Below are 115,343 nucleotides of genomic sequence, written 5' to 3'. Positions count from 1 at the left end.
CCTGGGAGGCGAGCCATCGGCTGTAGCCGTCGAGGCGGACGGTGGCGCTGAATCCCCAGTTGCGGAAGCCGGAGTGCATCGCGACGACGCATTCCTCGGGGAGGCGGGGACCGTGGTCGTGGACGGCGGCCAGGGCGGGGTTCAGGACGTTCAGCAGGTCGCCGGCCGCGGCTCCGGCGTCGATGAGCTCCTCGCGCCGCTGCGGGGGCGCCCCCGCGAACTTCCAGGGGACGGCCAGTTCGGACGGCAGGGGCGCGCGCAGCCGGGGGTCGGTCGCCAGCAGCCGGTACAGGAAGGTCGTGCCGGTGCGCCACCCGCCGATGATGACGATGGGCGGCCGGTCGAGCGGGCGGTCTGGATCCGGACGGCGGTTCATCGCGAGGCGGGCGCGGAGCCCGGCGACGGCGGAGTCGCGGACCATCCTGGTCCCGACCGCGTTGAGGCGGCCGTCCTCGCGCGCGGACGCCAGGTAGCGGTGCAGGCCCTCGCGCCAGCGCGCCGGGTCGCCGAGCTCGGCGGGATCGGCGCCGCGGAGCGCGCGGGCGGTGATCGCGTCGGGGTCGAGCGCGTAGGCATCGGGACGGGCGGCGCGATCGGCCTCCGCGGCGGCGTGGATCGCCTCGGCCGCCGGGGTCCGCCGCGGCGGGTGCCACGTCATCGCAGGCCTCCGGAAACGTCGATCGTGCGGGTGGCGGGCAGCGGCGGCGGGGTCTCGGCGTGCAGCCAGCGCAGCACGATGAGTCCCTCGGGGCGCCCCTCGGTGTCGAGCCAGTCCGCGTCCGGCAGGCCCGGGTCCTCGGCGGCGAGGACGAACCGGTAGCGGCCGTCGCGGACCGCGGCGGTGGCGCCGGTGCGCGACACCGTCCGGTGCCGGTGGTCCAGGGAGTTGAGGTACCTGCTGTAGAGCAGGGCGTTCCAGTGCCGGCAGGGGACGGTCTCGCCCTCGACGACGAGCGCCTCACCGGGTGCGAGGCGCCAGGCACCGCGCATGTAGTGGACGCCGGGCTCGGTGTAGGTGGCACCACCGGACATCTCCGCCCAGGCGTGCACGGTGTTGGGTTCGACCTGGCCCTCGACGGCGGCGAACACCGCGGGCATCGCCTCGACCGTCCTGGCGAGCCGCCGGAGCCGGTGCTGGAACCGTCCGGTCTCGATCGCGGGCGGGCAGGCGGTGGGCGCACCGACCGGTTCGATGGTGCACCGGCCGTGCCGGTCGGCCGCGACGTCGTCGTGGAAGTGCCGCACCCACAGCTGCCCGTTCCCCTCGGGCAGCGGCAGCCACGCGCCCTCCTCCGGCCGCGGCCCGCCGACGAGCACGGAGAACCCGCCGGAGGCGTCGCGGGGGATCCGCTCGCCGTCGATCCGGGACGCCGCCGCGGTGCCGGGCCCGTCGGCGTAGGCGGTGATCGACATGTAGACGGCGTCGCCGGGATGGCCGGTGATCCGGTACCGCCGGTCGCCCCGCACGTCGGCCACCCAGTAGCGGGTGTCGGGGTTGTCCATGAAGAACTTCTGCCGCCAGCCGTTGAACGGGACGAGCTCGGGGCGGTCGCGGTCGATCTCGAACCGGGCGAGCTGGTTGTGGAGCCCGCGCAGCAGCGCCCGGTAGCCGTCCGCGCGCTCGTCCGGGTCGAGACCGGCGGTGGCGTCGCCGAGCCGCTCCCCGGCCGTCCGCAGCGCTTCGACGAGGTCGCTCCAGGCCCGGGCCTCGGCGGTCACGGCGTCCGCCCGGCGCGTGGTGCCGCCCGGACGGCGGCGATGTGCAGGGGGATGCGGTGCGTCATGGTCGCTCCCAGATGCCCGATCAGAGACGGACACGCTCGTCGTGGGTGTAGCGGGGGCGGGGGTCGTCGGCTGAACACCTTCGCGCCCATCACCCTCCCTCGTTCCCGGCCGAAATGGACGACCCTCGGACGAGGGGCTAACTTACAGATTGTAAGTTACGTGGGCAAGAGGCGAGGAGCACCCGGCACCATGACCGCACGCCGACGGCTGAGCGGCCCGCAACGGCGCGCCCAGATCCTGGACGCCACCCGCCGGATCGTGGTCGAGGAGGGCTACCACGCGGTCCGCATCGAACGGGTCGCCGAAGAATGCGGCGTGACCCGAACCGTCATCTACCAGCAGTTCGACAGCCTGCCCGGCCTCCTGGTCACCCTCATCGACCGCGAGATCGAACACGCCTTCGCGAGCTTCCGCGACGCCGCCGCCCGTCCCGTCCCGCCCGGCGAGGACCCCTTCACCGCCGCCCTGGCCGGGATCCTGGACGCCGTCGACGCCGCCCCCACGACCTGGCGGATCTTCATGCTCCCCGCCGAGGGCGGACCGCCCGAACTGCACGAGCGGCTCGCCCGCGCCCGCGCCGTCGCCCGCTCCCACCTCCACAAGATCACCGGTCACGACGCCGATCCCGAACTGAGCGTCCGCGTCCTGCACGCCGTGGCCGACGAGCTCGTCCGCCTCCGCCTCACCGACCCCGACGGCCACCCCGTCGACCGCCTCCTGGCCCAGGCCCGGCGCATCGCCCGCGCCACCCTCGGCACCGCACCCGCCTGACACCGGCTTGGGCTTCCCCAGCAAGCCCGGTACGGCTCAAGAGTCGCGAACCGGCATGTCGTTGTGCCGCCAGTCGGCGGCGCAGCGCGGCCAACCCTCCGGGGCCATGGCGGCGGCCGCTCCGGCCGTAGTCCGCAACGACCAAAGTCGTGACCGCTCTAGACCTTGGCGCGTATCACCCGACGGCCCGGGGGCGACACACTCATCCCATGTGGGGCTTCCTCGGAGTAATCGTCATGATCCAGGGCTTCGGCTCGGCCATCGCCTCGATATTCAGTGACGACGCGAAATTCGGATTCCTGCTTAAGTGGGCGCACGACTACCAACCGTTCGTCGGCATCGCGACCGGCCTCCTCGGCATCGGAGTACTCGTCCTGGGCGAGCGAAGCAAAAGTTCGAACGGCGACTAACGGCCGACGCCGGATGCCGGACACGGGGACGGCGCCAGGGCGGGCTCCGCGTGTCCACTGTACAGTTCCGTCTGTTAGGCGTACGGCGGAGGGGCTGGGGGTAGGGGTGGCTGAGGCGCGCGGGGACGGACCGGCGGGCGCCTGGCGGCCCGGTCGTGTGGTCGACGGTCGGTACGAGGTCGTCCGCGAGCTGGGTCGGGGCGGGATGGGCGTGGTCTATCAGGTGCGCCATCGCGGTTGGGGGAGCGACCTCGCGGTGAAGGTCCCCCGGCGGGAGATGTTCCGCGACGAGGCCGACCGGGAGAGGTTCACGACCGAGGCCGAGACGTGGGTCGGCCTCGGTCTCCACCCGAACGTGTGCGGATGCCACTATGTGCGCACCATCGACGCGGTCCCGACGGTCTTCGCCGAGCACGTCTCCGGTGGGAGCCTTGACGGCGGCATCGCGGACGGGAGCCTCTACTCGGGGAGCCCCGGGGACGTGCTCGCAAGGATCCTCGACCTCGCGGTGCAGATGGCCTGGGGGTTGGAGCACGCCCATTCGATGGGCCTGGTGCATCGCGACGTGAAGCCCGCCAACGTCCTGCTGGACGACGGGTGGACGGCGAAGGTCACCGACTTCGGCTTGGCGGTGGCGCGTGACACCCACGGCCGCGAGACGCTCGAGCGGCCGGGTGTCAGCGTGGCGGTGCCCAACGGCGGCATGATGACTCCTCAGTTCGCTTCTCCGGAGCAGCTGGCGGGCCGCCCTCTGGGCCGGGCGACCGATGTTCACAGCCTGGCGGCCACAATCGTGGCCATGTTCACCAAAGGTCCGGTCTGGCTGGTGGGGATCGCCGCCGGTGAGGCGCTGGAGGATCATCGCGCCACCGCGACGGCCGATGCCCCCGAGATCCCCGACGACGTCGCCGACCTTCTGCGTGCCTGCCTCCGCACCGATCCTGGGGCGCGGCCCCGCTCCATGGCGGCCATCGCCGACTCGCTCCAGGAGAGCTATCGCCGGGCCACCGGCCGGGCCTATCCCAGGCGTGTCCCCACGGCCGCCGAGCTGCACGCCGACGAGCTGAACAACCGTGCGCTCTCTTTTCTCGACCTCGGCCGTCCGGGTGAGGCCGACCGGGCGCTCACGGCGGCGCTGCGAGCGGACCCGCACCATCCCGGCGCGAACTTCAACAGCGGGCTGTTGCGCTGGCGGCGCGGAGAGATCACCGATGAGCGGTTCCTCTTCCTGCTGGACCGCCTGGACCAGGAGCTCGGCGACCCCGGGCAGGGCGTACTTTCGCGCGCGCTGGTGGAGATGGAACGCGGCGATCTGAGGGCGGCACGTGCCCTGTTGGAGGACGTCGATCCCGAACGGGAAGGCCACCAGGAGGCCCGGCATCTGCTGCGGACGCTGCGGGACGGCGGGATCGTCCACGCGGGCTGCGTGGACACGCGGCGGGTGCCTTGGCGCACCCGCGGCCGGGCGCCCGCGGGCTACGAGATCCGCATGAGCGCCGACTGGCGGTTGGCGCTCACGCCCGGCGAGGATCACGGTGTCCGGTTCTGGGACGCGGCGGACGGCCGGGAGCTGCGCACCCTGTACGGGCACGGCGACCGGGTGATCTCCGTCGACATGAGCGCCGACGGCAGGCGTGCGGTCTCGGCGTCGTGGGACGGCACCGTCCGGCTATGGGACCTCACCTCGGGAGCCTGCCTGGCGGTCGGCGAGGTCACGCCATGGACGCAGGGTCTCGGGGAGCGGAAGCGGCGGGAGCGCGAGGAAGCGGAAAGCCGCCAGGGGCTCATCCGCCACCGCACCTATATCCCCTCGAATTCGCCGGAGCTCAACAGCGCCTGCTCCCCTGCCCGGCTCAGCGCCGACGGAGCCGTGGTCGCCTGGGTCGAGGCGGACGGCCGCATCCAGGTCTGGGACTTCGACCGTGCCGCGCCGAGGACGACCATCGACGGGCACGACGGGGCCTCACACCTCGAGCTGAGCACCACCGGCGACCGGGCTCTGACGTGTTTCGGCGGGATGGACGACGGCCTCGTGCGGCTGTGGGACCTGGAAGGCGGCCGCATCGTCTGGGAGGCCGACGGTAGGGACTGCCTGTTCGCGCGGTTCGGGCCGGGTGACCGCACCGTGATCACGGCCGACGCGGAACGCACGCTCCGCGTCTGGGAGCCGGCGTCCGGCCGGATGCTGGGCGCTTTGACCATGCCGGAGGGGCGGCACGTCGCGTCGGCCGCCTTGAGCGAAGACGCGCGAGTCGTCCTGATCGGGAGCTGGGACGGGACCGTCTCGTACTGGGATCTGGCGAACGGCCGCTGCCTGCGCACCTTCACGGGGCACCAGGGGAAGGTGAGCGCTGTTCAGCTGGGGCCCGGCGGTGCCTCGGCGAGGTCGGCGTCCCTTGACGGCACGATACGAACGTGGCGGCTGCCCGGCCGGTTCGAGGCCGCGTTGCGGGTGAGCCGCCCGCGCGGCCACGGCGAGGTCTCCGGGGTCGAATCCCGGTTGGAATCCCTGTTGACGCAGGCGAAGGCGGCGATGGGCTCCGGCGCCCATGCCGAGTCCTTGGCGGCGCTGAGGGAGGCCAGGGCGCTACCGGGCTGCGAACGGCTGCCGCGCGTCCTCGAAACGTGGAAGGACCTGAGCGGTCGCACCGCCCGCGTCGGCCTGCGCAGTACCTGGATCAGCTGGGGGTTGCCTCCCGGCAGCGGCATGGCCCTCGACATCAGCCGGGACGGCCGCCTGCTGGCGTCCGCCGCCAAGGACAGCCGGATCAACCTCTGGGAACTGTCCACGGGCGCCCAGGTCAGGTCCATCGAGACCGGCCAACGCGGGGTCGGCGCCCTGCGCTTCAGCCGTGACGGCGCCCACCTCACTTCCATCGGGGCCGACGATGAGATCAGGGTCTGGGAGACCGAGACGGGCCGGTGCGTGAACGCGGTCCGCCTCCCCAGGGCGCATCGGAGGGTCCTCAGCCGCGACGGACGCCTGGCGTTGGTGGCCCACGGGGTCGAAGGGAGCGTCCGGCTCTGGGACGCCTTCACCGGAGAATGCCTGCATGTCATGCCCGGACCGCATCCCGTCACCGCCCTCTGGATCGATGCCGGAGGCCGCCGGTTCTTGACGGCCGGCAACGACCGCCACCGGGACCCGCGTTCGGAAGACCCCGCGCTGATCAGGCTCTGGGACTCGACCGACGGCCGCTGCCTGCTCACCCTGCGGCCCGAGTCCAAGGAAGTGAAGTCGGCGTGCATGACCCCCGACGGCTCGTTCATCCTTGCCGGGGGAAGCCCCGAGAAGCCCGCCCGGCGCGACGGCGGATGGCTTAGCCGCATCCGCATGTGGGACGCATCGACGGGAAACCTCGTGCGCACCTTCGACCCCGTGCCGGAAGAGGCGTCCAGGCTCCAGGTCACCCCTGACGGGCGCTTCGCGGTCGCGGCCGGTTGGAGACCCGACGTCCACATCTGGGAGATCGCCACGGGGCGCTCGATCCGCGTGCTGGACGGCCACAAGGGCGGGGGCGCGCTCGAAGTCGGCCCCGACGGCACGTGCGTGGTGACCTCCGACGGTGAGCACGAGGTCAGGGTCTGGGAACTCGACTGGGAACTGGAGGCCCCCGCCCCGGAGTACACGCGAACGCCGCGGACGGACGCGCCGACTCCCAGGCCCCGCCAAGCACCCGCGGCGCAACCGCAGACGCCCCAGGTGCCACGGAACGGGATCCCGCGCGGGAACTGGCTGCAGGACGAAGAGTTCCGCGAACTGGTGCGGCAGGTGGCGGGGTTGGCCATACCGGCCGAGCCGGACGTGGCCACGGTCGTGGCGAACGCCGCCGCCCCTGAGCGTCCGGCCCGGCTGGAGGTGGAGATCACCGACGGCATCGATCTCAACGACGAGGTGGGGTTCCTGCGGGCGGCCTGGCGGGTGATGGAAGAGGAACTCGGCCCGCCGACAACGTGGCAGGGACCGGGACCGCGGATGCTGTGGCGACGTCCCGGAACAAGCCTGGCCGTGGGCTTGAGCTCCTCCCTCAAGGTGACCTTGGAGGCATTGGGCACCGAATGCCGCACCGCGGCGCGGGAACTCCCATCGACATGGCTCGCGGCCGATCCCGCCGACCTGCGGCCCCCAGAGCCGGAGGCGATCGCGACCGATTGGGGCGAGGCACGGGCGAACCTGCGGGCCGCGCTCCGTGCGTTGTGCAGCGATACGCCGCTGTTCCCCGGCCGTTTCATCCTCTGCATGCAGGCGGACAGCGACCCGCTGCGCTTCGTCCAGGCATGGAACGACGGCCTGGACCTGGTGGTCGAGTCCACCGGCTTCCTCCACCGTCCCGAACTGGTCGACAGGGACCGGGCGGCTCGGCTCGGCCCGCAGGGCACGCCGCCACAGCGGCGTTTCGGGGACGCCGCGAACGAGGCCGAGCAGGTGTCCCGCGCAGCGGACATGCTGATGGAAGCCCTGCAGGTGATGCGGGTCGACCTGACCGACCTGACCTTCAGCGGCACCATGGTCGGCCGCGGCCGCCGATTTCACCTGGACCTACCCCGCCTAGGGCCACGCCGCGGCGCCCCCGACGCCGCATGACCCCCCTCTTACGGCCGCACCAGTGCGGGTCGCCATGGGTTCGGGGCGTTGGAGGATCGACACGGCGTCCTTGACGCGGCCGAGGTCGATGAGGTGCCCCGGCCATGCCGGGCGAGCAGACGCGCGAAGAACTCCAGCGCCGACCGCTCCCCCGCCTCCGCATGCGGACGGGCCGGCACGATCGCCTCACCGCCCCTGCCCCACTCCTCCAACATCCCCGCCATGACCTCGACGGCCTTCCACCACCCCGTGGCGACATACGGGCGAGCACCTCCAACTCTGGCCTTGTAATCGAGATCAGCAGCGTCCACGGAGGCGGACCTTAGCCCACACCTCGGAAGCCCACACCTCGGACGAAACCCGGCTCTTCGCAATTGAGGGGGTGCGCAGACGACAGCCACCTGCGTCTGGTCCGAGAGCGGCATCACGCACCAAGGCCGGCGGCGCTGGACGGTGACGATCGGCCGGTCGCGTCCATCGCTCGATCGGTTCATCGGACTGGTTCGGTTCGCATTGCCTGTGTGCCCACGACGGTCAGGAGCGAGAGCTTCTCGACGGTGTCAGTTCCGGCGCGTGGGGTGAACCAGTGCAACCGCTGGCGGCCGTCCTCGCTGAAGAGGCTGAGGCAGTTGAGGTCGAGCATGCCGACGGTGGGGTGGACGATCCGCTTGCGCTCGTCTCTGCGCACCTCCACGTCCTGGTCGGCCCAAAGCTCCTGGAACTCCGGCGACTGTTGCAGCAGCTCGTCCACCAGCTCGGCCGCCTCGGCGTCACCTGGGCTGCGTCGCCCGACCGCCGCGCGCAGGTCGGCGACGAACGAGCGTGACTGCGGGGCGAGGTCCTCTGGCGGGTAGATCTGCCGCGAGGCCGGGTCGGTGAACCATCGGTAGATGAAGCTCGCCGCGCGGCCGTGGTGCGCGGACAGGTCGCCGAGCATCGCGATGGCGAGCGGGTTCTGGACCAGAACGGTGTGCAGGTCGGTGCTCACCATCGCCGGGGTCCCGTCGATGCGTGTCAGCAGGTCGAGCAGGGCGGGGTGGACGTGCGACGCCGTCCCGCCCTGGGGCGGGATCGGGCGGTTCGCCAACCGGTACAGATGGTCGCGTTCGTCGCGGCTGAGGCGCAGGGCGCGGGCCAGCGCGGCGAGCATCTGGTCGGAGGGCTGCGAGCCGGCACCGCGCTCGAGCTCGGTGTAGTACTCCACCGAGGCACCGGCCAGAACGGCGACCTCGTCGCGACGCAGACCGGGGACGCGGCGCCGCGGGCCGGGCGCGAGCCCGACCTCCTCGGGGCGGATCCGCTCGCGTCGCGAACGCAGGAAGCCGCCGAGTTCGGAGTACCTCGTGTTCGACATAGGCACAGCCTCCCTGGGCGGCGCCGTCGGCGCCAGGGGACGGCGTCCCCACCTTTGGAAGCAACTGTGGCGGGCCCGTGCCCGGTCACAGAGTGGACGCCATGAACACCTCACTCACCGACTCCGGCGCATCGCCGGTCGCCGGCAAGACGGTCCTGATCACCGGTGGCACGAGCGGGATCGGCGCCGCGACCGCTCGGCTCCTCCTCAAGCGCGGCCACCGGGTCGCCGTCACCGGACGCGACCCTGGTCGGCTCAAGACCTTCCTCGACGAAGTCGGCCACGCGGACCGCGTCCTGGGACTGGTAGCGGATGCCGCCGACTGGGACTCCACGAACACGGCGGTCACCGGCACGGTGGAGCGATTCGGGTCGCTCGACGCGGCCATCGCGAACGCAGGCGGCGCGTCGGCGGACCACTTCCGGACGGGCGGTACCGGCGTCGTCGACGGCGGCGATCCGGAGCTGTGGGCGCCGATGGTACTCGCCAACGTGCTCGGCCCGGCTCTGCTGGCCAAGGCGACCCTGCCCCACCTCGAGCAGTCCCGCGGCCGGCTGGTGCTCATCGGCAGCGTGGCCGGAATCAAGAACAGCCCGGGCAACCTCTACTCCGCCACGAAGTGGGCCGTGGTCGGCTTCGCCGAGAACCTCCGCCTGCACGCCACGACCCGCGGCATCGGAGTCACGGTCGTGAACCCGGGCATGATCGACACCGCGTTCTGGCACGGCCAGGCTCCCCCCATCGCGATGAGCCCCGATCCGGTGGCCGAGGCGATCGGCTTCGCGCTCGACCAGCCTGCAGGCGTCGACCTCAACACGGTGACGATCCGTCCGATCGGCCAGCCCGCCTGACTCCAGGCGTTCAGCGTGCTCACTGCTGCACCATCCTCGTATCAGTGATCATCAACGGACCGCTGATGCACCGAGGTGCTGCCGGGCCATCGCCGTGCTCGCTTGACGCGTCGGACGTCCAGCATGAGTTCTGCGAGGCCCGGCAGTGGGGGCACGTCGGCTCTACACGCCTCACCTAGAAGACCTCGACTTGCCTGCCTCTTTTCGCCTGCCCTGACCTGACCACGTTCTGCCGCGCTGACGAACTGAGCTTCCCCGTGGGACGGACTGCCGCGGGCGGCCACGCCTACCGCCCGGCCGGTCTGCGGATCCTCGCAGCCGGGTCGGTGAACCTGCCCGTGGTCATGCCCATCGACGCGGCGAGCTCGGCGCCGTAGCCATCGGGGTCCTCCCACATGGCGGTGCGGACTGGGCTGGGCAAAACCGTGTTCAGCCGCACGCCCTGCGGCCCAAACTATTCGGCCAGGGCCTTGCCGAACGCCGTCAGCACCGCCTTCGCCGTCGTGTACGCGATGGCCGGGCGTGCGGGAGCCGGGCCCCATTGGACGAGACGTTGACGATGACGCCGCGCCGCCGTGCGTGAGCGCGGCGTGCTCGCGGCACACCTGGCCGTCCTCACCGCCACACCCACCATCGGCATATCTGCCGCCGAACGAGCAGTCGCCGCGGCGGACAGGACGTTCGGAAGCGCACCTGAGAAGAACCTGGGCGGGTCCGCGTCTGCGGGTACGGGCAGCCGATCGCCGGGTGTGGATCGATCATCTGTGTTCTCACCGGCATATGCGCGGCAGCGCGAAGGCACATCCCGCAGTTGATACCGTGCCAAGTGACTGATCCAGGGCAGGTCAGCCACCCAATCGACGCTGATCGGACAGGGCGCGCATCATGAAGACAGGTCCATCCCGCGGTCCCGCGCAGCGGACGTCCCCGGCGGGCGGAGGGACACGCGTCCGCGAGACCCGGCAGGGGGCGGTCATCGGTCAGGTCCTGGCCGAGCTCCCGGAGTTCCGCAGCGCACAGGACATCCACGGCGAGCTGCGACGCCGCGGTGAGCGCATCGGGCTCGCCACGGTCTACCGCCACCTTCAGGCCCTGCGGCAGGACGGCACGGTGGACGCCATTCAGGACCAGAACGGCGAGACCCTCTACCGGCGGTGCGAGAGCAGCGGCCATCACCACCACGTGACCTGCCGCTCCTGCGGCAGCAGCATCGAGGTCGAGGGCGGCGCGGTCGAACGCTGGGCCGAACGCGTCGCCAAAGACGCCGGCTTCACCGACATCGACCACACCGTGGAGATCTTCGGCACCTGCCCCGCCTGCGCTCGCCGGGGGGATTGACCCCCGACACCGCGCGCCGTCCCTCCGCTCGTCAGCCAGCGGCGTCGAGGTCGGGGGAATCGGCGAACCGGTAGTCCAGCACGTCATCGGCACGCCGGCATCCGGTGTCCCGATGCTGACGACGACCGTGACCGCGTCCCGGGCTGACAGCCGGTGGTCGGCCGGCCAGCGCCAGCAACGCCGGCAGCACCTGCGATTCCTGCTCCTCGCGATGCTTGCGCCCTCCGCCATTGCGACGCGCTCGCCCGTCCGACAGGACTTTCCCGCCGTCCTCGAGCTCGCGATCATGTCGCGCTAGCTCGTCCCCCTGTCTCCCCCGAGACTGGCCGAGAGGGCACCGCCGATGAGCGGGCCGACTTTCGAGGCCATGGGGGCCATCCCTGCGTAGGGCCTGAGCGTGGACTGGCTGCGTTGCGGGTGTCGTCGGTGATGAGGCTGGCTGGTCGCTCCCTTGGCTAGGGCACCGCCGAGGTCCTGGGTGAACCAGGGCGGCGATCAGCCGGGGCGCATCGAGGGCGCAGCAGCAGCGAGATCGGCATGCCGATGGGGACGTCATGTCGGCTGAGGAGGTCGGCGCCCCGGGAGGGCGCGGGCGTATAGCCGTTGAGGAAATCACTGCTGGGCCGAGGGCGGCGCGGTGAACTCGGCGTTGATCACATCGGCGCGGCCGCCGTGCCTCGCGCTCCCTCCTTCAAGGTCGACTCTGTTGCCAGGGCGGATTGATAACGGTTATCATCCTTATTAGGCACGTTCGTAGCACCGTTCCGATATGTGGCCCAAGGCGTCCACACCTGGGCGGTGGCCTGTCGGGGTCGGCGCATTCGCGAAGTCACATTCCTGGGAGGACGCACGTGGTGCTCAGACGGAAGTCCCGGTTCGTGCCGTTGATCGGTCTGGGCGTTGCCGTCGTCCTCGCGCTCGCCGGGTGCTCCGGCGGGAACGGTGACGCGGGCGCGGCGGGTGCGTCCTCGAACGAGACGCGGACCGTGACGGACGTCACCGGTGAGAAGGTCGAGCTGCCCGTCGCTCCGCAGCGGATCGTCGCGCTGGACGAACCGGCGACGCTCAACCTGCTGTCCCTCGGGATCAAGCCCGACGTCGCCTTCCAGGCCTGGAAGACCGTCGTCCCGGCGAAGCTGATCGAGAGCCTCGGCATCGAAGTCCACCAGACCGCCGATTACTACCCGAAGCTCGAGGAGGTCGCGGCGCTGCATCCGGACCTGATCGTCATCTCCTCGGACTCGACCGTGAACGATGAGGTCCCTGACTACGCCTCGATCACTTCCACCCTGCGCGCTCCCTACAGCGCGCAGCCCGCCGATCTCGCGCGGGCTTGGGGCGAGTACTTCGGCAAGCCGGAGCGGGCCAAGGCCGTTCAAGAAGGGTTGACGAAGTTCGCGGCGGAGATCGCCTCCGGGCAGTCCGATCCGGCACTGTCGTTGTCGGCGCTGCAGTCGTACGGCGGGTCCGGCGACGCGTCGCTGTACCACATGGACGCGGGGAACTCGCTCCACAGCGTGATCGACGGCGCCGGCTTCGATCGGCCCGAGCCGCAGAACTCGCGGAGCGCCGAGGGCGCCGAGCACGGCGGTTGGGCCCCGTTCTCGCCCGAGAGGGTGTCGGACCACGACGCCGACATCATCGCGATCATGGCTTCGCCGCAGTACGCGCCCAAGGGCATCACAGGGCTGCCGCTGTTCCCGTCGATGAAGGGCCGTGCCGTGGAGGTCGACGGTGACTTCTGGAGCGGGGGCTCGCTGTTCTACGCCTACTGGGTGCTGTGCGACCTGCGGGAATTCGTCGGCGGAAAGATCACGCCCGGAGGGGCGAACGATGTCGCGGAGCGCTGGAGAGCCTTCACGGCGATGATCGAGGAAGCCTGATCCGATGACCGGGTCGAAGACCGGCGCCCGAGCGTCTTTCTGGCGGCTCGCCACGCCGGTCCGTGGGCGACTTGTCCTTTCTGGCGTGCTGATGGCGGTCGGCGCGGCTTCGGGGCTCCTGCCCGTCGCCGCGGCGATGGCGCTGATCCAAACCCTCGTTCCGGCGGCGGGAGGGGATCCGGACGCCACCGGACAGGCATGGCTGTTGGTCGCGGCCTTGGTCGCGTCGCTGGTGCTGTCCCAGCTGTTGGGCATGGCCGGCTATGTGGTGAGCCACTTCGCGGACGCGACGCTGGTCGAGGAGATCCGGCAGCGCCAGATAACGCACTTGACGCGGCTGCCGCTGGTCTGGTTCTCCCGCAACGCGTCCGGCACGATCAACAAGGCCGTACAGGACGACCTCCACAAGATCCACTACCTGATCGCGCACTCCATCCCCGACTTCGTCAACGGCCTCGTCCGCCCGCTGTCCAGCCTGGTGTTCCTGCTCGTCGTGGACTGGCGGCTCGCTCTCGTCGCGCTCATCCCGCTCGGGCTGGCGGCGACCAGCCTTCCGCTGTACCTGAACGACGTGACGGCACAGTTCACCCGCTACAACACGGGCCTCGCGGCACTCGGTGCCGCCATCGTCGAGTTCGTGCGGGGAATCGCGCCGATCAAGGTGTTCGAGGCGGACGGCAAGGGGCATCGGCGGTTCGTCGAGCGCGCCGAATGGCACCACCGCTTCTACCGGGAGTGGTCGGAAGCGACGATGTACGGGGCGGCGCTCCTGCACGTGTTCACCTCCCCGGTGTTCGCCGTCCTGGTCACCGGTGGCGGAGCGGCACTGCTCATCGCCTTCGCGGGGCTGTCGCCGGTCGCGCTCGTGCCCGCGGTGCTGCTGGCCGGCAACATCGCCGGTCCGCTGTCGCTGCTGATCCAGATGCGCCAGTTCATGCGCGAGGCGAACGGCGCCGCCCGCAGTATCGCGGCGTTCCTCTCTCTGCCCGCCGCTGCCGCGCCCGACGCGAGCGCGTCGCCCGAGGGACACCGCGTCGCGATCGAGGAGGTCGGCTTCGCCTACGAGGAAGGCGGCCCGCTCGCGCTGGACGGCGTGACGGCCCACCTGGAACCGGGAACCGTGACGGCACTGGTCGGCCCGTCCGGATCCGGCAAGTCCACCTTCGCCTCGCTCGTGCCGAGGCTCATCGACCCCGATCGCGGAGCCGTCACGCTCGGGGGCGCCGACACCCGACGGCTCCCGGCCGAAAAGCTGTACGCGGCCGTCGGCTTCGTCTTCCAGCAGCCCTACCTGCTGCGGATGTCCATCCGCGACAACATCGCGATGGCCAGACCGGGAGCGAGCGACGCCGAGGTCGCCGCCGCCGCGACCACCGCGCAGATCCACGAACGCATCCTGCAGCTCCCGGACGGCTACGACACGATCGTCGGCGAGGGCGTCCAACTCTCCGGCGGTGAGCGACAGCGGCTCTCGATCGCCCGCGCGGTGCTGATGGACACACCGCTTCTCGTGCTCGACGAGGCCACCGCGTTCGCGGACCCGGACTCGGAGGCCGCGATCCAGCACGCGCTCGCCGAGCTGACCCGCGGCCGCACCCTGCTGGTGATCGCGCACCGGCTGCACACGGTGGCGCACGCCGACCGCATCCTCGTGCTCGACCGCGGACGCGTCGCCGAGTCCGGTGCGCACGACGAACTCGTCGCCGCGGGCGGCCTCTACGCGCGGATGTGGGCGGCCTATCAGGACGCCCGGACGCTCACGCCGCGATCGCCCAGGCAGAGGAGCGAGGCGTGATCAGGTTTCTGATGCGGATCGGCGACGCCTCCGCGCGCCGGATGCTCGCGGCGTATCTGGTGGTCGTGACCTTCGCGACGCTCCTGACGTCCGCCGCATTCGTGATGCTGATTCCCCTGACGACCGCGCTGTTGTCCGACGATCCGGTGTCGGCGTTGCCCGTCCTGGGCCTGCTCGCGGCGTTCGTTCTGCTCGCCGGGTGTTTCGACTTCGCCGCCACGATCATCGGCCAGCGGGCGGGCGCGCGGCTCATCCTGCGCATGCACGGGCTGATCGCCGAGCGCTTGGCGCGTTTGCCGCTGGGCTGGTTCGACGCCGAACACACCGGGGCGATCAGCAACGTCACGACCCGCGGCGTGACCTTCGCCGCCAACGCGCCCGAGTCGATGATCCGGCCGATGCTGTACGGGCTCGTGCCGCCGACCGTCGTCAGCCTGGCGATCTTCGTCGTCGATCCGCGTCTCGGGCTGTGCTTCCTCGCCGCCGTCATCGTGGTGGCCGTCGTCTACCGCTGGGCGCAGGCCCGCGACGCGCGTTTCGACGAAGCGGCCGACGAGCGCGACGAGCAAGGGGCCGCCCGCGTGATCGAGTTCGCCGCCGCGCAGCCCGCGATCCGTGCGGCCGGGCCGGATTCGCTCGGCGAACGCAGCGTCCGGACGGCGCTCGTCGAGCAGCGTGCCGCGAAGCGGGCCGCGCTGATCGCACGCGGTTGGGGCGCGCAGGCCTACACGGCTGCCGGGTTCGCGGGACTGCTGCTCATCTTCGCCGTCGCGGTGTTCCTGGTCTCCTCGGGCCGGTTGAACCCGGCCGAGTTCGCCGCGGTGCTCGTCCTCGCGGTCGCGATGAGCACACTGGCCGCGAACGCCCTCCCCTTCGGCGTCGGCGTCGGTATCGCCGACCGGGCGCTCGATTCACTCCAGTCGATCCTGGACGCGCCGCTCCTTCCCGAGCCTGAGCGTCCCGGCTCCCCCGCCGACTCCTCGATCGAGTTGGAGGACGTGTCGTTCTCCTACGTGTCCGGGCGGCCGGTGATCGCCGGCGCGAGCTTCCGTGTGGAACCGGGCACGATGACCGCGATCGTCGGCCCCTCCGGTTCGGGCAAGACCACCCTGGCCCGGCTGATCGCGCGCTTCTGGGACGTCGACTCCGGGGCGGTCCGCATCGGCGGTGTCGACGTGCGCGACCTCGGCACGCGCACCGTCATGGCGCAGGTGTCGATGGTGTTCCAGGACGTCTACCTCTTCGAGGACACTCTGATGGAGAACATCCGCCTCGGACGACCAGGTTCCAACGACCGGGACGTACGTGAAGCCGCGGAGCGTGCGGGGGTCACCGAGATCGCCGAGCGCCTCGCCGACGGCTTCCGGACGCGGGTGGGCGAGAGCGGTGGCACGCTCTCCGGCGGCGAGCGGCAACGAGTGTCGATCGCCCGCGCCATGCTGAAGAAGGCCCCGATCGTGCTGCTCGACGAGGCGACGTCCGCGCTCGACATCGACAGCGAGATGCTCGTCCAGCGTGGACTCGCCGAACTGTCGGGCGACAAGACGCTCGTCGTGATCGCCCATCGGCTGCAGACGATCCGCCAGGCCGACCAGGTCGTCGTGCTCGACGGCCGCGGCGGTGTCGAGGCGGTCGGCGACCACGAGACGTTGCTGCGGACGAGCCCGACGTACGCCGGGTTCTGGGCCGAGCGGACCGAGAGCACGGGCTGGACGTTCGATGCCCGTTGACGTGCCGACGCGCGCCGCAGTGCGCACACCGCGACGTCACCCGCCCGCGCGGCTCGGCGGGTGGGCGGGCAGGTCCGCCGTGCTCGTCGCCGGTCTCCTGCTCCTGGTCCTGGTGGGGGCGGTGAGCCTGCTGGTGGGCGCGGGCGGGCTCAGCGCGCACGCCGTGATCGGGACGCTCCGGGACGGGGCCGACGGATCACGGTCGGCGATCATCGTGTGGGACATGCGGGTCACGCGCACCCTCGTCGCCGCGATCGTGGGGACGGCGCTCGGCATCGCGGGCGCGCTCATGCAGGCGATGACCCGCAATCCGCTCGCCGATCCCGGCCTGCTCGGCGTGACCGCCGGCGCCGGGCTCGCGGTCGTCATCACCTCGGGCGTCTTCGGCGTCACCGCGTTCTTGTCGAACGTGTGGCCGGCGCTCCTCGGCGCCCTCGTGGTGTCGCTGGCCGTCTACGCCATCGGTTTCGCCGCGGGCAGGGACTCGCCCACGACCCTGGTGCTCGCCGGGGTCGCCATCACCTCCGCGCTGACCGGGGTCACGACCGGTCTCGCGCTGATCGACGCCACCCGGTTCAACACGCTCCGCACCTGGATGGCCGGAAGCGTCCAAGGCCGCGACATGAGCGCGATCGCCCAGACCTCGGTCCTCATCGCGATCGGTGTCGTCGTCGCCTTCCTCATCGCCCGGCCGCTGTCGCAGCTCGCGCTCGGCGACGACCTCGCACGCGCCCTCGGTGTCCGCATCGGCGCCACCCGGATCGCGGGCGGTGCGGCGATCCTGCTGCTCGCCGGAGTCGGCACCGCGGCCGCCGGACCGATCGCCTTCATCGGGCTCATGGTCCCCCATCTCGCCCGCGCACTCGTCGGCCCCGACCTCAGGTGGGCCTTCGCCTACAGCGGCGTCGCCGGCGCGATCGTGCTCGTCGCGGCGGACATCGCGGGCCGGCTCGTCATCTGGCCCGCCGAAGCACCGGCCGGACTGCTCACCGCGATCATCGGTGCGCCGTTCCTGGCGGTCATCGCGCGCGGAGCGATGCGATGACCGCCGCACCGCCGGGTCGCGTCGACTTCGGTCCCCGCAGAAAGCCGATCAGACTCGGCGAGCGCGCCTCCGCGGTGGTCAACACCCGGGCCGTGCTGCTGATCCTCGTCAGCGTGATCGGCTGCGTCCTCGTGACCGCCGCCGCGATGATGCTGGGCGATTATCCGGTGCCGCTGGACCAGGTCGTCCAGATCCTGTCCGGCGCCGATCTCGGCTTCGCGAACACCGTCGTCCTGCAATGGCGCCTGCCGCGCGCGGTGGCGGCGATCGTGTTCGGCGCGGCGCTGGGCATCAGCGGCGCGATCTTCCAGTCCGTCACCCGCAACGTCCTCGGCAGTCCCGACGTCATCGGGTTCAACGCCGGTGCCTTCACGGGAGCCATCGTCTCCATCGGCTTCCTCGGGGGCGCCCAGGCCACCACGACACTGCTCGCGCTCGCGGGCGGCGGCGCGGCCGCGTTCCTCGTGTACGCACTCGCGTTCCGGGGAGGCGTATCCGGCACCCGCTTCATCGTCGTCGGCATCGCGGTGTCGATGGCGCTCACGGCGTTCAACACCCTCCTCGTGCTGCGGATGGAACAGCGGGTGGCGACCATCGCGATGACCTGGGGCCAGGGCGACCTCGAGAACATCCGGTGGCAGCAGGTCGGGCCGATGTGCGTGATCCTGGCCGCCGTCATCGCGTGCGCGGCGGCACTCGGCGGCCGGATGCACCAGCTCGAACTCGGCGACGACGCCGCCCGCGCGACGGGCGTGCGCATCGAACCGGTGCGGCTCGCGCTCATCGCCGTCGGCGTCGCGCTCACCGCCGTCGTCACGAGCGTGTGCGGACCGATCGCCTTCATCGCCCTCGCCGCCCCGCACCTCGCCCGGTTGGCCGCCGGTTCCTCCGGCACCGGCCCGACCGGCGCGGCCGCGGTCGGCGCGCTCCTGCTGAGCACCTGCGACCTGGCCGCCCAGCACCTGCTCACGGTCGACATCCCGGTCGGGGTCGTGACGGTCGTCGTCGGCGGCGCGTACCTCGTCTGGCTCATCACCTGGAAGCTGAGGCGCACCCGTGTCTGACACCCCCATGCCGGCCATCGCCGTGTCCGATACCGCCATGTCCGCCCCCATCGAGCTCAAGGAAGTCACGGTCGGCTACGGCCGCGAACCCGTCAGCACCGCTCTGGACCTGGCCATCCCGGCAGGCAAGCTCACGATGGTCATCGGACCGAACGGCTGCGGCAAGTCCACCGCCCTGCGCACGATGGCGCGACTGCTCGCACCGCAGGCCGGCACCGTGCTCCTTGACGGACGCGACATCCGGGAACTGTCGACGCGCCAGATCGCGCGCCGGCTCGGGCTGCTCCCGCAGCAGTCCATCGCACCGGACGGGATCCGGGTCGCGGAGCTGGTCGCCCGCGGCCGGCATCCTCACCAGGGCGCGTTCCGCCAGTGGTCCGGAGCCGACGAGACCGCGGTCGCCGAGGCCATGGAACGCACGGGGGTCGCCGCCTACTCGGCCATGCCCGTCGACCGGCTCTCCGGCGGGCAGCGCCAGCGTGTGTGGATCGCCATGGTGCTCGCCCAGGAAACCCCTGTCCTCCTGATGGACGAGCCCACCACCTTCCTCGACCTCACCCATCAGCTCGAGGTCCTTGATCTGTGCCGGCGGCTGACGCACGACGGTGACCGTACGATCGCCGCGGTCATGCACGACCTCGGCCACGCCTGCCGCTACGCCGACCACCTCATCGCCATGCGCGACGGCGCCGTGGTGGCGGCGGGCGCTCCGGCCGACATCGTCACCCCCGACCTCATCCGAGACGTGTTCGACGTCGAGGCGATGATCATCCCCGACCCCGTCTCGCACACGCCGCTGGTCATCCCGATGAACCGGGAACGGTCCTCCCAACGCGGTTGAGCGGCCCGCCCCGGCGCGATCATTCGTTCTCGACAAGGATGATGAGATGTCACCTGGCTCCGCGGCCACGCCGCTGCAGCAGGCAGACCGGTTCACCGACGACACCGAAACGCACGTTCACCGTGAGCGTCCCTACGCCGAGGAGATCAACGGTCGAGCGCGACCAGTGATGGTGCACGAATTCTCACCACGCTCCCCGGTTCCGGGCGCCACGACGCTCGCGCTCGTCCCCGGCGGCAGCTTCGCCTCCGCCACCTGCTTCTACGCCCTGGCCCCGCGCCTGCTCGCGGCTCGGCCCGGCGCCCGATTCCTCTTCGTCGACACGCCCGGCACCGGCGGCAGCGGCCGCGACGTGGCCGATCTCGACCAGGCCGCGCACGCCGGCCTCATGTTCTCGGCGCTCGCCGCCGCGGCCGACGACGCCCCCTTCGCGCTCGGCGGGCACTCGCAGGGAGGCGGCTATGCGCAGGTGATGGCACGCCGGCAGATGTCCCGGCCCGGCGACGAGCCGCGGATTCGCGCACTGCTGCTGCTCGACCCGCTGCCGCTCGGCGGTTCGTCCGTCCTGCACGCCATGTGGAAGCTGGCCCGTTCGGGGCCGACGGCGGCCGGCGCCACGAGGCGCTTCTTCAGGAACCCGCACGCGACGGCCGACGACGTCGCCCTTCTCAAGCGCGTCCGCAGCGACTTCAAGGTGTCGCCGCGCGCCTCGTTGGCGTGCCTGCGGGGGCAGGGCTTCCCCGACGCGACGCACCCCTTCACCGGCCCGGTCCTCGTGCTCGGCGCCGCCGACAGCATCCCCGTCGACCAGCGACGCCTCGTGGCCATGGCCGCGTCGCCGGCCTACCCGCGAGCGGAATACCAGCGCATCGACGGCGGCCCGACCGGTCTCGCGGGGCACTGCGACTTCCTCGACAAGCCGTCCACCGCCGCGGCCTGCGCGCGGTTCCTCCTCGATGTCGACGAGGAGTGCGCCTCGGCCGCTTGACGCCGGAGCCCGGCGGACGCGGCACCGCCGCGTGCCACGTCCGCCGCTCGGGCCGTCGCCTACCCCAGCCGCAGCTCCGGCCGGTAGATGTCGATCCAATGGTAGAGGTCCAGCACCCGCTCGATCCCGACCCGCTGGGCAGGGTCGACCTCCGCGGGGTCCAGCCGGACGACCTTGTCCAGCCAGGCACGGTCGACGATGTCGAAGACCGCGTTGCCGTGCTCGGCCAGCACGTCCGCGGCCTGGCCCTGGAGCGCCTGGGCGACCTTGGGGTCCGGCGGCGTCGGGTAAGGGCTCTTGACCCGGTCGGTCACCGAAGCCGGCAGCAACGATCGAACGGCTGCCCGCAGCAGGCTCTTCTCGCGCCCGTCGAAGTTCTTCATCGCCCACGGGACGTTGTAGACGTACTCGACGAGGCGATGGTCGGCGAAGGGGACCCGCACCTCCAGCCCGACCGCCATCGACAACCGGTCCTTGCGGTCCAGCAGCGCCCGCACGAGCCGGGTCAGGTGCAGGTGGCAGATGGTGCGCATGTGCCGTTCGAACGGGTCGCTCCCGGGAAGCTGCTCGACCCCCGCGACCGCCGTGCCGTACTGGTCGGCGATGTAGCCGGGGATGTCGAGTCGCTCCCGCAGGCCCGGGTGCAGCAACGCCGTGCGGTCGGTGGTGATCGCGTTCTGGAACGCCAGCCAGGGGAAGGTCGGCGCGTCACGGGCCTCCGGTACGTGGAACCACAGATAGCCGCCGAACAACTCGTCGGCGAACTCGCCCGACAGCGTCACGGTGGCCTCCTGCCGGATCCGGCGGAACAGCAGGTACATCGACGAGTCGATGTCCCCCAGCCCGATCGGCATGTCCCGGCAGGCGACGACGGCGCGGCGCAGGTCGGGATCCACCAGCTCCGCCGGGTCGAGGACCACATCGCGGTGGCGTGAGCCGACACCGGCCACCACCTCCCGCACGAACGGCGCGTCCGGTGTCTGCCGCATCTCGTCGGGCCGGAAGGACTCCTCCAGACCGATGAAGTCCACGGTGAACGTGCGCAGCTCCGAGCCGCCGCGGCGGTCGTGCGCCGCGGCCAGCGCGGTCACGGCGCTCGAGTCCAGCCCGCCCGAGAGCAGGCAGCACAGCTCCACATCGGACACCACCTGCCGGCGGACGATGTCGTCGAGCAGCCCGCCGATCCGGTCGGTGGTGGTCTCGAGGTCGTCGGGGTGTTCGGCCGCCGGCAGGCTCCAGTACGTCCGTTCCCGCATCCCGGCCCGGTCGATGGTGACGGTCGTCGCGGGCAGGACCTCACGGACGTCCTTCCACAACGCCCACCCGGGGGTCTTGGTGAACCCGATCAGCTCGTGCAGGCAGTCGACGTCGACCACCCGGGGCACCTCCGGGTGGGCGAGCACCGCCTTGGGCTCAGAGCCGAACAACACCCCGCCCGGAGTGCGGCGGAGGTACAGCGGCTTGATCCCCACCCGGTCGCGGACCAGTACCAGCCGCTGCGCCGGGCCGTCCCACACGGCGAAGGCGTACATGCCGTTGAGGCGTTCGGCGACCCTGTCGCCCCACTCCTGGTAGCCGCGCAGGACGACCTCGGTGTCGCTGCGCGTGGTGAAGCGATGCCCTCGCGCCATGAGCTCGTCGCGCAGCTCGACATGGTTGTAGACCTCGCCGGAGTAGACCAGGGCCACCGGCCCGGCCGGGGTCCGCGCGATCATCGGCTGTACGCCGCCCGGCACGTCGATCACCGCGAGCCGGCGGTGTCCGAGCGCCACATGCCGGTCGGTGAAGGTGCCGCCCGCGTCCGGACCGCGGTCCGCGAGGGTGGCCGTCATCGCCGCGACGATCTCGTCGCGGTCGCCGCGTTCGTTCGGGTCATGGTCGAAGTCGACCCAGCCGCAGATGCCGCACACCTCGTGCCTCCTCGGTTCAGCGGGAACTAGGTACAGCGGGGAACCGGCCCGGTGATCAAGGTGCCTCGATCCTCCGGCCGGCGATCTCGGTAGATCGGGATCACGTCCGGCGCGTCGAACTCACTCGTCTCGGCCCGCCGCTCGGTTCGTCCGGGCGCCTGTCAGACCCAGGGCCGTCAGATCGGACACGTACTTCGACACGAGCTCCGCGGACAGGCCGGGGACGACACCGGTGCCTCCCACGTCGGCGTCGCGCACGGCCGCGCGGAACCGGGACGCCTCCACGGGCGGGGACGACGGGACGGCGGGACGGCGGAACGCCTCGATCAACGGCAACGCCGTGAAGGCGGCGATCCGCTCGGGTTCGGCACGGAGCCCGATCTCGAATCGGCGCAGCCATTCCGAGTGGTCGTCGATTCGCGTCACCGACGCGCCGCCGTCGATCAACCAGTCCACGGCGGTGTCGAGCGACGGTCCCTTCGGGTCGGGGTCGATCGCGTTGAAGGTGCGGTAGCCGGCCCCTGGGTGCACGGTGCCCAGCCGCACCACGCTCTCCGCCAGGAAGTCGACCGGTACGCCCCCCAAGGCGGCGGATCGGGCGCCGCGCTCGGCGGACGAGCGCGCGGCGAAGGACGTCGGCGCCACTCCGGTGAGGAGGATGCTGAGGACCAGCCGCGTGAACATGTCCTGCGGGTTCAGCTGGCCGACGTACCTCGGGTGAGCCAGGATCAGTCCGGACCGGAAGACCGTGACCGGAAGACCATGACGATCGTGGGCGTGCCGCAGCAGCACCTCTCCCGCCCACTTGCTGTTGGCGTAGCCGGCGGCATAGGCCGAGGACAGCGCCCGCGTCGGGCTGGCGACCCGGACGTCGTCCTGTTCACCGAGCTCACCGGCGACCTGATCGGCGATCCCGGTGGTCGATACGAACACGACGTCCTTGAGCCGCGAGGCCAGGGCCAGGCCGATCACCGCGGCGGTGCCCCGCACGTTGGGTCCGAACAGCTGCTCGTAGGGCAGAACGTGGTTGACCTGGGCCGCCGCATGGACGATCGTGTCCACCCTTTCCGCGAGCCGCAGCCAACCCTCGTCGGTCAATCCGAGACCCGGAGCGTCGACGTCTCCCGCGACGACGTCGAGTCGGCGCCCGGCCCGCCCGCGGAACCGGTCGAGAAGTCCGGGATCGCCGGTGTCGAACGCCTGCTCCAGCCTTCGACGCGCATCCTCGTCGCTTCTGCCGCGAACCAGGCAGACCACCTCGCAGTCCGGTCTTTCCAGCAGTTCCAGCGCGATGTAGCGACCGAGGAATCCGTTCGCACCGGTCAACAGCACGGTGTGCCGGGCAGGCGGGCGGTCGTCGGGCGCCGGACGCGTCGCCGCCGCGGCGGCGACGCCGAGCAGGGCATCGGTGCGGAGGTCATCGGCCCTGATCGTGGACCCCGCGCCGTGCACCGAGCGGGCGGTCGGCCGGCTCGTCCCCGCCGTCCCGGCCGCCTCGATGTGGTCGGCGATGTCGCGGAGGGAGGTCGTCGGCCCGACGAGCATGCTCACCGGAATCTCGACGCCGAAGACGTCCTGCAGCAGGGTCGACAAGCCGAGCGCGGACAGCGAGTCGCCGCCGAGGTCGACGAAACGCATCTCCCCGGCGGGCCGCGTCGCGTGGTCGCCGACGAGGGCGCCCACGGCGCGGCAGACGGTGTCGAGGACCGGCCGGTCACCGGCCCCGTGGCGTACGGCGGCGAACTCGGCCTCCTGCGCGGCGGCCAGATCCTCGTAGAGGCGACCCAACCGGTCGTCGAACCGGTCCCGGACCCTTGCGCGGAGCACCTTGCCGAGTCCGGTGAGAAGGCCGTTGTCCACGCTGAAAGGCTCGTGCTCGACGATGAAGCTGCGGGGGATCTCGTAGGACCGCAGATCCGCCTCTTTCCCCCGGGCATGGATCTCCCTCCTCAGCGCTGACTCCAGCGCCGCCGGTTCAGGATGGGTCTCCACCGCTTGGCGGCTGGGCACGACGACCGCCACCAGGTACGCCCGGCCGTTGTGGCCGTGAACGAAGATCTGGTCGATCAGCGGGCTTCCCGCGAGGATCTCCTCGATCCTGGCCACGCTGACGAACTCGGCCTGCGCCAGCTTGATCACGTTGTTCCGGCGGTCGACGAAGCGCAGTTCGTCGGGCCCGATCTGCGCCATCACGTCCCCGGTCCGGCAGAAGCCGTCGGCATCGAAGAGCGCGGCGGTGAGGTCCGGCCTGCCGTGGTAGCCCGAGATCACGCTTCTGGTCTTGACCAGCAGTTCCCCTCGCGGGTACGGCCGGTCGGTGCCGAAGCAGCCCAGCTCGGGTACGTCGACGAGCTTGTAGTCGACGACCTGCGGCCGCAGGATCCGGCCGTCGACCAGGATCGGCCCGCCCGCTTCGGTCGTCCCGAACCCGTCGTGCAGGGGAACCCCGAGGAGCATCGTCATGAACGACCGCAGCTCGTCGCTCAGCAGCGCGCTGCCGTTCGCCGCCTGGACCACCCGGCCACCGAGTACGCGATCACGCAGCTCCGCCACCGCCCGGGCCCGCGCCTCCTCGCGCGCCGCTCCGCCCGCGACCCTGGCTTCGACCTCACTGGTGAACCGTTCGTAGAGCATCTCGCACACCCGGGGGATGACGGACAGTTCCGTCGGGCGGACGAGCGAGAAGTCCTCGAGGAGGGTCGACATGTCACCGGACCCGACGAAGCAGCACGTGCCGCCCCTGGCCAAGGTCCCGGCGAGCGCGATGCGGCCCGCGATGTGGCTCATCGGCGCGTAGTGCAGGATGATGCCCGGCCGCGGTGCCTGCGCCAGCCCGCGCCAGGAGTCGGCCAGCAGGTGCTGCGGGAACAACGCTCCTTTCGGTTCACCGGTCGTCCCGGAGGTGAAGAGGATCTGGGACAGCGGCTCGGCGTCGGCCGCGGGCACGTGCAGCGGAGCGGGCGGCAACTCCCGGCCGGAACGGCCCAGGCTCTCCAGGCTGTGGACCCCGGTACGGGCGTCGACGACCGCCCTGCGGGCATCGCGCACCGCCAGATCGACCCGGTCCGATGATCGGCCCTGTCCCAGCACGATCAGCGTCGGCGGCAGGAGGTCGGACGGCAACGTCCGCACGACGGTCTCCACGAGGTCGATGCCGACGGCGAGAACCCGCGGGCGGGTCGCGGAGAGGATGGACACCCACTCCGCGACCGGAGCGGACGGAGAGAGAGGCACGGACACGGCGCCGACGGCGATGGTCGCGAGCTCCAGGATCGCGTAGTCGACGCTGGGCGACGCCATCGAGCAGATGACGTCGCCCGGGCCGAGAACGCCCGTCGAACCGTGCCGCCACGCCGTGCCGATCGACCGCGCGCGCGTCCACGCCTCTCGGTAGGAAACGGTCTCCAGACGGAGCTCCCGACGCTCGGCGAAGCCGCCGGAGTCCGTGCGCTCCGACACCACCGGACGCTCCGCCAGCGCGGGGCGGTCGGCGTAACCGAGCATGATCGTCTCGACGATCTCACCGAGCGCACCGGTGGACTCCCGGACCGCGTCCGCCACGGCCGGCGACGGAAGCCGTGCCCGCACCTCGTCGTCCGCGGCGACGACCTCCGCCAGCCGCCGTTCCTCGGGGGTCTGCTGTGTGGGCGTCATGGAAAGGGCACCTCCGGTGCGGGCGGGCATTTCGGGGCGGGTGGTCCGGATCCGACGGACGGTCGTCGCGTCAGGTGTCGTGCAGCGGCCGGGCGATGTGCGCGGCGACCTCGGCGACCAAGGGTTCTTCGATGCAGGTGAAGTGGTCGCCGTCGACATCGGCGACGTCGAGGTCGCCGAGGCAGACCTCTCGCCAGAACGACATCGTCGCGTCCTCCATGCCGGGGGCGAACCCGGACGTCGCGTGCGGAAGGAGGAAGCGGACGTCGCCCGTGTAGGGCGCGGGACGGAAGCGGGTCGACAGGAAGCTGTGCCGCAGCACCCGGAACATCCCCGACACCATCTCGGGCGGCATGTACTCCCCCGACAGCCGCGAGGCCGCGTTGGCGTACAGGACGAACCGGTCCTCCTGGCTGTGCTCGCCGAGTCGCCGGAAGAGCTCGGCGACCGTGTCGAGGGCCTCGTCGCCGCCGACCTCGCCCAGCGCACCCACCGGAACCCGGCCGTCGTGCCGTTCGATCGCCTGAGCGAAGGCCCTGCCCGCGGCGTCGGGGCTGACGGGCCCCAGCCCGAGCCGGTCGAGGCTGAGACCGAGGTTCGGTATGAACAGCGCCTCGAGCATCAGATCCTCCTCGACGTCGACGAGGACCGGATGGCTGCTCACGAGGATCAGGTCGTCGACGTCGATGCCGCGCTCCAGCAGCCGTCGAGCCACCTCGGTGGCGTACAGCCCGCCCACGCAGTAGCCGATCAGCTGGAAACGCTCGTAGCCCTCGGCGAGCAGCAGATCGGTGTAGTGGTCGGCGAGGCGCTCGATCGTGTTCTTCGGCTCCAGGGCGCAGTACATCTCCGGATCCTCGATCACGATCCCTACCACGGGGCCGAGCCGCTGGGACGTCAGCCGCGCCGCCAGCGGCCGGAAGCACTCCATGGTGCCCATGCCGGCGTGGAACATCACCCGGGCCGGTCCGTCACGGGTGTCGCGGAACCGGACCAGGCTGGCGATGGAGGCGTCTAGTCGCGGCGCGGTGCCCGCATCGGCGCGATCGGGCTCCGGTCGGGCCCGTTCACGCAGGAAGCGGGCGAGGTCGGCGACGGTGGGCGCGTTGAGCGTGTGCCGCAGCAGCGTGTCGAAGGGGATCTCGGCGGCTTCCGGCATCTCCTCGCGCAGCCGTCCGACCGTGCGCGCCATGATCAGGGAGTCCGCCCCTCGCGCGAACAGGTTCTCGGCTCGCCCGATCGGGCCGGTGGCGAGCGCGTCGGACCAGACGGCGGCGAGGGCGGCCTCCAGCTCGTCGGCGGGAGCGTCGTCCGGCTCGGCGGGGTCGACGGCGTTCGAGGCGGCGAGCCAACCCTGTATCGCGGCTCGATCGACCTTGCCGTTCGCCGACAGGGGCAGCCGGTCGACGATCTGGACGGTGCGGGGGATCATCGGCTCGGGCAGGCGATCGGCCAGGAACTCGCGCAGGTCCTCGGGCCGCACCGGCACCCGGTCGGCCTTGAAGCGGGCCGCGAACAGGTGCAGTCCCTGAGGCGCGAGGACGTGCTCGTCGTCGGGCAGGCACACCGTTTCCACCGCGCCCGCCTCGGCGAGCAGAGCGAGCCACTGGTCGCGGCCGAGATAGGACGACCCCGACAGGCGCGCCGCGTCCTCCGGTGGCGTCATCATGAACGCCTGGGAGGCCAGGATCCACGGATGTTCGACGGTCGGCTCGGTGAGCACCATCCAGCCGCCGGGCGTGAGCAGGTCGCTGAGCCGGTGCAGGGCCGCGGCCGGATCGCGGGAGTTCTCCAGCACGCCGGCGGCGAGCACGATGTCGAACGAGTTCGGCGCCAGTCCCTGCGCGCGCATGTCGACGTCGACGTCGACGACGCCGAACCGGATCCCGGGGTAGGCGCCGAAGCGGGCACGTGCCGTGGGCAGGAAGAACCGTGACACGTCGGTGAACAGGTAGTCGACCTCGAAGCCGCCCAGCGCCTCCAGCACGGGTTCCGTGGTGGCTCCGGTACCGGCGCCCACCTCAAGTACCCGCAAGCCGGACGTCGCGGACGACTCGGTCGCGACGCGCTCGACGATGGCGCTCACCCCCCGGTTGAGGTAGCGGACCATGAGGTCGTCCCGGTACAACGCGTCGGCGACGTCGGTCTCCCCGCCGGGCAGGAGCAGGGCGACCGGATCCTGCTCGCCGGTGAGCAGCGCGGGCAGGGCCTCGGTGTTGCTCCGCACGTACCGCAGGAATTCGGCCACGCCCAGACCGGTGGAGGCGGCCTCGGTGGCCTGCCAGTTGCGGGCGACGGTCTCCTCGTCGACGGGCTCGCGGAGGGCGAATCGCGTTCCGCCGGCCGACGCCGCGAGATGGCCGGCGTCGGCGAGCACCGCGAGCCAGCGTCCCAGCAGCCAGCGGTGGCGCGGGTCGACGGCGGCCGCGATGTCGTGGCCGTCGTGCGTCGTCTCCATGGTGGGGAAGAAGCCGAGCCGGCGCAACGCCAGGGTCATGGCCGAGAGCACGGTGTCGTCGAGCCGGGCGACATAGGTCTCCACCGCCGCGCGATCGACACCGGCGGTGACGGCCCCGGTCGCGGAATTCACCTGCGACGCCAGCCGCGGGGCCCGGTCCGGGTCGACGACGGGCCGGCGCCGGGCGGTTTCGACCGTGCCGAACAGTGCGCGCGAGCCGCGGGGCTGCCCGTCGACGACCACGCAGGCGGCCGCCACGGCCGGGTGCTCGCAGAGGGCGGCCTCGATCTCCCCGAGTTCGACGCGGTGGCCACGGATCTTGACCTGGGTGTCCGCCCGGCCCAGGAACTCGATCTCCCCGCCGGGCCGGTAGCGGCCTCGGTCACCCGTCCGGTAGAGGCGCTCCCCGTCCTGCGGGTGAGCGACGAACCGGGCCGCCGTCGTCTCCGGGTCCCCGAGGTAGCCCTGGGCGAGGCCCGCCCCGGTGATCACCAAGTCCCCCTCAACCCACACGGGGCAGTCCCGGTACGACGGATCGAGCACGCGGAAGCCCTGGTTGGCCAGAGGCACGCCGTAGGGGACGCTGGGCCACTCGGGGTCGCGGCCGGTGATCGGGTGGTGGATCGACCAGATCGACGCCTCGGTGGCACCGCCGAGGCTGACGACCTGCACGCCGGGGATGACGGCCATCTCGTCGGGGAGCGTGACGGGAATCCAGTCCCCGGACAGCAGCGCGAGGCGCAGCGACGAGGGCACGGCGGCCGGGTCGGAGCGCAGGTAGCCGGTCAGCATCTGCATGAGCGCGGGAACCGAGTTCCACACCGTCACCTCGTGCTCGGTCAGCAGCGCGGCCCAGTGCGACGGGTCGGCGCGGCGGGCGGGCTCCGGGTAGACCAGGGCGCCGCCGGCCGACAGCGGCCCGAAGATGTCGTAGACCGACAGATCGAAGCCGAGGTTGGAGACGCCGAGCACTCGGTCCGCCGCCGTGATCGCGAAACGCCGGTTGATGTCGGCGACGGTGTTGGCCGCGGCCCGATGACCGATCACCACGCCCTTCGGACGGCCGGTGGAGCCCGAGGTGTAGATCACGTAGGCGGGGTCGTCGGGATCGCGCCGGGGGCCGGGCACCACCGCAGAGGGTTCCACCTTGTCCACCTCGATCACCCGTGCCCCGGCGGGCCGGTCGGCACCGGTGGACAGCCACGACTGGGTGAGGACGTGCCGCGCGCCGGCGTCGGCGATCATCGCCCGGCGCCGCACCGGCGGCTGGACCTCGTCGACGGGGACGAAGACCGCGCCCGCCAGCAGGACGCCGAGCACGGCGGCGACCTGTTCGGCCCCCTTGTCCATGACGATCGCCACTCGATCGCCCGGATCGCACCCGGCGGCCCGCAGCGCCTGCGCCACCCCCGCGGCCCACGCGGCCAGTTCGCCGTAGGCCACGGTCCGCCGCGGGTCGATCACCGCCGGGAGCCCCGGTGCATCGGCCGCGCGGGCGAGGAACTCCTCGTGCAGCAGGGTGGACGGCAGCGGCGCCGCGGTGTCGTTGACCGCCCGGCGCTCGTCGCTCTGCCAGCGCGGCAGCGCCACCACCTCGTCGGCCCGCCAGGGCGCGTCACTGTCGGCGAGCTCGCGCAGCAGCGCCTCGAAGGCGGCGAACATGTCGTCGGCGAGGCCCCGGGGGAACACGCCCTCGCGGACGTCCCAGTTCACGAGGAGACCGTCGGCGTCGTCCATCGTCTGGCAGTCGATGAACACCTGGGGCGTCTGCGTGACCCCGGCGCCCCCGGGCCGGTGCGTCGGCCGTTCCCCTTCGGCGGTGTCGCCGAGGCCGATCGCGCTGGTGAACACGATCGGCATCAGGGCGGCGTCGCGTCCACGGCGGCGGGCGAGTTCGCGCATCACCTCGACGCCGCTGCACAGCGAATGGTCCAGGTCCTCGAACAACTGCGCCCCGATGACGGCGGCCCTCGCCGCGAAGGTGTCGGCGCGCGCCCACTCGACCGCCAGCACGTCGACCGAGGTGAAGTCGCCGACCACCCGGCCGAGGTCGGGGTGCAGCGGCTGGCGGTTGAGCACCGTCAGGTTCAGGCTGAACCGCGGCATCCCGCACCAGCGCTGCATCACGGCGGCGTAGGCGGTCAGCACGACGACGGACGGCGTGAGACCGTGGTCGGCGGTTCGTCGCTTCAACCGCTCCCACACCGGGGTTTCCAGGCGCAGCGACCGGCGGGCGAACCGCGCCGGGGACGGCGGCTGCGCGAGCACGGGCAGCTCCGGGGCGGCGGGCAGGTCGTCCAGTCGCGACCACCAGTAGTCCCGGTGGCGCCGCCCGCGGTCGGACTCTCGCAGTCCGCGTTCGGCGATCACGTAGTCGCGAAAGGTGATCTCCAACGGGGGCAGCTCGCGGGCCGGCTCGGCGTAGAGGGCCTCGAACTCGCCCAGCAGCATCCAGATGCTCGTCCAGTCGGCGACCAGGAAGTCCATGGACAGGTGCAGCACGGTGTCCGCCGCGGTCTGGGTCAGGCGGAGCGCGAAGACGGGCCAGGTCGTGGTGTCGTGTACCGCGTGGTCCATGTCGGCCCGGACCGCGGCCAGCTCCGCCTGCGCCCGTGCGTCGTCCATGCCGCGCAGGTCGAGCTCCGGCAGCTCAAGGTGAGCGACGGTGGGCAGTACTTGCTGGTATCCCTCGGGCTCGATGACGACCCGCAGCATGTCGTGACGCTCCACGAGCCGGTTCCAGGCGGTCTCGGCCCGCCCGGCATCGAGGCGGGGATAGCGGATCTCCATGTAGACATGGCACGCGACGCCCCCGTACTCGAAGGCCTGACCTCGGCCGAGGAGATAGGCGGCCTGCACGTCGGTCAACGGGAACGGGTCGTACCTGGCTTCGCGGTCGGGACGCAGCACCACGGGCGATTCCCCGTCGCGCAGCCGCTCGATGACGGCCTCCTTGTTGTCGCGCAGGGCGTTCAGGCGATCGGGGGTCAGCACGCCTTTCGGCGCCCGGTACCGGAGCCGGCCGTCCTCCTCCCACAGCCGCACCCCGGTCCGGCGCAGGTCGGCGATGAGTTCCTCCGCGCTGATGATGTTCGTCACGAGTCGCCCTCCGGCTTCGAGGTGGTGGCGCGGCTCAGCACCGCACCGTGCAGCTTCGCCGGGTCGAGATCTTCCTGAAGGCCCACCAGCTCCACACCGAGCACTTCGCTCGTGGCGGCGGGGACGACGGTCAGGTACGGGTCGTCGCCGATGAGGCGTTCCAGTGCCGGTAGCTCGGCGTCGGCCGCCCCGAAGCGCACACGGCCGATGCCGCGCGCGCCGTTGGGGTGCACGATGCCGGCCGGCCGCTGCGGCGGGTCATAGGCCGACACCACGATGGGCAGCCCGATCGGGTGCGTCGCGAGGAACTCGTAGCGGACGGGCCGGCCGTCCGGCCGGGTCCGCCTCCTCTTGATCACCCGGGAGGTGGCCACGCCCGCGGACCGCAGCGCCGCCCGCGTGGGGGCGAGGCTCGTGGCCTCGGTCTCCAGGGCGAGGTCGCGCCAGCCCTGCCCGGGTCGTGCCCAGCGAGCGAGCCGATCACCCGCCGCGGCGCCGAACATGAGCCCGACGGGTCGGCGCCAATGGCGGGCGGCCGCCGTCAGCTCGAAGAACTCCAGGAACGGACCGTCGGCGAAGCGGACGAAGGCGTTGTGGGCGCGCTCGGGAGCCGATCCCCATTCCATGGTGAAGCCGAGATCCTCGTAGTCGCGGACCAGGGATCGGACGTCGTCGACCTTGCATATGACATGGCTGCATGTGAGCACGGGACGCTCCGTTTCATCGTGGGTCGGCGGAGGCCGCCGCCGCGGCGCTGATGAGGTCGGTCGCGGGCAGCGGCCGATGGGTCTGGCCCGGGCGCAGAGCCGGGTAGCCCAGTTCGGTGGTGACCTCCTGCCAGAGTCGGCACAGCGTCAGGTGGTACTGCTCGGATGCGGGGCCGCCCCGGCCGGCGAAGATCCGGTCCCGGAGACGGAGCAGATCCGCGCCGATCGCCTCGGGCCACCACCGCGTCAGGACCTCGCGGTAACTGGGCGGCGGCGGGGCGAGCTGGACGAGGCCGGGCTCGGAGAGGAACGACGACGCCGCGTCGTCGAAGTCGAAGGCCGTCTTCACCGGGTCCGGTATGTGCAGTCGCGGGACCCACGTCACGGGCCCGTGAGTGTCGGTCAGGCACAGGCGTCCGGCATCCGTGCTGATGGAAATCTGCTGCAGCAGCGGAAGGTGGTTGTCGGGGTCGTCGGGATCGATCTCGTGATGCACGATCGCGGTCAGCGGGGTCTCACCGAGGTGTCCGGTCAGTACCCGGGACGGGCCGGCGGGTTCCGGGGCGGCCGTGAGTCGCCACGGGCGTAGCGTGCCCAGCGCGTCCCCGAGGATATGGACCAGGGGAAAGGCCACCTGGATCGCGCAGTGGGCGGTGAGATGGCGGGCCGGGCGGCGGGCGAGCAGCTCTCGGGCGGCGGCCGCGAACCGACGCACCGGCGGGAGGTGCACGTACAGGTCTCCGAGCAGGTAGACGACGCCGTGCCGCCGCGCGGCCTGGACGCAGCCGGCCACGTCGTCGTGGTGAACCGGCTGTTCCTGCAGCACGTGGATCCCCAGCGCGAGCAGCTCACGTGCCAGGTCGCTGCCGGCGCCGCCGCTCACGCCGGAACGGACCACGACGCAGGCGACGTCGGCCCGGCCACGCAGCTGGGACGGGTCGGTGAACAGCGGGACCCCCGCGCGTTCGGCGCTCGCCGCGGACTGGGCGCTGCCCCGGCTGAGGACGCCGACCAGCTCGAATTCGGAGCGCAGCGCCGCCAGTGCGGCCAGGTAGAACTGGCCGAACGTGGTGCCGCAGACGACGACACGCAGGCGGCGCGGTTGCTCTGCCGATCGCTTCACAGCGCGCCGTCCTCGACGGCTCGAAGCTCCGCGACGGAGCTCTCCAGCACCGTGACGCGGCAGGCGCCGACCTCCCCCAGCCACGTCACGGCCGCCAGAGGGTCGAGGGCGGTGGCGGCGCAGGCCGGCCCCGGTGCCACCGCGCCGCCGAGAACGGCCAACGCGGCGGCGGCGGTGACCGCTCCGGTCAGCTCCGACACGCCGGGGCCCCGCAACAGGCCGGTACGGGTCCGGGCGACGCCGTCGGCCTCGCCGTCGAGCTGGGTCAGTACGGTCGTGGACGCCGGGTGGCCCGCGGCGTCCAGATCGGCCGCACGGCGCAGGTCCGCGACCGCGTCGCCACGCGGTCGTGTGCGTGCGCCGTCGAGCGCCACGCCCCACCTGCCCGGCAGCACGCTGTACCAGTCCGCGCGGGTCAGGTCGAGCGCCCGGGCGACCTGTTCGCCTTCGTGGTCGAGGTACGGGAATGCGGACACGTCCTCGGGAAAGAACGGTATCGCCTCATCGATCGACCGGGTGAGCACCCGCGAGCGCGGACCCCGCCGCCAGGCGGCGAGGGGTTCGCTCGCACCGCCGAGCGCGCCGTCCAGGTAGTCCGCCGCCGCGGTGGCGGTGAATCTGTCCCGGATCCCGATGTAGGCGGTCAGGGCGTGGACCCTGGTGAACTCCCGTGCGGCGAGCCACCGCGGCAGGAGTCCGGACAACCCCGGCCACGCGCCGGCGGCGAACACGGCCCGCCGATCGGCGCCCCCCGCGCCGCCCCGGGCGACGCGTTCGGCGGTATTGGCGTCACCGCCCGCATCGACGTAGTCCGCTCCCGCCCGCCAGGCGGTCAGCGCCGCCGCTTCGGACAGATGCTGTGACGGTCCGGCGCAGTTGGCGACGACGGCGCAGTCGCGGGCGAAGGCCGCGAGGGACGCCTCCTCCGTGACATCGACCCGCACCACCTCGACACCGCCAGGCAGGTCCGCCGCGATCGGTGCCACGGCCTCGGGCCGGCGGACGCCGAGACGGAGGTCGGTCTTCCCGTGCCGGGACAGCAATCTCGCGGCGTGCGCGCCGACGGCGCCGGACGCCCCGACGAGGCCGATCACAGCTCGCCCTCCTCGATCTCGGCGCCATCGGTGTCGGCGCCATCGATCTCGGCGCCATCGCCCGCGATCTGCCGGGCGATGGCGCTCACCGTCGGGTCGGCGAAGAAGTGCCGCAGGGACACGGTCCCGACGAACCGGTGCTGCAGCCTCTCCAGGAGTCGGGTGGCCAGCAGGCTGTCGCCGCCCAGGGCGAAGAAGTTCTGGTTCCGCCCCACCGTCGCGCGGTTCAGCAGGCTCGCCCAGACGGCGGCGACGTCCCGTTCCAGGGGCCCTTGCGGCGGCTCCGCCGGTTCGGGGTTCCGGTCGGTGGCCAGGGACCGGGCGAGAGCCGCCCGGTCCACCTTGCCGTTGCGGCTGAGCGGCAGCCACGCGCCCACCTCGATCCGGTCCGGCACCATGTGCGGCGGGAGCGCCGAGGCGGCGTGCGCCAGCAGCTCCGTCGGAGCGACGTCGGGTGCCGTCTCCGGCCGCCGGCCGCGCAGCAGTACGGTCGACGACGCGCCGACCGGACGGTGCGTGACGCCGTGCCAGCCGGTGCGCCCGCAGAGAACGGCCCATCGCCGTGCCGGCAGCGTCGGGGATCCCGCGGCGCGTCGCTCGCCGTCGAGGTCGCGGTGGCCGTACTCCAGCAACGCCGCGGTGAGCAGGGCGAACGGGGGCAACTCGTCCTGCTCGACGGCCAGGAGCCGACCCCCGCGGCGCGCCAGCAACCGCGCCAGTGTCGGCCCCTGCGTCGGTTCGGGGTAGCGGTGCAGGGCGTTGACGGCGAGGACCACGTCGAATCGGTGGCGGAGGTCTCCGGGCGCCCACGGGTCGGGTGCCGCCCGGCACTCCGTCGCGTGCGGGTAGGCGGCCAGCCGGCGCCCGGCGTCGGCGACCATGGCCGCGGAACGGTCGAGCAAGGTGTAGCGCACCTGCTCGGGTGTGAGCGAGGACAGGATCCGCTCGGCCGCCCGCCCGGCGCCGCCGTCGATCTCGACGACCTCCATCGGCCGCCCCGCGTCGGCCGAGCGGGCCGCGATCTCGCGTGCCGCCTCGGCGAGCGCGGCACGCCCGTTCGGGTCGTGGTCGGCGAGCGCGGAGGGGGCCAGCAGGTCGTCGTCGAGGAGCACCACGGGCTCGAGGTCTCCGGCGAGGATGCGGCGGTAGTCGTCGCGACGGTGCAGCACGCGGTCGCGGACCCGGGCCGCGAACCCGCCGTCGCCGTCGGCACCGGGCCGGGTGGCCCGTCGTAGCGCCGCGTCGAGCCGAGGACCGGCGCTCACGGTATCGCCGTCGCCCGCCAGTACCTCGCGGGACCGCAGCCACCGCAGCCAGAGCCGGACGACCGGCCGGTGCCGCTCGGCGACTCCGAGCCGGTCGGTGAGTTCGGTGACGCTCTCGCGGCGGCCGCCGGTGATCGTCTCCATGCCCAGGATCCGCACCAGGAGGGCGTCCACCTCGTCGGCCTCGGCAGGCCCGGCGGGCGGCGCGCTGCTCGGGACTTCCTCCGCAGCGGCATCCACCGGGGACGCCGCTACCGGGGACACCGCTACCTGGGTCGCAGGCGGCTCTTCCGCGGCACCGGCGGTTCCCGTTTCGATGGCGGTGACGACGAGCCGGCGGTCGTCGGTCACGGCGGCGACGGCGCGGCCGACGCCGGGATGGCTCTGGAGCACGGCTTCGATCTCGCCGAGCTCGATCCGGTGGCCACGGATCTTGACCTGCTGGTCGGTACGGCCCAGGAACTCCAGAACCCCGTCGGGCCGGTAGCGCCCGAGGTCTCCCGTGCGGTACCAACGGCCGTCCACGGCGCCGACGAACTGCCGGGCGGTCTGCTGGGGAGCGCCACGGTAGCCGCGGGCCACTCCGGCGCCGCCGATCCATAGTTCGCCCGGCACCCAGTCCGGGCGGTCCCGACCCGCGGTGTCCACCACCCGGAACCGCTGGTTGGCCAGTGGCCGTCCGTAGGGGATCGAGGACCAAAGCGGATCGACCCGCGCGACCTCGGTGAAGTTCGACCAGATCGACGCTTCCGTCGCGCCGCCGAGCGCGACGAACCGGCACTGCGGTCGCAACGCGGCCACCCGACCCGGCAGGTCCAGTCCGACCCAGTCCCCGGAGACCAGCACCAGACGCAGCGGGAGCCGGGCCGACGCATCGCTCTCCGCCACGGTCAGCAGCATGTCCAACAGCACCGGAACCGAGTTCCAGACGGTGACGCCGTGCCGCTGCGCGAGGTTCACCCACCGCCGGGCGTCCCTACGGGCCGCGTCGGGGACGAGGACCACGGACCCGCCCACCGACAGGAGTCCGAAGACGTCGTACACCGAGAGGTCGAACTCCAGCGCGGAGACCGCGAGCACCCGGTCGCCGTCGTTCACGGCGAACCGGCGATTGATGTCGGCGATGGTGTTCCACGCCGCCCGGTGAGTGATCTCGACCCCCTTCGGCTCCCCGGTGGAGCCGGACGTGAAGATCACATAGGCGAGCGTGTCGGCGTCGACCGCCACCGGGCCGGACAGGGGCGCCTCGGCGCCGGCCGCACCGATCACGACCGCCTCGGCCGCGGGACGCCCGACCGCGCCGGCCTCGTCGGTGACCACCAGACGGGCGCCGGCCAGGCTCTCCATCCGCTCGCGCCGCGCCGCGGGCTGTTCCGGTCCGATCGGGAGGTAGGCCGCACCCGCCGCCAGCACTCCCAGCACGGCGACGACCTGGTCCGGGCCTCTCGGCAGGCTCACCACGACCGGCTCGCCGGGCTCGACTCCCCGGCTCGCGAGCGCACCGGCCACCCGCAACGCCCGGTCGGCCAGTTCGCCGTAGCGCAGTGTCCCGTCCTCGTCCCACCGCAGGGCCACCCGGTCCGGGGACTCGGCGGCCCGCCGGAAGAACTCCTCGTGCAACGTCACATCCGGGAACTCGGCCGCGGTGGCGTTGGCCGCCGCCCGGACACGTCGCTGGGCGTCCGGCAGCAGGTCCGGCACCGGGCGTCCCCACTCCCCCTCCTCCAACCACGCCACCACCGCGCGATACGCCTCGAAGAGCGCGTCCAGCACACCCGTGGCGAAGACGCCCTCACGAGCGTCCCAGTTGACCAGAATTCCCTGGTCGAACTCGCTGACCTGCACGTCCAGCCAGATCTGAGGGCCTTGCGAGACGATCCAGGCCGGCTCGCCGAAGGACTCCCGGGCCTGCGGCGCGAACAGGTCGCCGAAGCCGAGGGCGCTGGTGTAGACGACGGGCGCGAGCACGGTCTCGCCGAGCAGTCGCGACGCGTCGCGCAGCACCTCGACACCCGAGTAGCGGGCGTGCGCCACGTCCGCGTGGAACCGGTCCTGCAGCCGGCGGGCCCGCTCGGCGAACGTACCGGGGATCGACCCGGCCCAGCTCACGAGCACCGACGAGGTGAAGTCGCCCACCACGGCGTCGACATCGGGATGCAGGGGTTCCCGGTCGAACAGCGGCAGGTTGAGCAGGAAGTCGGGCTCGGCGCTCCACGCCGTCAGCGTCTCGGCGAACGCCGCCGCCAGCGTCATGGACGGGGTCAGGCCGTGGTGCCGGGAGAGCTCACGCAAGCGGCGTACGGTCTCCGGCCCCAGCCAGTGGCTGCGGCGCACGACCTCCACCGCCGGGGCCTCCTCGCGGTCGGCGAGCACCGGCAACTGGGGTGCCGCGGGCAGTTCGGCAAGGCGCGCCCGCCAGTAGTCGCGGTCGGCCTCCCTCCGATCGGCGGGACGGGCGGCCCGGTGGTCGGCGCAGTAGCGGGGGAAGCTGTAGTCGAGCGCGGGGAGCGGGGCGTCCGGATGCTCGTACAGCCGCGCCAGGTCATCGAAGAGGGTCTGCACGCTGAGGGCGTCGGCGGGGATCATGTCGAGGTCGAAGTGGAGCCGGGTGCCGCCGGTGCGGATCGCGTCCGGCAGCAGCGAAAGCCGGACATCGAGTACCCGGCCGGACCCGATCTCCATCTCCTGGGTGGACATCCGGCGCCGCAGTTCCGCCAAGGCGTGCTCGGCCCGGTCGGCGGGCATGGCCCGCAGGTCCTGGACGGGGAGCCCCGGCCATTCGGCGTTCGGGAGGATCCGCTGGTGGCCGTCGTCGCGGACCTGTACCCGCAGCATGCCGTGTCGCGCGATCAACGCGCGCACCGCCGTCTCCAACCGGTGCTGGTCGACGTGCGCGCCGTCGAACTCGAAGTAGAAGTGGGCCGCGACCCCGCCGAGTCGCTGGCCGGGCGCACGCCCCACCCAGTAGGCGTGCTGCATGGTCGTGAGCTCGAACGGAGCGAACTCGTCAGTCCCGCCGGGGCGATCGTCGCGAGCCGCGTCCTCGGGTTTCCCGTGCCGTTGCGCGAGGAGCTCCCGCCAGGCGGCCAGTGTCGGTCGCGCGATGAGGTCGGAGAAGCGCACCACCGCACCGGTCCGCTGCCAGTGGCCGGCGAGACGCATCATCGTCATCGAGTCCATGCCGAGCTCGATGAGGTTCAGATCCTCGTCGATGTCCTCGATCGGAAGCTCCAGGACGGCTGCGATCGTGCGGCGCACGTCGTCGTGCGAGTCGAGTTCGCTGGTTGTCGGATGCATGTGCTTGCCCCTCCCGGTACCAGGCCTGCAGGCGTCGTCGTCGCGCGGTCGGCTCCGTCCCGTGTTCAAGCCGCGCGCAAGGCCCACAGCAGGCCCAGTTCCAGGTCCTTCCACACGCAGTCGACCTCGCTGAAACCGGCTCGGCGCAGCCATTGCAGGTGCGAGTCGACATCGGCCGGGTTGACCCGGACGTCCCAGTTGTAGTGCCGCGTGGAATCGCGTTGATACAGCTCTGCCAGCCCCTGGGTGGCGGGAAAAAGGAGATCCATGTTCAGCAGGGCACCGCCGGGGCGGAGCACACCGAAAATGTCGCGGTAGACACGCTCGATCAGCTCGGGCTCTTCCAGGTTGTGAATGGCCAGAGACGACACGACGGCGTCGAAAGGGCTCCCAAGACCGTCCGTCCAGTCGCGCTCGTTCATGTCCGCCAGCCGGTAGGTGACGCGTGGTCCGTAGCGGCCGAGGCGCTCTGCGGCCGCGCCGACCATGGCCTCCGAGTAGTCGTGCAGGGTGACCCGTGCCGTCGGCCACCGTTCGAGGACCTCCGCGCTCAGGGCGCCGTAGCCGCCCCCGACGTCGAGGACGTGGATCGGTCGGTCCGGGCCCGCCGGGATCAGCCCGGCCAGGCGGCGCAGCGCCGGCCGCCGGTCGTCGTCGCGGGTCGCGTCGCCCTCGATCCAGTCGGAAACGTATGTTGCCGAGTGCCAGTCGTGCGTGCCGCTCGGCCGAAAGTCGGCTACCACTTCATTCCCCAATCTGTCGACGTGACAATGTGCGGACCGGGAGCGCCCCGCAGGCCGCCCGGGACCATCTGGATTAGCGCGATAATCGGTGGCATGCTCACCGCCGTTCACCGGGGAGCCCCCGGGTCGCCCACCGTGGTCGTCTTCCCGCACGCGGGCGGCAGCCCGCGCTTCTTCCAGCACTGGGGGGCGGTCCTGCGGGCGACCGATCTCGTCGGCGTCACCTATCCCGGTCGGGACGCCCGCATCGACGACTCGTACGCGGACAACCCCTACGGCGACGACCTCGTGGGCCTGGCCCGCAGCGCCGCCGACGCGATCGGCCGCGCCGGAATCGCATCGCCGGTGCTGGTCGGCCACTCGATGGGCGCCTATGTCGCGTACGAGGCCGCGGCGGCGTTGACCCGCGCCGGCGCCACCGATGTGCGGCTGGTGGTCTCCGGCCAGGACTCGCCCGAGGACCGCCCGACGACCGCGCTGCACCTCGCGGACGACGCGGACCTCGTCGCCGACATGGTCCGCCAGGATCCGGACTCCGCGCCGCTGTGGCAGGTCGACGAGCTGCGGGCGATGTTCCTGCCGGCCGTCCGGGAGGACTACCGGTTGCTGGAGACGTACACTCCCACCGCGACGGCGGTGGCCGAACTTCTCGTCTGTTACGGCGATCGTGACCACGAGGTCCGTCCCGATCGGCTCGACGGGTGGCGCCGGTGCGCGGCCCGTTTCCATCCGCCCGTGGCCCTGTCCGGCGGCCACTTCTTCCTCAAGGCCCCCGACACCCAGCTGCCGCGGCTGCTCGCGACCGGCTTCGGGCTGCGCTGAAGCATCATCCGGAACCTGCCGCCGACCCGGCGGCCAGCGCCACCAGCGCCTTCCGGTCGATCTTCCCGATCTTCGTCAGGGGAAGGCGTTGCACGTACTCGAGCCTCTCCGGGAACTTGAAGCTCGCCACCCCTCTCGCCGTCAGGAAGGCCCTGATCTCTCGCAGGGACGGCGCCTGCTCGGAGACGAGGAACACGCAGACACGCTCGCCCAGACCGGGATCGGCGACGGGCACCGCGGCGGCGGCGCTGATCGCGGGGTGCGCGAGCAGGTGGCCCTCCAGCTCCTCGCACGGGACCTTGTCGCCGCCGCGGTTGATCACGTCCTTCAGCCGCCCCTTGATCACGAGGTGCCCCGAGGGGAGCCGTCGAGCCAGGTCGCCGGTTCGGTACAGGCCGTCCGGCGTGAACGACTCGGCGCTGCTCTCCGGCGCGCGGAAGTAGCCCCGCACGGTGTACGGCCCTCGCGTCCACAGCTCCCCCACCGAGCCCGCCTCGACGTCGCCCCCCTCGGGATCCACGATCCGGACCTCGTCGGCCGGACACAGCGGTCGTCCCTGCGTGGTGAGGACCAGATCGTCCGGATCGTCGAGCGCGGTCATCGTCAGCAGGCCCTCGGCCATGCCGTAAACCTGCTGCAGACCGCAGCCCAGGCCCTGCGCGGCGCGCCGCGCGCTCTCCGGCCGGAACACCGCGCCCCCGACCTGAACGAGCCGAAGGCTCGACAGGTCGCCGCGGTGCCACTGCGCGGCCTCGGTCCAGAAGTCCACGACGGAGGGGACGAGCGTGGTCCAGGTGACCCGTTCCCGCTCGATGAGCGGGAACGCGTCGTCCGGGCTCGACGTCGGCGACATGACGACGGTCCCCCCGGAAGTGAGGGTCCCCAGAAGGCCCGGACAGGCGAGCGGGAAATTGTGCGCCAGCGGCAGGGCGGCGAGGTAGACGTCGCTGCGGTCGAGACCCGCCGCGGCACACGCATCGGGCAGGTAGGCGTAGTTCTCGTGGGTGCGCGGCACCAGCTTCGGGCCACCCGTCGTCCCGCCCGACATCACGCACAGCGCGAGGTCGCCGGCGTCGACGTCCGGAAGTGGTTCGGGCTCGCGGTAGAGCTCCCGCACCGGTATGAACTCCTCGGGTTCCCCGGCGACCACCACATGCCGCAGCGTCCCGATGTCCTTGCCGAGCTCCCTGGCCTGCGACCGGAAGTCGAAGCCGCCGTAGTGGTCGGGGACGACGTACGCCACCGGCTCGGCGATCTCCATCAGCGCACGGAGCTCATGTCGGCGATAGGAGGGTATGACGAGTATGGGCGTCGCGCCGACACGCGTCAGCGCGAACAGCACCTCGACGAACTCCACGACGTTCGGGAGCTGGACGACGACCCGGTCACGGGCCCGGACGCCCAGCGCGGCCAGACCGCCGACGAGCCGATCACATCGGGTGTCGAGCTCGGCGTAGGTCAGCCTGGTATCGCCTGCGACGACGGCGAGGTCGTCGGCGTACCGCCGCGCGCACTCGCGGAACCGCTCCCCCAGCGTCTTGCCGTGCCAGTGGCCTCGTCGGCGATAATGCGCGGCCGTGATCCGCGGGTAGGGGGTCCAATCGCGTCCCATCGTCCTCCTTCGGGAGTGGGGATCGGGCGCCGCACGGCGGTTCCGGTGGGCCCGACTCGGTCGGTTCAGTCGGAAGGGGTCGCGGAGAGGTCGCCGACGGTCTGCCAGGGCTGATCGATGTCGATGACGCGGTCGTCGGCGCGGAGCCGTTCGTGGGCGATGTCGCGGCTCACCCCGATCGGTGCTTCGCCTCGCCCGACGCCGTCCGCGGCACGCAGCAGCACCCGTCGCAGGTGCGTGACCGCCCGGTCGGTGGCACCGAGGTGTTCCCGGCTGCGGTCGTAGATCGGCCCCATGCTCTCCTGGACGGCGAGGTCCTCGAGCATGATCCCGTCGATGCCCGACCAGCTGGCGCCGGACTGCATCGCCGTCCGATCCTGCCGCCACCGGGTTTCCCGCCGCCGCACCGGGTGCGGGTCGTCTTCGGCGTCCTCGGGCGGGCAGCCGGCCTTCTCCCGCAGGTACTCCTCGTCGACAGGCTGCTCGTAGCAGTACTGGACGTTGTAGAACATGGTGTGCTCGTCGTCGAGCGGGACCGGAAACTGCATCGTTCCCCATCCCGGTATCGCGGGCAGCACCGTGTAGACCGGCGCGATGAAGAGCGTGGTCCGCACGTACTTCTTGCGGTCCGGATCCTGCAACGTGCGGCGAATGGCCGCGCTGCGGAAACCGTAGTCGGTGTCCTGCACCTCCATGCGGGGCCGCCGATCGTCGGACGGGCGCTGGATGCGCCCCCCGTCCTCCCAGTCGACCTGCGTGCCGCCTTCCGGCGCGGCCGTCCGGGCGACCGGTCGCACGTGGTCGCTGTGGAGAAAGCCCACGTGCGATGAGTCGACCAGCCCTTCGAGCACCTGAACCCAGTTGCAGTCGACGCGCAGTCTCATGATCGCCACGTGGTCGGGGGGCATTCCTGTCCACTCGAACCTGGGCACCGGTGGCTCCAATTCGGGTGGGCCCAGGTACGCCCACACGACGCCGCCCAGTTCGTCCGTCCGGTAAGCCGTGTGTCGGACCTTCTCCCGCAGCCGGTCCGGCTCGGGCTCGTTCGGAACATCGACGATCCGCCCCCGGCCGTCGATCAGCCAACCGTGGTAGATGCAGCGCAGACCGCATTCCTCATTGCGGGCCAAGGCAAGGGAGGCTCCTCGATGCGGGCAGTACTCGTCCATCAGCGCGACCCGGCCACTGCTATCCCGGAAGACCACCAGGTCCTCCCCCAGCAGCCTTACGCTGCGGGGTGCCCCGCCGGCCGCCAGGTTCGAGCCGAGTTCCACCGGCAACCAGTACCGGCGCATGACCCGACCCATGTCGGTGTCTGGGCCGATGCGGCACAAGCGCTCGTTGTCTTGAGGGCTCAACAACGCGATCACTCGCCTTCCTCGGTTCGTTCCGGACACGGGAGCGGGCTCGCTTCGTCCTCGGCGATCACCCGGCCGTCGCGCCGGTAGGGGTTCGCGCGGCGGCCGGCGGAAGAAGGGCGCTTTCACGAGGGAGGTGACGTTCCCGTTGTCATGTCTTCTCGGTCAGGAAGCGATCAGGATCGGTGAACGGCAGCGCGACGGTCGGCGTCTCCCCGACGGCGGTCTGCGCCAGGAACTCGCCGATCCCCGTGGCGTGCTTGAATCCCTGAGAACTCTCGCCGGTGGCCACGATCAGCCGCAGGTCCCCGCCGACCGGTCCGAGCACGAACTGGTCGTCCGGGCTGTGCGTCCCCATGCACACCGACACCCGGGTCGGCACCGGACGGACGCCGGGCAGTGCGCTCGAGACGACCCGGCCGAGCTCGTCCCAGTCCGCCACGGACGTCGAACGGTCGAGGACGTCGGGATCGATCTCCGGCGGCACCCGGCCCTTGGTCTCCAGGCCGAGCTTCACGTCATCGCCGTCGTAGGCGCCGCACCCCCACAGCACCCGCCCGTCCCCGCACTCCCGCTTGAACATCGGGAACCGGTCCACCGAGAACTCACCGGGCGAGCCCTCCGGAGCGAACCACGTGATGGGCTTGCGGATGGTCTTCAGCGGGAGCCGCGGAATCAACGTGGCACACCACGGACCGACCGCGACGATCGTTCGCCGAACCCGAAACTTTCCGGTGGGCGTGTGCAGGACGACGCCCCCGGACACCGGTTCGATCCGCACGACCCGGGTGTCGCTGTACACCCGGGCGCCGATCCGCACGCTCGACGTGACGGCCGCCCGAACCGCCGCTTCCGGACGCAGCAGTCCCGCGGACGGCTCCCACACCCCCACATGTCCGGCCGCCACGTTCTCGTGCTGCGGGAAACGCCGCTTCAGCTCCGTGGCGTCCAGGCGTTCCACGTCGATGTCGAAGTCGCGGGCGTTGGCGAGCGTCTCGCTGATCATGCGGCCGTCCGGCGCGCCGATCAGCAGGCCACCGCTGAGATCGAGCAGCGGTACCCCGGCCGTCGCCTCCAGCGTTCGCCACAGGTCCAGCGACAGCTTCGCCAGCGCGACGAGACCCGGGTGCTCGTAGCAAGTGAGGCGGAACATCCGGCTTCCGCCGTGCGAGGAGCCGAATGCGTGTCCCGGCTCGAACCGCTCGAAACCGAGAACGTCGACCCCTCGATGGGCCAGTCGCCACAGCGTCGCCGATCCCCAGGCGCCGAGGCCGACCACGCCGATGTCAGCGTCGAAGTGAGCCATGATCCTCCCTCGGCTTGTCGTCGATCTCGTCGTGCCGCGCGTCGGCGAGGACCGCTGTCAGTGACTCCTCCAGTGCCCGGGCCAGGTGGTCGACCTGATCGTCCGACAGGCCCGGATGGCACGGCAGGTTCACATGCCGGGAGAACCAGCTGTCCTCGGCCACCGGGCACTCACCGGGGCCGTGGCCTTGACGCCGCCACTCCGGGCGCAGATGCAGCGGAAAGTAGCGGAGCTGGACCTCCACGCCCCGGCTGTCCAGTTCGCGGAGGATCTGGTCGCGCGCGCCGCCCCCGGCGTCCACGAAGAACGTGTACAGATGGTGAGCGTGCTCGACATCCGGTGGCGCCGAGTGGGGCCGCACCCGAGAGATCCGCTCCACGACCGCGTCGAGCCGAGCGGCGATCTGCCGGCGCCGTTCGATGAGGCTCCCGAGCTTGGCGAGCTGGCTGAGGCCGACCCCGGCGGCCGCCTCGGGCATGTTGGCGTTCGTCCCGCTTCTGAACACCTCGACGCAGGCACGCTGGTACGCGCCGCCGTGGAACTTCATCCACGGTAGCGAGGCCGGTGCGGGGTCACCGGTCACGTCCAGCGGAACGAACCGCCCGTCGACCTCGTTGGCCCGCACCTGCCGAACTCGTTCGGCCCAGTCATCGCGGTCGAAGGTCAGCATGCCGCCCTGGCCCAGCGTGGTGATGTTCTTGGTGGCGAAGAAGCTGAAACAACCGATGTCGCCGAGGCTGCCCGGCCGTCGTCCGCGGTAGGAGGCGCCCAGGGCGTGCGCGCAGTCCTCGATGACGACCGCTCCGTGCCCCCGGGCGAGTTCCACGATCCTGTCCATGTCCGCGGGCATCCCGCCGTAGTGCACCAGCACGACGGCCCTGGTCCGAGGACCGATCAGGGATTCCAGCGCGACGGGGTCCATGTTGAGCGATCGGGGGTCCACATCGCAGAAGACGACCCGGGCGCGCTGCTCCAGGAGCGCCTGAATGGTCGCGTGGTAGGTCTGCGGCGTGACGATGACCTCGTCACCCGGTTCCAGCCCGAGCAGGCGGATCGCGATCTCGAGTGCCACCGTCCCGCTCGTGACCGACAGGGCGTGCCGGGTGCCGGTGTACGCGGAGAAGGCGGCCTCGAACGCCTCCCGGCGATGCCCTCCGGAAAGCGGATCGTTCGAACGGATGAGCTCGGCGACGGCCGCCAGGTCTGCGTCGTCGAGCAGGCTCGCCCGGTGCGCGAAGGAGACCTCGTAGGCACGCATCAGATCACCCCCCGGTGCAGGTCAGGGCGAGGTGAGACGGGCCGGATGCCCTCGACGAAATAGAAGGAGAGATTTTGGTACATCGTCGCCGCGGCGGCCGGGGATCGCGTGCGAAGTACCCCGTCGATCCACGCCAGCCGTTCGGCCATGACCCTGCCGAGGCCGGCCCGCCGCCACAGGTTGCGGGCGGGGTTCAGATGTCGGGCGTGCAGGAGGGGCAGGAAGCGGGTGACCTCGGGAGGGTAGTCCCGGTCGTCCATGTCACTGATCAACTGCGGGGACCAGAGGCTGTCGATCGCCACGACGCGCCCCCCTGGCCGGACGAGAGCGGCCCAAGCCCGCACGGCCTGCTCCGGCCACGGCAGCGTCCACAGCACGTGGCGGGATATGACGGCGTCGACAGGACCGAGATCAGGTGGCGGCTGCTCCGCCGCACCTCGGACGAGAGCGAGGTTCGTCAGGCCGCGGACTTCGGCCGCGGTACCGCACATCCTCAGCATCTCCGGGGAGATGTCCAGCCCGACGACCCGGTGTCCCAACTCCGCGAGCGAGAGGGCGACGAATCCGGAGCCGCAACCGACATCGAGGATCTTCTTCGGTTCGGTCGGGGGGAACATGCGGGCGAGGAGCAACGACCAGGCCCGCCGCCGGGGATCGTCGGGTTCGAAATGATCGTGGCCGGCGTAGCTCTCAGCGGTCGCGTCCCAGTACCGCTGCATGGACTCCGCCATATCGGCCTGAAGCTGAGCCGTTCCGAGTGGACCGGTGTTCATCGGCACTCCTTGATGAGTAGAGCCGGTGGGGAACCTCTCATCGCGCAGGACGGACGCCCTCGACCAGGAAGTAGCCGAGGCGTCTGGTCATCGGGCGCTCGTGTACCGGGACTTCCGCGTGGACGACCGCATCCATCCAGCGCAGCTCCTCGACCATGACCTCTTCCAAACCGGATCGCAGCCAGAGATTCTCGACCGGATCGAGGTCGTGGGCGTGCAGCAATGGCAGGGAGTCGAGGACCTCTGCCGGGTACTCCCGGCCGGTGGTGGCTCGGAGCAGTTCCTCGGAGCGCAGCGCGTCGACGCCGAGGACCTTGCCACCGGGTCGGACGAGGTCGAACCAGGCGCCGAGGGCGCTCTCCGGACTGGGCAGCGTCCACAGGAGGTCACGGGAGATCACGACGTCGAGCGGCCCGAGGCCGCCCGGCGGCCGTTCGGCCGTCCCCTCGACCAGCCGGAGGTCGTCGAGTCCGCGACGCTCGGCCTCGGCCCGGCCGACCCGCAGCATGCCCGGGCTCACGTCGAGCCCGGTCACCGTGTGGCCGAGCGCGGCCAGGGTGAAGGTCAGGAAGCCGGAACCGCACCCCACGTCGAGAATGCGCAGCGGCCGCGTGGACGGAAGCAGGCGGCTGAGCAGGACCATCCATGCCTGGCCGTGTACGCCGGTGTCGTCCAGAGGGCCGGGCCTGTGATCGCCGATCGCGGCGGCGTCCCAGTAGTCCCGGACGATCGCGGTGATGTCGATGCCGAAGTGGTCGATGTCGGCGGTGCTGGTGCTCATGGCCCTCCGAGTCGCTCGGGCGGCTGGGATCGCATCGTGTCGTCGAGGGAGACCGGGACGTTTCGCCGTGCGACGCGGCGGCACGCCCGTGGCGAGACTCGTCAGGTGCTTTGGTCTGCGGCTTACCGCTGCCTGCGCCGGTTCCTCCGGCGCCCGTGGCCCTCCGCAGGACGAGAACGCGGAAGCAGTCGTCCCGTGGACGGATGGGCGAACCGCAGGTGAGAGCTTCATTGGACCTCTTCATGGCAGCGGACACGGACGGAACCTGGCCGAACGTCGGCGCCGAGACGGGTGGCGGGCCGGACACAAGAAGGAGGCGAACACTGAATGTGATAACGACAATCACTCTCAATAAGGAACATAACATGCCCCCTGCTCTTCGTTGAAGGGCTTGTCACGGATTGGCTCAGGGAACGCAGGAGCGCCTGCCGGACCACACTTAGAAGCCGTAACAAAATGTGCACACATAGCGACATGTGGTGACGGTCGGCCGTGCTGTGGAATGGGTGCCTAAGGGGAAAAATCTCCGTGGTGGTGCTGACAGCCTGCGGAAACGGATCGAGCAGTTACTGCGCGAGGTGAAGCGCCGCAAGCGTCATGCCGGGCGTAATCGGCTGGACGACCGCAAGGTGATGTGCGGCATCTTGTTCGTGCCGCATACCGGGATCCGGTGGGAGTGCCTGCCGCCGGAACCGGGGTTCGGGTCGGGCATGACGCGGTGGCGGCCAGCCGGCCGAGTGGCACCGGGCGGGTGTGTGGAAGCGACTGCACCGGCTGCTTCTGGAGGAGGAGCTGCACGCCCCCGCCGGGTCTCCGTCCCGGCGGGGGCGGTTCAGCCGAGGATGTGCCCGGCCGTGCGACGAGCCAGCGCCATGCAGGTGATCATCGGATTGACGCCGAGCGCCGACGGGAAGGCGCTGGTGTCGCCGATCCACACCCCGGCGGTGTCGTGCAGTTCCCCACTGGGTTTCGCCACGCTGTCGGCCGGGTCGGTGCCGAGCCGGGCGCTGCCCATCTGGTGCGCCGAACTGAGAACGTGCCCGCCGAGCCCGAGCGGGATGGCCTTCCATTCGGCGAGCACCTCGGCCAGGTCGTCGCCGCGCCGCCAGGTCCGCGCCGGGACGCCGGGGGTGAGCGGATAGATCTCCTCCGCACCGGCGGCCTCGTGCAGCCGGGCCACCATCTCGAGCGCCCGGTACAGCGCCGTCCGGTCGGCCTGTTCGGCCAGTGGGAACTCGTGCACCGCCTGCCCGCGGTCGTCCAGTGTCACGGTGCCCTCGCTCTTGTCGCCGATGATCGCGACCAGGGCGGAGACGTTCCGCATCTTCGCCATCCGGGCCTTGTGGTCGGCGGCGTTCACCCAGGGGAGGGTGGCGGCGGTGGCGCCGACCTGCGAGGCGACCGACTCGATCAGGAAGCCGGTGCGGTCGGCGTCGATGTCGGCGGCGAACTCGTCCACCATCGCGGCCTGCGGCGGGCCGGTCCACGGCTCCAGGGCGTCCGCGTACCGGCCGGAGGCCAGGATGACGGGGTGCAGGTGCAGGTGCCTGCCGACGGCGGGGCCTCCGATGCCGGAGCGCTGGAGCAGGGCCGGGGTCTCCAGTGCCCCGCAGGCGACCACCACGTTGGCAGCGTGCACGGTGAGCGCGGTCGGGGTGCCGTCTGGACCGAGCGCGGTGGCGGAGACGCCGGTGGCACGGCCGTCCTCGACCCGGATCCGGTCGGCGCGGGTGCGGATGAAGACCTGAGCACCCTGCGTGGCGGCATCGAGGAGGAAGGTGCGCACGGTGCTCTGCTTGGCGCCCGTGCGATCACCGTAGGTGAGCAGCGAGCCGCGGTCGGCCTCGATCAGCCTGGGGTCCAGGTTGAGCAGAGCGCGCCGATACCTCCAGCCGAGGGCCTGCGCTCCGGCCACCATCTTCCGGTGCGGGCCGTTGTACACGCTCGCTTCCTCGTTGGCGCCGAGACGAGCGAGCACTGCGTCGATGTGCGCGTCGAACTCGGGGCCGTCCACATCGGACAGTCCGTGCCGTTCGGCCCAGACGGCACGGAGAGCGGCCGGCGGGCGGACACAGTTGGACAGGTTCACGGTGGTGCCGCCGCCGAGGGTCGCACCGGCCCAGAGGCTGACGTTGCCTTCCGCGGTGGTGTGGGAACCGCCACCGCGGTAGTAGACGTTGGGGCCGGCCTCGATCTCATGCTGGATCGCGTTGTCGCCGTCGAAGTAGCCGCCCGCTTCCAGGATCACCACGGATCGGCCGGCCGCGGCCAGACCGGCGGCGATCACGGCGCCGCCGGCGCCGGAGCCGATCACCACCGCGTCGGCGCGGACCTCGCCGGTGGGGGGCGGTACGGCCGGGTGGATCTGGTGCGGTAGTGCGGGCGCGGTGCCCGGCGCCGGGTAGCCGATGGTGCTCCAGAACGGGTTGGTGCCGGACTCGTCGACCAGGGTGTAGGCGAGACCGACCGTCATGGCGCGCAGCGCGGCGACGCCGAGGGCGGCCTCGGGCGCCGCCGCGGCTACGCCGGCGATGACGGGTTCGCGCTTCTCCGGCGGGGCGTCGGCCAGACCGACGCCGGTCAACGCGTCGAGGAGCTCGACGATTCCGGCGGCCGCCTCGGGGCCGAGCGCCTGGGTGATGGCGAACTCCGCTGCGCGGTGGGTGCCGACATCGGTGCCCGTCCGGCCCCAGAACCCGTCGACGTCCTCGACGCCGGGCGGCGGGACCGCCGCGACCCAGGTGTCCGCCAGGGCCGCGAGGGTGCGCCGCTGGGCTTCGGTCAGATCAACGGACACGTCGTCTCCTCAGGCAGAGCGGAACACCCGCGTCGAGTGCATGTATGGGCGTGATGTCGGGGGAAGGTAAGGCTGCTCCACCGGCCGCGGATCCCGTGCGGTTCAGACGGCCGGGTGGTCCGTCGACTCTGCGGTGTCCGGCGCCTGCACCAGAAACAGCCGCTGCCCAAGGGGGGCGAGAGCGTGGTCCTCTGCGGGCAGCGTCGCGTGCAGGACCAGCCCGGCCCCGGCGAACACCGCGGCCCACTGAGCGCGGTCGAGAAAGCTCGTGGCGGTGCGCGCCCGCACGTCGAGGGGCGGAGCCATCATGAACGCCTGCGAGGCCAGAATCTCCACGTGCTCCCGGGTGGGCTCGCTCACCAGCAGCCAACCGCCCGGAGTGAGCAGCCGCGCCAGCCCGCGCACGGCGGCGTCGATATCGCGGGCGGCGTTGAGCGCCCCGGCCGCCACCACGACGTCGGCCGAGCCGGGCGAGAACCCCTGGACGATCGGTGACCGATTGAAGTCGAGGACGGCGAAATGAGCGTCGGGCAACCGCGATCGGCCGGTGCTCAGAAAGAACCGGGACACGTCAGTGGCGGTGTAGCGGAGCCGGATACCGGCGCTCGCGGCCCGTGCCAGCACGACCTCGGACGTGGCGCAGGTACCCGCGCCGACCTCCAGCACTCGGGTAGCTCCCGACGCACCGAGGCGGCACACGGCACCGGCGATCGTCTCGTTGAGGAATCGGGCGGTCGCCGTATCGCGGTAGACGGCGTCGGCGAGTTCGGTGCGCCCCTCAGGGAACAGCAGCATCGCCGCCGCGATGTCACCGGTCAGCAGTCCCTCGAGGGACTCGGCGTTGCGCCGCAGGTAAGTCACGAAGGCCGGTCCTCCGAACCCGCCCTCGACCCACTGCCGATGAGCAGCGTCCCAGGCCGCAGACTCGGCGCCGGACCCTACGGGCCGAGTGCCCCGGTAGCCATCGCCGTCCCGGGAGATCCATCCCGCCTCGGCGAGTGCCCGCAGCCACCGGCCGACCAACGGCACGTGCGGCGGGGCGACTCGCGCGGCCGCGACCACGGTGGCCGTGGTGTAGATCCGCGTCGGGTCGTCGAGTACGCCGCCGCCCTGCAGCACGCGCAGCATCGAACCGAGCGCGGCCGTCTCGAGCGTCGCGACGAGGCACTGGGCGGCGGTTCTCGACGGCACTCCGCCGACGCTCTGGGCTGCGGCGGAGGCCGCCGCGACCACGTCCGCCGGATCTGCGGCGAGCGCACCCCGTCGAATCTCCGCGGCCGGGAACAACAGTTCGGCCCGCCGGTCGACATGACCACCGATGACCTCGACTCGACGGACCTGCCCGAGTCCGCTTCGGTCGGCATCGGGCTCGGCACACAGCCGCTCAAGCGTCGCGGCGTCGACGACTATCCGCGTGGCACCGGTCCGCTCCAGCATCGCCAGAACCCTTGCCGGCGACTCCGCCGGATCGATCCGTAGAACATCTTCGCGCACGCGGTGGCTCCTTCCGCGGGGAACGGGCCCGGTAATGGCGACGCAGCGGCGGGACAGATGCGCCGCGTTCGACTGCGACGTCAATGCCCACAGGGACTCTTGGACGATGGCGCCCGGCCTCCCGAGCGACGAACCGGTCGTCCTAGGTGGTTTGGTCTTTGGGACGGTGCAGGGTCCACAGCGGATCGCCTCCGTAGCGTCACCGGCCACCTTATATGAGAACGATTATCACAACCAAGACCTGGCTTTACCTGCCGTGGCCACAGACCCAAGCCACCAGTGGCCGGTAACTGGCCGGTGAAGCCGTCGCCGGACGGGCCCCATGCGGTCAGGACGGAAAGTCACGATGTCCCAGCAAGACGCCCACCAACGACACCACGCAGCGACATGAACGTCCTTGTGGGTAGGAAGTCGACCACGCGGCCGAGAACTCGCCCTCATCCAGCATGTACGGAATCCATCGGCCTCGTCGACGAGATAGCCGCAGTTGCAGGGGTCGGCGAATATGTCCCGCGACGCATCCAACGGCGCAACCCAGGACGCGCACCACGAACCGCCCCGCTGCCGCACCCAACGCCGCCGCCGGACCAACCGAAGGCACCGTCAAGTCCATCTGGCCCGCATCTACGCCAAGCTCGGCGCCGAAACCCCGCACCGCAGCCGCCGCCGCCGACCTCGAACTCATCCGCCGCTGACCGGCCCCGTAGCCCTGGCCCCGACACCAGAGGAGGCCAAGTAACCCGCCGGAAGGTCATGGAGGTTCACCGACTGCGGCACGTGGCGAGGGCATGCCAGGCGACCGCGTCGAAAGCGTCATTGGTGCGGATCCACTGGTTGAGTTCTCGGCGTGTGTTCTGGGTTTCGGGGGTGTCGGCCCCAGGGCCGGCCGCGGACATCGTTGCATGACCTGCCCCGACGGCGCCGACACACCGCTCGCCCGCGCAGTTTTCGCACGGCGCCCGGATCGAGGTAATCGTCCCCGCGGAGCAATACCTCGCCGGGCCTACCCGAAGAACACCACGCCGGGTACAACGGTTGGAACGCAGCATCGGCTCCGTCGAAGAATCAGCTCGCCTCGCGTCGCTTCTTCCATTCGGCGTCGGCGGCCTCGAGGTGGTCGCGGATGTCGTCACTGCGGTCCGCGCCGCCGTTGACGTCCCGGCACGCCTGGCCGTCCTCGGCCCACAGGGCATCGTCGGCGAGGTGAAAGGTTCGTTGTGGGCTGCCCGATGTAGGCATGTCAGCCGCCCAGCTTCACGACCAGCGAGCGCAGGTGAGATGTTGCGGCGTTCTCCTTGCCGCGCTTCGCCCACGCGGCGATGTGTTCGCTGACCAGTTCGGCGAGGCTCGCACGCTCGTCGTCGCTGAGCTCAACCGTGGTCGTGGTGGTGGTCCGGCAGTCGTAAGCCCTGAAAAGAATGTCTCCAACTGCCTGTTCGGCCGCAGAGGGCTTGAGGTTGCGCTGAGCATGCCAATCGGCACTGTTGTTGACGACCCCCCAACCGTGCAGGGCTTCGTGATTGGTGAGTTCGAGCCTCATGGGGCCGGTACCTCTCGCTGCAATGGTGTGGCCACACCCTATGCAGGCACCCTACGCGGGTGTGGCCGCACTGACCGGCCGGACGACACGCCCACCACTGAGATGGTAGGCCGCGTACAGGCGGTGGTCACCGATGGCGTCGATGAACGCCTTGAGAACCGTTTTGGCCGGTCGGGCTCGGTGTGGCCAACCCGGTCGACCTCCTGTACAGGTGCGAACGAATAATCCCGCTGTCCAGGTCAGGGGTCGGGCTGCCACGGGCCGCCGCTGAGCAACAGGGTGATGCAGTCGGCGGCCTCGGTCGGATCCGTCTTCTGGCCGCCCAGCGCCGCCACCGACCCCGGCGCCGCCAACGGCGGCTACTACGGGCCCAGCGGCCGGTTCAACCTGGGCGGGCCCACCGGCCCCGCCCGGCTGCCCCGCCGCGCCCAGGACGTGCCACCGCCCGACTCTGGACCCTCGCCCAAGACCTCACCGAGACCCACCTCGTCCAAGCCCTGCACCGGCCCTGAACAGAAACCCCGAGCGTGGGTCGGCTCGCGCGGGGCCTGTCGGTCAGGCAGATGGACGGCGTGCGTTCGTCCCGGGGGCGGCGGCGCCCCCGGCCCCGGAGGCCCGCGCAGACGGTGCTCGGGCGGGCGCGGGGAGGGCTGGCCCCCAAGGTCCACCTGGCCGTCGACGGACGCGGCCTGCCTCTGGTGGGGCGGCCCGTCAGCCGGCGGCGTCCGGTGCGCGCAGTTCGCGGCGGAGGATCTTGCCCGACACGCTCTTTGGCAGTTCGTCCTCGATCAGGACCTGCGCGGGGGCCTTGTAGACGGCCAGCCTGCGGCGGCAGTGTTCGCGCAGTTCGTCGCCGGTGGCGGTGGCGCCGGGGCGGAGGCTGACGTGGGCGCGCACGGTCTCGCCGCGGTAGGGGTCGGGGACGCCGACGACGGCCGCCTCCCGTACCGCCGGGTGCTCGTACAGGACGTCCTCGACCTCGCGCGGCCAGATCTTGTAGCCCGCGGCGACGATCATGTCCTTCTTGCGGTCGACGAGGTAGACCCAGCCGTCCGCGTCCATGAAGCCGACGTCGCCGGTGAGCAGCGTCCCGTCGGGGAAGGAAGCGTCCGTCTGCTCCGGGTTGCGCCAGTAGCCCGCGGCGACCTGCGGGCCCGTGATCGCGAGTTCGCCGACCTCGCCCGGCGGCAGCGGCTCGCCCCGCTCGTCGCGGATCTCGACGCGGACGCTCGGCAGCGGCACGCCGATCGAGAGGCTCCCGGACGTCTCGTCGACCGGCGCCCGCGTGCCGAGCGGCACGGCGACGGCGGCCGACGTCGTCTCGGTGAGCCCGTAGGCGTTGTGCACGTAGACGCCGAAGGCGTCGGCGAAGCGGCGCACGGTCGCGGACGGGACGGGCGCGCCGCCGCTGAGCACCTTGGTCAGTGAGCCGAGGTCGTGCGCGCGGGTGGCGGGCTCGTCGAGGAGCGCGATGAACGCGGTGATGGAGCCGATCGTGAACGTCGGCTTGTAGCGTTCGACCAGCGCGGCGGCCGTCGCGGGCTCGAACCGGTAGGTCAGGACGAGCGGCAGGCCGGCGCCGAGGCCGAGCGCCAGGTGCATCGCGAGGCCGGTGATGTGGAACAGCGGCGCGATCGTGAGGACGGAGTCGGTCTCCCCCAGCCCGATCCAGGTGCGGCACGCGGCCACCTGGTAGGCGAGGTTGCGGTGGGTGTTGACCGCGCCCTTCGCCGGGCCGGTGGTGCCGGAGGTGTAGCTGAGCAGCGCGGGCTCGTCCGGGCGGTTGATGGTCGCCTTGCGCGGCGCGCCGCCCTCGTCGAGGATCGCCTGCACGTCGTCGGGCCGGTCGCCGTCCGGCCAGGGGCCGGTGGGGTCGGCCGCGAGGGCGCCGTCGCGGGAGTAGAGGACGTGCTCGGGGGGCTGCGGCAGCGCCGCGACCGTGGGGGCGGCGGCGGGGTGCGCGATGAGGACGCGGGCCCCGGAGTCGGCGAGCAGGTGGGCCAGCTCGCGCTCCTTGTACATGGGGTTCACCGGGACGACCGTCGCGCGCAGCTTCCAGACCGCGAGGACGGCGAGGACGCAGACGGGCGTGTTCTGCAAGGCGATCGCGACGCGGTCGCCGGGCCGGACGCCGCGCCGTTCGAGCCCGGCGGCGAGGGCGTCGCTGAGCCGGTCGGTGTCCGCCCGGTCGAGGGTGGTGCCGAAGTAGTGCAGCTGCGGGGCGTCCGGACGTTCGGCGGTGCGGATCCGAAACAGCTGGAGGACGCTCCCCGCGTCGGGGACGATCTCGCCGGGCACCCCGGCGCCGTACAGCTTCCGCCAGTTCACGTGGTCGCTCCCCTCCGGGCACGGTCCTCGTCCGGCGCGGTGTCCCCCGCGGGTTCCCGCGCCGATTCCTCGTCGATGCCGAGGTGCCGGGCGATCGTCGCGGGGTCCTTCTCCAGTTCGTCCGGTGTGCCCTCGGCCACGATAGCGCCGCGCTGGATCAGGCAGGCGTGGTCGGCGAGCGGGAAGGCGAGCGCGGCGTTCTGCTCGACGAGCAGCATCGTCATCCCGGCGGAGCGGATCTCGGCGATCGCCCCGAAGACCGTGTCGACGAGCGCCGGGGACAGCCCCATCGACGGCTCGTCCAGCAGCAGCAGGGACGGGGCGGTCATCAGGGCGCGGCCGATGGCGAGCATCTGCTGCTCGCCGCCCGACATGAGCGCGGCCGTCTGCCGGCGGCGCTCGGCCAGCCGCGGGAACAGGTCGTAGACGTCGTCGGCCAGGGCCTTGCGGCGCCGCCCGCGCGCGTAGGCCGACAGGTCGAGGTTCTCCTGGACGGTCAGGCAGCCGACGACCATCCGACCCTCCGGCACCAGGGCGAGGCCGCGCCGTGCGACGCGGTGCGCGGGCATGCCGGTGATGTCGGCGCCGTCGAACAGGACGCGCCCGCCGGACGGGCGGAGCAGCCCGCCGACGGCCTTCATCGTGCTCGACTTGCCCGCGCCGTTGGCGCCCAGCAGCGCGCCGACCCGGCCCCGGGCGAGGGCGAGGTCGAGCCGGGCCACGGCGCGGATCGACCCGTAGGTCACCTCGAGCGACTCGACGGTCAGCATGGTGGTTCTCCTTCCGGGCTCATTTGCCGAAGTACGCCTTGCGCACCTCGGGGCGGCGCAGGCAGCGCGCCGGCACGTCGCAGGCGATGACCTCGCCGGACGCGAGCACGGCGACCTGGTCGCAGATCTCCTGGATCAGCCGCATGTTGTGCTCGACGACGACGACCGCGGTGCCGGTCCGCCGGAGCCCGGCCACGAGTTCGCCGATCCCGGCCCAGTCGGCGGCGTTCATCCCGGCGGTCGGCTCGTCGAGCAGCAGCAGCCGGGGCTTGGACATCAGCGCCCGCGCGATCTCCAGCCGCCGCTGGTCGCCGTAGGGCAGCGTCTCGGCGAGCCGCCCGGCGGCGTCCGCCAGGCCGACCGAGGCCAGCACCTCCATGGCCCGTTCCCGCAGGTCGCGCTGTTCGGCGCGGGCGCGCGGGGTCCCGGCCAGGCCGCGGGCGGCGCCGACCCGCCGGAGCCGGTACCCGCCCGCCATGACCTGCTCGGCGACGGTGAGGCCGCGCAGCAGCCGGATGTTCTGGAAGGTGCGGGCGACGCCCATCCGGGCCAGCGCCGTGGCGCGGAGATGGTGGCAGGGCTCGCCGAACAGGGTGATCGTCCCGGCGTCGGCGGGCAGCAGCCCGCTGATGATGTTGAGCAGGGTCGTCTTCCCGGCCCCGTTCGGCCCGGCGACGCCGAAGACGGCGTCGCGCGGGACGGTCAGCGCGACCGAGCCGAGCACGCTCAGCCCGCCGAACCGCTTGGCCAGACCGTCGATGACGAGCGCGTCGCCGTCCTGTCCGCCGCTCATGACCGCACCTCCGCGACCTCGCGCGCGGCACCGGCCGGGGACGCGGCGGACCGCCGCTCCCGCAGCCGCCGCCAGCGCAGCGGGTCGATCAGGCCGCCGGGCACCCAGATCATGATGACCAGCAGCAGGACGCCGTTGATGATGGACTGTCCCTGGCCGATGAACTGGTTCACGTACACCGGCAGCCCGGTGAACACGATCGCGCCGATGACGGAGCCGAACCAGTGGTAGGCGCCGCCGAGGACGACGCACGCGATGACGGTGACGGCCAGGTCGATGTAGAAGCTGTCGGGGTCGATGTAGCGCAGCAGCCCGGCCTGGAGGACGCCGCCGATCCCGCCGATGACGCCGCTGATCGCGAACGCGGCCGTCTGGACGCGGCGGACCGGGACGCCCATCGTCGCGGCGGCCGTCGGGTCCTCGCGGGTGGCGACGGCCGCGGTGCCGAACCGGGACCGGGCGAGCCGCGCCAGGAACAGGCACACGAGCCCGAGCACCAGCACGAGCTGCCACAGCTCCACCTTGACCGGGACGATCCGGCCCTCCGAGCCGCCGGTGAGGTCGCCGAGGTTCACCACCACCACGCGGGTGACGAGGATGAGCGCGACGGTCGCGAGCGCCAGCCAGTGGCTGTCCAGCCGGATGAGCAGCAGCCCGGCCGCGGCGGCCAGCACGCCGCCGCCGAGACCGCCCGCCGCGAGCGCGGGCCACAGCCCGAACCCGGCCTCCGACATCAGGTGCGTCGCGGTGAACGCGCCGGTCGCCGCGAAGCTGACCGTGGCGAAGCTGAGCAGCCCGGCCCACAGCGTCACGTACGTGCTGAGGGCGAGGATCGCGCCGACGAGCGCGAACTCGATCGCGCTGAACAGCAGGGCGAGTTGGGTCGCCGCCATCATGCTCTCCCTAGCTCGACGGTGCGGAACAGGCCGCGCGGGCGCGCGACGAGGACGGCGAGCAGGAGGCCGAACGTGATGGCGTCCTGGAAGGAGGCGGAGATGTACTGCGCCGACAGCACCTGGATCACGCCGATCAGGAAGCCGCCGAACGCGGCACCTCGGACGTCGCCCATGCCGCCGATGACGACCGCCGCGAAGCCGTGCAGGAGCAGTCCGTCGCCGAGGCCGAACGTGAAGGTCTGCCCGGCGGCGAAGAACACGCCCGCCAGTCCGGTCGCGGCGCCGGCCAGCGCCGCGGCGGTGAGGATCGCGACGCGCGGGTCGACCCCGCCGAGCATCGCGGCGCCCCGGTCGTGCCCGACGGCCCGGATCGCCGCGCCGAGCCTCGTCCGGCGCAGGACGAGGTGGATCGCCGCGGTCACCGCGACCGCGCACGCGATCGCGAGGAGCTGCGTCGTCAGCACCCGGACGCCGCCCACCTGCAGCAGCCCGTCCGGCACGGTGCCCGGCGGGAACCCGAGCGGCGCGGCGCCGGTGGCGAGGCTCGCCGCCTCCCGCAGCGCGATCCACAGCGCGACGCTGGTGATGATGGTGCCGAGGAGCTGGTCGCCGCCGCGCGAGCGCAGCGGCTGGAAGGCGATCTGGTCGACCGCGACGGCGGCCACCGCCCCGGCCGCCGCGCCCGCGAGGACCGCCACCGCGAACGGCAGCCCGGCCTCGGTGACCGTCCAGTAGGCGAAGAGCGCGCCCCACGTCGCGTAGACGCCCTGGGCCAGGTTCAGGATCCGCATGGTGGAGAACACGACGCCGAACCCGACCGCGAAGAGCGCGTACACGGCGCCGAGCGAGATCCCGTTGACGAGTTGCTGGAGGAAGAGCATGGTCGGCTCACCCGCCCGTCACGCGGCACCCGCGCCGGCGGGTGCCCACTCGCGCTGCCGCCCGTCCCTCGTCCACGTGACGTGGACGATGCTCTCCGGGGCGTACAGCTGGCCGTCCCGGAACTGGACGGTGCCGTAGATCGTGTCGTCGAGCCGCTCGATGTCCGACAGCGCCTTCGTGACGCTCTCGCGGGTGGGGTTCGCGCCCGCGTTCCGGACGGCGGTGGCCATCATGAACGCGGCCATGTACCCCTGGGCGGCGTAGGCGTCGGGGTCCGTGCCGTACTCGGCCCGGTAGGCGCGCGCGAACTCCTGCCCGGCGGGGCCCGCCTTCCCGGCGTAGAAGTACACCGGGAACGGGACGTCGGCCAGCGTGGCGCCCGCGGCCTTGAACGCGCCGGGGCTGCCGACCACCTCGGTGGTGACGAGCAGGCCCCGGTAGCCGCGGCTGCGCAGCGCCTTGACCAGGGAGATCGTGGACTGCTGGAGCGTCGAGATGACGATGGCCTCCGGGTTCTTCGCCATGAGCTGCCCGGCGGCGCCGCTGAAGTCGGTCTGCGCCGCCAGCGTGTCGACCGTCCCGAGGTCCCGGACGCCCGTCCCGGCGAAGCCCTCCTGAAAGGACTTCAGCTGGGACATCCACCCGGAGTTGTCCTGGGTGACCACGTAGGCCACCGAGGCGGGCCGGGCCTCCTCCGCCACCTTCCGCGCCAGCCGCTTGTTGGCCTCCTGCGGCAGGGTGGTGGTGCGGACGACGTACGGCGGGTCCTGGAGGCCGAGGTCGGTGGCGCCGTAGATGTTCAGCGGCAGTTCCGCGTCGGACGTGACGACCTTCACCGCGCCCGCCACCGGGGACAGGATGCAGCAGAGGGCGCCGACGACGCTCTGGTCGACGGAGAGCTGCCGCGCCTGGTCGACGGCCTGCGACGGCTTCTCGGCGCCCTCCTTCTTCACCAGCGTGATCCTGCGGCCGCCGCCCAGGTACCCCTCGCGGTTGACCTGGTCGACCGCCAGCTCGATGCCGTTGGCGAAGGTCTGCCCGGCGAAGGCCACCGGCCCGGTGAGCGCGGTGATGAAGCCGATCTTCACCTCGCCCTCCTCGGTCCCGCCGGTGCAGGCGCCGGCCAGCGTGGCGGCGGCGATGGCCGCGGCGAGCGCGGCCAGTGACCGGCGGCGCAGTGTTGGTGCCATGGCGTCTCCTCGGACGGTGCGCGCGCCCTCAGCGGGCGGCGAGGAACTCGATGTAGCGCCGGACGGTCGCGTGGACCGCGGCGGGATCCTGGTCGGGGTACCAGCAGGTCGCGGGGGTGGACTCGATGCGGACGCCGTCCGGTGCGGCGGCGCGCAGGGCCGGGAGGTTGTCGGCCAGCATGTCGTCCGGGCCCGCGCAGATCAGCGCGGGAACGGTGAGCTTCGGCAGCCGCTCCCGCGTGGGGTAGCGGAACGCGGCGGCGTAGCTGAGCTGGTACGTCGGGCCGCTCTGCAGCAGCCCGACCGTCCAGTCGTGCAGTTCGCGGGGGCGCGGGACGCGCAGCGGGCGGGACGCGGCGGTGCGGTCGCGGTACCACGGCCAGAACAGGAACATGTCGCGCCGCATCCCCCACGCCCGGACGAGGTGGGAGCCGAACCGGTCGGCGCGCAGCGGCGGCAGGTAGTGCTCCAGGATGTCGGAGGTGAGGTCGGGCGGCAGGAGCGGCGGCGCCTCCAGGACGGCGCGCCGCACCAGGTCGGGCCGGCGCACGGCCAGTTCGAGCGCGATCACGGCCCCGGTGTGGGTGCCCCACAGGTGCACCGGCCCGGCGGCCCGCCGCTCGACGACCTCCGCCACCGCGTCGGCGAGCCGTCCGATGTCGACGGGGTCGCGCCACGGCTTGTCCGACTCGCCGTTCCCGGGGTGGTCGGGCGCGATCACGTGGAAGTCGTCCGACAGGCCGCGCATCAGCGGTTCGAGCGGCCCGGCGGATCCGGGCGCCGAGTGCAGCGCGATCAGCGGCGCCGCCGCCGGGTCCCCGGCCAGGCGCAGGTGGACCTGCCCGAGCGACGTCGTGACGAACTCCCGCCGCACCCCCGTGGCGCGCACCCCGGTGGCCGCGCTTCCGACCGGGGCGCCGGACGGGACGTCCGCCGGCGGCAGCGCCCTGCGCGGCGCGGGCGCGTCCGCCGGGACGGCGGGGACGGGCGGGCGGCCGTGGGCGCGGGACAGCCGGCCGAGCCACCGGGCGACCGGGGACGGGCCGGTGCCGCCGGACTCGACGACCGCGGTGGGCGGCATCGCCCCGGCGAAGGGGTCCTCCCCCGCCCGGCACCACGCCTGCCACAGGGCCGCGAAGCTCTCGGGATGCTCGGCGAACGCGACGACCGTCCGGTCGAGCGCGGCGGGGGACGGCAGCTCCGCCCGTCCCGGGACGGCCGCGCGGGCCGCGCCGGGCGGGAACAGGTGCGCGTCCCGGACGAGCTGCCACAGCCGCGGCAGGTGGGAGCCGTCCGCGCGGGGCGCGACGTCGGGCGGCGGCGTCTCGCGGGCGGCCGCGAGGTAGCCGGGGTCGACCTGGACGAGTTCCCGGCAGCCCGGCGCCCGGCCCGCCACGGCGGCGGCGAGGGCGCAGGACATGTCCAGCCCGACGACGGTGTGCACGCCCAGCGCGGCCGCGACCTCGGCGAGCGCGTCGGCCGCCGGGCCGGGGCCGGACGCGGCGCCGGACGCCGACCCGCCGACGCCCGGGAGGTCCGCGACGGCGACGGGGCGGCCGGGTGCCTCCAGCACGATCTCCTCGGCCAGCGGACGTCCCGACCAGCGGATCCCCGGCAGCACCAGCACGCCCGGACGGTCGCCGGTGAGCCACGCCCGGACCTGCCCGTGGGCGGTGTCGAAGTGGTCGCCGCGCATGTCAGCCCCCCGCCGCGGCCCGGCGCCCGTGCTCGCGCAGCAGCAGGTTGAGGCTGCCGCCCGCCTCCAGCACCTGGATCGTCCGGTCGCTCGGCGGGTCGCCCGCGAGCTCCGTGCCGTCCGGGAGCCGGACCGCCGCGCGGCGCCAGTCGACCTCCACCGGGTCGAAGCGCCGGACGGCCGCCGCGATGCCCGGCACGGCGACCAGCGGCATCCCGTTGTAGGTCTCGCCGCGCCAGAACCCGGGCGAGAACGACTCGGCGAGGACGGCGCTGATCCCGAGGTTGCGCAGCGCGACGAGCGGCGGGTAGTGCGGGTGGCCGTAGCCGAAGTTGCGCCCGCCCACCACGACGTCGCCCGGCTCGACCCGGTCGGCGAAGTCGGGGTCGAAGGCCCGCATGCAGACCGCGCGCAGCTTGCCGGGGTCGTAGTACTTGATGTTCTCCACGCCGATGATCAGGTCGACGTCGAAGTCGTCGCCGAAGATCCACGCGACGCGGCCGCGCAGGACGTCCGGCAGCGCGGAGGTCGCGGGGTCGGTCCCGGTGCCGGTCATGACACGACCTCCCGCGGGTCGGCGATGCGTCCGGCGACGGCGCTGGCCGCGACGGTGTAGGCCGACCCCATGTAGATGTCGGCGCCGGTGCTGCCCATCCGGCCGGAGATGTTGAGGACGCCGGTGGAGATGCAGTTCTCGCCGTCCTGGAGCGGGCGCGCGTAGCCGAAGCAGAAGTCGCAGCTGGAGATGGCGATGTCGGCGCCCGCGTCGCGCAGCACGTCCAGGAGCCCCTCTTCCTCGGCCTGCCGGTGGATCACCTGCGAGGTCGGGACGACGTTGAGCTGGACCCCCGGCGCGACCCGGCGGCCCCGCAGGATTTCGGCCGCGGCGCGGATGTCCTCGATGCGGCCGCTCGCGCACGAGCCGATGAACGCCCGCGTGATGGGCGTCCCGGCGGCCTCGTCCACGCCGAGCGTGTTGGCGGCGCGGGCCGACCCGGGCAGGACGACCCGGGGCCGCAGCGCGTCGAGATCGATCGCGTGGGTCGCGGTGTAGCCGGCGTCGGCGTCGCTGTACAGCGGCTCGAACTCGGTGCGGGCGACCCGCCGCGCGTACTCCAGCGCGAGGTCGTCGGGGTTGAAGATCGCCGAGACGGCTCCCGTGAACATCGCCATGCCGCACAGTCCCTGGCGGCGTCCGATGCTCATCGCCTCGGCGCCGGGGCCGGTGAACTCCATGACCTGGTGCGCGCAGCCGTCCGCGCCGACCCGGGCGATGATCTCGTGGATGAGGTCGCGGTTGTCGACGCCCGGCGCGAACGTCCCGGTGAGATGGAAGCGGGTCGAGGCCGGCACGTCGAGGAAGATCTGCCCGCTGACCCACGCCTCCAGCAGGTCGCGCCGCACGCCCCAGCCGAGCGCGCCGAACGCGCCGAGGCCGCTGATGTGCCCGTCGAAGTGGATGAGGAACCTGCCCGGGAGCGCGTACCCGAGTTCGGCCGCCACCTGGTGCCCGATGCCGCGCCCCTCGTGCACGGTGATGCCGTAGAACTCGCCCCACCGGCGGGTGACGTCGTGGACCTCCCGCTCGCGGCCGTCGCCGTTGGAGAGCATGTGGTCGATGAAGATGAGGTAGCGCTCGGGGTCGTCGACCTCGGTGATGCCGAAGTCGTCGTGCATCTGCTTGAACATCAGGTCGGTGTAGCCGGGGAAGTCGTAGGCGACCATGTGGTCCGGGCGGAACGGGTGGTTCTGCCCGGCCCGCACGTCGTCGAGGCCGCCGGCGCGGGCCAGGATCTTCTCCGTGATCGTCCGGCCGCCGGACGCGCCGGCGGCCGTGCCGGCGGGGCCGGTCGACGCGGCCGGCGCCAGGTTCCTCGCGGCGATCGTCCCGTCGCCGCCGGTGCTCGTCGAAGTCATCCTCGGACCCCCTTTCAGGCGGTGGCGGCGGGCAGGTAGGTCTCCTGCGCCTTCTCCACGTCGGCGAAGCCGATCAGGTCGACGAAGTCGTGGTGCGGCAGCGCGTCGGCGCTGACCTGCGCCGGGGGCTCGCCGGACCGCAGCCGCCGCAGGGTCTCCCGCATGGCGCCGGTCGCCGAGAGCAGGATCTGCGTGGGCAGCAGCGCCAGCCGGACGCCGACCTCGCGCAGCACCTCGGGGGTGAGGTCGCGCTCCACCCAGGTGGAGGCGGTGAGGGTGGCCATCAGGGGGACGCCGGTCCGCTCGCGGCACTCGCGCCACTCCGCCACCGTGGCGAACGTCTTGGTCACCGGCATGATCATCTCGGCGCCGGCGGCGACGTAGGCGTCCGCGCGCTCCAGCGCCTCCCGTCCGACGGTGTCGGTCCGGGCGATCACGACGAGGCGGTCGCCGACCGCGTCGCGGACCGCGCGGATCTTTCCCGCCGCCTCCTCGACGCCGATCACCGGGACGGGGTCGCCGACGCAGATCGGGCAGCGCTTGGGCGACTCCTGGTCCTCCATGAACACCGCGGCCACGCCCGCGTCGGCGAATCGGCGCGCGGTGCGGGCCGCGTTGACCGCGTTGCCGTAGCCGGTGTCGATGTCGGCGATGACCGGCAGGTCGCTGGCCTCGAGGATGCGGCGGACCGCGTCGAGGTTCTCCGACATCGTGTAGAGCTCCGCGTCCGGGAGCCCGAGCGCCGCGGAGATCGCGAAGCCGGACGCGCAGAGGGCGGGGAACCCGGCCTGCTGGGCCAGCCGGGCGGTCAGCCCGTCCCAGACGCCCGGGGCGTACACCACGTCGTCGGCCATGAGGTCGCGCAGACGCGTCGCTGTCATGGGAGCACCTTTCCGCATTCCGGAATAGATTCCGCCATGACAGTAGATTTGGTTCCTGCGGCTGTCAACGGGTTCACATTCGCGAAATCTTCTGCAAGAGTTGCTGGTCAACGGATTGCGGACGGAACCGCCGCCGTGATTCGGGCCGTCCGTTCGCCCGCTCCGGCTGGTCCGCGATGCGAAACGCCTTTCACAAGACCGCCGGCCGGTGCACGTCGGCGCGAGCGCGACGCCCGAGGCGGTGCCCGAACACGCCCGCACGGCGTCCCAGGGAGGGAACATGGACCGCGTCGTCGATCTGCTGTGCGTTGGAGGCGGCCTCGGCGGCCTCGCCGCCGCCGTCCGCGCGCACGACCTGGGCGCCGACGTCCTGGTCGCGGAGCGGTCCGGCCTGGTCGGCGGGGTGGCCGCCTACAGCGGCGGCTTCGTCTGGGTCGGGGCGTCCGGCCTGCCGGGCGCCGAGGCGGACGGCTCCCTGGAGGCGACCGAGTCCTACCTCGACCACGTGCAGGGCGAGGGCCGCCCGGTCGACCGCGCCGCCCGCCGCGGCTACCTGCGCCGCGCGGTGGAGGCGACCCGCTGGTACCGCGAGGCCGGGATTCCGTTCGAGGTCATCCGGGGCTGCCCCGACCTCTACCACCCCGCGCCCGGCTCGACCGAGGAGGGACGCCTGCTGGAGTGCGCCGTCCCCGGCGCGTCCCTCGGCCCCTGGCGCGACCGGCTCCGCCCCAGCCCGTACTACGAGACGGGCGTCGCCCGCGGCGACCTGTACTCGCCCCGCGCCCGCGACCGCGCGGAGCTGGACCGGCTTCGCCGCGACGGCGCGGAGCGCGACCTGCTCACCCACGGCTCCGGCCTCGCGGGCGCGTTCGTCCGGGCGGCGCTGACCGAGCGCGGCGTCGACTGCCTGCTGCACCACCGCGCCGTGGAGCTGCTGACGGACGGCGACGCCGTCGCGGGCGCCGTCCTGGACGGGCCGGACGGACGGGTCGCGGTGCGGGCCCGGCGCGGCGTCCTCATCGCGGCGGGCGGGTACGGCGGCGCCCCGGACGCCGCCGAGCTGGAGGACGTCCCGGCGCTGGTCGAGTCGGCCCCGCCCGTGGTGGACGGCGACGGCCTGCTGCTGGCGCAGCGGGCCGGTGCGGCCACCGTGCGCGGCGCCGACCCGTTCTTCAGCGTCGGTTTCCGCTTCCCCGGCGAGACCCACCCGGGCGAACCCGGCCCGGACGGCGGCGTCCCGCTGCACCGGCCGCTGCTGGAGCACCTCGGGCTGCCGCACTCGATGATCGTCAACCGGGACGGGCGGCGCTTCGGCGACGAGAGCTACTACGGCGCGCTGATCGGCGCGCTGCGCCGCTACGACGGGCGCCGGAAGCGCTGGGCGAACCACCCGTGCTGGTTCGTCGCCGACGACGAGTTCCGCCGCCGCTACCGGCTCGGCCCGTACGGCCCCGGCGAGCCGTGGCCGGACGCGATCGTCCGGGCCGGCTCGCCGCGCGAGCTGGCCGAGGCCGCCGGGATCGACCCCGACGGGCTGGCGGCCACCGTCGCCGCCTTCAACGAGGGCGCCGAGCGCGGGACGGACGACGCGTTCGGCCGCGGCACGCTGCCGTTCGTCCGCCGCGCCTACGGCGACCCGGACCGTGTACCGAACCCGAACCTCGGGCCGGTGGCGACCCCGCCGTTCTACGCGCTCCCGCTGTCGATCGTCGGGTTCGGCATGGGGACCCTCGGCCTGTGGATCGACGGCGACGCGCGGGTGCTGCGCCGGGACGGCCGGGCGGTGGCGGGCCTCTACGCCACCGGCAACGCCGCCGCCACCAAGGAGCTGAAGGGCTACGTCACCGGTCTCGCCAACGCCCGCAACCACACCTACGCCTACGCGGCCGCGACGCATGCCCTGACCGAGCGATCCCCGACCGGTCGGTAGTATCCGGAACATGTACCGGATTACGGAACGGCGGGAGAGCCCATGATCCCCGACGACCAGGAGGGCGGCGAGAACAAGAACATCGTCGGCTCGGTCCTCAAGGCGTGCCAGCTCATGGAGTGCTTCACCCGGGAGACGCCCGCCCTCACGCTGAACGCCATGACGTCGGCCACCGGCATGAACAAGACGACCGTCCACCGGCTGGCCGCGACGCTGATCCGGGCGGGCTGGCTGACCCGGGGCGACCGCGGCACCTACCGGCTCACCATGAAGCCCTTCCGGGTCGGCGCCGTCGCGCTCGCGGACCTCAGCCTCCGCGACGAGGCCGAGCCGTTCCTGCGCCACCTGGCCGAGCGGTTCGGCGACACCGCCTACCTGATGATCCCCGGCGCGGAGGGGGCCGTCTGCGTCGAGCGGGTGCAGGGCAACAACCCGGTCGTCGTCAACTCGGTGGGCGTCGGCACCGTCCTGCCCTACCACACCGCCGCCGGACCGGTCGTCCTGCTGGCCCACTCCGGCGAGCTGCGCGAGCGCTGGCTCGGCCGCGACCTCGACCAGTACACGTCCCACACGCTGACCGACCGGGCGTCGCTCGCCGCCCGGCTCGACGCGGTGCTCCGCGACGGCTACGCGATCAGCGAGGAGGACTACCTGTACGGCGTCGGGGCCGTCGCCGCCCCGGTCCGGGACGCGCAGGACGACGTCGTCGCCACGCTGAGCCTCGGCGGCGTGAACGCCGGATTCCGGGGCCGCCGGCTACTGGAGATCATCGAGGAGGTCACCACCGCCGCCCGCGAACTGTCCGCCCGCCTCGGGCACTGACCCTTCGGATTCCCCACCAGAACACCCTTGAGGAGCGCGCACATGGACGTCCGCTACACCGCAGTCGCCACCGCCAACGGCCGCGACGGCCGCGCCGTCACCTCCGACGGCCGACTCGACGTGTCCCTCGCCCCGCCGCGCGAGATGGGCGGCAGTGGTGACGGCACCAATCCCGAGCAGCTGTTCGCCGCCGGCTACGCGGCGTGCTTCGCGAGCGCCCTCGGCGCCGTCGCGCGCAAGAACCGCCAGGACGTCCGCGACGTGTCGGTGACCGCCGAGGTCGGTCTCGGCGGGGACGCCGAGAAGGGCTTCGGCCTCACCGTCGTCCTGCGCGTCGAACTGCCCGACGACCTCGAGAACGGGCGTGACCTGGTCGAGCGCGCGCACCAGATCTGCCCCTACTCCAACGCCACGCGCGGCAACGTCCCGGTCGAACTCGTCATCGAGTGACCCCGCGGCGGGGGCGGACTGACGGGCCCGTGCCCCGCAGCAGGGACGGTAGCGAGAGCAGGAGACCGGAGCTCACGGCCGACGAGGCGGTCGGAATTTTTCCCAGACTGCCCCGAGTAGCGGACATTCCCTGACCGGTACTGCCGGCACATTGACTCCCGTCGCCGGAACCCCTCGGCGGTGAAGCCTCTCGTGAAGGATCAGACCACCATGTCGGTGAACGCTGTCGCCCACCTGAACTTCCGCGGTCAAGCCCGTACGGCCCTGACCGACCGCTTCGGCATCACCTGGATCCTCGACGTCGCCGCCAAGTGCGCCCAGAACTGACGCCGTTCGACCACCACGGACATCAGGCAGGAGACAGCCCCATGCACACACGCCCACTCGGTCGAACCGGCGTCCACGTCAGCCCCTACACCTTGGGCACCATGCGATTCGGGCGAGCCGGCAACCCCGACCACGATGAGTGCGTACGCATCATCCACCGCGCGCTCGACGCCGGGATCAACGTCATCGATACCGCCGACGTGTACGGCGGCGAAGGCGAGTCCGAGCAGATCGTCGGGAAGGCGTTGCGCGGTCGCCGGGACGACGTCATCGTCGCCACCAAGTTTAACGGCCCGATGGGCCCCGGCCCCAACCAGCGCGGCAGCTCCCGCCGCTGGATCGTCTCCGCCGCCGAAGCGTCCCTGCGCCGGCTCGGCGTCGACCACATCGACCTCTACCAGGTCCACCACCCCGACCCGGGAACCGACATCGAGGAAACCCTGAGCGCCCTGACCGATCTGCTCCGCTCGGGAAAAGTTCGGGCCATCGGCCACTCCAACCTGCCGGCTTCGGAGATCGTCGAAGCCCAATGGACATCCGAACGACGCGGCCTGGCCCGGTTCCGGACCGAGCAGCCGCACTTCTCGATCCTCAACAGGGGCGCCGAACGTGAGGTCTTCCCTGTCTGCCGGCGCTACGGCCTGGGCACCCTGGTGTGGAGCCCGCTGGCGATGGGATTGCTCACCGGCCGTTTCCGCAAGCGCGGCGGGGAAACACCGTCGGCGGCCCAGCTGCGCTGGGTACCGCGACACATGACCGACGAAGGCAAGCTGGACGCCGTTGAAGCGCTCGTCCCGGTCGCCGAAGAGGCCGGGCTGCCACTGACCCACCTCGCACTGGCGTTCGTCATCGCCCACCCCATGGTGACCTCGGCGATCATCGGACCGCGCACCATGGAACAGCTCGACGACATTCTCGCGGGAACCGGCACCTCCCTCGACGACGACCTCCTCGACCGCATCGACGACATCGTCCCGCCGGGAACCGACGTTGGACCGATGGACGTGGCGTACGTGCCACCGCACATCCACGATGCGAGGCTGCGCCGTCGCGCCCCCGACGACCGCGCTGCGAAGCGAGGCACGTGACTCGCCCGTCGCAGACGAACATGAGGACGTCGTCCAGCTGCGGACGCCGCCGGTGCGGGCCTGGTCGGCCAACAGCCGGTGACCCGGAGCGGATCACGGTGGCCGGGCATTCGGCGGGCGCTCACCTGACCGCCATGGTCACGATGACCGACTGGACCACCGTGTCGAGGGCGGCGGCCCCGGAGCCGGAAGCCTCCTCCCGGGTGATCGGCGCGGTCTGCATGAGCGCTCCCACCGATCTGTGGGAGGAACCCGGCCTGACTCCGCAGGAGGCCGACCGGCTCAGCCCCGTCGGCAGGATCGTCCGCGCTCCTGCGGGAGTCGTGGTCTCCTACGGCGATCCGGAGCCGAACCATAAGGCGCAGGACGACGGCTTCTTCAAGCAGCACGGCGATCTGCTGGTACGAACGCTGGAAGAGGCCGGCCATCGCCCGGTCACCGTCGCGCTGCCGGAGACCGACCATGTGGCGACGGGGGCCGCGTTCGGCGACTCCGCCTCGCCGTTGTTCACCGCGGCCCATGCCGTCGTGTTCGGCGGGGAAGGCGTCCGATGACCGCTGCCGGTTCCCGCGCGCACGATGGCCGTGTCCTGTGGACGACCGTCGCCCTCGCCTTCGCGGCGGTTCTGGTCGACGGGTTCGACGCCGCCGCGCTCGCGTTCTCCGTCCCCGCTCTGGGCGAGCAGTGGGATTCGTCCGAAGCCGCGTTCACCGCCCCGCTGGTCCTGACCAACCTGGGCGTCGTCGTGGGCTACCTGGCCTCCGGGCCGCTCAGCGCCAGGGTCGGACGGCGCCGCCTGCTCATCTCCGGGGTGGTGTTCTTTGCTGTCGCCACTTTGCTGACGGCGCTGACGCTGCCCCGGCAGTCGGTACCCGTCCTCAGCATCACCAGGGTGTTGACGGGGCTCGGGCTGGGGGCGGTCCTTCCCGCCGCCGTGGCGCTGGCGGCCGACCACGCCCCGCAGCGGCTGCGCCAGCTCACCACCTGCCTGGACGTTGCCGGTATCGGTGGCCGAGCCGGATGAGATCGCACTACGGGAATCGGGATATACGAGGGCTGTGGAGGCGATCACCAACCTGGTCCTGGCGCTGGTCGCCTTGGCCTGTGCGCTGGCGCTGCTTCGGGCGTCCGGTGTCATCAGCGCCTGGCACATGACGTTCTGATTCGCCGGAGGCAGCGCCCTGGCGCGGGCGGCCCACCACGGCCTGTTCCATTCGACCGCCAGTTGGATCGTCGTAGGCGTGCTGGCAGTGATCGCCATCTCTTACCTGCTCATCGGCTCCGCCCAGGCGTTTCTCAGCCCTCGCGAGGTTGGGATCGTGGTGGGCGTCCGTACCGCGGGGTCGCCATGCTGACACACGGGCTGGCGGGCGTCGCGTTCATGCTGCCGAGCTCCGTCACCGCCCACGTCGGCCTGGATCCGACGTCACTGTCCCATCTCGCGCAAATCCCGGGCGTTCTCGTGACGCCCGAGGTCGGGTTACGAGCGGTGTTTGCGTAGCTCGGCGGAGAGTTCGGCGGAGAACTGCTCGGCGTCGGACAGGCGGGCGCGGATCTTCGCGCAGCGTTCTTCGACCAGCGTGCGGTAGACGGCGAGGCGTTTCGCGAGGTCGGTCCTGGTGGCCTCGTCGGTGTCGGCGGACTGCAGGTCGTCGAGGATGGTCAGCAGGTCGCGCATCTCCTCGAGCGTGAAGTCGAGGGGCTTCATCCGCTTGATGACCAGGAGGCGGGCGACATCGTCGTCGGTGTAGAGGCGGAAGCCGCCCTGCGAGCGGGCCGTGGGGAGGGCCAGGCCGACGTCCTCGTAGTGACGGATGGTGCGCAGGCTCAAGCCGGTCCGGTCGGCGACCTCGCCGATCTGCATGTGCCTGCCGCCCATCGCGTTCCTCCTCGCGCCACCGGCTCGTCATACCGGAGACGGGTGATCCATACCGTCGGCCAAGCTTTCCATCTTCTGGTGCGTAGTGCTGCCCGGCCACCGCTGTCGGGTCGACATCCCGAAGAGCCGACGATTCCGGGATATCCGCCCATCCCTAATCTTACGAGAGAGTAAGGTGAGCTCCTGGTCTTCGATGGTCACCGTCATCGTGCGCGGGCTCTTGCTTCCCGCCCTCACCTTGGCGGTGATCTCGAAGCGCCGCACTATCGGCCGCCCCCTGCCGTCTCGGCTTCTTGGACGGCGCATGTTCGGACTCCCCGGTGTCATCCGGTTGTATCTCTGTGCCGTGGTCGCGTCGGCCTGAGCCATGGTGGCGTCCTTGGTGACGACTAGGGCCCTCGCGCATATGGATTGGCGGGCGGAGAGTCTCGCCGGTCAAGCGGGTGTTGAACGGGGCGCGGTTCGCGCTGGGCGGTTTCGCTTCGGGACCGGTGTTCGGCCTGCTGGGCGGACGGTTCAAGCCCGGTGGGGTCGTCGCCGTGAAGGCGGTTCGGGGCCGTTCCTGGCAGCCTTGGTCACCTTCGTGGTGGTCCATGTCGCGTATCGGCCCGGACCTGGGGCGTTCGATCTCGACCGACAGGAAGGCGTCGGCCCCGCCCGTCCGGGCACCGTCGCCGGCGAGCGGCTCGTCCTCGTAGCGGGCGAGTTCGGCGGTGGTGGATGTGCCGCCGCCCGATGTGGAGCCGGTCGCCTGACATGGCACCGCCGACCAGGTACTAGTCCACAGCCTGGATCACACCGGGCTCGAAGGTGAGGCGGCCGGAGAACAACGGGACGTCGGGCATGTCCGCCGGGGGCAGGGCGCGCTGCTTGCGCGCTCGCCGCTGAGCAACCGCTCGGCGAAGTTGTCGTTGTCCTCGGTCGCCGCGGTCACCTGGGTTTCGGTGGTGACGACGTCCTGGCGCATTGCGCGCAGTGCGTCCAGCGCCCCGGCCAGGTGAGTGCGTTCGCGCAGGACTCGGGGTCGGTGGTGGAGGAATCGTTCACGGCTGGAGGGCTCGGCTTTCCGCGTGTGTGCGTGCGACGTAGACGGTGTTGGCCGAGGTGCCGCCCTGGACGGGGTTGGGGAACTCGACGACGTGCGCGGTCACCTCGGCGAACGCTTCGCCGAGCAGGGCGATGAACGCGTCGTCGGGCGGGTCGTTCGACCAGAGGGCGAAGACGCCACCGGGATGGAGCTGCTCCGCCAGGCGCCGCAGCGGCCCTGGCCGGTAGAACGCCGCGTTGGCGGGAGTGAGGACGTGACGCGGCGAATGGTCGATGTCCAGCAGGACGGCGTGGAAGCGGGCTCCGGGCGTCTGCGGATCCAGCCCGGACTCCGCCAAGGCGAAGAAATCGCCCTGCACCAGCCGACAGCGGGCGTCGGAGGAGAGCCGCTCTCCGAGCGGGACCAGTCCGGCGCGATGCCACTCGATCACCTCACCGAGCGCCTCCACCACGACGAGCGAGCGCACCCGGGCGTCCTCGAGGGCGGCCAGGGCCGTGTGACCGAGCCCCAGCCCTCCGACGACGACGTCAAGGCCGCTGCCGTCCTCGACCTCGGACGACGCCGCCAGCCCGAGCCGGGCGAGTTCGGTCTCGCCGACCGTCCACAGGCTCGACATCAGGAAGTCGTCATCGAGCTTGATCTCGTAGACATCGACGCCCAGCGCGGGATCCCGCCGACGCCGCAGACTGACGACGCCCACGGGCGTCGTGCGCCAGTCGAGTTCTTCAAATCGTGCACCCACTGCGATCCGTTCCGTGAAGCTCGTTGTGGTGGAGCGCCATTATTTGTGTGGTGACGCGGCAGCGGCCATGCCGCATGCGTCACCGTCTGCGGCGCCCTGAATATACCCTCTCGTAAAAGAAGACTAAGTCGGTCGCTTGCGACGCGACAGCTCATCACAGTGCCACGGTTCTCAATCCGGCGGGCTGTGCTGCGCACGAGGGTCCACAGGAGCGGTGACGGCGCCGACACGGGACTGCCGGGATTGCGAGTTCCCACCGAAGGTCGGCTCCTCAAGCACGTCGGCGACGACGCACGTGATGTCGTCGGGCGCATCGGCGAGATAGGCCCGGGCCTGGTCGTGGCGCTGGCGCTGATCCCCGAGGCGATCTCGTTCTCGATCATCGCCGGGGTCGACACTTCGTCGACGACATCACCGACACCCGCTCCAACGAGACGCGCGAATCGATCGGGCAGGGCATCGCCAATATCGTCACCGGCTTCTTCGGCGGCATGGGCGGCTGCGCGATGATCGGCCAGACGATGATCAACGTCAAGAACGGCGCCCGCACCCGGCTCTCCACCTTCCTGGCCGGGGCGTTCCTGATGGTGCTGTGCATCGTGTTCGGCCCGATCGTGTCCGACAGCCCGATGGCCGCGCTCGTCGCCGTCATGGTCCTGGTGTCGGTCGGCACCTTCGACTGGCACTCGATCCAGCCCGCCACCCTCAAGCGCATGCCGCTCGGCGAGACCCTCGTCATGCTCGTCACCGTCGCCGCCGTCGTGGCCACCCACAACCTGGCCATCGGCGTCGTCGTCGGCACGATCACCGCGATGGTGATCTTCGCCCGCCGGGTGGCGCACCTGGTCAACGTCTCGTCCGTCACCGACCCCGACGGCGGACGCGTCGTCTACGCCGTCACCGGCGAACTGTTCTTCGCCTCCAGCAACGACCTCGTCTACCAGTTCGACTACACCGGCGACCCCGACCACATCACCATCGACCTCACCGACGCCCACATCTGGGACGCCTCCACCGTCGCGGCCCTCGACGCCGTCACCACCGAGTACGAACAGCGCGGCAAGACCGTCGAGATCATCGGCCTGAACGAGCCGAGCGCCAAGATGCACGGCACGCTGTCCGGCGAACTCGCCGGAAGCCACTAGCCCCTCCAGATGCCGCTGTGGTCGACCGCTTCTCCCCTGGTTGTCGGTCCACCACAGCGGCTCCGCCTGGCAGCGGACTGCCGACCCTGTGGGGCACCGCTGCACATCTTCCACGTCGTCCGGGCGCACGCCCCCTGCACTCTCTTCTCACGTGCGGTTCATTGAGGGCCTGACGGGCGGCAACCCGCCTAACCGGACTCGCCCCTCGTTCGTGAAGGAACAGCTCTGAGCCGGGTGCGGTAGGCGCGTTGCCTGCAGCTGGACGAGCAGTACGTGCGCGGGCGTCCGCGCGCGGGGCGCTCGACGGCACCGCCACAGGACGGGCAGACCGGGCCGGCATTTTCGTCACGCGGGCCATCCGCCTTTACGTCACGGGCGCGTGCCGCCGTGACGAGATCGGTGCGGGCGCGGCGGCCGAGCGGGGTGCGGGTCTCCAGCTCCGCGTCGAGGTACGAGCACCGGATGATGTCGTCGTCCTCGCACCGCAGGAGATGGTTCAGGTAGTCGCGGGCGGCGGTGAGCCGCTCGACCCGCTCGTCCAGGCGGTCGATCTCGGCGCGCATCGTGCGCCGCCAGGTCTCCAGGTCGGCCGTGCCGGACACGACGACCGCCGCGCCGTCGAGCGGCATCATGCCGACGACGCGGCACAGGTAGGCGAGGCCGAGCCGGCGCAGGTCGTCCTCCCCGTAGAACCGCCTGCCGCCGCGCCGGGCGGTGGGCGCGACCACGCCCTGCCGCTCCCACCAGCGCAGCGTGGACGGCGCCAGCCGGTACAGGGCGGCGGCCTCACCGATCGGGACCGTGTCGTCGCTTGACATGAAGACGACTTTAACTCCGAGGATCGAGGCGAGGATAGCCTTCCCTAAGGAACACGCTCGTGACGATCACCGATACGGCGTCCGCCGACGCCGCCGCGGCACCCCCGCCCGCCCCGCCTCCTGACACCGATACCGACATGGCGCGGCTCGTGCGGACGGGCGCGCTGGGACGGCTGCTGCGTCCCGTCCGTCCCCACCTGATCGGCTGCACCGCCCTGTCGGCGGCGGGCACGGCCGCCGGGCTGGCCCCCTACATCGCCATCGCCGAGATCGCCCGCGCCGCGCTCGCCGGCGCCTCCGCCGGCACCGTCTGGACGTGGGTCGCCGTCGGCGCGGCGGGCGCGGTCCTGCGGCTGCTGCTGCTCTTCGCGTCCTCTCGCCTCGGGCACTACGCGGACGCCGCGATCCTGCACCACATCCGGGTCCGGATCGTCCGGCACCTGGGGATCCTGCCGCTCGGCTGGTTCCGCTCCGCCGGGTCAGGCCAGGTGAAGAAGGCCATGACCGACGACCTGGAGGAGATGCACCAGCTCATCGCGCACTCGCTCAGAGAACTGGTCGGCGCGGTCACGGCGATGGCGGTCGGGCTGGCCTACCTGGCGTTCGTCGACTGGCGGATGGCGCTGGTCACCGCCGCGGTCCCGGCCGCGATGCTGGTCGCCTACCGGGTCGCGATGCGCTCCATGTCCGCGCACCTGACCCGGCTGGCCGCGGCCACCGGACGCATCAACACCACCGTCGTCGAGTACGCCGACGGGATCACGGTCGTCAAGACGTTCGGCGGCGGCGACACCGCCCTCGGCCGCTTCGGGGACGCGGTCGCCGAGCACACCGAGGCGATGCGCCTCTGGGTGGCCGAGACCCGGATCAGCTCGGCCTTCTCCCGCCTGCTGGCCTGCGAGCCCGCCGTCCTCGCCGTGGTCCTGGCCGCCGGGGTGCCGCTCGTCGCGTCCGGCGGGCTCCCCGCGGCCGACCTGCTGCCGTTCCTCATCGTCGGGATCGGCCTGCCGACGTCGATCGTCCCGGCCGTCCAGGGCGGCCAGGGCCTGCGGCAGGGACGGATGGCCGCCACCGGCATCGACGCCCTGCTGTCCCGGGAGCCGCTGCCGCAACCGGCCGCGCCGCGGCTCCCGGACGGCCACCGCATCGAGTTCGACCGCGTGTCGTTCTCCTACGACGGTGTCACCGACGCGATCACCGACGTCACGGCCGTGTGCGAACCGGGCACCGTCACCGCGCTCGTCGGACCGTCCGGCGCGGGCAAGTCGACCATTGCGAGCCTGCTGCCCCGGTTCTACGACGTGACCGGCGGCGCGATCCGGATCGGCGGCGCCGACGTCCGCGAGATCCCGGCCGAGGTGCTGCTGTCGTCGATGTCGCTGGTGTTCCAGGACGTGGCGCTGCTGCGCGACACCGTCACCGAGAACATCCGCGTGGGACGGCCGGACGCCGACCTCCGGGACGTGCGGCGCGCGGCGGAGGCCGCGCAGATCCACGACGTCATCGAGCGGCTCCCGGACGGCTACGGCACCGTGCTCGGCACCGACGGCGCCGGGCTGTCGGGCGGCGAGCGCCAGCGGCTGACGATCGCCCGCGCGATCCTGTCGGACGCGCCCATCGTCGTCCTCGACGAGGCCACCGCGGCACTCGACCCCGACAGCCAGGACGCCGTCCAGGAAGCCCTGTCCACGCTCGCCGCGGGCAAAACGGTACTGGTCATCGCGCATCGCCTGCACACCATCCGGGGCGCCGACCGGATCATCGTCCTCGACGGCGGGCACGTCGCCGAGACCGGCGCCCACGACGACCTCATCGCCCGCGACGGGCTGTACGCCCGCATGTGGCGCGCCCAGCAGAACGGAGCCGACACGTGATCCGCAAGCTGTACCGGCTGCTGCCGCAGCCCGGGCTGATCGCCCGGCTGGGCGTGCTCACCGCCGTCCTCGCCGTCCTGCAGGGCCTGCTGCTCGGCGCGCTCGTCCCGATCCTGCGGGCGCTGCTGCGCCCCGAACCGGACGTCGGCGCGGCCGTCCCGTGGCTCGTCGCGGGCGGCGCGGGCCTGACCGTGTACGCGGTGCTGACCGTGCTGGCCGTCCCGGTCGGATTCGCCGCGGCCATGCAGATGACGGCCCGGCTGCGGCACCGGCTGATGGAGCACGCGACGACGCTGCCGCTCGGCTGGTTCACGACCGAACGCAAGGCGCGGCTCGCCCGCACGATCACGACGGACGCCGGCGCCATCGGCACGCTCGCCGTGACGATCGGGCAGCCCGCCCTGACGTCCGTCCTCGTGCCCACCACCATCGCCTGCGTCACCTTCGCGGTCGACTGGCGGCTCGCGCTGCTGTTCGTCGCCGTCGCGCCGTTCGCGTACGTGACGCTGCGCTGGTCCGGCCGGGTATCGACCGCCGCGGAGAAGGACCTGCACGCGGCCGCCACCGAGATCGCGGGCCGCGCGATCGAGGTCGGCCAGGCGCAGCCGGTGCTGCGAGCCGCGGGCCGCGGCGGGACGGGCGGCGACCGGATGCGCGAGGCCCTCGACGAGCACCGCAGCAGCTACCGGCGCGGCCTCAACCGGGCGATGTTCCCCGACCTCGGCTTCACCGGCGTGGTCATGGCCGGGTTCGTCGCGGTCCTGGTGCTCGGCGCGCACCTGCTGGTCTCCGAGGGCCTCGGCGTCCCCGACACCGTCGCGCTGCTCGTCCTCGCCGTCCGGTTCCTGGAGCCGCTCGGCACGCTGATCGAACTGGACGGGGCGCTGCGGGCGATGGTGAACAACGTGGGCCGGGTGGAGGGCGTTCTGCGCACCCCCGCCCTGCCGCGGGCCGCGCACCCCGTGCGCCGCGCCGCGGACGCCTCCATCGAGTTCGACGACGTCACCTTCGCCTACGGGGACGCCTCGGCGCCTGCGCTGTCCGGCGTGTCGTTCCGCTGCCCCGCCGGGAGCACCACCGCGCTCGTCGGACCGTCCGGATCGGGCAAGACGACTGTGACGCGGCTCGTCGCGCGGTTCCACGACACCGGCTCCGGGCACGTCCGGGTCGGCGGCCGGGACGTCCGCGAGTACGACCACGCCGCCCTGCTCGACGACATCGCGATCGTCTTCCAGGACGTGTACCTGTTCGACACGACCATCGAGGAGAACCTGCGGCTGGCCCGCCCGAACGCCACCCGCGCCGACCTCGACGCCGCCGCCCGCGAGGCCCGTCTGGACGAGGTCGTCGACCGGCTCCCGGACGGCTGGGCCACGCGCGTCGGCGAGGGCGGCGCGCAGCTGTCCGGTGGCGAGCGGCAGCGCGTGTCCATCGCCCGCGCGTTCCTCAAGCGCGCCCGGATCGTCCTCATCGACGAGGCCGCGTCCGCGCTCGACCCGGAGAGCGAGAGCGCGATCGGGCAGGCCATCGGGCGCCTCGCCCGCGACCCGGACCGCACCGTCATCGTGATCGCGCACCGGCCCGCCACCCTGGCCGCCGCCGACCACGTCGTCGCCCTGGAGGACGGCCGGGTCACCGAGACCGGACGTCCGGTGGACCTGCGGGCCGCCGGCGGCGCCTTCGCCCGGCTCTACGACCAGTACGAGCACACGCAGAGCTGGCGCATCACGTCGTCCGGTCCCCCGGCGCCGCGCCCGTGACCGCGACGCACCGCGCCGACACCGCCCGCGGCGCGCCCGCACCGCGCGGGCGTGCCCTGGCGGTCGTCGGCGCCCTCTACCTGGTCGCCAACACCGGCTACTCGTTCTTCTTCCTCACCCTCGGCACGATCCTGCTCGCCGGGGACGTGCCGCTCGGAGCCGTCGCCGCGATCAACATGCTCGGCGCGGTGTACTTCCTGCGGTTCCTCACGGCCCCGATCGTCGACCGCGCCCGCCCCTCCAGGTTCGGCCGCTACCGGGGCTGGCTGCTGCTGACGCAGCCGCCGCTGGTCGCGACCCTGGCCGCACTCGCCGCGCTCGACCCGGTCGCCGACCTGCCGCCGCTGCTCGCCCTGACGATCGTCTTCCTGGGGCTGTCGGTGTTCCACGACACGGCGCTGAACGGGCTGGTGGTGCGGCTCCTGCCGCGCAGCGAGCACGGCGTCGGCAACGGCGTGCAGATGGCGTCGGCCTCCGCGTCGCTCCTCATCGGCTCCAGCGGCGCCCTCCTGCTGTACTCGCACGCGGGCTGGACCGTCACGCTCCTCGCGCTCGCCGCCGTCTACCTCGTCCCCCTCACCGTCCTCACCCGCATCCCCGAACCGCCCGAGCCGGACGGCCCGGACCCCGCGGCGCCCCGGCCACCGCTGCTCGGCGCGCTGTTCCGGGACCGCCGGGCCGCCGCGTGGGCACTGCTGGTGATCCCGGCCTTCGCCGTCAGCGAGTGGCTCGCGACGGCCGTCCAGCCCGCCATGCTGCTGTCCGCCGGATGGTCCACCGACCGCATCGCGCTGGTCGCGTCCGCGGCGACCGGCGCCCAGGTCGTCGCGGCGCTCGCCACCGGCGCGGCCGTCACCCGGTACGGACGGGCACGTCCCCCCCTCGTCATGGCCGTGCTCGGCGTCGCCGGGGTCGCCGCCCTCCTCCCCCTCGCCGCCGGGCACGCACCCCTGGTCCCGACCCTCGCGGCCATGACCCTCGTCTCGATCGTCTACGGGGCGAAAGTCACCTGGATCGCCGCGACGTCCATGACGCTCGCCCGTCCCGCGTCCGCGGCGACCGACTACACCGTCCCGATGGCGATCGAGGGCATCTTCGTCACCGTCGCCGGCTCGGCGGCCCTCGGACTCGCCGCCGCCGCCGGATTCACATGGACGATCGCGCTCGCCGCCGTCCTGGCCGTCGCCGGAGCCGTCATCGGCCCCCGCTGGCGCACCACGTGAACGACCGGACCGCCCGCTTTGAAGACGCGTTCACCGGACGCCACTGCGCCCATGCCGCCGAGTCCGGCCGTGAGAGAGCGTTCGACAATGCGGCAGCTATTAGCAATTTATGCAACTCCCATGGCTGCGCGGCCCGTCCACGGATCCCCACAGCCGCACCGCCGGTATACCCCACCGGCACTTCTCTTTCTTTCCAGCGCTCATCGTCTGCGCGACGCTCCACCGCCACCACCCCTCATCCGCCGAGCACGCCAAAAGAAGCAGGCGCGAGAGCCTCAGCGAAACAGAGAGCTGATCTCAACCCCTGCACGAAACCGGTACAGCTCAGTCGGGTATTCGGCGGAAAGGTTGTTCGGCGGTGGACCAGTACGTCGTAACCAGCCCCCGAGCGGCTGGTTTCGTGGCAGAGTGGCGGGATGCCTGGCGCGCGGTACGGGATCGATTCGCCCTACGGGTTCGGCTTCATGGGCCTGGTCGTGCTGGGGTTCTGGGTGACCGGGCTGGTGATGGCCGTCACCGCCGATCCGGCCGACGCACTGCCCGCGCTGGTCTCCGGCACCCTGCTGGCGGGATGCCTGACTCTGACCCTGCACGCCACACTGCGCGGCAAGTTCCTGGTCTGGCGAGACGTGCTGGACGAACTGGACCTGCGCGGCGACGAACGGCTCCTCGACCTCGGCTGCGGACGCGGCGCCGTCCTGCTGGCCGCCGCCCGGCGCCTCCCGCAGGGCCGGGCGGTCGGCGTGGACCTGTGGCGCGGACGGGACCAGTCCGGCAACACCCCGGCGGCGACCCTCCGCAACGCCCGCGCCGAAGGCGTCGCCGACCGCGTCCACGTGCAAGGGGGCGACCTGCGCAGACTCCCCTACGCGGAGGCAAGCTTCGACCTGGTCGTGTCCAGCCTGACGGTGCACACCATCGTCGGCGCGAACGCCCGCGCCCAAGCGATCGCCGAGGCGTACCGGGTACTGCGGCCGGGCGGCCGCCTGCTGATCGCCGACCTGGCGCGGACCCCCCGCGAATACGCCGCGGTGCTGGCCCGGCTGAACGCCCAGGACATCCACGTGCGCGACCTCGGCTGGCGCGCATGGTGGGGCAGCCCGTGGGTCCCGACCCGCCTCCTCACCGCCCGCAAACCAGCCACCCCCTGAACACACCCACCGGCAGCCCCAGACCCATGGTCACCTGGCGTCCGCCCGCGCTTGTTCGCAGCCATCTGGCTTTGCCTCGGATCCCACTGAACTCGGCCGTACTTGCTGCGCACGGTTGGCACGCTGCCCGCCTGCCCCTCCAGCTCAGATGACCCGCCGGCTCACGCGCCCGGCCTCCCCGCACGAGAGGGGATCTCCGGAGCGCCACACGGAATCGACCGGCACCGTCGTTCCCTGCGCGAGCGGGGCCCGCCCCTAGTCACCGGCCGCCATGGTGCCCGGGGCCACAGGGCGCCGCTCCCTGGGGCGGATCGTTGCGCCCGGCTTGATCGCGGGCAGTGTCGGCGTGAAGCGGCGTTTCAGATGCTTTCCACTTGCACACCGAACTGATCCTCCATGTCCTGCACATACTCGTCGCCTGCCCGCTTGAGCACTCCGCGGCGCCACCAAGGTCGGTCGGCGGAACCGATGTCAACTCCTTGCTGAAGGAGAGATCTAAAGGTCTCATCAACCTTTTGGACGGTCGCATAGAATTCGGCGCGGGCGGAGTTTTCCAGGACACGGGCGTCCGCAGAGATGGATTCGATGAAGTCGCGGACTGCCAGATCATTGATGAACTCATCGAACCCGTACGGGTAACCGCTCACGCAAAGCTCGACGAATTGGGACCAGGCGTCAAGGAGAGTGGCCGGGCTGCGGTACCGGTCCCGCACGCGTTGCGGGAGGACGTCCTCGTACACTCGCAGGAAGTCGCTGGTCTCGGCGTTCATCAGACGATCTGGTCCCTGAAGTAATCGAATCCGGTGTCCGGGCGGAAGAAGGTACGGATAATACCGTCATTGGTTCGGACTCCGAAGAGTCCGGAAGCCGGATCGAATCTTACCACGGCGCCGTCTCGCGGACGGATCATATCAACGACGCCTGGCGGCACTTCACGTCCCATGAACTGTCGGGCCGCATTGCGGTAATCGCCGAAGTTCGTGAACTCTGGCGTGTCCGGCCCGCCTGGCTTGGGCGTCGCATTTCCATTATTTCCGAGCACGACTCCCTTTGAGTGCTTCGAATAGTGCTTGAATGCCGCCGCATTATTTTGGAAGTCGTACGGTGAGAGGCCGAGCGGATCGGCCCAACGTGTCGGGTTGTGAACGTAGGCGTGCGGGTTCGGCTGCGGGGCCAGACCGAGCGGGTCCGCACTCGTGTACCGTGCCGAATGCGGGTCGTAATAGCGTTCATAGTTGTAGTTGAGGCCGCTCTCCGGGTCGAAATACTGCCCCGGAAAGCGCAGCGGGCAGGGGGACGGCGGGCCGCCGGGCAGTCCGCCGCCCCACAGGCTCTGCGTCTGGTGCCAGGCGATGCTCCCGCCCGCATCGACCAGTTCGGTCGGCGTGCCCACCAGGTCCGCCACGATGGCGTGGAACTGCTGATCGACCCACTGCTGGGGGGCGTCTCGGACGGGAACCCTTTCCGTTTGGCTCAGCGGCCGGTAGCCGTCCGGCTCATACTCCCAAACAGCGGCCCGTGCCGTGAACGCCTGCTGCTGGGGCGACCACACCTGGTGAACCTGCTCGGCGAGGACGGTGCCGTCCCAGGTGAAGGAGTACTGCTCGAGGACTCGGTTCCCTTCGGCTGCGAGCCGCCGCTTGGCGATGCGGCGCCCGAGCGGGTCATAGTGATAGGTCCAGCGCTGCCCGTCGGGCGTGTCGACACCGGTGAGCTGATCGTCGTCGTCCCAGTGGAAATGCCATGTCAGCGGCTTGGACGACAGCCGCGCATGCTGCCTGAGGACGACCCGGCCTTGTGCGTCATGCTGGTAGCGGACTCGACCGGCGCGGCCGATGAGGGTGCCGTGGTATTCCCTGGGGCCCTGTGCATCCAGTGCGAACTCGTCGGTGCGAGTCCCCGGCGGGGTCTGCGTCGACAAGGTCGCGTCGGTGACGTTGCCGGCGTGATCGTAAGCGTAACGCTCGCTCCAGCCGTGGGCCTGGACGGCTGTGACGCGGCTCTCGGCGTCCAGGTGCAGTCGGCGCGGGCCCGAGAGGCGGTCACCGACGGACACCGGGTTGCCGTCGGACCGGTAGCCGTACGTTCGGTGCTGCAGGAGCCGTGCCCGGCCGCCCGCACCGCCGTCGCGGACGCCGGGCGGAGATCCCCAGACGGTCTGGGCCGTGAGCCGGCCGACGGGATCCCACTGCTGAGTGAGCACCGCGCCGGCTCCGATGCGACGCTGGACCTCCCGCCCGGCGGGGTCGTGGGCGAACGCGATGCGCTGACCGCCGGTGTCCAGGGTGAGCGGTCGCCCGGCGGCGTCATAGGACCACGTGCTCTCCGCCCCCAGAGGCGTCCGGCGCAGGGTGCGGCGTCCGGCGGCGTCGTAGCGGGACGTCACGGCCATCTCGTCGCGGATCTCCGCGACGACACGTCCGGCGGCGTCTCGTTCTAGCCTGATCTCGCCGTCGGCGTTCCTCGCCCGTTCCAGCCGTCCCTGGGCGTCGTAGGCGAAAGTGGTGATCCGGTCGCCGGATCTCCGTTCGCTGACGTTCCCCAGCCGATCACGGATGAACGAGACGGTGCTGCCGTTCCCGTTCGTGCGGGAGGTCAACTGCCCGGCGGGATCGTATCGGTACTCGATGGACCGTCCGTTGAAGTCGGTTTCGCGGACGAGGTTTCCGGCGGCGTCATATTCGTAGGACCAGGAAAGGTTCTGCGGATTGGTAACCGCGGTCAGGCGGAGTTCGGTGTCGTAGGTGAAGTCGAGGCGTGTGCCGTCCGGACGGATTTGTGCGATCGGCACGTCGAAGGGGCCGTAGAGAGTACGACTGCTCTGCCCCATCGCGTCGACATGTTCGATGAGGTTGCCTTCGGGGTCGTACCGCCATCGTTCGACGGAGCCGTCGGGGGCGGCCCGCCATTCGAGCTTCCCTTCGACGGACCAGCCGAAGCGTGTTGTCGCGCCCAGGGGATCAGTGATCTCCGCAATGCGCCCCAGAGGGTCATAGGACGATCGGTACGCCGCACCGAGCGGGTCGGTGACACGGGTCGCGGCGCCGTCTGCGTTGCTCTCCACTCGAGTGTGATTGCCGAGGGCGTCGGTATGGCCGGCGAGGTGGCCGAGTTCGTCGTGGCCATATGTTGTCGCCGCGCCTGCGGGGTCGACGAGGCGAACGAGATTTCCGCGCTCGTCATACTCCTGCCGCCAGGTGGCGATGCCGCTCTCGACGATCTCTACGGGGAGGTTGAGGTCGTTATAGGCCGCGGTGCTGCGGCTGCCGTCCGAGCGGGTGACGGAGGTGAGGTTTCCCTGTTCGTCGTAGGTGTAGCGCGTCGTGCGTCCGAGTGGGTCGGTGCGGGACAGGAGACGATCGTAACGATCCCATTCCGAGTACGTCGCTGCGCCGAGCGGGTCGATCTCCTCTACCACCTGGAGGAGGTCGTTGTAACGATAGATCGTCGTGTGGCCGAGGGAATCGGTGACCTTGGTGGTGCGTGCTTCCGGCTCGTAGACAAGGGTGGTGCTCAGGTAGCCGTCCTTGCCGATGCCCCGCACGGCACGGGCCGCGTCGTCGTACTCGTAGCGGTACCAGAAGCCGTTACGGTCGACCCATTCGGTCAGCCTGCCTTCATCGTCGTAGCTGTAGCGCAGCGGCAGCCCCGAGGAGTTGACGACTTCTGCGAGATCGCCCGCCGAGTCGTACCGGTAGCGCATCAATGTGATCGGCTCGCTCCGGTCGGAGATGAGGCGCAGCGCGGTGATGCGCCGTTCCGCTTCATCGGCGTCGACCGGCGATGTGTCCACGGCGATTCGATAGCCGCCCGAGTGGTGGACCTCTACGAGGACTTGGTTCTCGTAGATGAGATCGATGCGGTTGCCGTTGCGGTCCGTGATGGCGACCAGCGGAAGCCGCGCCCAGCCGTGCTCCTCACTCGGCTCGGGAAAATGCAGGGTCCTGCCGAGCTGCGGATCGGTGATGGTGTAACCGGCGCCAGGGACGAGGACCAGAGGCCACTGCGGACCCTCGACCGGACGAAATTGGACGTTGGGCAACAGCGCTTGCGGGTACTTGAGGACGGCGCCTTCATCGTTGAAGAAGCGAACGTGTTCCGCGTCCAAGACGAGACACTGGTCGAGCGCCGAAGCCCATGACCGTCCGAACCATTGCCCGGCACGGTAGCCGGATATGTGGGTACGTCCCAGTACCAAGGGAAGTTCGCCGGACATCGTGGCGTCGACCTGGCTCAGCAGCACCTCACCGCTGGCCACGTCGATGGGGTCCCTGGTCGTGGACTTGGTGTCGTTGGGTTTGGCGTTGCTTCGGTCGTTTCCGGGCCGGTTCTGGGGCGAGTTGCTTCCGGGGCGGTTGTTCGGAGTGGAACGAGGTCCCCCGGTCGGTGCGCCGGGCCCTCGTTGGGGTCCGCGGCCGCCGGGCGTGCGGAAGGAGTTGCCCGCCAGGCGTCCGAACGCCCCGCCGACCGGTGCACCGTCTCGCCGGGATCCTGCCCCGGGGCCTCTCCTACCCATGGGCGGCTCCGAACAACTGGCTGTTCACTTGGCAGTTCGGCATCGCGCTGAAGTGCTCCTCGGACAGCGGCCGGTACGCCCGGCAGCGTGCGAAAGGTTCGCCGCCCTCTCTTCAGCCGCCGGCCTCGGGTCGTTCGCCGATCTCGCATGATCAACAGGATGAGCGACAGGATAACAGTGCAGGCGTTACAAACCTCGCGATCACGGCGAGGGTGCGCTATGGAACGTTTCGAAGGGTGGGGTGACATTACGGTCCCGCCTGAATCGCAATTTCATTCACCACCGCCCCTACGGTCACGTCGGGGGCCCTCACCCGGGAGCGGGTGACGTTAACCGGCGGTGCCCGCACTCTCGGGTGAATGGTCAGGCTTGTGAAGTCAGTGAGGTGGACGGCCTGCCACGCCGAGGCCCAGGTCGGCCGCCACAGCACCGCGCAGCGTCTCATCGCGAATTCGCAGATGGTCGATTCCGCTCGTGTTTTCCTGAGCAGGGGGCGATGGTCTCGCCCCACGCCTTCGGGTTCTCGAAGGCCGGGCCGAGGGCGCGTCCGAGGAGCCGCCGCGAGGTCCGATGCCGAGCGCCCTGCGGTCCCGACCCATCAGCGCGTACACATACGTGCTGCAGACGGTGCCGCTCTTGTGGCTGTGGCCGACGCTCCGCAGGAACGTGACGGTCTCCCACTGGAACTCGAACACCTGGTCGCCGGGACCGGTGACCCGGAGGCCCCGCGCGAAGACGTCGAGCCGCGCGCCCCGGCCCCGGCGGGCGCCCCGAAGACAATTCACCGGCCATTCACAGGAGGCGCATGGACGCGCGAAGTCCGGGCCCGAGAGTCGGCGCTGCGGCATGGAACCGCCGCAACTCAGGGGCGGGCGGACGATCACCGCCGTCCGCGTCCACCACGCTGCGGCGCTCGTTCACGCAATGGTCGTCCGGCGCGTCATTCGCGTCGGCTAGCATGCGGGCCCCGCGCGGCATCGTTCGTCCGTACCGGACACGGTCGCCGCGCTCCGGACGGGAGGAGGGGCCACGCCGGTGGTCGGCTCGGTGAACGCCACGTATGTGATCGTGCGGCGCGACGGCGAGGACCTGACCCGCCTCGACCCCGACCCGCTCCGTATCGCGGAACCGCCGGCGAGCACCCGCCGCCTCGCCGGGATGCTCGCCGTCGCGCTGCTGCTCACCGCGGGTGTCGCGCTGTACGTCGCGTGGACGGTGTCCCGGGTGGTGCACTCGGAAGCGGCACCGGGGAGCGAGAACGAGCTGGGCGTCGCCCTCTCCCTCGCCGGGGTCTTCCCCGCCGTGGCCGCCACGGCGGGAGCCTGTTTCTGGTACCTGCGAGAGGCCGCCGGCCGCGCGCGGCGGGCCGGGCTCGTCGCGGCGTACGGCGCCCTCTGCGCCGCCGAGCCGAGCCCGCGGCTCGGAACCGTGCGGCACAGCACGTACGAGTCGAACGAGACGTCGCGCGCCTACCGCTGCGCGGTGACGGTACGGCTGGAGGACGGAGCGGTGCTCCGGGCGCACGAGAACCGGCGCCTCCCCGCACGCACCTCCGACCGGGTGCCGACCGCCTACACCGCATTGCAGGTGCCGCGGTTCGGGGACACCGTCACCGTGTTCACCGCCCCCGAGGCCGGTGGCCTCACCGTCGTGCAGGCCAACCACTCGTGGAGTGCGCTGCGGCAGGCCGCCGATCGGCACTGACGCACGAGCGGCCTGGTCCCGTCCGGTTTCAATCCTGGATCCAGGTGTCCCGGAAGTCCGGGCCGACGAGCCGCGGCCGACCGTCCATCGGGATCAGGGGCTCATCGATTGCCAGGCTCACGACGCCGCCATCGCGAGTTGCGCAGGTGACCCGGTACCACCCCACCCAACGCGGCTCGCCGCAATTCTCGCCGTCCTCGGCGGTGCCTGCGTACTCGTCGAGGTCGGCTCGCGATATTTCCATCCGCACACCTAGCCGGGAGGAAGGCCGCCGGGACGAACAAGACGGCGACCGTCATAATCGCGAGTGCGCACGCGCGCACCTCGAACGCCTTCGCGTCGCAGGCGCCGAAACACGGCGGAAGAGATCGCCAGGCGCAGCCGCTTGTTCAGCACATAGACGACGCGGGTCTCACGTCCGCGGGAGGACACCGAGGCGGTGGAGCAGGTCGCGTACGAGCGGCAGCCGCTTCTCCGCGTCGGCGTCCCGGACGATGTCGATGGTGAGCGCGAAACCGTACACATGGCCGTCCCGCTCGACCCAGCCCGCCCACCAGCCGACCTGCGGCCGCGGCGCATCGGCCCAGCCGCTCTTGCCGAACAGCGCGTAGCCGCTCTTCTCCTCGACCTTCACCATGTCACGTACAGTGCGCTGGTGCTCGGCGGACGCGGGCAGCCGCCGGCTCGCCAGACGTCCCATGAACTCCGCCTGCTCGATCGCCGAGATCTCCAGCGGCCCGTCCCGCCAGAAGACGCGGTCCACCGTGCCGACCTCGCGGTCCCCGTACCCGAGGCGCTCCAGCCATTGCTTCTCCCGGACCGCACCGATGCGCCGGGTGATCGTCTGATAAACCGCCACGTTGGAGATCGCGATGGCGTCCCGCATGCTCTGGTTCTGCTCCCACTTGGGCAGCCGCTGGGGTTCGCCGCCGTACGGGACGACCTCGTTCTCGTCCTTGACGGCGCCGGTCTCCAGCGCGATCAGGCTGTGCGGGATCTTGAACGTGGACGCCGGCATCCGCCGCTGCGCCGCCCGCTGCCGGTCCACCACCGTGGTCCGCCCCTGGGACACGTCCACGAGCGCGAAACCGCCCGCCAGCCCCACACGGCGGAACGCGTCACGCAGGTCATCCCGGACGATCGGCGCCCGCTGCGACGACTCCCCGGCCTCCGCCGCGTCGCTTCGCGGCGGCTCGGAATGGCACGCCGCCCCGCCCAGCAGCACCACGATTGCAGCGCCGAGCACCCTGTACATCTCCGTTCCGCCTTCCCTCGTCCATGGCCGCCACCGGTCAAGCCGGAGATCACTTGAACACACGAGCGTGTTTCCTCGGTGTTTCCACCACTCTCCTGCCCGGCGCGCCTCCACCGCCCGGACGTACCATCACACATCCCGGCCCAAAACATCGCGAACGATGAATACCCCATCCCCGATTTGGGTCGTCGATCTGAAAAGGCGTTCCAGTTTGGATTGAATCCAATCTTCGCGGCCACCGGCGCTGCGGGATGAACGACGACCGCTTCGTACGGCAATGGGTTTCCACGCTGATGACCGCGATCGGAGCATCGCCATGACGCCCTTGGACCTGAACGGCCCGGACTTCATCGCCAACCCCTACCCCGCCTATGCCTGGCTCCGCGACGTGGCACCGGTCCACCATCTGCCCGCTCCCGATCTGTGGCTGGTCAGCCGGCACGACGACGTCGTGGCCGTACTGCGCGACGCCGAACGCTTCTCCTCCGACCTCGGTAACTCGGCGAGCTATGAGGACAACCCGTTCAACCCGGCGATGAAGGCGCCGGGTCCGCTGGCGCGGCTGCTGAAGTCGCTTCCGCCGGCTCGGACGGTGCTGACCAGCGACCCGCCGCAGCACACGCAGCTGCGGCGCAAGGTGGCCAAGGCATTCACCCCGCGCCGGATCGCCGCTTCGGAACCGCGTGTCAGGCAGATCACCGAACGGCTCGTGGACGACCTCGACGGCGACCTCGTGCGCGATCTGGCCTCGCCGCTGCCGACCATCGTCGTCGCCGAGATGATGGCCATCCCCGCCGACCGGCACGACGACTCCAAGCGCTGGCCTCGGGCGCGCTGCCCGGCCGCACTCACGGCCTGACCGCCGCCCGGGCGTGGGGCATCCTGCGCGAACTCGACCGAGCAGGGATCCTCACCTTGGCCGGGCCCCGGGTCGGCTCGCGCCGGCGCCTGCGGTCAGAGGAGCTTGTCCTGGGTGAAGGGGACGTCGCGGAGGCGGCGGCCGGTGGCGTGGTAGATCGCGTTGCTGATGGCCGCGGGTACGCCCGTCCCCGGTGTCTCGCCGAAGCCCCGGGCGCCCAGTGCCTCGCTGTCGCCGATGGGGCGATCCACGAACATGACCTCCAGCTTGGGCGTGTCGGCGTTCACTGGCACCAGATAGCCGGACAGGCTGGGGTTGGCCACGCGCGCGGTGTTCGGGTCCACCATCGTGTGCTCGAACAGCGCGAAGCCGATGCCCCAGGTGACGCCGCCCATGACCTGGCCGTAGGCGGTCCTGCGGTTGAGGACGCGGCCGAGGTCGTAGGCGGCCGCGACCCGGCTCACGCGGATGCTGCCGAGTCGTGGCCGGACCCGGACCTCCAGGAACACCGCGCCGAACGTGTGCCCGCCGGTGTTGGGCTTGCTGCCGAGCACCTGGATCTCGCTGCCATGGCGAGCCATGACGGCGCGGTAGCCGTCCCTCCGGCGGCGGTCGCCGCGCGCGAACAGGTGGCCGTTTTCGACCACGACGTTCTCGGCGGGCACGCCATGCAGGGGGGAGCAGGGGTCGGCGACGGCGAGCGCGATCACGTCCTTCCGTGCCTGCTCCGCGCCATCGGAGACCGGCCCGACCACGCTGGCCATCGTGGCCGACGCCGCCGACAGGGACGCGTTGGGGAAGGTGGTGTCGCCGAGCAGCGTCGTGACGTGGCCGAGCGGCATGCCGAGCCCGTCGGCGGCGACCTGGGTGAGCACGGTGTAGGTGCCGGTGCCGATGTCCTGGGTGGCGGCCCGGACGGTCGCCCGCCCGTTCACGCCGATCACGATCTGGGCCTGGGACGGGTTCGCCGCGTAGGTGTGGGTCTCGGTGGCCATGCCCCAGCCGACGTACTCGTCGCCGTCCCTGGTCGTCCCCGGCTTGGGGTTACGGCGTGGCCAGCCGAACGCCTCGGCCGCCGCCCGGTAGCACTCCAGCAGGTGCTTCTCGTAGGGCTCGCCGGTGCTGGGGTCGATGACGGTGCGGTGGTTGCGTATCCGCAGTTCCACCGGGTCGATGCCGAGCTCGTAGCTCAGCTCGTCCAGCGCGGTCTCCAGGCCGAAGTGCGCGGTGGTCTCCGGTGAGCGCATGTAGCTGGAGGTGGGCAGGTCCAGCCGCACGCCCATCTGCCGCACGTGGATGTTCGGGCAGGTGTAGAGGTTGAGCGTGGAGTCGCTGGTGTTGAAGACGCGCTCGTCGGTGCGGGTCACCTGTGCCGTCGAGGTGTCGACGATGGCGGTCAGTTCGCCGCGCCGCGTGGCGCCGAGCTGGATGCGGTGGCGGTACTCGGCGCGATGACCAGTGGACGTGAACATCTGCGCGCGCGACAGCACGAGCTTCACCGGGCGGCGGAGCTCCCGCGCCACCGCGGCGGTGAGCAGCGTGTGTGGATAGGTGGGTCCCTTGGCGCCGAAGCCGCCGCCCAGGTAGGGCGAGATGATCCGGATATCGGGAGCGTTGCCATCGGCATCCCTGAAGGCGTTCGTCACCGCCATCCGGGTGAGCATCACGCCCTGCGCGCTTTCGTACAGCGTCAGGCCGCCGTCGTCCCAGACGGCGGTGGTGGTGTGCGGTTCGATCGGGTTGTGGTGTTGCATCGGGCTGGTGTAGGTCTGCTGGATCCGCACCTCGGCCTGTGCGAACGCCGCTTCGGCGTCACCGTGCTCGACCTCGTTGTGTCGCTCGCGGAAAGCGTCCGGCAGGAACGCTTCGTCGAGCGCGTCCATCAGTCGTGCGGTGGGCTTCTCCGTCCGGTAGCGGATCTTTACCAGGGCGGCGCCCTCCTGTGCCTGCTCCAGGGTCTCGGCCACGACATAGGCGACCGGCTGTCCGCTGTGGTGGATCCGCGCGTCCTGGATCGGAATGAACGTCCTGTTGTAGGGGAAGCCCGGCACCGTCCTGAACCGTGGCATGGTGGTGTGCGTGAAGACCTGGACGACACCGGGATGTGCCAGTGCCGCCCTGGTGTCGATCTGCGTGACCTCGCCCCGGGCGATGGTGCTCATCACCAGGAATCCGTGCAGCGGGTTGGGCACCTCGTTGTCCGCGGCGTAGCGGGCGGTGCCGGTGACCTTCGCGCGGCCATCGACCCGCTCAACGCCCTGTCCGACCAGCTCGGTCATCGGGCCCCTCCCAGCTCGCCGAGGACGCTCTCCAGCGCCCGCTGGACGAGCTCGACCTTGAACCCGTTCCCTTCGCGCGGGCGCGCGTCTCGCACCAGGACGCGTCCCGCCTCGGTGATCGCCGCCGCGGTGAGAGGACGGCCGCGCAGCGCCGCCTCGACGCGGACGTCCCGCCACGGACGGGTTCCCACGCCGCCGAACGCCAGCCGTACGTCCTCCACCACGCGGCCCCTGGTGCGCAGTGAGGCCGCCACCGACACCACCGCGAACTCGAAGGTGGCGCGGTCGCGCAGCTTCAGGTAGCGCGAACGCGCGGCCAGGGGCGTGCGCGGCACGTCCACCCGGGTGATCAGTTCGCCCGGGCGCATCGCGGTCTCCCGGGTGGGCGCCGATCCGGGAAGGAGGAAGAAGTCGCCGATCGGGACGTCGCGTTCGCCGCCGGGGCCGAGCAGGTGCACGGACGCGTCCAGCGCGGTCAGTGCCACCGCCAGGTCCGAAGCGTGTGCGGCGATGCAGTGGTCGCTGCCGCCGAGGATCGCGTGTGCCCGGTTGTGCCCGGTGAGCGCCGGGCAACCACTGCCCGGAACCCGCTTGTTGCACGCCGAGCCGGCGTCCCGGAAGTACCCGCACCGGGTGCGCTGCAGCAGGTTCCCGCCGATCGCGGCCATGTTGCGGACTTGCGGGGACGCCGAGGCCAGCAGTGCCTCCGACAGGACGGGGAACTTTCGGCGCACCACGGGGTGTTCGGCGACCTGCCGCATCCTGGCCAGCGCACCGACGCGCAGCCTCCTAGGGTCGAGATCGACGCCGTCGAGGTCGAGAGCGTTCACGTCGATGAGGTGGTCGTGGGCCTCCGCACCGTCCCGCATCAGGTTCAGCAGGTCGGTGCCGCCCGCCACGAACGTCGAACCGGGCGTGGCGGCGGCGATCCGTACCGCCTCGGCCGGGCTGCCCGCGGCCGTGTATCCGAAGGCCCTCACCGCCGTACCTCCCTGGCGGCCGCACCGACGGCGGCGACGATGTTCTGGTACGCGGCGCAGCGGCACAGGTTGCCGCTCATCCACTCGCCGATCTCCGCCTCCGAACCCGTATGGCCCTCGTCGATACAGGCCACGGCGGACATGATCTGACCGGGCGTGCAGGCGCCGCACTGGAACGCGTCGTGCTCGATGAACGCCTCCTGCACCGGGTGCAGGTCGTCGTCACGCGCGAGCCCCTCGATCGTGGTGACCTCGGCGCCTCGCCGCATCACCGCAAGGGTGAGGCAGGACTTGACCCGCTCCCCGTCGACCAGCACCGTGCACGCCCCGCACTCACCCCGGTCACAGCCCTTCTTGGTGCCGGTCAAGCCGAGGCGTTCACGCAACGCGTCGAGCAGCGTCACCCTTGGTTCCAGGGCGACCTTGCGCATCTGCCCGTTGACCTTCAACGAGACTTCCACCGACGACCCGGCGGCGATGGCCTGTGCGGGTGCGGTGGCCGCCCCGGCCGTTGCCGTTTCGGCCGCGGCGGCCGGGGCGGCGGCCGCCCCCGTCCCGACCGCAGCCGTTCCCGCCGCGGTCGCCGCCATGGCCTTGAGCATCGTCCGGCGAGTGGACTCGGGGAGGAACTCCGGCTTCCGTTCGGGTGTGACATCGGGTTCGGAGGCGAACCGGTCGCCGTGGCTGTTCATCGCGCTCCTTCTCAACTCTGTGCGGGGAGTTGGATCCGGATGATGCGGTCGTCGCCGGGGCCCGCGTCGGTGCCACCCCAGGTGGCGCGGTCGGTGTTGGACGACACGATCCACAGGGACCCGTCCGGTGCCACCTCGACCGTGCGGATACGTCCATACGTCTCGACCAGGTGCGGGATCGGCCGTCCGGTCGCGCGCCGACCCTGGACGGGCAGTTGCCAGAGGCGCTGCCCGCCGAGCGCGCCGATCCACAGCGAGCCGCGCGCGTAGGCGACCCCGGATGGGGACGCCTCGTCGGGATGGATGGTGGCGATCGGCCGTTCCCCGGTGTCGCCCTCGACCCCCTCGGTCTCGGGCCAGCCGTAGTCCCGCCCGGGACGGAGGACGTTCACCTCGTCCCAGGTGCGGTGGCCGAGTTCGGAGGCGTACATGGTGCCGTCCGGTGCGAAGGCGATGCCCTGGACGTTGCGATGTCCGCTGGAGTAGATGGCGGTGCCGGACGGGTTGTCGCGAGGGATCGACCCGTCCGGGCGAATCCGGAGGATCTTGCCGCTCAGCGAGCTGTCGTCGGCGGCGTTCGCGGGCTCGAACGCGTCGCCCGTCCCGATCCACAGGTTGCCGTCGGGCCCGATGCGGAGCCGGCCGCCGTGGTGCCGGTCGGCGGTCCGGATGCCGTCCAGCAGGACGCGGGTCTGGCTGAGGGAGCGGTAGTCCTCGGCGATCCGGAGCGCGACCACGCGGTTGGTGGGTGAACTGGACACGTAGGCGAACACGGTGCGGTCCGACGCGAACCGCGGCGAGGTGGCCAGCCCGAGCAGCCCGCCCTCCGAGCTGGTCTGGACGTCTGGGACCGTGCCCACGGTCTGCGCCTCGCCACCGCCCGCCGGTACGCGGACGATCCGTCCGGCCAGCCGCAGGGAGACCAGCGCCGAGCGATCAGGAAGGAACGCAAGCCCCCAGGGCGCCTCCAGCCCCTTCACCAGTTCGGTGCGGTCGCGCAGCGTAGACGAGCCACCCGTGCTGGACGCCGTCGGGCGGGCGGCGGCATCTCTTGCGTCCGTGCCGGAGCCGCACGCGGCCACGCCGAGTGCCAAGGCCCCGGCCAGGAACGCCGCGATGACCATCCGCGTCGGTATCGATCTGTTCATGACCGCTCCTAGTTGTCAGCGCTAACGCTAAACAACGATCACCGCTAACGCAAGCGGTGACAACGAAATCCTGTTATCATCGCCACGTGAGCGAACGAGGAGAAGTCCGTCGGCGGATCATCGACGCGGCGACCCGGCTGCTCTACGAGCAGGGCCGTGAAGCCGTGACCACCCGCGCCGTCAGCGCGGCCGCGGGGGTGCAGTCCCCCACGCTGTATCGCCTGTTCGCCGACATGAACGGGCTGCTCGAAGCCGTCGCCGCGGACGGCTTCGCGCGCTACCTCGCGGGCAAACAGGCTCAGGAGCTGTCCGACGATCCGGTCGACGACCTGCGCGGCGGGTGGGATCTGCACGTCCGGTTCGGCCTGGACAATCCGGCGCACTACCTGCTGATGTACGCCCAGCCCAACCCAGGGCACAGGCACCCCGCCGCCGAACAGGGCGTGACGCGGCTCCACATGCTCGTCGAACGCATCGCGGAGGCCGGCCGCCTCGTCGTCGGTGTCGACACGGCGGTCAGCATGATGCACTCCGCCTGCGTCGGCGTCACGATGAACCTCATCGCGACGCCATCCGAGGAACGCGATCCCGCCCTCGCGGACCGGCTGCGCGAAGCGGTCCTCGCGGCGATCACCACGACCGCCGCGAGCAGCCCACCCGACCTCGCCTGGCGCGCCGTGGCCCTGAAAGCGGTCATGGACGACACCGACGTCTACTCTCCCGGTGAGCGCGCGCTCCTGACCGAGCTGCTCGACCGCGCCGCGAACGTATCCGGCCCCGCCGACGCGCAACGGGCCCCGGCGTAGAAAGCCGGGGCCCGTTGCTCGCGCTCGGGATGAGGCGCCCCAACGTCCGAGCCGGGGACTGTACGGTTTCCGGCTGTGTCGCACTTTCCGGCGACAACTATGCGACCCACAAGACCGAGACGATCCGTAGGTGGCTGCCGGCGCACCCTCGCTTCCACCTGCACTTCACCCGACCGGCTCCTCCTGGCTCAACCTGGTCGAGCGGTGGTTCGCTGAGCTGACCAACAAACGGATACGGCGCGGTGTCCACCACAGCGTCCAAGCCCTGGAGAAGGACATCCGGGCCTGGATCACCGCATGGAACGAGGAACCAGGCCCTTCGGCTGGACGAAGACAGCCGACGAAATCCTCGACGCTGTCAGTTCGTACTGCCAGGCGAGTTAATGACTCAGAACGCTAGTGCCCTGATGTCCCACTTGAGCCTGACACAGAGGGGGCCGCGGTGCGCGCGGCCGGGGCATCCGTGTCAGGCCTCGGCGCGCTGCTGCTTGAGGCGGAGTTCCTCCTTGCGGACTTCCGCTTGGACGGCTTGCTCGCGTTCCAGCCAGTCGGGCCTTTCGGCCTTCAGGTTCTCGATCTCGGCTGTGGTGAGAGGGCCCGTGATGCCGGCGCGGGCCAGACCTGAGACGGAGACGCGGAGCTTGGCGGCGACGACCTGGCGGGGGTGGGGGCCCTCACGGCGCAGGTTCGCCAGCCATGAGGGCGGGTCGGCTTGGAGCGCGTTCAATTCGTCCCGGGAGACAGGACCTTCCTGGAACTCGGCAGGTGCTGCCGACAGCAGGATCCCCAGCTTCTTGGCCGCGGTCGCGGACTTCATGGTCTGCGGGGTCTTTGCTTTGGACGTGCCCATGACCTCAAGGGTAGCCAGCGGGAGGTAACTGTCCGGACGTGACTAGGGTGGTGGAATGACCGATGGTGAGTTCCGGCTGGCCTACGTGCCGGGCGTGACGCCCGGGAAGTGGGCCGGCGTGTGGGCCGAGCGGGTCCGGGAGGTGCCGCTTCGCCTGCTGCAGATGCCGGCGACCGAGGTCGTCCCCCAGTTGCGGAACGGTGACGTGGACGCGGCGTTCGTACGCCTGCCCGTCGACCGCGAGGCCCTCCATGTGATCCCGCTGTACTTGGAGACGACCGTGGTCGTGGTGCCGAAGGATCACGCGGTGGCCGCAGTGGAGGAGGTGGAGCTCGCCGATCTCGCCGACGAGGACGTGTTCGAGCCACTCGACGAGGTCCTGACCTGGGACGATCGCCCCGGGCAACCTGCCTTCACCCGTCCTGAGAGCACCGCCGGCGCGATCGAGTTGGTGGCTGCGGGAGCCGGCGTCCTGCTGCTCCCGCAATCTCTGGCCCGCCTCCACCACCGAAAAGACCTCACCTACCGAACCGTGTCCGACGCTCCTCAGTCCCAGATCGGCCTGGCCTGGCTCGAGGCCGTGACGACCGACCTCATGGAGGAACTGATCGGCATCGTCCGCGGCCGCACCCCCAACAGCTCCCGCGGCCGCAATCCCCAGCAACAGCCCGCCCGTAAAAAGCCACCGCAACAGCGCCCCGCCCCCAAGCACCGCCGCCAGAAGCGCCACCGAAGGTGACGAAAGTCGCGCTGACCGACAACACCCCGCCATCCCTCTTCGAATGCCCAGGCGAGTGAGCTCGTCCGGTTCGGTTATCGGGGTAGGCGCCGGCGTCAGTGGGCAAGCGTTCGCAATGCCCTGGTGAGGTCGATGCTCGTTGTAGAAGGTCTTGGCGCGGAAGGCCTGGAGCAGGCGCCTCTGGCTCCAGATCAGGGTTCGGTCGAGGGGTCCGCGGCGTCAGGTCTGCACCCTCCATTCCATCACCGCGTTCATCCTCGGCATCGCACCCCGATCAGCACCGTCTGGATGCCGACATCGGTCAGGACGGCGTCGAACAGGTCGGGGAGTCGCCGGCAAGTGTGATGCTCGACGACCGCCAACACGTACCTGCGGGCGCCGGTGAGGGTCTCCGGGAAGTCACCGCCTCGGTGCGGGGCACAGGAAGCCGACCAAGATGGTGGGGGCACGCTCGGGTACCTGACCAGCAATATGTCGCCTCATCAACCCAAAAGGAGACCCGCCAGGGCCCGTGAGACCCTGCCCGCCCGGCAGTCGGGCACGACCGATGACCCGCCACCGAAAACGAAGAGTCGGTTGTGGCCCCGCGACTCTCACGATGACGCGGTCGCAGAGCCCGACACGTTATTTGCTCGGCTGGGGAACCTTGCAGTTGGCGGTGGGGTTGAGACCGATGTAGTTGAGCGGGCCGGAGGCCAAGGTGATTCCGATCGTGGCGATCTTGGCGCAGCTGCCGTCAAAGTTGGTGTAGTAGTTGCGCTGTCCGGCGGCTAGCGCTCCAATGATCAGCCAGGCGACGAGCATCCACCGTCTGGACCTCATCGCTACCTCCGGTGACCGCATCGCCGACCCTGGGGTACGACAGTAACGACAAGATCGTCCATAGTTAAGCAAGCCGGGCCGGGTGTGTCATGTCACCAACGTCCCGCGCGGCCGCCGTGTTCTCGACGACGCGCCCCGGCTGCCCGGTTCTACCTGCACGAAGGCACCGCCGACGAGATCGACTCCTACGACCTCGGCGAACCGCTGCACCCGGGCCGGTGCTCCCGCAGCAACGTCGTCCAGCGCCCAGCCCCTTCCGCTGGCCGACCACGCCGCCGGAGCGGTCATCGTCGCCACCCGGCGATGAACTGGCTCGCCGCACCAGCATCGCGGGCCAATCCCCCAGGGCAACTACCGCTGCCCCTCCTGCCACACCGACCGGCCTCCGGCGGCACGCCGAGCGCCGCTGACCAGCCGAACACCGGGCAGCGGCGCTCACGGGCCCGGCCGATGCCACCGTCCCCCGGTGTCAACGCCGACGGGCACCGCGAGATCCTCGGGATCGAGGTGACTTCGGCCGGTTTGGGGCATGGCGTTGGGGGCGGCTGCGGCGGTGGCCTCCTGTACCTACTGTTATGTACAGTCGGGGTGTGACCAACCGTGATCGTCTACTCGAAAGCACAAGGGCCTTGCTCTGGGAGCGCGGTTATATCGGGACTAGCCCGGCCGCGATCCAGGCCTTGGCGAAGGTCGGGCAGGGCAGCATGTACCACCACTTCGACGGGAAACGAGGGCTGGCCGGCGAGGCGCTCGCTACGACGGCACAGGACATGCGGTTGCGGGCCGAAGCCACGCTGGAGCGCCCCGGACCAGCCCTGGATCGCATCGTGACCTATCTGCGTGTTGAACGGGAAGCGCTCCGAGGATGCCCTGTGGGGCGTATGGCCCTCGACCCGGACGTGGTGGCCGACGACGCGCTACGGCGCCCTGTCGAGGAGTACTTCTCCTGGTTGACCGAGCGCCTGCGGCAGTTGCTGGAGGAGGCTCATGGGGCGGGGCAGATCGCCCCGCATCTGGTTCCAGAGGATGTCTCGTCCGCTGTGGTCGCGACGATCCAAGGCGGTTATGTGCTCGCACGCGCTCTGCAGGACCCGCGCGCCATGTCTACCGCGATCGAGGGGATCATCGCGCTTCTGACCGGCTGGGAAGGTTGAACTGCCATGCCCCTGGTCCGTATCGATGTTCTGAAGCTGGAGCCGGCCCAACTCGAAGCCGTCGGAGACGCCGTTCAGCAGGCGCTCACCGAGTCGCTCGGATTCCCGCCCGAGGATCGGTTTCAGACTTTGACCAATCATGACGGCGCGACCGGAACACTTCGGCACGGGACCTACCTTGAAGTCCCCCGTGACGACGGCATTGTCTACATCGACATCACAATGCGGGGAGGTCGGACCGACGAACAGAAGCGTCAGATGTACGCGCAAGTTTGTCGGCGACTCACCGAGCAGACGCACATCGCACCCCACAACATCTTCATCGTGGTCCACGAGAACCGCGAGGCCGATTGGTCTTTCGGCTATGGCCAAGCGCAGTACTTGTAGGCGTCCCACGACACCGTCGCCGTATTGAGCGTTGCAAGACCAGACCGATCGCCTATGTCGCCGCAGATAAGGAGATCGCCCAGCCGCCGCGTCCAAGTGGGTCAACCGCTCCCGCCGCGACGAACTGGGCTTCCTTGACCGAGCCTGGACGCGGCACCGTCCGCCCACCGTTAAACGGAGGTTGTGGGTTCGAGTCTCGCGCGACCCACCGCCCCTCACCAGGGCGAATGCGAGAATGACCAGAGCGGCAGCGGATCGAGGCGCACGGTCATCGGTCGGCCGAGTCGAGGAGCCCGGTCACGAGCTGACGCGCGTAGGCGGCGTCGAGCCCGTCGGGGCGGAAGAGGATGCGGTACATCACCGGGGCGACGACGCGGTCGAGGACCGTCTCGACCGCGGGTGCACGTTCTCCTCGGTCGGCGGCGCGGGCGAGCACGACGTCGATCTGCTCGGCCGCGTAGGCCGAGCATCGGCCGGCGTTACCGCCGTCCGGGTCGCCGAGCAGGGCGTCACGGATGTAGGCGCGTCCCGCGGGGGAGGCCATCTCCTCGAAGAACTGCTCGACCCAGGCCTCCAGGTCGGACCGCAGATCCCCCCTGTCCTCCGGCGCCGTCTCAGGCCGCAGACGCTCGACCGCCACGTCCGACAGCAGCTCCTGCAGGTCGCCCCAGCGGCGGTAGATGGTGGACGGGGTGACTCCGGCCCGGGCGGCCACCAAGGGGACGGTCAGCGCTTCCCGGCCCATCTCCGACTCGAGCTCGCGTACGGCGGCATGCACCGACGCCTGGACCCTGGCGCTGCGCCCACCGGGGCGGACCAATGGTTTTCGAGTCATGGAACCAGCTTAAAGCTAATCGATTGCTTCAAGGGCTCAGGACCGGCCCCGGCCGTCCCGGGTACCGGCCGGGCCCGCCCCGTTCCCCGATCGTCACGCCGTCGCGAGCTCGCGCGCGGGCCGCGTCCGCTCGTAGGCGTGGCCCACCCGCAGCAGTACGGCCTCGCCGAGGGGGCGGCCGAGCAGTTGCATGCCGATCGGCAGGCCCGCCGTGTCGTGACCGACCGGTACCGAGAGCGAGGGCACCCCGGTGATGTTGGCCGGTGCCGAGAGGCGTACGTAGGCGTCGGAGACGCCCTCGACGGTGCCGTCGGGCCAGGTGAGGGTGGACTGGTCGGCCTTCACGGCGGTCGCCGGGACCGTCGGGGCGGCGATCACGTCGACGTCCTCCAGTACGCGGGCCCAGGCCCGCCGCATGAGGGTGCGGGAACGCTGGGCGCGCAGGTAGTCGCCCGCCGGCATCAGTTCGCCGGCTTCCAGCAGGATGCGGACGTCCGCCTGGTACAGCTCGGGGACCGCGCGCAGGGTGCGCTCATGGTAGGCGGTGGCCTCCGGGACCATCAGGCCCCACTGGGTGGCGTGGATGTAGCGGGCCATGGGGATCTCGACCTCGACGAGGCGCGCGCCGAGACTTTCGAGGTGGTCGATGGCGTGCCGGACGGCGCTCTCGATCTCAGGGGCGACGTGGTCGAAGTAGTAGTTGCTCGGCACTGCGACGCGCAGGCCGGTCAAATCCGTGCCCGCGCCCGGTCGGCGGTCCGCGGAGGGCGCGGCGAAGGAGGCGGGATCGCGGGAGTCGTGGGCCGCCAGAGCGTCGAGGACCAGTGCGGCGTCCTCGACGGTGCGGGTGATCGGCCCGACGTGGTCCAGCGACCACGACAGCGAGGTGACGCCGTGACGGGAGACGAGGCCGTAGGTCGGCTTCAGTCCGACGACCCCGTTGAGCGCGGAGGGCACGCGGATCGATCCGCCGGTGTCGGTGCCCAGGGCGAAGGTGGCGGCTCCCGCGGCGACGGCGACGGCGGACCCGCCGCTGGAGCCGCCGGCGACCCGGTCCCGGCCCCACGCGTTGTTGGTCTGCGGGGTGGTCAGACCGTAGGCGAACTCGTGGGTGTGGGTCTTGCCAAGCAAGATCGCTCCGGCCGCGGTCAGGCGGGCGGCGACCGTGCTGTCGCGCTCGGCGCGGTGTTCGGCACGAACCCGGGAGCCGGCCGCGGTGGCCATGCCGGCGACGTCGACCAGATCCTTCAGGCCCATGGGGACGCCGTGCAGTGGGCCGCGCCACCGGCCGGCCACGACATCCCGCTCGGCCTCGCGCGCGGCCCCGCGGGCCCGTTCCGCGGTGATCACGACGTAGGCTCCCAGGCGTGGCTCCACTGCCTCGATGCGGTCGAGTACGGAGTCCACCAGCTCGACGGGGGACAGCTTCCGGGCGCGAATCGCGTCGGCCGCCGCGGTCAGGGACAGCTCATACGGCTGCATCGCGCTTCTCCTCTCCCGCGCGATAGGCGGCGGCGGGCGGGGTGTCACCGAAGTCCAGGTCCCGGAGGACCGCGACTACGGAGTGGATGTGGTTCGCTGTCGCGGCCACCGGGGCATGGCGGTCGGCCGGTAGCGCGAGACCGGCTCGGTCGGCCCAACGGGCCGCCTCCGGCGGCGTGAGGTCATCGGCGGACATGGGTGTTCTCTCCTGACCTGGCGGGGCGACGGAGCAGCCCCGCACCAAAAGCTAACGGTTTGCTTTAAGTGACCCTACGACCTACGCTGACTTAAAGCAAAATCATTGCTTTTAGCGGGAGAGGAGTCACATGCCCGGCGTCTCATCAGGCGCGCCCGCACCATGCCCCCACGCCTCTCTCGGCACGGCGAGCCGCACGGTGCCCTTCGTCCTCGACGCGTCGATCCTGGCGACCCTTCTGGCGGCGTCCAGCGCGCCGACGCCCCTGTACCCCGTGTATCAGGACCGGTGGGGCCTGACCGCCCTGACCGTCACAGTCGTCTTCGGCGTCTACTCCCTGACACTGCTGGTGGCCCTGCTCACCACGGGAACACTCTCCGACCACCTGGGACGGCGTCCCGTCCTGGCGGGCGCCCTGCTCTTGGAGACGACCTCCATGCTGCTCCTGGCCTCGGCGGACGGCGCCGGAGAGCTGATCACCGCCCGCGTCGTGCAGGGAGCGGCCACGGGCGCGGCCACCAGCGCCGCGGGCGCCGCACTCTTGGACCTGGCGGATTGCCGCCGTCCGGACCGGTCCGCCCTGACCAACAGCATCGCCCCGGTCGCCGGCACGGCCGCCGGCGTACTCGTCGCCACCCTCCTGGTCCGTTTCGCGCCTGCCCCGACGTCCACCGTGTACGTCCTGCTGGCGGCGCTCTTCGCCGCCCAAGCGATAGCGGCGGCGTGCACCAGGGAGACGGCGCGTCCCCACGCCGGAGCACTGCGCTCCCTGCGCCCGCGGCTCTCCGCGCCGCCATCGGCGCGCCGTGCACTGCTGACCACCGGCACCGGAATCGTCGCCATCTGGGCACTCGGCGGCTTCTACTCCTCCCTCGGCCCGGCGCTCGTGCACCTCGTGGTCCCCGGCCTTCCGCACGCCTTCGGCGGCACGGTCTTCTTCACCGTCAGCGCCGCCGCCGCGCTCACCGTGTGGGCACTGCGACGGGCGGCGCCGACCACCGCCGTCACCGGCGGAAGCCTGATCGTCGTCGCGTCCGCGGCCATGACCCTGCTCGGCCTGCACGGCGTCGGCCTGCCCGCCGTCTACGGAGGCGCGGCCCTGGCCGGCGTCGCCTTCGGGGCCGTCTCGCAGGGCGCGCTGCGCATGCTGCTCGCCCCGCTCCACCAACGGGACCGCGCCGCGACCCTGGCCTCCTATTACGTCCTCAGCTACCTGTCCATGAGCCTGCCCGCCATCGCCGCAGGCGCCGCAACCCAGCACTTCGGACTGCCGGCCACCTCCCACGCTTACACCATGGGCTCCGCCCTCCTCGCCGCCGCGGCGGTGGCGGCACTCGCCGCGAGACGGCGCGAGGCGCTCCCCACCGCAGCGGACCACGCTCGCTGAAAACCAAGGAGACGACCATCATGAGCACTTCACCCGCCGCCTCCTGGACCGTGGGCGATGTCACGGTCCACCGCATCGACGAGGTTCTTCTGCCGCCCGCGACCGGCCCCTGGCTCCTGCCCGACGCCACCCCGGACCTCATCGACCGGCAAGACTGGCTACGCCCCGACTTCGCCGACTCCAACGGCATCCTGCACATCGACAGCCACAGCTTCGCCCTCACCATCGGCGGACTGCGTGTCCTCGTCGACACCGGCATCGGCAACGGCAAGACACGGGCCAACCCCGCCTGGCACGACCTGCGGACCGACTATCTCGAACGCCTCTCGGCCGCCGGATTCACCCCCGAAACCGTGGACCTGGTGATCCACACACATCTGCACACTGACCACGTCGGCTGGAACACACGGGAGATGGACGGCGAGTGGGTTCCCACCTTCCCCAACGCCCGTTACGTCACCTCCCGCGCCGAGCGCGACTTCTGGGCCGGCCACGACATGGACGAGCCGCGCAAGCAGATGTTCCGCGACTCGGTGATCCCGGTCGAGGAGGCGGGACTGCTCGAAATCATCGACGTCCCCGCCGGGGGCGCCGAGATCGTTCCCGGCCTGCGCCTGATCCCCACCCCCGGGCACACCCCCGGCCACGTCGCCGTCCAAGTGAACAGCCGGAGCGCCACGGCGCTGATCACCGGCGACTGCATCCATCACCCCGTCCAGTTCGCCCACCCCGCGATCGGCTCGTGCGTCGACATCGACCCCGAACAAGCCGAAGTCACACGCCGCAGGCTCCTCGCCTCGCTCGCCGGCACCGGCGCCCTCGTGCTGGGCACCCACTTTGCGCCACCCACCGCGGGCCACGTGATCCTCCATGGCGACGCCTACCGGCTCTCCCCCGCCCCCACAGCCGGGCCCGCCGCTTGACAAACGAACGCGGGCGTCCCGATGACCGCGCCGGCGCGGGTGGCGAGGGCGGGTATCAAGGCTCAGCGCTCACGGTGTTCTCTCGCCTGCCGCGGCAAAGCGGTAGACGGCCTCCATCGAGAGGAAGGCGCGAGGATAGCCGATGTAGCAGGCCGATCCATTCGGGTCGTACCCAGGTGCTCCAGCGGACGCGTGCCGCCTGGCCGATCGCGGTCACCGCCTCATCGACGGAGGCGCCGACCGCCCGCAGTGGCTTGCCTCGGGGCGGACGTAGTCGTGTCGCGTCGGTGGCCCTTCTACAGGTCGCTCTGCTGATCGATCCCCGTCCGCTGGGGCTCTCGCCCTCGCTGTTCAGCGATGTACCGGACATAGCCGGCAGCGTCGAGCGGCTGCTCGGCCGACTCGCCGACCCCTCCCCCGCCCTGCACGGCCACCACGACGCGGCACGGCGCACCCTGGCGGCCGTGGCGACGGACTACGCCCAGGTCAAAGAACGCTCGGCCACTGAACCGCTCTCTCTGGAGCAGTTCCGGTACATCGGCTGGTCGCAGCCTTTCGACACCTCCTACCCGGAGTCCTTGTCCGCCTCGTCGCCGGTGACCGTACGACCTGGCACATCACCGAACGGCTGCGGAAGCTTCACCTCGTCTGAGCTGAGGCTGACTCGGCACGCGAACGCTCCCTCTGCCCCCGCCGACCATGTCGGCCACCGTGTCAGGTGCGGGCGTGGCGTCCGGCCAGGCGGGCGCGGTGGTGCGCGGGCGTCCCGAACAGGGAGCGGTTGAGGACCGCGCGCTTCAGGTACACGTGGACGCCGCTCTCCCACGTGTAGCCCATGCCGCCGTGCAGCTGCATCGCCTTCCCCGCGACCTCGACGGCGGCCGCGCAGGCGTACGACTTCGCCATGGCGGCGGCGACGGCCGCGTCCGGTCCGCCGCCCGCGAGGGCCGCGGCGGCCGCGGCCACCAGCTCGCGGGCCACCGTCACCCGGACGAGCATGTCGGCGCACGCGTGCTTCACCGCCTGGAACGAGCCGACCGGACGGCCGAACTGGCGCCGGGCGGTCGTGTGCGCGACGGTCGCGTCGAGCATGGCCTCGGCGAGCCCGAGGCTGTCGCAGGCGACGGCGACGGCGGCCCGGTCGCGCAGCCGCCGCGGCGCGTCCGGGACGCGGTAGCGGTGCACCGCGTCCGGGCGGACGGCGACGCCGGCGGCGGTGACGCGGCCGAAGCTCCGGGTGGCGTCGAGGACGGGCCGCTCCTCGACGGTCAGGTCGGCCGCGGCGACGTCGACGACGACGGGCGTCCCGTCCGGGTCGAGGGCCGGGACGAGGACGCGGTCCGCGGCGGCGGCGTCGAGGACGAACGCGGCCGAGCCGTCCAAGCGCGGACCGTGTCCGCGCGTGCCGCCGGTGACGCGGAACGTCTCCGCGCCCTCGGCGTCCATCGCGACGACGGGGACGGCGGTGCCCGCGACGGTCGCCCGGAGCAGCCCGTCCCGGGCCGGGCTCTCGTGCAGCAGGCCGAGCGTCCCGATCGCGAGCGCCGCGACCGACGGGTACGGGCCCGGCGCCGCGGCCCTCCCGATCTCCCGCAGGACGACCGCGACCTCGGCGAACGTGCCGTCCGCGCCGTCGAACGCGGCCGGCGCCTCCAGGCCGGGCCATCCGGCGGCGGCGACCGCGCGCCAGCCCGCCTTCTTCGCGAGCAGGCCCGCCGCGGAGGCGCGCAGCTCGTCGTGGAACTCCGACAGGTCCGCGGTCATCGGCCCTCCCCCGGGTCGCGGGGCAGGCCGAGGCCGCGCTCGCCGATGATGGTGCGCTGGATCTCGCTGGTGCCGCCCGGGATGGTCCACTCCCACGAGGCGATGAAGTCCAGCGGCCAGGCGCCCGACTCCCATCCGCTCGACAGGGGTTTGCGCAGCTCGGTGTGGCCGTCCAGTCCGGCGGCTTCGGCGCCGAGGTCGGTGATCCGCTGCAGCAGCTCGCTGTAGAGGAGCTTCACGATGGAGGCGTCCGCCGGGCCGGGGCGGTCGCTCGCGACCAGCTTCGCGCAGAGGGCGCGCAGTCCCGTCAGCTCGGTCTCGAGGGCGGCGAGCCGGTCGCCCGTCACCGGGTCGTCGAGCGCGCCGGTCCGCGCGCACAGCGCCGCGAGCCGGTGGAAGCCGCCGCCGAGCCGTTCGGCCAGTTCGAGCATGGTCATGCCGCGTTCGGCGCCGAGGGTCTGCTGCGCCACGCGCCAGCCCCCGTTCTCGGGCCCGATGCGGTTCGCGGCCGGGACGGCGACGTCGTCCAGGAAGATCTCGCAGAAGTGCGCCTCGCCGGTCGCCTGCCGGGTGGGGCGCACCTCGATCCCGGGCGTCCGCATGTCCATCAGGAAGTAGGAGATGCCGTGCCGCTTCGGCGCGCCCGGGTCGGTGCGGGCGAGCAGGAGGCACCAGTCGGCGTGCGCGGCGCCGCTCGCCCAGCACTTCTGGCCGTTGACGACGTAGGAGTCGCCCTCCCTGCGCGCGGACGTCCGCAGCGCGGCGAGGTCGGACCCGGCGTCGGGCTCGGAGAACCCCTGCACCCAGATCTCGCCGTCGAGGATCGCGGGCAGGTGCCGGGCGCGCTGGGCGTTGGTGCCCGCCGCGAGCAGCGTGGACGCCGCGTGGTGGATCGCGACGAACGCCAGGACGAGGCGGGGCGCGTCGTGGGCGGCGAGCTCCTCGTAGGGGACGGCCTGCTCGGCGACGGGCATCCCGCCGCCCCATGCCGCGGGCCAGTGCGGGACGGCGTACCCGGCCCGGCGCAGCTCCTGAAACCACTCCTTTTGGAAGGCGACGAACTCCTCGTCGGGAACGCCCGTCTGCGTGCGCCGCCAGTCCTTCGGGACGTGCTCCCGGCACCAGTCGCGGACGCCCGCCCGGAAGGCGTCGAGGTCGGCGGCCGTCACCGGTCGCCGCCCGGGAACAGGCCGGTGAGGCCCCGGCGCCCGATCTCGCGGGTCAGCCGGTCCCGGGTCGCGGACAGGCCGAGCGGCAGCCGGCGGATCGGCCTGCTGTACCGCGACAGCCACGACAGCGGGGACTCGTCGCAGAAGCCGACGGCGCCGTGCAGCAGGTGCGCTGTGCGGAACACCGCGTCGGCCGCCTCCAGCGCCGCGAGCCGCAGCGCGAGGACGTCGGCCGGCGCCTCCGGCAGGCCCGCCTGGACGCTCCACAGCGCGTACTTCGCGAGCGCCTCGACGCCGCTGCGCTCCACTTCGGCGTCGCTGAGATCGCGTTCGGCGTCCCGGACGAGCGCGTCCCCGCCCGCGGCCTCGAACGCGCGCGTCGCCTGACGCCCGTACTCGGCGGCCTCCTCGCTCAGGTCGGTGTTCACGGCGCCGCCAGCAGCGCGCGGACGAGCAGCATCCGCTGCACGTCGATGCTCCCTGAGGCGACGGTCGAGGCGTGGGAGTACTTCCGGTGGTCCTCGACCGCGCGGCGGAACCGGGCGGTCTCGTCGGCCGCGACCGGGTCCGATCGGCGGCGGGCAGCTGTGGGAACCGTGCAGCGCCTCCGACGTCCGCCGCTGGGTCATGGCGATGGACTACCCCAATCCGCTGCACTGGGACGAGGAGTTCGCCCGCGACTCGAAGTTCGGCGGGATCGTCGCGCCGCAGTCGATCGCGGTCGCGCTGGACTACGGGCACGGCGCGGCGCCCGCCTGCGTCGGCCGCATCCCGGGCAGCCACCTGATCTTCGGCGGCGAGGAGTGGTGGTTCTACGGCAACCGCGTGCGGCCCGGCGACAAGCTCTTCCAGGAACGCCGCTTCCACGACTACAAGGTCACCGAGACGAAGTTCGCCGGGCCGACCATGTTCTCCCGCGGCGACACCGTCCACACCGACCAGCACGGCGCGCTGGTGGCCCGCGAACGGTCGACCGCGATCCGCTACCTGTACGAGGAGGCGCGCCGGCGCGGCATGTACGAGGACCGGCTCGGCCCGGTGAAGAACTGGACGCGGGACGAACTGGACGAGGTCGCGAAGATCCGGCACGACTGGCTCATGTCGAACCGCATGGGCGTCTCCCCGCGGTTCGAGGAGGTCGAGGTCGGCGACCGGCTGCCGCGCCGCGTGATCGGCCCGCACGGCATCGCCACCTTCACCACCGAGTACCGCGCCTTCCTGCCGCCTCACCGACCAGACGGGTTCCGTCCTGGTGACCTGCACCGCCGAGGTCGAGCTCCCGCTCTAGTCCCCTTCCGCGTCAGGAGATCGCCGATGGGCGCCCAGACACACTCCCCCACCCCGCCGCCCTCCCTCGTTTCGGGACCGCCGCTCGACTCCGAGCCCGGCCTCGGGCCGCTGACGCTGCCCGGGTTCCTCCGCGAGGTGACGTCCCGGTACGGCGAGCGCGAGGCGCTCGTCATGCGCACCGGCGCGGGCACCGTCCGCTGGACCTACACCGACCTGTGGGAACGCTCGCTGGAGGTGGCCCGCGCCCTGCGGGCGTGCGGCCTCGGCAAGGACGGCCGCGTCGGCGTCCTGATGACGAACCGTGCCGAGTGGCTCGCGGCGGTGTTCGGCACGTCGCTCGCCGGGGGCGTGGCCGTCACCCTCAGCACCTTCTCGACGGCGCCCGAACTGGACCACCTCCTCCGGGCGTCCGGCGTCGCGGTCCTGCTGTTCGAGCGGACGGTGGCGAAGCGCGACTTCGCGGCCGTCCTCACCGAACTGGAACCGGGCATCGGCACGGCGGTCGGGCCGCTGCGGTCGGCGCGGTACCCGTACCTGCGGCACCTCGCCGCGGTCGGCGAGGCCGCGCCGGGCGTGGAGAGCTGGGACGCCTTCCTGGCGCGCGGAGACGGCGAGCCGCGCGGGCTGCTGGAGGCGGCGGCGGATGCGGTGCTGCCGAGCGACACGGCCGTGCTGTTCTTCTCGTCCGGTTCCACGAGCCGCCCGAAGGGCATCGTGAGCGCGCACCGCGGCGTCGCCGTCCAGCTGTGGCGGTTCCGGCGGATGTACGGCGTCGGGCCGGACGACGAGGTGCACACCTGGACCGCCAACGGGTTCTTCTGGTCCGGCAACTTCGGCATGGCGATCGGGACGACCCTGGCCGCGGGCGGCTCGCTCGTCCTGCAGCCGACGTTCGACCCCGCCGGGGCGCTCGAGTTGATGCAGGCGGAACGGGTGACACTGCCGCTGGCCTGGCCGCACCAGTGGGCCCAGCTCGAGACCGCACCGGGCTACGCCGATGCGGACCTGAGCAGCCTGCGGTTCGTGGACTTCGGCACCCCGCTCGCGAAGCACCCGACGGTGTCGTCGCGATGGTCCGAGCCCGGCCACGCCTACGGCAACACCGAGACGTTCACGATCACGACGGCCTACCCGGCGAACACACCGGACGCGGTCCACGCCGGGAGCAGCGGCGAACCGCTCCCGGGCAACACGGTCAAGATCGTCGACCCGCTCACCGGCGAGACCGTCCCCCGCGGCGAGCGCGGCGAGATCTGCGTCAAGGGCCCCACGCTGATGCTCGGGTACCTCGGCACGCCCCTCGACGAGACGCTCGACGCCGAAGGGTTCTTCCACACCGGCGACGGCGGCCGCCTCGACACCGACGGCCGGCTGCTCTGGGCGGGCCGCCTCACCGACGTCATCAAGACCGGCGGCGCGAACGTGTCGCCCCGCGAGGTCGACGAGGCGCTCGCCGCCCATCCCGCCGTCAAGGTGACGCACACCGTCGGCGTCCCGCACGAGACCCTCGGCGAGGTCGTCGTCGGCTGCGTCGTCCCGCACGACGGCGCGTCCCGCGACGCCGGCGCGCTGCGCGACTTCCTGCGGGAGCGCCTGGCGAGCTACAAGGTGCCGCGCCACGTGCTCTTCTTCGCCGAGGACGAACTCCCCCTCACCGGCAGTTCCAAGATCAAGACCGACGACCTCCGGAAGCTCGCGACGGACCGCCTGAGCGCTCGGACCTGAATCGCGCGTTCCGCGCAGTTTCGGACGGCCGCGTGCACGGTCTGTTCTCTGGCCTCGTCGGCGTCCCATACGCAGAGCCGTTGCCGGTGGCGTTTCGGGACTTAGTGGGTGTCGTCGCGGACGGAACGGCGAACGCTTCCGCCATGGCCCGGAAGTCCGGGTCGCGGGCCTGCGCGAGGGTCGGGCGGTTGTATCCGAGGAGATCCGGCGGTTCGGCGCGCGTGACGGGACCGAGGTGGCGCTCGGTGTGCTCGAAGAGGCCGCCGTAGGGGACGTCATCTCGGCACTCTAGGCGGCGGTCAGAAGACCCGCGCGAGATCCTGGCGCAGGATGCCGGCCATGCTGTGCTCGGCGAGGGCGGCGATGGTCATGGACGGGTTGCAGTCGCCGGTGGAGCCGGGGATGCGGGCGCCGTCCAGCACGTAGAGGCCGCGGTGGCCGAGGACGCGGCCGAGGCGGTCGACGGCGTCGCCCATCGGCACGCCGCCGAGGGCGTGCCAGGTCGAGGGCCCCTGAGCGTCCCGGTCGATCATCATGCCGCCGCCGACCCGCACCAGCTCGTCCATCCGCGCGCGGATCAGTGTCTGCAGGTCGGCGTCGCCCGCCGGATCCCAGGTCAGCTTGGCGTCGTCGGAGGCCGCGTCGTAGGTCCACCTGCCGGTCGGTTCGACCACCCCGTAACCGACGACGGTCATCATCTTCGTACCGTCCGGCGGGAGCATGGGCGACCCGGCGTGGATGATCGTGTACGGGATGGGGCTGTCGGCGACGCGGCCCCCCACACACGCCGGGCCGCCCTGCGGCCGTCCGGGATCGCCGTCCATCTGCACCCACGCGAAGATGCGGTCTCCGTTGTTGCCCCACCGCGAGCCGACGGCGTCCGGAAGGTCGGGCACCAGCCCCTTCGCCTTCGCCTTGACCATGAGCCGTGTCGTGCCGGGCGAACCGGCGTTGAGGAACACGGCGTCGGCCGTGATCCGCAGGTGCTCCCGGACGGCCCCGCAGGTGTCGATCCGGTCGACCTCCAGCACCCAGCGCCTGCGATCGTCCATCGACAGGTCGCGGACCACGTGCAGCGGCGCGACCTCGACCCGCCGCGTCGCCTCCGCCGCGGCCAGGTACGTGACGTCGATGGAATGCTTACCGCCGTTGTTCACCCCGAAGGTCAGGTCGCTGGTGGTGTACGTCGGCTCGTACCTGCCCGCCAGCTCGCCGCGCGCATACGTCCAGTCGACGGGCAGCGGCACCCGGAAGGTCTCCAGCCCGGCGTCGGGGGCCACCTCGAGGAACAGCCGGGACGACCGGTAGGGATCGGCGGCGAGGACGTCGTCGGGGACGGTGGTGATTCGCAGCATCCGGGAGACGAGAGGGTAAGCCCACCGGTTCAGCGCGGCGTAGTCGTCGGCCATCATCGGCATGGACGCGGCGAAGGTCTCCTCGGACGGCTGGAGCGTCATGCCGTGGTAGGTGAGCGAGCCCCCGCCGACCGCGGAGCCGCACTGGACGGTCATGCCGTCGCCCTGCACAGTCTCGATCACGCCCGTGTACGGCTCCCAAGTTCCCGGCACCCCGGGAATCCCGCTTTCGGTCGTCAGCCAGGCCGACCGTCCGTCCACGTTCGCCATTCGGCAGAACGTATGGGAGTTGGGCCCCGTCTTCCATCTGCGGCCCCGCTCCAGGACGAGCGTCCGCACCCCGGCCAGGCCCAGCCGCAGGGCGGTGACCCCTCCGCCGAAGCCGGACCCGACGACGACTGCGCGCTCCCGCCGCTCGGTGACGGGCGCCCGGGACGGGCGAGCCGCGGCGTTCGCACGTCCGGCAGGCAGCCCGGCGGCGAGCCCGATCCCGCCAAGCGCCGCCGCACCGAGCAGCCGCCTGCGCTCGATCCCGCTAGAGGTAGGGGCGTTGTCGTTCATGTGTGCTCCAAGTCGTCCGTGGCGATGCCGGATCGGGGAGGCGAATTCGAGATCTCCATATAGAGAATGGCACTCTCACAGACGAGAGTAAGACACTCATATATCAAGAAGGCCGAATACACATAAGACTGTTGCGGCACACAATCCAGCCGGTGCCGCGATTGTGCTCACCACCAGCGGTGGCCGATCCGCACGGCCTCGGAACCGATCACTCGCTCTTCCGGCCGGATCCCCCGAGAGTCGGTGCCAGGCCGTCCGGGACACCGCACGGACACCGACCTGAACGTCCCGCGGACGGCCCCCGCACGGCGTCCGCGCTCGCCCCCGCCGTGTTCCGGCGGGGCGGGACGCCCGGATGGACCTGGGGTGATCTCCCTCTTGTAGGTTGGCGGTGCAACACGGCGATGACCCCCGACCCGGCGCAGGAACGTGACACGGTGACCCAGAATTCTTCGGTATTGGACGGCTTCGAGGCCGAGCGCCCCCGGCTGCGGGCACTGGCCTATCGAATGCTGGGCTCCGCCGCCGAGGCCGACGACGCGGTCCAGGAGACCTGGCTGCGGTACGACCGCACCGACCTGGCAGAGGTGCGGAACCGGGCGGCCTGGCTGACCACGGTGGTCACCCGGGTCTGCCTCAACCTGCTGCGGGCGCGGCAGACCCGGCGCGAGGAGTCGCTGGAGAGCTTCACCACCGAGTGGCTCGGCGCGGCCGACGACGACCGCGTCCCGCAGGAGGAGGCCGAGCTGGCCGACTCGATCGGGCTGGCGCTTCTGGTCGTCCTGGACCGGCTGAGCCCGGCGGAGCGGGTCGCGTTCGTCCTGCACGACATGTTCGACGTGGGCTTCGGCGACATCGCGCACATGATGGAGCGCAATCCCGCCTCGGTCCGGCAGCTGGCCAGCCGGGCCCGCGCCAAGGTCCGGGGCGGCACCGGAACGACGGCCGCGGACGACGCCCGCCACCGTCAAGCGGTGCAGGCGTACCTGACGGCGACCCGGACCGGTGATTTCGAGGCGCTGCTCACGCTGCTCGATCCCCAGGTCGAGTTGCGCGCCGACCCGGAGGTCACCGGCGCCGCCGGACCCCTCACCCTCCAGGGCGCCCTGGTCGTGGCCAAGAGCGCCCTCGCCTCCGCCCACCGCGCCCGCTTCACGGTCCCCGCCCTGGTGGACGGCGCCCCGGCGCTGGTCATGGCCCCGCTCGGCCGGCTCTCCCTGGTCATCCAGTTCGCCTTCACCGGCTCCGAGATCACCGCCATCGACATCACCGCCGCCCCGAGCCGCCTCCGCGCCTTCGACATCACCCTGGGCTGACGCGCGGAGTCCCGAGAGTTCTCCACCGGCCGTGAACCGGGTCTTGAGCGGCGAGCTCAGTGGTCGGTGCCGGTGAGGTCGCGGGCGGCCTGCACGAACGCGAGCACGCTCGCCGTGGCGCCGTTCGTCCGCCAGTGCAGGCTCCAGCGCAGCGGCGGCGCGTCGCTGAACGGGATGTAGACGACGTCGGGGCGCGTGTAGTAGCGCGTGGCCTGCGCGCCGATGGTGAAGGCGCCGCGGCCGGCGCCGATGAGGGTGAGCGCCTCGTTGATGGTGGCGGCCGTCGGGCCGGGTTCGATCGGGCGTCCGGCCGGAGTGGTGCGCGGAGTGCGGTCTTCGCGCATGGCGGCCGGAAGGTTGTCCGGTAGCTGGATGAGCTTGACTCTCGCCAGGTCCTCCATGCTCACCGTCTCGCGGCGGGCGAAGGGGTGGGCGGACGAGACGGCGAGCATGCGCGCCTCGGACAGCAGCGTCGGCCCGGTGGCGATGCCGGGCTCGTCGAGGGGGAGCGTGCCGAGGACGATGTCGATCTCGCCGTCCCGCAGCCACGGCATCAGGTCGATGATCTGTGCTTCGCGGAGCCGGACGTCGCAGTCGGGGTGACGCTCGCGGAACAGGTCGGCGGCCCGGACCAGCAGGTGCCCGCTCGCCGCCGCGACGAAGGCGATCCGGATCGTGCCGGTCATGCCGCGGCCGGTGTCGATCGCCTGCTCGAAAGCGGTGGTGATCTGGTCCCAGGCCGGGCGGACCGACTCGTACAACCGTTGCCCCACCGCGGTCAGCTCCACCCGCCGGCTGGTGCGCTCGAACAGCGGCACGTTCGCCCGGCGTTCGAGCTTGGCGATGGTCTGGCTGATGCGGGCGGTGGACACGTGCAGCCGTGCGGCGGTGCGTCCGAAGTGCAGTTCCTCGGCCAGGGTGAGGAAAGCCTCCAGCTCGTGTCGCTCGAGCATGAACACCTCCCTCGTTAAGTCCAGCTTCACGATCCTTGCACAGCGCGCATTGATCGTCGCTCTCCAGGCGAGCGAAGGTGATCACGTCGAGAACGGAGCGAGGGCGATGAACGACTTCCAGGTTCACGGGACGGCCGCGGACGGTCGCGAGATGCTGCGTTCGCCGGAGTTCCTCGCCGTTCGGTTCGAGGACCATCGTCCTCGTCTCAGGGGGGCGCCCACCGCATGCTCGGTTCGCCGGCCGACGCCGACGACGCGATCCAGGAAGGGCGGTCGCGTCTGGCCCGGTCCGGTGCTCCCCGCGGAACGGACCGCCGCCACCCCGCTCGTCCGGCGGGCCTTCCCGGACGCGGCGCCGTCCGGCCGCCGCGTGCGCGAGACGTCCCGAGGTGTTCGACGGCGTCGGTCACGAGGTCACGATCAGGGTCGCCACGACCGGGGCCAGGTAGAGCACCGGGAAGGGCAGGGTCTTGAACGAGCGTGCACGCAGCACGGTGACGATGGCGCCGAGGAAGTAGGCCGTCAGGCCGATCGCCGCGGCGATCCCGACCGCCGGCACCGCCAGGCCGGCCAGCAGGCCGACGGCGCCGGCGAGCTTGGCGGCCCCCAGCCAGGTCCACCAGGTGCGGGGCACCCCGTAGGCGATGAGGGGCTGGACGACGAAGTCGGCGCGGCGCAGCAGGGAGATGCCGGAAAAGCCGACCCAGGCGGCGGTGGCGACGGTGACGGCGATCAGGGTGGCGGACATCGGGGTCTCCTTAGAGTCAGAAGCTGTGCGTTCACTCCTCTGACCCGGCCCACCCGGCGGACGTGACAGCCCCAGCGAAAAAACTTCGACGAGTGCACGCGGGGTCGCCGTCGGCGCACCCGCCGCATCCCACGGCCTGGGGAGCGGCCGTCGTCTTGTTGTCGAGGACCTTGAGGCGGTGACCGCGTTCTTCGCCGAGCTGGGCATGGAGTCGGAGGGCGAGACGCTCGTCGAGGGAAGTTCGGTCGACCGTGTCGTCGGGCTGGACGGCGTCCGCGCCGACATCGTCATGCTGCGGACCCCGGAC

The 115,343-nt window shown here is 71.5% G+C and carries 87 protein-coding genes and 3 pseudogenes (1 of these 90 running past the window's edge); 37 read left to right on the top strand and 53 right to left on the bottom strand.

The annotated features are described in order from the left end of the window. Positions 1-658 carry the 5' portion of a sulfotransferase family protein gene (locus tag AB0L25_RS14925; protein ID WP_500172173.1) on the bottom strand. 551 nt of this gene lie to the left of the window's left edge, so the window shows 658 of its 1,209 coding nt (coding positions 1-658); it begins with the start codon at positions 656-658; its stop codon lies beyond the left edge, outside the window. Then, positions 655-1,719: a hypothetical protein gene (locus AB0L25_RS14920; RefSeq protein WP_500172171.1), complete on the bottom strand. Its 1,065-nt coding sequence runs from the start codon at positions 1,717-1,719 to the stop codon at positions 655-657. The genes AB0L25_RS14925 and AB0L25_RS14920 overlap by 4 nt, the downstream gene beginning before the upstream one ends. Before the next feature lie 255 nt (positions 1,720-1,974). Here AB0L25_RS14920 and AB0L25_RS14915 point away from each other — a divergent pair, with 255 nt between their 5' ends. The 3 genes from AB0L25_RS14915 (at position 1,975) to AB0L25_RS14905 (ending at position 7,551) form a co-directional block, all read left to right on the top strand. Continuing rightward, positions 1,975-2,556 carry a TetR/AcrR family transcriptional regulator gene (locus AB0L25_RS14915; RefSeq protein WP_500172169.1) on the top strand — a complete coding sequence of 194 codons (582 nt, stop codon included), beginning with the start codon at positions 1,975-1,977 and terminating at the stop codon, positions 2,554-2,556. Between the two features lie 209 nt (positions 2,557-2,765). Next, complete coding sequence (locus tag AB0L25_RS14910; RefSeq protein WP_500172167.1) at positions 2,766-2,966, top strand: hypothetical protein; 201 nt, start codon at positions 2,766-2,768, stop codon at positions 2,964-2,966. A 13-nt stretch (positions 2,967-2,979) separates the two neighbouring features. Further along, positions 2,980-7,551, top strand: coding sequence for a protein kinase domain-containing protein (locus tag AB0L25_RS14905; RefSeq protein WP_500172165.1), 4,572 nt, complete (start codon positions 2,980-2,982; stop codon positions 7,549-7,551). 490 nt (positions 7,552-8,041) lie between these two features. Here AB0L25_RS14905 and AB0L25_RS14900 read toward each other — a convergent pair whose 3' ends face one another. Then, entirely contained in the window at positions 8,042-8,905 is an 864-nt protein-coding gene (locus AB0L25_RS14900) for a helix-turn-helix transcriptional regulator (protein ID WP_500172163.1), read from the bottom strand. A 101-nt stretch (positions 8,906-9,006) separates the two neighbouring features. Here AB0L25_RS14900 and AB0L25_RS14895 point away from each other — a divergent pair, with 101 nt between their 5' ends. The 10 genes from AB0L25_RS14895 to AB0L25_RS14850 all read left to right on the top strand — a co-directional run bounded on the left by AB0L25_RS14895 (position 9,007) and on the right by AB0L25_RS14850 (position 20,440). After that, positions 9,007-9,756 carry an SDR family oxidoreductase gene (locus AB0L25_RS14895; protein ID WP_500172257.1) on the top strand — a complete coding sequence of 250 codons (750 nt, stop codon included), beginning with the start codon at positions 9,007-9,009 and terminating at the stop codon, positions 9,754-9,756. Between the two features lie 885 nt (positions 9,757-10,641). Beyond that, positions 10,642-11,094, top strand: a complete 453-nt coding sequence (locus AB0L25_RS14890) for a Fur family transcriptional regulator (RefSeq protein ID WP_500172161.1) — start codon at positions 10,642-10,644, stop codon at positions 11,092-11,094. A gap of 112 nt (positions 11,095-11,206) precedes the next feature. Beyond that, complete coding sequence (locus AB0L25_RS14885; RefSeq protein ID WP_500172159.1) at positions 11,207-11,392, top strand: hypothetical protein; 186 nt, start codon at positions 11,207-11,209, stop codon at positions 11,390-11,392. A gap of 553 nt (positions 11,393-11,945) precedes the next feature. Then, complete coding sequence (locus AB0L25_RS14880; protein ID WP_500172156.1) at positions 11,946-12,977, top strand: ABC transporter substrate-binding protein; 1,032 nt, start codon at positions 11,946-11,948, stop codon at positions 12,975-12,977. A 91-nt stretch (positions 12,978-13,068) separates the two neighbouring features. Further along, the gene (locus tag AB0L25_RS14875) at positions 13,069-14,772 is read left to right on the top strand and encodes an ABC transporter ATP-binding protein (protein ID WP_500172255.1); all 1,704 of its coding nucleotides are present in this window, start codon (positions 13,069-13,071) and stop codon (positions 14,770-14,772) included. After that, complete coding sequence (locus AB0L25_RS14870; RefSeq protein WP_500172154.1) at positions 14,769-16,502, top strand: ABC transporter ATP-binding protein; 1,734 nt, start codon at positions 14,769-14,771, stop codon at positions 16,500-16,502. The genes AB0L25_RS14875 and AB0L25_RS14870 overlap by 4 nt, the downstream gene beginning before the upstream one ends. Further along, entirely contained in the window at positions 16,492-17,547 is a 1,056-nt protein-coding gene (locus AB0L25_RS14865; protein WP_500172152.1) for a FecCD family ABC transporter permease, read from the top strand. Before AB0L25_RS14870 ends, AB0L25_RS14865 begins: the two co-directional genes overlap by 11 nt. Further along, positions 17,544-18,611: a FecCD family ABC transporter permease gene (locus AB0L25_RS14860; RefSeq protein WP_500172150.1), complete on the top strand. Its 1,068-nt coding sequence runs from the start codon at positions 17,544-17,546 to the stop codon at positions 18,609-18,611. Before AB0L25_RS14865 ends, AB0L25_RS14860 begins: the two co-directional genes overlap by 4 nt. A gap of 7 nt (positions 18,612-18,618) precedes the next feature. After that, on the top strand, positions 18,619-19,452 hold the full coding sequence (locus tag AB0L25_RS14855) for an ABC transporter ATP-binding protein (RefSeq protein ID WP_500172148.1): 834 nt from the start codon (positions 18,619-18,621) through the stop codon (positions 19,450-19,452). A gap of 46 nt (positions 19,453-19,498) precedes the next feature. Continuing rightward, complete coding sequence (locus tag AB0L25_RS14850) at positions 19,499-20,440, top strand: alpha/beta fold hydrolase (RefSeq protein WP_500172146.1); 942 nt, start codon at positions 19,499-19,501, stop codon at positions 20,438-20,440. 59 nt (positions 20,441-20,499) lie between these two features. Here AB0L25_RS14850 and asnB read toward each other — a convergent pair whose 3' ends face one another. From asnB to AB0L25_RS14810, 8 genes are all read right to left on the bottom strand, one after another. Beyond that, positions 20,500-22,350, bottom strand: coding sequence for an asparagine synthase (glutamine-hydrolyzing) (gene asnB / locus AB0L25_RS14845; RefSeq protein WP_500172145.1), 1,851 nt, complete (start codon positions 22,348-22,350; stop codon positions 20,500-20,502). Between the two features lie 120 nt (positions 22,351-22,470). Continuing rightward, positions 22,471-26,004: a carboxylic acid reductase gene (gene car, locus AB0L25_RS14840; RefSeq protein ID WP_500172143.1), complete on the bottom strand. Its 3,534-nt coding sequence runs from the start codon at positions 26,002-26,004 to the stop codon at positions 22,471-22,473. A 70-nt stretch (positions 26,005-26,074) separates the two neighbouring features. Then, positions 26,075-31,561 carry an amino acid adenylation domain-containing protein gene (locus AB0L25_RS14835; protein ID WP_500172141.1) on the bottom strand — a complete coding sequence of 1,829 codons (5,487 nt, stop codon included), beginning with the start codon at positions 31,559-31,561 and terminating at the stop codon, positions 26,075-26,077. Then, positions 31,558-32,268 (bottom strand): VOC family protein, encoded by a 711-nt coding sequence (locus tag AB0L25_RS14830; RefSeq protein ID WP_500172139.1) that lies wholly within the window; start codon positions 32,266-32,268, stop codon positions 31,558-31,560. Before AB0L25_RS14830 ends, AB0L25_RS14835 begins: the two co-directional genes overlap by 4 nt. A gap of 13 nt (positions 32,269-32,281) precedes the next feature. Further along, positions 32,282-33,391: a Gfo/Idh/MocA family oxidoreductase gene (locus AB0L25_RS14825; protein ID WP_500172137.1), complete on the bottom strand. Its 1,110-nt coding sequence runs from the start codon at positions 33,389-33,391 to the stop codon at positions 32,282-32,284. Beyond that, positions 33,388-34,485 carry a saccharopine dehydrogenase NADP-binding domain-containing protein gene (locus AB0L25_RS14820; protein WP_500172135.1) on the bottom strand — a complete coding sequence of 366 codons (1,098 nt, stop codon included), beginning with the start codon at positions 34,483-34,485 and terminating at the stop codon, positions 33,388-33,390. The genes AB0L25_RS14825 and AB0L25_RS14820 overlap by 4 nt, the downstream gene beginning before the upstream one ends. After that, a complete protein-coding gene (locus AB0L25_RS14815) occupies positions 34,482-39,047 on the bottom strand; it encodes a non-ribosomal peptide synthetase (protein WP_500172133.1) in 4,566 nt (1,521 codons plus the stop codon). Before AB0L25_RS14815 ends, AB0L25_RS14820 begins: the two co-directional genes overlap by 4 nt. A 65-nt stretch (positions 39,048-39,112) precedes the next feature. Beyond that, complete coding sequence (locus AB0L25_RS14810) at positions 39,113-39,790, bottom strand: class I SAM-dependent methyltransferase (protein WP_500172131.1); 678 nt, start codon at positions 39,788-39,790, stop codon at positions 39,113-39,115. Positions 39,791-39,883: 93 nt separating this feature from the next. On the opposite strand from AB0L25_RS14810, the gene AB0L25_RS14805 reads away from it, so the two are divergent. Then, a complete protein-coding gene (locus AB0L25_RS14805; protein ID WP_500172129.1) occupies positions 39,884-40,612 on the top strand; it encodes a thioesterase II family protein in 729 nt (242 codons plus the stop codon). 4 nt (positions 40,613-40,616) lie between these two features. On the opposite strand, the gene AB0L25_RS14800 is transcribed toward AB0L25_RS14805, so the two are convergent. From AB0L25_RS14800 to AB0L25_RS14775, 6 genes are all read right to left on the bottom strand, one after another. Then, positions 40,617-42,224: a (2,3-dihydroxybenzoyl)adenylate synthase gene (locus AB0L25_RS14800; RefSeq protein WP_500172126.1), complete on the bottom strand. Its 1,608-nt coding sequence runs from the start codon at positions 42,222-42,224 to the stop codon at positions 40,617-40,619. A 65-nt stretch (positions 42,225-42,289) separates the two neighbouring features. After that, positions 42,290-43,594: a Rieske 2Fe-2S domain-containing protein gene (locus tag AB0L25_RS14795; RefSeq protein ID WP_500172124.1), complete on the bottom strand. Its 1,305-nt coding sequence runs from the start codon at positions 43,592-43,594 to the stop codon at positions 42,290-42,292. Between the two features lie 139 nt (positions 43,595-43,733). After that, entirely contained in the window at positions 43,734-44,888 is a 1,155-nt protein-coding gene (gene solA / locus AB0L25_RS14790; protein ID WP_500172122.1) for an N-methyl-L-tryptophan oxidase, read from the bottom strand. Next, positions 44,869-46,146: a DegT/DnrJ/EryC1/StrS aminotransferase family protein gene (locus AB0L25_RS14785; RefSeq protein ID WP_500172120.1), complete on the bottom strand. Its 1,278-nt coding sequence runs from the start codon at positions 46,144-46,146 to the stop codon at positions 44,869-44,871. Before AB0L25_RS14785 ends, solA begins: the two co-directional genes overlap by 20 nt. Continuing rightward, on the bottom strand, positions 46,146-46,919 hold the full coding sequence (locus AB0L25_RS14780) for a class I SAM-dependent methyltransferase (RefSeq protein ID WP_500172119.1): 774 nt from the start codon (positions 46,917-46,919) through the stop codon (positions 46,146-46,148). Before AB0L25_RS14780 ends, AB0L25_RS14785 begins: the two co-directional genes overlap by 1 nt. Positions 46,920-46,956: 37 nt before the next feature. After that, positions 46,957-47,700 (bottom strand): class I SAM-dependent methyltransferase, encoded by a 744-nt coding sequence (locus AB0L25_RS14775; RefSeq protein WP_500172117.1) that lies wholly within the window; start codon positions 47,698-47,700, stop codon positions 46,957-46,959. Between the two features lie 476 nt (positions 47,701-48,176). Between AB0L25_RS14775 and AB0L25_RS14770 the strand changes: the two are divergent. Then, positions 48,177-48,446: pseudogene (locus tag AB0L25_RS14770) on the top strand (transposase); the annotation flags it as partial. 86 nt (positions 48,447-48,532) lie between these two features. Here the strand turns inward: AB0L25_RS14770 and AB0L25_RS14765 are convergent. From AB0L25_RS14765 to AB0L25_RS14700, 14 genes are all read right to left on the bottom strand, one after another. Further along, positions 48,533-50,497 (bottom strand): GMC family oxidoreductase N-terminal domain-containing protein, encoded by a 1,965-nt coding sequence (locus AB0L25_RS14765; RefSeq protein ID WP_500172115.1) that lies wholly within the window; start codon positions 50,495-50,497, stop codon positions 48,533-48,535. Positions 50,498-50,599: 102 nt separating this feature from the next. After that, entirely contained in the window at positions 50,600-51,991 is a 1,392-nt protein-coding gene (locus AB0L25_RS14760) for a class I SAM-dependent methyltransferase (RefSeq protein ID WP_500172113.1), read from the bottom strand. Positions 51,992-53,056: 1,065 nt separating this feature from the next. Then, the gene (locus tag AB0L25_RS14755; RefSeq protein ID WP_500172111.1) at positions 53,057-53,230 is read right to left on the bottom strand and encodes a hypothetical protein; all 174 of its coding nucleotides are present in this window, start codon (positions 53,228-53,230) and stop codon (positions 53,057-53,059) included. A 1-nt stretch (position 53,231) separates the two neighbouring features. Then, complete coding sequence (locus tag AB0L25_RS14750) at positions 53,232-53,531, bottom strand: hypothetical protein (protein WP_500172110.1); 300 nt, start codon at positions 53,529-53,531, stop codon at positions 53,232-53,234. Between the two features lie 711 nt (positions 53,532-54,242). Then, the gene (locus AB0L25_RS14745) at positions 54,243-55,859 is read right to left on the bottom strand and encodes a class I adenylate-forming enzyme family protein (RefSeq protein WP_500172108.1); all 1,617 of its coding nucleotides are present in this window, start codon (positions 55,857-55,859) and stop codon (positions 54,243-54,245) included. Next, entirely contained in the window at positions 55,856-56,629 is a 774-nt protein-coding gene (locus AB0L25_RS14740; protein ID WP_500172106.1) for an ABC transporter ATP-binding protein, read from the bottom strand. The genes AB0L25_RS14745 and AB0L25_RS14740 overlap by 4 nt, the downstream gene beginning before the upstream one ends. Positions 56,630-56,648: 19 nt before the next feature. Beyond that, entirely contained in the window at positions 56,649-57,422 is a 774-nt protein-coding gene (locus AB0L25_RS14735) for an ABC transporter ATP-binding protein (protein WP_500172104.1), read from the bottom strand. After that, the gene (locus AB0L25_RS14730; RefSeq protein ID WP_500172102.1) at positions 57,419-58,315 is read right to left on the bottom strand and encodes a branched-chain amino acid ABC transporter permease; all 897 of its coding nucleotides are present in this window, start codon (positions 58,313-58,315) and stop codon (positions 57,419-57,421) included. Before AB0L25_RS14730 ends, AB0L25_RS14735 begins: the two co-directional genes overlap by 4 nt. Next, complete coding sequence (locus tag AB0L25_RS14725) at positions 58,315-59,199, bottom strand: branched-chain amino acid ABC transporter permease (protein ID WP_500172100.1); 885 nt, start codon at positions 59,197-59,199, stop codon at positions 58,315-58,317. Before AB0L25_RS14725 ends, AB0L25_RS14730 begins: the two co-directional genes overlap by 1 nt. Before the next feature lie 18 nt (positions 59,200-59,217). Then, complete coding sequence (locus AB0L25_RS14720) at positions 59,218-60,390, bottom strand: ABC transporter substrate-binding protein (RefSeq protein WP_500172098.1); 1,173 nt, start codon at positions 60,388-60,390, stop codon at positions 59,218-59,220. Positions 60,391-60,418: 28 nt separating this feature from the next. After that, a complete protein-coding gene (locus AB0L25_RS14715) occupies positions 60,419-62,086 on the bottom strand; it encodes an alpha/beta fold hydrolase (protein ID WP_500172096.1) in 1,668 nt (555 codons plus the stop codon). Position 62,087: 1 nt separating this feature from the next. Then, positions 62,088-62,642: a LeuD/DmdB family oxidoreductase small subunit gene (locus AB0L25_RS14710; protein ID WP_500172094.1), complete on the bottom strand. Its 555-nt coding sequence runs from the start codon at positions 62,640-62,642 to the stop codon at positions 62,088-62,090. After that, positions 62,639-64,003, bottom strand: a complete 1,365-nt coding sequence (locus tag AB0L25_RS14705) for a 3-isopropylmalate dehydratase large subunit (RefSeq protein ID WP_500172092.1) — start codon at positions 64,001-64,003, stop codon at positions 62,639-62,641. The genes AB0L25_RS14710 and AB0L25_RS14705 overlap by 4 nt, the downstream gene beginning before the upstream one ends. 14 nt (positions 64,004-64,017) lie before the next feature. Next, positions 64,018-64,884: an isocitrate lyase/PEP mutase family protein gene (locus AB0L25_RS14700; RefSeq protein ID WP_500172090.1), complete on the bottom strand. Its 867-nt coding sequence runs from the start codon at positions 64,882-64,884 to the stop codon at positions 64,018-64,020. Between the two features lie 280 nt (positions 64,885-65,164). On the opposite strand from AB0L25_RS14700, the gene AB0L25_RS14695 reads away from it, so the two are divergent. The 6 genes from AB0L25_RS14695 to AB0L25_RS14670 all read left to right on the top strand — a co-directional run bounded on the left by AB0L25_RS14695 (position 65,165) and on the right by AB0L25_RS14670 (position 70,525). Next, positions 65,165-66,814, top strand: coding sequence for an FAD-binding protein (locus tag AB0L25_RS14695; RefSeq protein WP_500172088.1), 1,650 nt, complete (start codon positions 65,165-65,167; stop codon positions 66,812-66,814). A gap of 42 nt (positions 66,815-66,856) precedes the next feature. Continuing rightward, entirely contained in the window at positions 66,857-67,636 is a 780-nt protein-coding gene (locus AB0L25_RS14690; protein WP_500172086.1) for an IclR family transcriptional regulator, read from the top strand. Positions 67,637-67,678: 42 nt separating this feature from the next. Next, positions 67,679-68,086 carry an organic hydroperoxide resistance protein gene (locus AB0L25_RS14685; RefSeq protein WP_500172085.1) on the top strand — a complete coding sequence of 136 codons (408 nt, stop codon included), beginning with the start codon at positions 67,679-67,681 and terminating at the stop codon, positions 68,084-68,086. A gap of 428 nt (positions 68,087-68,514) precedes the next feature. Further along, positions 68,515-69,501 (top strand): aldo/keto reductase, encoded by a 987-nt coding sequence (locus tag AB0L25_RS14680; protein WP_500172083.1) that lies wholly within the window; start codon positions 68,515-68,517, stop codon positions 69,499-69,501. 134 nt (positions 69,502-69,635) lie between these two features. After that, positions 69,636-70,055, top strand: coding sequence for a hypothetical protein (locus AB0L25_RS14675; RefSeq protein ID WP_500172081.1), 420 nt, complete (start codon positions 69,636-69,638; stop codon positions 70,053-70,055). Continuing rightward, a complete protein-coding gene (locus AB0L25_RS14670; protein WP_500172079.1) occupies positions 70,052-70,525 on the top strand; it encodes an MFS transporter in 474 nt (157 codons plus the stop codon). Before AB0L25_RS14675 ends, AB0L25_RS14670 begins: the two co-directional genes overlap by 4 nt. Before the next feature lie 456 nt (positions 70,526-70,981). Here AB0L25_RS14670 and AB0L25_RS14665 read toward each other — a convergent pair whose 3' ends face one another. Together AB0L25_RS14665 and AB0L25_RS14660 are read right to left on the bottom strand one after the other, a co-directional pair. Next, complete coding sequence (locus tag AB0L25_RS14665) at positions 70,982-71,380, bottom strand: MerR family transcriptional regulator (protein ID WP_500172077.1); 399 nt, start codon at positions 71,378-71,380, stop codon at positions 70,982-70,984. Positions 71,381-72,423: 1,043 nt separating this feature from the next. Further along, complete coding sequence (locus AB0L25_RS14660; RefSeq protein WP_500172076.1) at positions 72,424-73,170, bottom strand: polyamine aminopropyltransferase; 747 nt, start codon at positions 73,168-73,170, stop codon at positions 72,424-72,426. Between the two features lie 401 nt (positions 73,171-73,571). Between AB0L25_RS14660 and AB0L25_RS14655 the strand changes: the two are divergent. Then, a pseudogene (locus AB0L25_RS14655) lies at positions 73,572-74,315 on the top strand (SulP family inorganic anion transporter); the annotation flags it as partial. Between the two features lie 188 nt (positions 74,316-74,503). On the opposite strand, the gene AB0L25_RS14650 reads toward AB0L25_RS14655, so the two are convergent. Beyond that, positions 74,504-75,133: a MerR family transcriptional regulator gene (locus AB0L25_RS14650; RefSeq protein ID WP_500172074.1), complete on the bottom strand. Its 630-nt coding sequence runs from the start codon at positions 75,131-75,133 to the stop codon at positions 74,504-74,506. A gap of 59 nt (positions 75,134-75,192) precedes the next feature. Between AB0L25_RS14650 and AB0L25_RS14645 the strand changes: the two genes are divergently transcribed. The 4 genes from AB0L25_RS14645 (at position 75,193) to AB0L25_RS14630 (ending at position 81,141) form a co-directional block, all read left to right on the top strand. Further along, the gene (locus tag AB0L25_RS14645; protein WP_500172073.1) at positions 75,193-77,007 is read left to right on the top strand and encodes an ABC transporter ATP-binding protein; all 1,815 of its coding nucleotides are present in this window, start codon (positions 75,193-75,195) and stop codon (positions 77,005-77,007) included. Continuing rightward, the gene (locus tag AB0L25_RS14640; RefSeq protein ID WP_500172071.1) at positions 77,004-78,767 is read left to right on the top strand and encodes an ABC transporter ATP-binding protein; all 1,764 of its coding nucleotides are present in this window, start codon (positions 77,004-77,006) and stop codon (positions 78,765-78,767) included. The genes AB0L25_RS14645 and AB0L25_RS14640 overlap by 4 nt, the downstream gene beginning before the upstream one ends. Next, positions 78,764-79,990, top strand: a complete 1,227-nt coding sequence (locus AB0L25_RS14635) for an MFS transporter (RefSeq protein WP_500172069.1) — start codon at positions 78,764-78,766, stop codon at positions 79,988-79,990. Before AB0L25_RS14640 ends, AB0L25_RS14635 begins: the two co-directional genes overlap by 4 nt. A 416-nt stretch (positions 79,991-80,406) precedes the next feature. Beyond that, positions 80,407-81,141: a class I SAM-dependent methyltransferase gene (locus AB0L25_RS14630; protein ID WP_500172067.1), complete on the top strand. Its 735-nt coding sequence runs from the start codon at positions 80,407-80,409 to the stop codon at positions 81,139-81,141. 359 nt (positions 81,142-81,500) lie between these two features. Here the strand turns inward: AB0L25_RS14630 and AB0L25_RS14625 are convergent, their stop codons facing one another. Both AB0L25_RS14625 and AB0L25_RS14620 read right to left on the bottom strand, forming a co-directional pair. Further along, the gene (locus tag AB0L25_RS14625; protein ID WP_500172065.1) at positions 81,501-81,911 is read right to left on the bottom strand and encodes a hypothetical protein; all 411 of its coding nucleotides are present in this window, start codon (positions 81,909-81,911) and stop codon (positions 81,501-81,503) included. Further along, positions 81,911-85,399 (bottom strand): RHS repeat-associated core domain-containing protein, encoded by a 3,489-nt coding sequence (locus AB0L25_RS14620; protein ID WP_500172063.1) that lies wholly within the window; start codon positions 85,397-85,399, stop codon positions 81,911-81,913. The genes AB0L25_RS14625 and AB0L25_RS14620 overlap by 1 nt, the downstream gene beginning before the upstream one ends. A 1,305-nt stretch (positions 85,400-86,704) precedes the next feature. Between AB0L25_RS14620 and AB0L25_RS14615 the strand changes: the two genes are divergently transcribed. Continuing rightward, positions 86,705-87,361, top strand: a complete 657-nt coding sequence (locus tag AB0L25_RS14615) for a hypothetical protein (protein WP_500172062.1) — start codon at positions 86,705-86,707, stop codon at positions 87,359-87,361. A gap of 28 nt (positions 87,362-87,389) precedes the next feature. Here the strand turns inward: AB0L25_RS14615 and AB0L25_RS14610 are convergent, their stop codons facing one another. Both AB0L25_RS14610 and AB0L25_RS14605 read right to left on the bottom strand, forming a co-directional pair. After that, positions 87,390-87,605, bottom strand: a complete 216-nt coding sequence (locus tag AB0L25_RS14610) for a hypothetical protein (RefSeq protein WP_500172060.1) — start codon at positions 87,603-87,605, stop codon at positions 87,390-87,392. A gap of 168 nt (positions 87,606-87,773) precedes the next feature. Beyond that, positions 87,774-88,616 (bottom strand): penicillin-binding transpeptidase domain-containing protein, encoded by an 843-nt coding sequence (locus tag AB0L25_RS14605; RefSeq protein ID WP_500172058.1) that lies wholly within the window; start codon positions 88,614-88,616, stop codon positions 87,774-87,776. A 316-nt stretch (positions 88,617-88,932) separates the two neighbouring features. Here AB0L25_RS14605 and AB0L25_RS14600 point away from each other — a divergent pair, with 316 nt between their 5' ends. After that, positions 88,933-89,475, top strand: a complete 543-nt coding sequence (locus AB0L25_RS14600; protein ID WP_500172056.1) for a cytochrome P450 family protein — start codon at positions 88,933-88,935, stop codon at positions 89,473-89,475. A 95-nt stretch (positions 89,476-89,570) separates the two neighbouring features. On the opposite strand, the gene AB0L25_RS14595 is transcribed toward AB0L25_RS14600, so the two are convergent. The 4 genes from AB0L25_RS14595 to AB0L25_RS14580 are packed head-to-tail and all read right to left on the bottom strand — an operon-like array spanning position 89,571 to position 94,574. Further along, on the bottom strand, positions 89,571-91,754 hold the full coding sequence (locus tag AB0L25_RS14595; protein ID WP_500172054.1) for a xanthine dehydrogenase family protein molybdopterin-binding subunit: 2,184 nt from the start codon (positions 91,752-91,754) through the stop codon (positions 89,571-89,573). Beyond that, positions 91,751-92,734, bottom strand: a complete 984-nt coding sequence (locus AB0L25_RS14590) for an FAD binding domain-containing protein (RefSeq protein WP_500172052.1) — start codon at positions 92,732-92,734, stop codon at positions 91,751-91,753. The genes AB0L25_RS14595 and AB0L25_RS14590 overlap by 4 nt, the downstream gene beginning before the upstream one ends. Beyond that, positions 92,731-93,426: a (2Fe-2S)-binding protein gene (locus AB0L25_RS14585; protein ID WP_500172051.1), complete on the bottom strand. Its 696-nt coding sequence runs from the start codon at positions 93,424-93,426 to the stop codon at positions 92,731-92,733. Before AB0L25_RS14585 ends, AB0L25_RS14590 begins: the two co-directional genes overlap by 4 nt. Positions 93,427-93,437: 11 nt before the next feature. Then, positions 93,438-94,574, bottom strand: coding sequence for a PQQ-dependent sugar dehydrogenase (locus AB0L25_RS14580; protein WP_500172049.1), 1,137 nt, complete (start codon positions 94,572-94,574; stop codon positions 93,438-93,440). A gap of 86 nt (positions 94,575-94,660) precedes the next feature. Between AB0L25_RS14580 and AB0L25_RS14575 the strand changes: the two genes are divergently transcribed. Then, entirely contained in the window at positions 94,661-95,380 is a 720-nt protein-coding gene (locus AB0L25_RS14575; RefSeq protein WP_500172048.1) for a TetR/AcrR family transcriptional regulator, read from the top strand. 92 nt (positions 95,381-95,472) lie between these two features. Next, positions 95,473-95,780 (top strand): annotated as a pseudogene (locus tag AB0L25_RS14570) (transposase); the annotation flags it as partial. Between the two features lie 66 nt (positions 95,781-95,846). Here the strand turns inward: AB0L25_RS14570 and AB0L25_RS14565 are convergent. Then, positions 95,847-96,230 carry a DUF5997 family protein gene (locus AB0L25_RS14565; RefSeq protein ID WP_500172046.1) on the bottom strand — a complete coding sequence of 128 codons (384 nt, stop codon included), beginning with the start codon at positions 96,228-96,230 and terminating at the stop codon, positions 95,847-95,849. A 55-nt stretch (positions 96,231-96,285) separates the two neighbouring features. On the opposite strand from AB0L25_RS14565, the gene AB0L25_RS14560 reads away from it, so the two are divergent. Beyond that, positions 96,286-96,969, top strand: a complete 684-nt coding sequence (locus AB0L25_RS14560; RefSeq protein WP_500172044.1) for a LysR family transcriptional regulator substrate-binding protein — start codon at positions 96,286-96,288, stop codon at positions 96,967-96,969. A gap of 624 nt (positions 96,970-97,593) precedes the next feature. On the opposite strand, the gene AB0L25_RS14555 is transcribed toward AB0L25_RS14560, so the two are convergent. Next, complete coding sequence (locus AB0L25_RS14555; RefSeq protein ID WP_500172042.1) at positions 97,594-97,773, bottom strand: hypothetical protein; 180 nt, start codon at positions 97,771-97,773, stop codon at positions 97,594-97,596. Between the two features lie 608 nt (positions 97,774-98,381). On the opposite strand from AB0L25_RS14555, the gene AB0L25_RS14550 reads away from it, so the two are divergent. Together AB0L25_RS14550 and AB0L25_RS14545 are read left to right on the top strand one after the other, a co-directional pair. Next, positions 98,382-98,945, top strand: coding sequence for a TetR family transcriptional regulator C-terminal domain-containing protein (locus AB0L25_RS14550; RefSeq protein ID WP_500172040.1), 564 nt, complete (start codon positions 98,382-98,384; stop codon positions 98,943-98,945). A gap of 6 nt (positions 98,946-98,951) precedes the next feature. Further along, positions 98,952-99,332 carry a tautomerase family protein gene (locus AB0L25_RS14545; RefSeq protein WP_500172039.1) on the top strand — a complete coding sequence of 127 codons (381 nt, stop codon included), beginning with the start codon at positions 98,952-98,954 and terminating at the stop codon, positions 99,330-99,332. Positions 99,333-99,600: 268 nt separating this feature from the next. Here AB0L25_RS14545 and AB0L25_RS14540 read toward each other — a convergent pair whose 3' ends face one another. The 3 genes from AB0L25_RS14540 to AB0L25_RS14530 form a co-directional block, all read right to left on the bottom strand. After that, positions 99,601-100,110 carry a TetR/AcrR family transcriptional regulator gene (locus tag AB0L25_RS14540; protein ID WP_500172037.1) on the bottom strand — a complete coding sequence of 170 codons (510 nt, stop codon included), beginning with the start codon at positions 100,108-100,110 and terminating at the stop codon, positions 99,601-99,603. 150 nt (positions 100,111-100,260) lie between these two features. After that, positions 100,261-101,649: an amidase gene (locus tag AB0L25_RS14535; RefSeq protein WP_500172035.1), complete on the bottom strand. Its 1,389-nt coding sequence runs from the start codon at positions 101,647-101,649 to the stop codon at positions 100,261-100,263. After that, positions 101,636-101,845, bottom strand: a complete 210-nt coding sequence (locus AB0L25_RS14530; protein ID WP_500172034.1) for a hypothetical protein — start codon at positions 101,843-101,845, stop codon at positions 101,636-101,638. Before AB0L25_RS14530 ends, AB0L25_RS14535 begins: the two co-directional genes overlap by 14 nt. A gap of 199 nt (positions 101,846-102,044) precedes the next feature. Here AB0L25_RS14530 and AB0L25_RS14525 point away from each other — a divergent pair, with 199 nt between their 5' ends. Beyond that, positions 102,045-103,232, top strand: a complete 1,188-nt coding sequence (locus AB0L25_RS14525; protein ID WP_500172031.1) for an MFS transporter — start codon at positions 102,045-102,047, stop codon at positions 103,230-103,232. 50 nt (positions 103,233-103,282) lie between these two features. After that, positions 103,283-104,155 carry an MBL fold metallo-hydrolase gene (locus tag AB0L25_RS14520; RefSeq protein WP_500172030.1) on the top strand — a complete coding sequence of 291 codons (873 nt, stop codon included), beginning with the start codon at positions 103,283-103,285 and terminating at the stop codon, positions 104,153-104,155. A gap of 714 nt (positions 104,156-104,869) precedes the next feature. On the opposite strand, the gene AB0L25_RS14515 is transcribed toward AB0L25_RS14520, so the two are convergent. Genes AB0L25_RS14515 through AB0L25_RS14505 form a run of 3 tightly spaced genes read right to left on the bottom strand, consistent with a single transcriptional unit; the run spans position 104,870 to position 107,516 of the window. Next, a complete protein-coding gene (locus tag AB0L25_RS14515; RefSeq protein ID WP_500172028.1) occupies positions 104,870-105,919 on the bottom strand; it encodes an acyl-CoA dehydrogenase family protein in 1,050 nt (349 codons plus the stop codon). Beyond that, on the bottom strand, positions 105,916-107,088 hold the full coding sequence (locus AB0L25_RS14510; RefSeq protein WP_500172026.1) for an acyl-CoA dehydrogenase family protein: 1,173 nt from the start codon (positions 107,086-107,088) through the stop codon (positions 105,916-105,918). Before AB0L25_RS14510 ends, AB0L25_RS14515 begins: the two co-directional genes overlap by 4 nt. After that, entirely contained in the window at positions 107,085-107,516 is a 432-nt protein-coding gene (locus AB0L25_RS14505) for an acyl-CoA dehydrogenase family protein (RefSeq protein WP_500172024.1), read from the bottom strand. The genes AB0L25_RS14510 and AB0L25_RS14505 overlap by 4 nt, the downstream gene beginning before the upstream one ends. Here AB0L25_RS14505 and AB0L25_RS14500 point away from each other — a divergent pair. Continuing rightward, positions 107,509-110,103 (top strand): AMP-binding protein, encoded by a 2,595-nt coding sequence (locus AB0L25_RS14500; protein WP_500172022.1) that lies wholly within the window; start codon positions 107,509-107,511, stop codon positions 110,101-110,103. The two genes, AB0L25_RS14505 and AB0L25_RS14500, sit on opposite strands and share 8 nt — an antisense overlap. A gap of 299 nt (positions 110,104-110,402) precedes the next feature. Here the strand turns inward: AB0L25_RS14500 and AB0L25_RS14495 are convergent, their stop codons facing one another. Then, the gene (locus AB0L25_RS14495; protein WP_500172020.1) at positions 110,403-112,019 is read right to left on the bottom strand and encodes a GMC oxidoreductase; all 1,617 of its coding nucleotides are present in this window, start codon (positions 112,017-112,019) and stop codon (positions 110,403-110,405) included. A gap of 437 nt (positions 112,020-112,456) precedes the next feature. Between AB0L25_RS14495 and AB0L25_RS14490 the strand changes: the two genes are divergently transcribed. Then, a complete protein-coding gene (locus tag AB0L25_RS14490; protein WP_500172019.1) occupies positions 112,457-113,335 on the top strand; it encodes a sigma-70 family RNA polymerase sigma factor in 879 nt (292 codons plus the stop codon). Between the two features lie 56 nt (positions 113,336-113,391). Here the strand turns inward: AB0L25_RS14490 and AB0L25_RS14485 are convergent, their stop codons facing one another. Then, entirely contained in the window at positions 113,392-114,288 is an 897-nt protein-coding gene (locus tag AB0L25_RS14485) for a LysR family transcriptional regulator (protein ID WP_500172017.1), read from the bottom strand. Positions 114,289-114,694: 406 nt separating this feature from the next. After that, a complete protein-coding gene (locus tag AB0L25_RS14480; RefSeq protein WP_500172015.1) occupies positions 114,695-115,036 on the bottom strand; it encodes a DoxX family protein in 342 nt (113 codons plus the stop codon). Positions 115,037-115,343: the final 307 nt, after the last annotated feature.

Source organism: Spirillospora sp. NPDC052242 (assembly GCF_040679555.1).
Classification (GTDB): domain Bacteria; phylum Actinomycetota; class Actinomycetes; order Streptosporangiales; family Streptosporangiaceae; genus Spirillospora.
Note: the sequence above shows the minus strand (reverse complement) of the source record. Positions and strands in the feature narration are given on the sequence as shown.

Excerpts from the sequence above, each read along its gene's own strand:
- AB0L25_RS14740 (WP_500172106.1), bottom strand. The coding sequence starts at position 56,629 with ATGCTGACCGTCGAGTCGCTCGAGGTGACCTACGGGTCGATCCGCGCC.
- AB0L25_RS14890 (WP_500172161.1), top strand. The coding sequence starts at position 10,642 with ATGAAGACAGGTCCATCCCGCGGTCCCGCGCAGCGGACGTCCCCGGCG.
- AB0L25_RS14625 (WP_500172065.1), bottom strand. The coding sequence starts at position 81,911 with ATGAACGCCGAGACCAGCGACTTCCTGCGAGTGTACGAGGACGTCCTC.
- AB0L25_RS14665 (WP_500172077.1), bottom strand. The coding sequence starts at position 71,380 with ATGGGCGGCAGGCACATGCAGATCGGCGAGGTCGCCGACCGGACCGGC.
- AB0L25_RS14565 (WP_500172046.1), bottom strand. The coding sequence starts at position 96,230 with ATGGGCACGTCCAAAGCAAAGACCCCGCAGACCATGAAGTCCGCGACC.
- AB0L25_RS14515 (WP_500172028.1), bottom strand. The coding sequence starts at position 105,919 with ATGACCGCGGACCTGTCGGAGTTCCACGACGAGCTGCGCGCCTCCGCG.
- AB0L25_RS14910 (WP_500172167.1), top strand. The coding sequence starts at position 2,766 with ATGTGGGGCTTCCTCGGAGTAATCGTCATGATCCAGGGCTTCGGCTCG.
- AB0L25_RS14495 (WP_500172020.1), bottom strand. The coding sequence starts at position 112,019 with ATGAACGACAACGCCCCTACCTCTAGCGGGATCGAGCGCAGGCGGCTG.
- AB0L25_RS14725 (WP_500172100.1), bottom strand. The coding sequence starts at position 59,199 with ATGCTCTTCCTCCAGCAACTCGTCAACGGGATCTCGCTCGGCGCCGTG.
- AB0L25_RS14815 (WP_500172133.1), bottom strand. The coding sequence starts at position 39,047 with ATGCATCCGACAACCAGCGAACTCGACTCGCACGACGACGTGCGCCGC.
- AB0L25_RS14780 (WP_500172119.1), bottom strand. The coding sequence starts at position 46,919 with ATGAACACCGGTCCACTCGGAACGGCTCAGCTTCAGGCCGATATGGCG.
- AB0L25_RS14600 (WP_500172056.1), top strand. The coding sequence starts at position 88,933 with ATGACGCCCTTGGACCTGAACGGCCCGGACTTCATCGCCAACCCCTAC.
- AB0L25_RS14915 (WP_500172169.1), top strand. The coding sequence starts at position 1,975 with ATGACCGCACGCCGACGGCTGAGCGGCCCGCAACGGCGCGCCCAGATC.
- AB0L25_RS14560 (WP_500172044.1), top strand. The coding sequence starts at position 96,286 with ATGACCGATGGTGAGTTCCGGCTGGCCTACGTGCCGGGCGTGACGCCC.
- AB0L25_RS14685 (WP_500172085.1), top strand. The coding sequence starts at position 67,679 with ATGGACGTCCGCTACACCGCAGTCGCCACCGCCAACGGCCGCGACGGC.
- AB0L25_RS14690 (WP_500172086.1), top strand. The coding sequence starts at position 66,857 with ATGATCCCCGACGACCAGGAGGGCGGCGAGAACAAGAACATCGTCGGC.
- AB0L25_RS14710 (WP_500172094.1), bottom strand. The coding sequence starts at position 62,642 with ATGACCGGCACCGGGACCGACCCCGCGACCTCCGCGCTGCCGGACGTC.
- AB0L25_RS14895 (WP_500172257.1), top strand. The coding sequence starts at position 9,007 with ATGAACACCTCACTCACCGACTCCGGCGCATCGCCGGTCGCCGGCAAG.
- AB0L25_RS14720 (WP_500172098.1), bottom strand. The coding sequence starts at position 60,390 with ATGGCACCAACACTGCGCCGCCGGTCACTGGCCGCGCTCGCCGCGGCC.
- AB0L25_RS14480 (WP_500172015.1), bottom strand. The coding sequence starts at position 115,036 with ATGTCCGCCACCCTGATCGCCGTCACCGTCGCCACCGCCGCCTGGGTC.
- car (WP_500172143.1), bottom strand. The coding sequence starts at position 26,004 with ATGACGCCCACACAGCAGACCCCCGAGGAACGGCGGCTGGCGGAGGTC.
- AB0L25_RS14680 (WP_500172083.1), top strand. The coding sequence starts at position 68,515 with ATGCGATTCGGGCGAGCCGGCAACCCCGACCACGATGAGTGCGTACGC.
- AB0L25_RS14530 (WP_500172034.1), bottom strand. The coding sequence starts at position 101,845 with ATGTCCGCCGATGACCTCACGCCGCCGGAGGCGGCCCGTTGGGCCGAC.
- AB0L25_RS14755 (WP_500172111.1), bottom strand. The coding sequence starts at position 53,230 with ATGCCTACATCGGGCAGCCCACAACGAACCTTTCACCTCGCCGACGAT.
- AB0L25_RS14485 (WP_500172017.1), bottom strand. The coding sequence starts at position 114,288 with ATGCTCGAGCGACACGAGCTGGAGGCTTTCCTCACCCTGGCCGAGGAA.
- AB0L25_RS14785 (WP_500172120.1), bottom strand. The coding sequence starts at position 46,146 with ATGCGTGCCTACGAGGTCTCCTTCGCGCACCGGGCGAGCCTGCTCGAC.
- AB0L25_RS14805 (WP_500172129.1), top strand. The coding sequence starts at position 39,884 with ATGCTCACCGCCGTTCACCGGGGAGCCCCCGGGTCGCCCACCGTGGTC.
- AB0L25_RS14580 (WP_500172049.1), bottom strand. The coding sequence starts at position 94,574 with ATGAACAGATCGATACCGACGCGGATGGTCATCGCGGCGTTCCTGGCC.
- AB0L25_RS14630 (WP_500172067.1), top strand. The coding sequence starts at position 80,407 with ATGCCTGGCGCGCGGTACGGGATCGATTCGCCCTACGGGTTCGGCTTC.
- AB0L25_RS14610 (WP_500172060.1), bottom strand. The coding sequence starts at position 87,605 with ATGGAAATATCGCGAGCCGACCTCGACGAGTACGCAGGCACCGCCGAG.
- AB0L25_RS14650 (WP_500172074.1), bottom strand. The coding sequence starts at position 75,133 with ATGTCAAGCGACGACACGGTCCCGATCGGTGAGGCCGCCGCCCTGTAC.
- AB0L25_RS14735 (WP_500172104.1), bottom strand. The coding sequence starts at position 57,422 with ATGAGCGGCGGACAGGACGGCGACGCGCTCGTCATCGACGGTCTGGCC.
- AB0L25_RS14545 (WP_500172039.1), top strand. The coding sequence starts at position 98,952 with ATGCCCCTGGTCCGTATCGATGTTCTGAAGCTGGAGCCGGCCCAACTC.
- AB0L25_RS14705 (WP_500172092.1), bottom strand. The coding sequence starts at position 64,003 with ATGACTTCGACGAGCACCGGCGGCGACGGGACGATCGCCGCGAGGAAC.
- AB0L25_RS14855 (WP_500172148.1), top strand. The coding sequence starts at position 18,619 with ATGCCGGCCATCGCCGTGTCCGATACCGCCATGTCCGCCCCCATCGAG.
- AB0L25_RS14595 (WP_500172054.1), bottom strand. The coding sequence starts at position 91,754 with ATGACCGAGCTGGTCGGACAGGGCGTTGAGCGGGTCGATGGCCGCGCG.
- AB0L25_RS14800 (WP_500172126.1), bottom strand. The coding sequence starts at position 42,224 with ATGGGACGCGATTGGACCCCCTACCCGCGGATCACGGCCGCGCATTAT.
- AB0L25_RS14775 (WP_500172117.1), bottom strand. The coding sequence starts at position 47,700 with ATGAGCACCAGCACCGCCGACATCGACCACTTCGGCATCGACATCACC.
- AB0L25_RS14750 (WP_500172110.1), bottom strand. The coding sequence starts at position 53,531 with ATGAGGCTCGAACTCACCAATCACGAAGCCCTGCACGGTTGGGGGGTC.
- AB0L25_RS14715 (WP_500172096.1), bottom strand. The coding sequence starts at position 62,086 with ATGCGCGGCGACCACTTCGACACCGCCCACGGGCAGGTCCGGGCGTGG.
- AB0L25_RS14875 (WP_500172255.1), top strand. The coding sequence starts at position 13,069 with ATGGCGGTCGGCGCGGCTTCGGGGCTCCTGCCCGTCGCCGCGGCGATG.
- solA (WP_500172122.1), bottom strand. The coding sequence starts at position 44,888 with ATGGCTCACTTCGACGCTGACATCGGCGTGGTCGGCCTCGGCGCCTGG.
- AB0L25_RS14555 (WP_500172042.1), bottom strand. The coding sequence starts at position 97,773 with ATGCTCGTCGCCTGGCTGATCATTGGAGCGCTAGCCGCCGGACAGCGC.
- AB0L25_RS14730 (WP_500172102.1), bottom strand. The coding sequence starts at position 58,315 with ATGGCGGCGACCCAACTCGCCCTGCTGTTCAGCGCGATCGAGTTCGCG.
- AB0L25_RS14535 (WP_500172035.1), bottom strand. The coding sequence starts at position 101,649 with ATGCAGCCGTATGAGCTGTCCCTGACCGCGGCGGCCGACGCGATTCGC.
- AB0L25_RS14905 (WP_500172165.1), top strand. The coding sequence starts at position 2,980 with ATGCCGGACACGGGGACGGCGCCAGGGCGGGCTCCGCGTGTCCACTGT.
- AB0L25_RS14900 (WP_500172163.1), bottom strand. The coding sequence starts at position 8,905 with ATGTCGAACACGAGGTACTCCGAACTCGGCGGCTTCCTGCGTTCGCGA.
- AB0L25_RS14585 (WP_500172051.1), bottom strand. The coding sequence starts at position 93,426 with ATGAACAGCCACGGCGACCGGTTCGCCTCCGAACCCGATGTCACACCC.
- AB0L25_RS14695 (WP_500172088.1), top strand. The coding sequence starts at position 65,165 with ATGGACCGCGTCGTCGATCTGCTGTGCGTTGGAGGCGGCCTCGGCGGC.
- AB0L25_RS14850 (WP_500172146.1), top strand. The coding sequence starts at position 19,499 with ATGTCACCTGGCTCCGCGGCCACGCCGCTGCAGCAGGCAGACCGGTTC.
- AB0L25_RS14675 (WP_500172081.1), top strand. The coding sequence starts at position 69,636 with ATGGTCACGATGACCGACTGGACCACCGTGTCGAGGGCGGCGGCCCCG.
- AB0L25_RS14865 (WP_500172152.1), top strand. The coding sequence starts at position 16,492 with ATGCCCGTTGACGTGCCGACGCGCGCCGCAGTGCGCACACCGCGACGT.
- AB0L25_RS14670 (WP_500172079.1), top strand. The coding sequence starts at position 70,052 with ATGACCGCTGCCGGTTCCCGCGCGCACGATGGCCGTGTCCTGTGGACG.
- AB0L25_RS14860 (WP_500172150.1), top strand. The coding sequence starts at position 17,544 with ATGACCGCCGCACCGCCGGGTCGCGTCGACTTCGGTCCCCGCAGAAAG.
- AB0L25_RS14700 (WP_500172090.1), bottom strand. The coding sequence starts at position 64,884 with ATGACAGCGACGCGTCTGCGCGACCTCATGGCCGACGACGTGGTGTAC.
- AB0L25_RS14605 (WP_500172058.1), bottom strand. The coding sequence starts at position 88,616 with ATGTACAGGGTGCTCGGCGCTGCAATCGTGGTGCTGCTGGGCGGGGCG.
- AB0L25_RS14885 (WP_500172159.1), top strand. The coding sequence starts at position 11,207 with ATGCTGACGACGACCGTGACCGCGTCCCGGGCTGACAGCCGGTGGTCG.